Annotated in this window: 108 protein-coding genes and 2 pseudogenes (2 of these 110 cut by a window edge); 73 read left to right on the top strand and 37 right to left on the bottom strand. The window is 69.4% G+C overall.

All coding sequences use genetic code 11. The features are described 5' to 3' along the window. Nucleotides 1–764, bottom strand: the 5' portion of a protein-coding gene (locus V8J36_RS01285; protein WP_336465442.1) for an SDR family NAD(P)-dependent oxidoreductase. 94 nt of this gene lie to the left of the window's left edge; the window shows 764 of its 858 coding nt (coding positions 1–764); its start codon is at nt 762–764; its stop codon lies beyond the left edge, outside the window. 116 nt (nt 765–880) lie between these two features. On the opposite strand from V8J36_RS01285, the gene V8J36_RS01280 reads away from it, so the two are divergent. The 5 genes from V8J36_RS01280 (at nt 881) to V8J36_RS01260 (ending at nt 4,706) form a co-directional block, all read left to right on the top strand. Next, nucleotides 881–1,585, top strand: coding sequence for an FCD domain-containing protein (locus tag V8J36_RS01280; RefSeq protein ID WP_336465441.1), 705 nt, complete (start codon nt 881–883; stop codon nt 1,583–1,585). Nucleotides 1,586–1,734: 149 nt separating this feature from the next. Further along, nucleotides 1,735–2,232, top strand: a complete 498-nt coding sequence (locus V8J36_RS01275) for a hypothetical protein (protein WP_336465440.1) — start codon at nt 1,735–1,737, stop codon at nt 2,230–2,232. 73 nt (nt 2,233–2,305) lie between these two features. After that, nucleotides 2,306–3,073, top strand: a complete 768-nt coding sequence (locus V8J36_RS01270; protein ID WP_336465439.1) for a LamB/YcsF family protein — start codon at nt 2,306–2,308, stop codon at nt 3,071–3,073. Beyond that, nucleotides 3,070–3,768, top strand: a complete 699-nt coding sequence (locus V8J36_RS01265) for a 5-oxoprolinase subunit B family protein (protein ID WP_336465438.1) — start codon at nt 3,070–3,072, stop codon at nt 3,766–3,768. Before V8J36_RS01270 ends, V8J36_RS01265 begins: the two co-directional genes overlap by 4 nt. Next, nucleotides 3,765–4,706, top strand: coding sequence for a biotin-dependent carboxyltransferase family protein (locus V8J36_RS01260; protein WP_336465437.1), 942 nt, complete (start codon nt 3,765–3,767; stop codon nt 4,704–4,706). The genes V8J36_RS01265 and V8J36_RS01260 overlap by 4 nt, the downstream gene beginning before the upstream one ends. 30 nt (nt 4,707–4,736) lie before the next feature. Here V8J36_RS01260 and V8J36_RS01255 read toward each other — a convergent pair whose 3' ends face one another. Continuing rightward, entirely contained in the window at nt 4,737–6,056 is a 1,320-nt protein-coding gene (locus V8J36_RS01255; RefSeq protein WP_336465436.1) for an MFS transporter, read from the bottom strand. A 304-nt stretch (nt 6,057–6,360) separates the two neighbouring features. Between V8J36_RS01255 and cyoA the strand changes: the two genes are divergently transcribed. From cyoA to V8J36_RS01230, 5 genes are read left to right on the top strand one after another with little or no spacing between them, the layout of a single operon-like run. Then, complete coding sequence (gene cyoA / locus V8J36_RS01250) at nt 6,361–7,527, top strand: ubiquinol oxidase subunit II (RefSeq protein ID WP_336465435.1); 1,167 nt, start codon at nt 6,361–6,363, stop codon at nt 7,525–7,527. A gap of 13 nt (nt 7,528–7,540) precedes the next feature. Next, nucleotides 7,541–9,547 carry a cytochrome o ubiquinol oxidase subunit I gene (gene cyoB / locus V8J36_RS01245; RefSeq protein ID WP_336465434.1) on the top strand — a complete coding sequence of 669 codons (2,007 nt, stop codon included), beginning with the start codon at nt 7,541–7,543 and terminating at the stop codon, nt 9,545–9,547. 3 nt (nt 9,548–9,550) lie between these two features. Beyond that, nucleotides 9,551–10,174 (top strand): cytochrome o ubiquinol oxidase subunit III, encoded by a 624-nt coding sequence (gene cyoC / locus V8J36_RS01240; RefSeq protein WP_336465433.1) that lies wholly within the window; start codon nt 9,551–9,553, stop codon nt 10,172–10,174. Further along, a complete protein-coding gene (gene cyoD / locus V8J36_RS01235; protein ID WP_336465432.1) occupies nt 10,174–10,578 on the top strand; it encodes a cytochrome o ubiquinol oxidase subunit IV in 405 nt (134 codons plus the stop codon). The genes cyoC and cyoD overlap by 1 nt, the downstream gene beginning before the upstream one ends. An 8-nt stretch (nt 10,579–10,586) precedes the next feature. After that, nucleotides 10,587–11,348: an SURF1 family protein gene (locus V8J36_RS01230; RefSeq protein ID WP_336465431.1), complete on the top strand. Its 762-nt coding sequence runs from the start codon at nt 10,587–10,589 to the stop codon at nt 11,346–11,348. Here V8J36_RS01230 and V8J36_RS01225 read toward each other — a convergent pair. After that, on the bottom strand, nt 11,345–12,634 hold the full coding sequence (locus tag V8J36_RS01225) for a glycerate kinase type-2 family protein (RefSeq protein WP_336465430.1): 1,290 nt from the start codon (nt 12,632–12,634) through the stop codon (nt 11,345–11,347). The two genes, V8J36_RS01230 and V8J36_RS01225, sit on opposite strands and share 4 nt — an antisense overlap. 136 nt (nt 12,635–12,770) lie before the next feature. Between V8J36_RS01225 and V8J36_RS01220 the strand changes: the two genes are divergently transcribed. The 5 genes from V8J36_RS01220 (at nt 12,771) to V8J36_RS01200 (ending at nt 18,764) form a co-directional block, all read left to right on the top strand. Then, entirely contained in the window at nt 12,771–14,144 is a 1,374-nt protein-coding gene (locus V8J36_RS01220) for an aspartate aminotransferase family protein (protein WP_336465429.1), read from the top strand. 247 nt (nt 14,145–14,391) lie between these two features. Continuing rightward, entirely contained in the window at nt 14,392–15,621 is a 1,230-nt protein-coding gene (locus tag V8J36_RS01215) for a glycosyl transferase (RefSeq protein WP_336465428.1), read from the top strand. Nucleotides 15,622–15,778: 157 nt separating this feature from the next. After that, on the top strand, nt 15,779–16,909 hold the full coding sequence (locus V8J36_RS01210) for an aromatic ring-hydroxylating oxygenase subunit alpha (protein WP_336465427.1): 1,131 nt from the start codon (nt 15,779–15,781) through the stop codon (nt 16,907–16,909). A 339-nt stretch (nt 16,910–17,248) separates the two neighbouring features. Then, entirely contained in the window at nt 17,249–18,580 is a 1,332-nt protein-coding gene (locus V8J36_RS01205) for an ammonium transporter (RefSeq protein WP_336465426.1), read from the top strand. A gap of 22 nt (nt 18,581–18,602) precedes the next feature. Then, complete coding sequence (locus V8J36_RS01200; RefSeq protein ID WP_336465425.1) at nt 18,603–18,764, top strand: hypothetical protein; 162 nt, start codon at nt 18,603–18,605, stop codon at nt 18,762–18,764. Nucleotides 18,765–18,804: 40 nt separating this feature from the next. Here V8J36_RS01200 and V8J36_RS01195 read toward each other — a convergent pair whose 3' ends face one another. Then, nucleotides 18,805–20,286, bottom strand: coding sequence for an MORN repeat-containing protein (locus V8J36_RS01195; protein WP_336465424.1), 1,482 nt, complete (start codon nt 20,284–20,286; stop codon nt 18,805–18,807). A 221-nt stretch (nt 20,287–20,507) separates the two neighbouring features. On the opposite strand from V8J36_RS01195, the gene V8J36_RS01190 reads away from it, so the two are divergent. From V8J36_RS01190 to V8J36_RS01175, 4 genes are all read left to right on the top strand, one after another. Beyond that, entirely contained in the window at nt 20,508–20,843 is a 336-nt protein-coding gene (locus V8J36_RS01190) for a YnfA family protein (protein WP_336465423.1), read from the top strand. A gap of 120 nt (nt 20,844–20,963) precedes the next feature. Next, the gene (wrbA, locus tag V8J36_RS01185; RefSeq protein WP_336465422.1) at nt 20,964–21,554 is read left to right on the top strand and encodes an NAD(P)H:quinone oxidoreductase type IV; all 591 of its coding nucleotides are present in this window, start codon (nt 20,964–20,966) and stop codon (nt 21,552–21,554) included. Between the two features lie 62 nt (nt 21,555–21,616). Further along, complete coding sequence (locus V8J36_RS01180) at nt 21,617–21,826, top strand: hypothetical protein (protein WP_336465421.1); 210 nt, start codon at nt 21,617–21,619, stop codon at nt 21,824–21,826. Nucleotides 21,827–21,837: 11 nt separating this feature from the next. Further along, a complete protein-coding gene (locus tag V8J36_RS01175; RefSeq protein WP_336465420.1) occupies nt 21,838–22,842 on the top strand; it encodes a DUF6976 family protein in 1,005 nt (334 codons plus the stop codon). A gap of 222 nt (nt 22,843–23,064) precedes the next feature. Here the strand turns inward: V8J36_RS01175 and V8J36_RS01170 are convergent, their stop codons facing one another. Together V8J36_RS01170 and V8J36_RS01165 are read right to left on the bottom strand one after the other, a co-directional pair. Next, a complete protein-coding gene (locus V8J36_RS01170) occupies nt 23,065–24,057 on the bottom strand; it encodes an MBL fold metallo-hydrolase (protein WP_336465419.1) in 993 nt (330 codons plus the stop codon). A 1,154-nt stretch (nt 24,058–25,211) separates the two neighbouring features. Further along, nucleotides 25,212–25,568, bottom strand: coding sequence for a metallopeptidase family protein (locus tag V8J36_RS01165; RefSeq protein ID WP_336466164.1), 357 nt, complete (start codon nt 25,566–25,568; stop codon nt 25,212–25,214). Between the two features lie 207 nt (nt 25,569–25,775). Here V8J36_RS01165 and gltX point away from each other — a divergent pair, with 207 nt between their 5' ends. Then, nucleotides 25,776–27,110: a glutamate--tRNA ligase gene (gltX, locus tag V8J36_RS01160; RefSeq protein WP_336465418.1), complete on the top strand. Its 1,335-nt coding sequence runs from the start codon at nt 25,776–25,778 to the stop codon at nt 27,108–27,110. A gap of 54 nt (nt 27,111–27,164) precedes the next feature. On the opposite strand, the gene V8J36_RS01155 is transcribed toward gltX, so the two are convergent. Then, nucleotides 27,165–28,589 (bottom strand): amidase, encoded by a 1,425-nt coding sequence (locus V8J36_RS01155; RefSeq protein WP_336465417.1) that lies wholly within the window; start codon nt 28,587–28,589, stop codon nt 27,165–27,167. Nucleotides 28,590–28,701: 112 nt separating this feature from the next. Here V8J36_RS01155 and V8J36_RS01150 point away from each other — a divergent pair, with 112 nt between their 5' ends. The 20 genes from V8J36_RS01150 to hypE all read left to right on the top strand — a co-directional run bounded on the left by V8J36_RS01150 (nt 28,702) and on the right by hypE (nt 48,606). After that, entirely contained in the window at nt 28,702–30,018 is a 1,317-nt protein-coding gene (locus V8J36_RS01150; protein ID WP_336465416.1) for an ATP-binding protein, read from the top strand. After that, nucleotides 30,015–31,004 carry a HupU protein gene (locus tag V8J36_RS01145; protein ID WP_336465415.1) on the top strand — a complete coding sequence of 330 codons (990 nt, stop codon included), beginning with the start codon at nt 30,015–30,017 and terminating at the stop codon, nt 31,002–31,004. The genes V8J36_RS01150 and V8J36_RS01145 overlap by 4 nt, the downstream gene beginning before the upstream one ends. Continuing rightward, nucleotides 31,001–32,431, top strand: coding sequence for a nickel-dependent hydrogenase large subunit (locus tag V8J36_RS01140; RefSeq protein WP_336465414.1), 1,431 nt, complete (start codon nt 31,001–31,003; stop codon nt 32,429–32,431). The genes V8J36_RS01145 and V8J36_RS01140 overlap by 4 nt, the downstream gene beginning before the upstream one ends. Before the next feature lie 12 nt (nt 32,432–32,443). Next, on the top strand, nt 32,444–34,675 hold the full coding sequence (gene hypF, locus V8J36_RS01135) for a carbamoyltransferase HypF (protein WP_336465413.1): 2,232 nt from the start codon (nt 32,444–32,446) through the stop codon (nt 34,673–34,675). Between the two features lie 213 nt (nt 34,676–34,888). After that, on the top strand, nt 34,889–35,971 hold the full coding sequence (locus tag V8J36_RS01130) for a hydrogenase small subunit (protein WP_336465412.1): 1,083 nt from the start codon (nt 34,889–34,891) through the stop codon (nt 35,969–35,971). A 3-nt stretch (nt 35,972–35,974) separates the two neighbouring features. After that, nucleotides 35,975–37,768, top strand: coding sequence for a nickel-dependent hydrogenase large subunit (locus tag V8J36_RS01125; RefSeq protein ID WP_336465411.1), 1,794 nt, complete (start codon nt 35,975–35,977; stop codon nt 37,766–37,768). A 14-nt stretch (nt 37,769–37,782) separates the two neighbouring features. Beyond that, the gene (locus V8J36_RS01120) at nt 37,783–38,322 is read left to right on the top strand and encodes a HupE/UreJ family protein (RefSeq protein WP_336465410.1); all 540 of its coding nucleotides are present in this window, start codon (nt 37,783–37,785) and stop codon (nt 38,320–38,322) included. A gap of 12 nt (nt 38,323–38,334) precedes the next feature. Continuing rightward, nucleotides 38,335–39,111, top strand: coding sequence for a Ni/Fe-hydrogenase, b-type cytochrome subunit (gene cybH, locus V8J36_RS01115; RefSeq protein ID WP_336465409.1), 777 nt, complete (start codon nt 38,335–38,337; stop codon nt 39,109–39,111). Between the two features lie 364 nt (nt 39,112–39,475). Continuing rightward, nucleotides 39,476–40,090, top strand: a complete 615-nt coding sequence (locus V8J36_RS01110) for a HyaD/HybD family hydrogenase maturation endopeptidase (RefSeq protein WP_336466163.1) — start codon at nt 39,476–39,478, stop codon at nt 40,088–40,090. Nucleotides 40,091–40,093: 3 nt separating this feature from the next. After that, nucleotides 40,094–40,417 carry a HypC/HybG/HupF family hydrogenase formation chaperone gene (locus V8J36_RS01105; RefSeq protein WP_336465408.1) on the top strand — a complete coding sequence of 108 codons (324 nt, stop codon included), beginning with the start codon at nt 40,094–40,096 and terminating at the stop codon, nt 40,415–40,417. 31 nt (nt 40,418–40,448) lie between these two features. Next, nucleotides 40,449–40,826 carry a hydrogenase accessory protein gene (locus tag V8J36_RS01100; RefSeq protein WP_336465407.1) on the top strand — a complete coding sequence of 126 codons (378 nt, stop codon included), beginning with the start codon at nt 40,449–40,451 and terminating at the stop codon, nt 40,824–40,826. An 11-nt stretch (nt 40,827–40,837) separates the two neighbouring features. Beyond that, complete coding sequence (locus V8J36_RS01095) at nt 40,838–41,671, top strand: hydrogenase expression/formation protein (protein WP_336465406.1); 834 nt, start codon at nt 40,838–40,840, stop codon at nt 41,669–41,671. Continuing rightward, complete coding sequence (hybE, locus tag V8J36_RS01090; protein ID WP_336465405.1) at nt 41,668–42,525, top strand: [NiFe]-hydrogenase assembly chaperone HybE; 858 nt, start codon at nt 41,668–41,670, stop codon at nt 42,523–42,525. The genes V8J36_RS01095 and hybE overlap by 4 nt, the downstream gene beginning before the upstream one ends. A 1-nt stretch (nt 42,526) precedes the next feature. Next, a complete protein-coding gene (locus V8J36_RS01085) occupies nt 42,527–43,375 on the top strand; it encodes a hydrogenase expression/formation protein HupK (protein ID WP_336465404.1) in 849 nt (282 codons plus the stop codon). Then, the gene (gene hypA, locus V8J36_RS01080; RefSeq protein WP_336465403.1) at nt 43,368–43,709 is read left to right on the top strand and encodes a hydrogenase maturation nickel metallochaperone HypA; all 342 of its coding nucleotides are present in this window, start codon (nt 43,368–43,370) and stop codon (nt 43,707–43,709) included. Before V8J36_RS01085 ends, hypA begins: the two co-directional genes overlap by 8 nt. After that, nucleotides 43,709–44,599 (top strand): hydrogenase nickel incorporation protein HypB, encoded by an 891-nt coding sequence (gene hypB / locus V8J36_RS01075; protein WP_336465402.1) that lies wholly within the window; start codon nt 43,709–43,711, stop codon nt 44,597–44,599. Before hypA ends, hypB begins: the two co-directional genes overlap by 1 nt. Further along, complete coding sequence (locus tag V8J36_RS01070) at nt 44,599–46,101, top strand: sigma-54-dependent transcriptional regulator (protein ID WP_336465401.1); 1,503 nt, start codon at nt 44,599–44,601, stop codon at nt 46,099–46,101. Before hypB ends, V8J36_RS01070 begins: the two co-directional genes overlap by 1 nt. Nucleotide 46,102: 1 nt before the next feature. Next, entirely contained in the window at nt 46,103–46,393 is a 291-nt protein-coding gene (hypC, locus tag V8J36_RS01065) for a HypC/HybG/HupF family hydrogenase formation chaperone (protein ID WP_336465400.1), read from the top strand. After that, nucleotides 46,390–47,529, top strand: coding sequence for a hydrogenase formation protein HypD (gene hypD, locus V8J36_RS01060; RefSeq protein WP_336465399.1), 1,140 nt, complete (start codon nt 46,390–46,392; stop codon nt 47,527–47,529). The genes hypC and hypD overlap by 4 nt, the downstream gene beginning before the upstream one ends. Nucleotides 47,530–47,586: 57 nt before the next feature. After that, nucleotides 47,587–48,606, top strand: a complete 1,020-nt coding sequence (gene hypE, locus V8J36_RS01055; RefSeq protein WP_336465398.1) for a hydrogenase expression/formation protein HypE — start codon at nt 47,587–47,589, stop codon at nt 48,604–48,606. A gap of 25 nt (nt 48,607–48,631) precedes the next feature. On the opposite strand, the gene V8J36_RS01050 is transcribed toward hypE, so the two are convergent. From V8J36_RS01050 to V8J36_RS01040, 3 genes are read right to left on the bottom strand one after another with little or no spacing between them, the layout of a single operon-like run. Continuing rightward, a complete protein-coding gene (locus V8J36_RS01050) occupies nt 48,632–49,462 on the bottom strand; it encodes an NAD-dependent epimerase/dehydratase family protein (protein WP_336465397.1) in 831 nt (276 codons plus the stop codon). Next, on the bottom strand, nt 49,459–50,319 hold the full coding sequence (locus tag V8J36_RS01045) for a glycosyltransferase family 8 protein (RefSeq protein ID WP_336465396.1): 861 nt from the start codon (nt 50,317–50,319) through the stop codon (nt 49,459–49,461). Before V8J36_RS01045 ends, V8J36_RS01050 begins: the two co-directional genes overlap by 4 nt. Further along, entirely contained in the window at nt 50,316–51,530 is a 1,215-nt protein-coding gene (locus tag V8J36_RS01040; protein WP_336465395.1) for an NAD-dependent epimerase/dehydratase family protein, read from the bottom strand. The genes V8J36_RS01045 and V8J36_RS01040 overlap by 4 nt, the downstream gene beginning before the upstream one ends. A 181-nt stretch (nt 51,531–51,711) precedes the next feature. Here V8J36_RS01040 and V8J36_RS01035 point away from each other — a divergent pair, with 181 nt between their 5' ends. The 9 genes from V8J36_RS01035 (at nt 51,712) to V8J36_RS00995 (ending at nt 62,747) form a co-directional block, all read left to right on the top strand. Then, entirely contained in the window at nt 51,712–52,410 is a 699-nt protein-coding gene (locus tag V8J36_RS01035; protein WP_336465394.1) for an HAD family hydrolase, read from the top strand. Further along, nucleotides 52,407–53,354 carry a sugar-binding transcriptional regulator gene (locus V8J36_RS01030; RefSeq protein ID WP_336465393.1) on the top strand — a complete coding sequence of 316 codons (948 nt, stop codon included), beginning with the start codon at nt 52,407–52,409 and terminating at the stop codon, nt 53,352–53,354. The genes V8J36_RS01035 and V8J36_RS01030 overlap by 4 nt, the downstream gene beginning before the upstream one ends. Before the next feature lie 127 nt (nt 53,355–53,481). After that, nucleotides 53,482–54,798, top strand: a complete 1,317-nt coding sequence (locus tag V8J36_RS01025) for an ABC transporter substrate-binding protein (protein WP_336465392.1) — start codon at nt 53,482–53,484, stop codon at nt 54,796–54,798. 138 nt (nt 54,799–54,936) lie between these two features. After that, nucleotides 54,937–55,809 (top strand): carbohydrate ABC transporter permease, encoded by an 873-nt coding sequence (locus tag V8J36_RS01020; protein ID WP_336465391.1) that lies wholly within the window; start codon nt 54,937–54,939, stop codon nt 55,807–55,809. A 3-nt stretch (nt 55,810–55,812) separates the two neighbouring features. After that, a complete protein-coding gene (locus V8J36_RS01015) occupies nt 55,813–56,643 on the top strand; it encodes a carbohydrate ABC transporter permease (protein ID WP_336465390.1) in 831 nt (276 codons plus the stop codon). Between the two features lie 12 nt (nt 56,644–56,655). Next, nucleotides 56,656–57,651, top strand: a complete 996-nt coding sequence (locus V8J36_RS01010) for an ABC transporter ATP-binding protein (protein ID WP_336465389.1) — start codon at nt 56,656–56,658, stop codon at nt 57,649–57,651. After that, nucleotides 57,648–58,409, top strand: a complete 762-nt coding sequence (locus V8J36_RS01005; protein ID WP_336465388.1) for an L-iditol 2-dehydrogenase — start codon at nt 57,648–57,650, stop codon at nt 58,407–58,409. The genes V8J36_RS01010 and V8J36_RS01005 overlap by 4 nt, the downstream gene beginning before the upstream one ends. A 10-nt stretch (nt 58,410–58,419) precedes the next feature. Further along, a complete protein-coding gene (locus tag V8J36_RS01000) occupies nt 58,420–59,892 on the top strand; it encodes a mannitol dehydrogenase family protein (RefSeq protein WP_336465387.1) in 1,473 nt (490 codons plus the stop codon). Nucleotides 59,893–60,011: 119 nt separating this feature from the next. Continuing rightward, complete coding sequence (locus tag V8J36_RS00995) at nt 60,012–62,747, top strand: hypothetical protein (protein ID WP_336465386.1); 2,736 nt, start codon at nt 60,012–60,014, stop codon at nt 62,745–62,747. Here the strand turns inward: V8J36_RS00995 and V8J36_RS00990 are convergent. After that, nucleotides 62,744–63,538, bottom strand: a complete 795-nt coding sequence (locus tag V8J36_RS00990; protein WP_336465385.1) for an ABC transporter permease — start codon at nt 63,536–63,538, stop codon at nt 62,744–62,746. The two genes, V8J36_RS00995 and V8J36_RS00990, sit on opposite strands and share 4 nt — an antisense overlap. Before the next feature lie 50 nt (nt 63,539–63,588). Between V8J36_RS00990 and V8J36_RS00985 the strand changes: the two genes are divergently transcribed. From V8J36_RS00985 to V8J36_RS00960, 6 genes are all read left to right on the top strand, one after another. Further along, entirely contained in the window at nt 63,589–64,941 is a 1,353-nt protein-coding gene (locus V8J36_RS00985) for a sugar transporter (protein ID WP_336465384.1), read from the top strand. Beyond that, nucleotides 64,938–65,618: an ABC transporter ATP-binding protein gene (locus V8J36_RS00980; RefSeq protein ID WP_336465383.1), complete on the top strand. Its 681-nt coding sequence runs from the start codon at nt 64,938–64,940 to the stop codon at nt 65,616–65,618. Before V8J36_RS00985 ends, V8J36_RS00980 begins: the two co-directional genes overlap by 4 nt. Before the next feature lie 85 nt (nt 65,619–65,703). Next, nucleotides 65,704–66,846 (top strand): UDP-galactopyranose/dTDP-fucopyranose mutase family protein, encoded by a 1,143-nt coding sequence (locus tag V8J36_RS00975; RefSeq protein WP_336465382.1) that lies wholly within the window; start codon nt 65,704–65,706, stop codon nt 66,844–66,846. Next, on the top strand, nt 66,846–67,844 hold the full coding sequence (locus tag V8J36_RS00970; protein ID WP_336465381.1) for a glycosyltransferase: 999 nt from the start codon (nt 66,846–66,848) through the stop codon (nt 67,842–67,844). The genes V8J36_RS00975 and V8J36_RS00970 overlap by 1 nt, the downstream gene beginning before the upstream one ends. After that, entirely contained in the window at nt 67,841–68,932 is a 1,092-nt protein-coding gene (locus tag V8J36_RS00965) for a hypothetical protein (RefSeq protein WP_336465380.1), read from the top strand. Before V8J36_RS00970 ends, V8J36_RS00965 begins: the two co-directional genes overlap by 4 nt. Further along, entirely contained in the window at nt 68,932–70,791 is a 1,860-nt protein-coding gene (locus tag V8J36_RS00960) for a glycosyl transferase (protein WP_336465379.1), read from the top strand. The genes V8J36_RS00965 and V8J36_RS00960 overlap by 1 nt, the downstream gene beginning before the upstream one ends. Before the next feature lie 108 nt (nt 70,792–70,899). On the opposite strand, the gene V8J36_RS00955 is transcribed toward V8J36_RS00960, so the two are convergent. From V8J36_RS00955 to V8J36_RS00935, 5 genes are all read right to left on the bottom strand, one after another. Further along, a complete protein-coding gene (locus V8J36_RS00955) occupies nt 70,900–71,058 on the bottom strand; it encodes a DUF3309 family protein (RefSeq protein ID WP_336465378.1) in 159 nt (52 codons plus the stop codon). A gap of 126 nt (nt 71,059–71,184) precedes the next feature. Then, on the bottom strand, nt 71,185–71,949 hold the full coding sequence (locus V8J36_RS00950; RefSeq protein ID WP_336465377.1) for an ABC transporter permease: 765 nt from the start codon (nt 71,947–71,949) through the stop codon (nt 71,185–71,187). Next, nucleotides 71,949–72,737: an ABC transporter ATP-binding protein gene (locus tag V8J36_RS00945; protein ID WP_336465376.1), complete on the bottom strand. Its 789-nt coding sequence runs from the start codon at nt 72,735–72,737 to the stop codon at nt 71,949–71,951. Before V8J36_RS00945 ends, V8J36_RS00950 begins: the two co-directional genes overlap by 1 nt. 52 nt (nt 72,738–72,789) lie before the next feature. Then, nucleotides 72,790–73,803, bottom strand: a complete 1,014-nt coding sequence (locus tag V8J36_RS00940) for an ABC transporter substrate-binding protein (protein ID WP_336465375.1) — start codon at nt 73,801–73,803, stop codon at nt 72,790–72,792. Between the two features lie 143 nt (nt 73,804–73,946). After that, nucleotides 73,947–75,743, bottom strand: coding sequence for a 5'-nucleotidase C-terminal domain-containing protein (locus tag V8J36_RS00935; protein WP_336465374.1), 1,797 nt, complete (start codon nt 75,741–75,743; stop codon nt 73,947–73,949). Between the two features lie 213 nt (nt 75,744–75,956). Here V8J36_RS00935 and nudC point away from each other — a divergent pair, with 213 nt between their 5' ends. Together nudC and V8J36_RS00925 are read left to right on the top strand one after the other, a co-directional pair. Beyond that, nucleotides 75,957–76,940, top strand: coding sequence for an NAD(+) diphosphatase (gene nudC, locus V8J36_RS00930; protein WP_336466162.1), 984 nt, complete (start codon nt 75,957–75,959; stop codon nt 76,938–76,940). A 39-nt stretch (nt 76,941–76,979) separates the two neighbouring features. Then, entirely contained in the window at nt 76,980–77,450 is a 471-nt protein-coding gene (locus V8J36_RS00925; RefSeq protein ID WP_336465373.1) for an SRPBCC family protein, read from the top strand. Between the two features lie 18 nt (nt 77,451–77,468). Here the strand turns inward: V8J36_RS00925 and V8J36_RS00920 are convergent, their stop codons facing one another. After that, nucleotides 77,469–78,311 (bottom strand): prephenate dehydratase, encoded by an 843-nt coding sequence (locus V8J36_RS00920; RefSeq protein ID WP_336465372.1) that lies wholly within the window; start codon nt 78,309–78,311, stop codon nt 77,469–77,471. A gap of 134 nt (nt 78,312–78,445) precedes the next feature. Between V8J36_RS00920 and V8J36_RS00915 the strand changes: the two genes are divergently transcribed. From V8J36_RS00915 to V8J36_RS00890, 6 genes and pseudogenes are all read left to right on the top strand, one after another. After that, nucleotides 78,446–78,973 carry a c-type cytochrome gene (locus tag V8J36_RS00915; protein ID WP_336465371.1) on the top strand — a complete coding sequence of 176 codons (528 nt, stop codon included), beginning with the start codon at nt 78,446–78,448 and terminating at the stop codon, nt 78,971–78,973. A 173-nt stretch (nt 78,974–79,146) separates the two neighbouring features. After that, a complete protein-coding gene (locus tag V8J36_RS00910; RefSeq protein WP_336465370.1) occupies nt 79,147–81,126 on the top strand; it encodes an extracellular solute-binding protein in 1,980 nt (659 codons plus the stop codon). Nucleotide 81,127: 1 nt separating this feature from the next. Further along, nucleotides 81,128–82,225 carry a microcin C ABC transporter permease YejB gene (locus V8J36_RS00905; RefSeq protein ID WP_336465369.1) on the top strand — a complete coding sequence of 366 codons (1,098 nt, stop codon included), beginning with the start codon at nt 81,128–81,130 and terminating at the stop codon, nt 82,223–82,225. Continuing rightward, nucleotides 82,225–83,340, top strand: a complete 1,116-nt coding sequence (locus tag V8J36_RS00900; RefSeq protein WP_336465368.1) for an ABC transporter permease — start codon at nt 82,225–82,227, stop codon at nt 83,338–83,340. The genes V8J36_RS00905 and V8J36_RS00900 overlap by 1 nt, the downstream gene beginning before the upstream one ends. Then, the gene (locus V8J36_RS00895; RefSeq protein WP_336465367.1) at nt 83,337–85,043 is read left to right on the top strand and encodes an ABC transporter ATP-binding protein; all 1,707 of its coding nucleotides are present in this window, start codon (nt 83,337–83,339) and stop codon (nt 85,041–85,043) included. The genes V8J36_RS00900 and V8J36_RS00895 overlap by 4 nt, the downstream gene beginning before the upstream one ends. Then, a pseudogene (locus tag V8J36_RS00890) lies at nt 85,040–86,245 on the top strand (glycosyltransferase); the annotation flags it as partial. The gene V8J36_RS00895 and the pseudogene V8J36_RS00890, both read left to right, overlap by 4 nt. Nucleotides 86,246–86,312: 67 nt before the next feature. On the opposite strand, the pseudogene V8J36_RS00885 reads toward V8J36_RS00890, so the two are convergent. The 4 genes and pseudogenes from V8J36_RS00885 to V8J36_RS00870 all read right to left on the bottom strand — a co-directional run. Next, nucleotides 86,313–86,402: pseudogene (locus V8J36_RS00885) on the bottom strand (23S rRNA (pseudouridine(1915)-N(3))-methyltransferase RlmH); the annotation flags it as partial. A 31-nt stretch (nt 86,403–86,433) separates the two neighbouring features. Beyond that, nucleotides 86,434–86,904, bottom strand: a complete 471-nt coding sequence (rlmH, locus tag V8J36_RS00880) for a 23S rRNA (pseudouridine(1915)-N(3))-methyltransferase RlmH (protein WP_336465366.1) — start codon at nt 86,902–86,904, stop codon at nt 86,434–86,436. A gap of 7 nt (nt 86,905–86,911) precedes the next feature. Further along, nucleotides 86,912–87,283: a ribosome silencing factor gene (gene rsfS / locus V8J36_RS00875; RefSeq protein ID WP_336465365.1), complete on the bottom strand. Its 372-nt coding sequence runs from the start codon at nt 87,281–87,283 to the stop codon at nt 86,912–86,914. Between the two features lie 158 nt (nt 87,284–87,441). Beyond that, nucleotides 87,442–88,023 carry a DNA-3-methyladenine glycosylase I gene (locus V8J36_RS00870; RefSeq protein WP_336465364.1) on the bottom strand — a complete coding sequence of 194 codons (582 nt, stop codon included), beginning with the start codon at nt 88,021–88,023 and terminating at the stop codon, nt 87,442–87,444. Between the two features lie 74 nt (nt 88,024–88,097). Here V8J36_RS00870 and V8J36_RS00865 point away from each other — a divergent pair, with 74 nt between their 5' ends. From V8J36_RS00865 to yddG, 4 genes are all read left to right on the top strand, one after another. Next, nucleotides 88,098–88,928, top strand: coding sequence for an EAL domain-containing protein (locus V8J36_RS00865; RefSeq protein ID WP_336465363.1), 831 nt, complete (start codon nt 88,098–88,100; stop codon nt 88,926–88,928). 209 nt (nt 88,929–89,137) lie between these two features. Next, nucleotides 89,138–90,313 carry an acetyl-CoA C-acetyltransferase gene (locus V8J36_RS00860; protein ID WP_336465362.1) on the top strand — a complete coding sequence of 392 codons (1,176 nt, stop codon included), beginning with the start codon at nt 89,138–89,140 and terminating at the stop codon, nt 90,311–90,313. Nucleotides 90,314–90,412: 99 nt separating this feature from the next. Then, the gene (locus tag V8J36_RS00855) at nt 90,413–91,135 is read left to right on the top strand and encodes a beta-ketoacyl-ACP reductase (RefSeq protein WP_336465361.1); all 723 of its coding nucleotides are present in this window, start codon (nt 90,413–90,415) and stop codon (nt 91,133–91,135) included. A gap of 120 nt (nt 91,136–91,255) precedes the next feature. After that, nucleotides 91,256–92,176, top strand: a complete 921-nt coding sequence (gene yddG / locus V8J36_RS00850) for an aromatic amino acid exporter YddG (protein ID WP_336465360.1) — start codon at nt 91,256–91,258, stop codon at nt 92,174–92,176. On the opposite strand, the gene V8J36_RS00845 is transcribed toward yddG, so the two are convergent. The 3 genes from V8J36_RS00845 to V8J36_RS00835 all read right to left on the bottom strand — a co-directional run bounded on the left by V8J36_RS00845 (nt 92,142) and on the right by V8J36_RS00835 (nt 93,455). Then, entirely contained in the window at nt 92,142–92,309 is a 168-nt protein-coding gene (locus V8J36_RS00845) for a YdcH family protein (RefSeq protein ID WP_336465359.1), read from the bottom strand. The two genes, yddG and V8J36_RS00845, sit on opposite strands and share 35 nt — an antisense overlap. Before the next feature lie 154 nt (nt 92,310–92,463). Then, nucleotides 92,464–93,225 (bottom strand): tRNA1(Val) (adenine(37)-N6)-methyltransferase, encoded by a 762-nt coding sequence (locus V8J36_RS00840; protein ID WP_336465358.1) that lies wholly within the window; start codon nt 93,223–93,225, stop codon nt 92,464–92,466. Then, nucleotides 93,222–93,455, bottom strand: a complete 234-nt coding sequence (locus tag V8J36_RS00835; RefSeq protein ID WP_336465357.1) for a putative signal transducing protein — start codon at nt 93,453–93,455, stop codon at nt 93,222–93,224. Before V8J36_RS00835 ends, V8J36_RS00840 begins: the two co-directional genes overlap by 4 nt. Before the next feature lie 73 nt (nt 93,456–93,528). Between V8J36_RS00835 and V8J36_RS00830 the strand changes: the two genes are divergently transcribed. Then, nucleotides 93,529–94,530: a polyprenyl synthetase family protein gene (locus V8J36_RS00830; protein ID WP_336465356.1), complete on the top strand. Its 1,002-nt coding sequence runs from the start codon at nt 93,529–93,531 to the stop codon at nt 94,528–94,530. On the opposite strand, the gene V8J36_RS00825 is transcribed toward V8J36_RS00830, so the two are convergent. The 3 genes from V8J36_RS00825 to V8J36_RS00815 form a co-directional block, all read right to left on the bottom strand. Next, entirely contained in the window at nt 94,506–95,393 is an 888-nt protein-coding gene (locus V8J36_RS00825; protein ID WP_336465355.1) for a 4-(cytidine 5'-diphospho)-2-C-methyl-D-erythritol kinase, read from the bottom strand. The two genes, V8J36_RS00830 and V8J36_RS00825, sit on opposite strands and share 25 nt — an antisense overlap. After that, nucleotides 95,393–97,150 (bottom strand): tetratricopeptide repeat protein, encoded by a 1,758-nt coding sequence (locus V8J36_RS00820; RefSeq protein ID WP_336465354.1) that lies wholly within the window; start codon nt 97,148–97,150, stop codon nt 95,393–95,395. Before V8J36_RS00820 ends, V8J36_RS00825 begins: the two co-directional genes overlap by 1 nt. Before the next feature lie 113 nt (nt 97,151–97,263). Beyond that, complete coding sequence (locus tag V8J36_RS00815) at nt 97,264–98,916, bottom strand: electron transfer flavoprotein-ubiquinone oxidoreductase (protein WP_336465353.1); 1,653 nt, start codon at nt 98,914–98,916, stop codon at nt 97,264–97,266. Between the two features lie 251 nt (nt 98,917–99,167). Between V8J36_RS00815 and greA the strand changes: the two genes are divergently transcribed. Continuing rightward, on the top strand, nt 99,168–99,638 hold the full coding sequence (greA, locus tag V8J36_RS00810; RefSeq protein ID WP_336465352.1) for a transcription elongation factor GreA: 471 nt from the start codon (nt 99,168–99,170) through the stop codon (nt 99,636–99,638). A 13-nt stretch (nt 99,639–99,651) separates the two neighbouring features. Then, nucleotides 99,652–100,668, top strand: a complete 1,017-nt coding sequence (locus V8J36_RS00805; protein ID WP_336465351.1) for a hypothetical protein — start codon at nt 99,652–99,654, stop codon at nt 100,666–100,668. 8 nt (nt 100,669–100,676) lie between these two features. Here V8J36_RS00805 and V8J36_RS00800 read toward each other — a convergent pair whose 3' ends face one another. Continuing rightward, nucleotides 100,677–101,261: a GNAT family N-acetyltransferase gene (locus V8J36_RS00800; protein ID WP_336465350.1), complete on the bottom strand. Its 585-nt coding sequence runs from the start codon at nt 101,259–101,261 to the stop codon at nt 100,677–100,679. Continuing rightward, the gene (mobA, locus tag V8J36_RS00795; protein WP_336465349.1) at nt 101,258–101,902 is read right to left on the bottom strand and encodes a molybdenum cofactor guanylyltransferase MobA; all 645 of its coding nucleotides are present in this window, start codon (nt 101,900–101,902) and stop codon (nt 101,258–101,260) included. Before mobA ends, V8J36_RS00800 begins: the two co-directional genes overlap by 4 nt. A 71-nt stretch (nt 101,903–101,973) precedes the next feature. On the opposite strand from mobA, the gene V8J36_RS00790 reads away from it, so the two are divergent. Together V8J36_RS00790 and V8J36_RS00785 are read left to right on the top strand one after the other, a co-directional pair. Then, entirely contained in the window at nt 101,974–102,699 is a 726-nt protein-coding gene (locus tag V8J36_RS00790; RefSeq protein WP_336465348.1) for an AzlC family ABC transporter permease, read from the top strand. Continuing rightward, nucleotides 102,696–103,022 (top strand): AzlD domain-containing protein, encoded by a 327-nt coding sequence (locus V8J36_RS00785; RefSeq protein ID WP_336465347.1) that lies wholly within the window; start codon nt 102,696–102,698, stop codon nt 103,020–103,022. Before V8J36_RS00790 ends, V8J36_RS00785 begins: the two co-directional genes overlap by 4 nt. Nucleotides 103,023–103,076: 54 nt before the next feature. Here the strand turns inward: V8J36_RS00785 and V8J36_RS00780 are convergent, their stop codons facing one another. The 4 genes from V8J36_RS00780 to V8J36_RS00765 form a co-directional block, all read right to left on the bottom strand. Then, nucleotides 103,077–103,751 carry a hypothetical protein gene (locus V8J36_RS00780; RefSeq protein ID WP_336465346.1) on the bottom strand — a complete coding sequence of 225 codons (675 nt, stop codon included), beginning with the start codon at nt 103,749–103,751 and terminating at the stop codon, nt 103,077–103,079. 61 nt (nt 103,752–103,812) lie between these two features. Next, nucleotides 103,813–103,947 (bottom strand): aa3-type cytochrome c oxidase subunit IV, encoded by a 135-nt coding sequence (locus V8J36_RS00775; protein WP_336465345.1) that lies wholly within the window; start codon nt 103,945–103,947, stop codon nt 103,813–103,815. Nucleotides 103,948–103,990: 43 nt separating this feature from the next. After that, nucleotides 103,991–105,067, bottom strand: a complete 1,077-nt coding sequence (locus V8J36_RS00770) for an MBL fold metallo-hydrolase (protein ID WP_336465344.1) — start codon at nt 105,065–105,067, stop codon at nt 103,991–103,993. Beyond that, a complete protein-coding gene (locus V8J36_RS00765) occupies nt 105,064–106,743 on the bottom strand; it encodes an acyl-CoA dehydrogenase family protein (protein WP_336465343.1) in 1,680 nt (559 codons plus the stop codon). Before V8J36_RS00765 ends, V8J36_RS00770 begins: the two co-directional genes overlap by 4 nt. Nucleotides 106,744–106,870: 127 nt before the next feature. Between V8J36_RS00765 and V8J36_RS00760 the strand changes: the two genes are divergently transcribed. Beyond that, on the top strand, nt 106,871–107,833 hold the full coding sequence (locus V8J36_RS00760) for an L-threonylcarbamoyladenylate synthase (protein WP_336465342.1): 963 nt from the start codon (nt 106,871–106,873) through the stop codon (nt 107,831–107,833). A gap of 3 nt (nt 107,834–107,836) precedes the next feature. Here V8J36_RS00760 and V8J36_RS00755 read toward each other — a convergent pair whose 3' ends face one another. The 4 genes from V8J36_RS00755 to leuC all read right to left on the bottom strand — a co-directional run. Continuing rightward, on the bottom strand, nt 107,837–108,709 hold the full coding sequence (locus V8J36_RS00755; RefSeq protein ID WP_336465341.1) for a hypothetical protein: 873 nt from the start codon (nt 108,707–108,709) through the stop codon (nt 107,837–107,839). 300 nt (nt 108,710–109,009) lie between these two features. Further along, nucleotides 109,010–109,615, bottom strand: coding sequence for a 3-isopropylmalate dehydratase small subunit (gene leuD, locus V8J36_RS00750; RefSeq protein WP_336465340.1), 606 nt, complete (start codon nt 109,613–109,615; stop codon nt 109,010–109,012). A gap of 19 nt (nt 109,616–109,634) precedes the next feature. Further along, nucleotides 109,635–110,324, bottom strand: coding sequence for a DUF429 domain-containing protein (locus V8J36_RS00745; protein WP_336465339.1), 690 nt, complete (start codon nt 110,322–110,324; stop codon nt 109,635–109,637). Nucleotides 110,325–110,328: 4 nt separating this feature from the next. Further along, a protein-coding gene (leuC, locus tag V8J36_RS00740) for a 3-isopropylmalate dehydratase large subunit (RefSeq protein ID WP_336465338.1) crosses the window boundary here: on the bottom strand, nt 110,329–111,544 show its 3' portion. 206 nt of this gene lie beyond the right edge of the window; 1,216 of the gene's 1,422 nt are visible here — the last part of the coding sequence; the start codon falls outside the window, past its right edge; its stop codon occupies nt 110,329–110,331.

The raw sequence follows: 111,544 nt of genomic DNA, 5'->3' as shown, positions 1-111,544 counted from the left end.
GAGGCCCAGGCGATGTCCCAGCCGTCGCCCTGCACCTTCATCGGCGTCATTGCGGCGCGGCGGTCGCGCATCGCCTGCAGGTCTGCGGCATGGTAGCCGGCGATCTGCTGGACGACATGGGGCGTGTCCATCAGCCCGGGCAGCACCACGTTGCAGCGGATGCCGCGCGCCGCGTATTCGACGGCGATCGAGCGGGTCATCTGGTTCAGCCCGGCCTTCGCCGCCGCGTAGGAGATGTAGGGGTAGCCGGTCCAGCGGATGCCGGCCAGCGACGAGACGTTGACGATCGCGCCCTTGCCCTGCGCGACCATCGCCGGCAGCACCGCCCGGCAGGTCAGGAAGGCCGAGGTCAGGTTGACGTCCATCACCCGCCGCCAGCTTTCCTCGGTCGCCTCGACCGCGCCGCCGGCGATGTTCATGCCGACGTTGTTGTGCAGCACGTCGATGCGCCCGAACCGTTCCAGTGCCGCGGCGACCGCCGCGCGGATCGAGCCGTCCTGCGTGACGTCGGCGGTCAGGGCCAGCGCCTCGCCGCCCTCGGCCGCGATCGCGGCGGCGGTGGTTTCCGCGGCAGCGGCATTCAGGTCGACGCAGACCACGCGCCCGCCCTCGCGGGCATAGGCGACCGAGGCCGCCTTGCCGTTGCCCCAACCCTCGCCGACCGAGCCCGCGCCGAAGACGAGCACGACCTTGTCCTCGACCCGGCCCTTGCGCGGCCGTGCCGATCCGACCGACGCCTGCGGCGCCGGATCCACGTGATCCATGATGATCCTCCCTTGCCCGGGCGGCCCGTTCTCCTCCGAACGTCGGCTTGCCCCGGGGCTGGGGATAAGGGTAGGGATGGGGCTGACCGACTGTCAAGCTGTCTTACAGGTGCCGCATGGAACCCACGACCCTCGACCGCCGCCGCCTGTCGGATCAGGTCGCCGACCGCATCCAGGGGCTGATCGCGGATGGCACGCTGGCCGCCGGGGGCGCGCTGCCGCCCGAGACGGCGCTGGCCGAGCGATTCGGCGTCAGCCGGCCGACGGTGCGCGAGGCGCTGCAGCGGCTGCAGCGGATGGGGCTGGTCGAGATCCGCAACGGTGCGCCCGCCCGCGTCACCCTGCCGTCGAGCGAGCGGCTGATCGAGGCGCTGACCGGCGCGGCCGAGGTGTTCCTGGCCCAGCCGCACGGGCCGCGCGATTTCCAGGGCCTGCGCCGGGTGATCGAGGTCGGCATCGCCCGCGAGGCGGCGCTGAAGCGGGGGTCCGAGGATGTCGCGCGGCTGGAAGCCTGCCTTGCGGCGAATCGCGCGGCGCTCGACGACCCAGAGGCCTTCGGGCAGACCGACGTCGCCTTTCACGAAACGCTGGTGGCGATCGCGGGGAACGCGCTGCTCGATGGGCTAAGCCGGGCGCTGAACGGCTGGCTGCTGGAGATCCGGCGCACGACGCTGGCCCATGCCGGCGTCGCGGCGCGCGCGGCGGCGGGCCATGCGCAGATCCTTGACGCCGTCGCCGCGGGCGACCCGGATGCCGCCGCGGCAGCCATGGATCGCCACCTGCACGAGATCGAGGGCTTCTTCGCCACCGGTCAGGGTTGAGCTGCCGAAAATTTTCCCAGATCTTTTCGCGGTTTCGGCCGGGTTTGCGCGTCTCGTGAGCCTGCCGGCACCCGCCATCCGCTGCCATGGATCCCGTGCCGGCCCCGACGCGCGACAAGCGCGACGGGGTATTCATTGGAGGATTTTGTATGTCCGGCGATGTGTTGCCGCTGCTGCTGGCCTGTCCGATTCTGGCCGGGATGATCGGGTTCGAGCTTGCGACCCGCACCGTGCCCCTGTTCCTGACCGGTGCGCTGGGGGTGCTGATCCTTGGCCTGTTCCTTGCCGGCCTGCCCGAGGCGCCGATGCTGCCGCGCATCGTCACCGCGATGGTCGTGTTCTGGTTCGCCTTCGCGCTCTACACCGCGCGCAGCATCGACGCGGACGCAGTGGGCGTGGTGACGGTGATGTTCCTCTACATCCCCGCGCCGCAGATCGCCCCGTTCGTGCTTGTGCTCGGCGGCTGTTTCGCCGCCTTCTTCGCCGGGTTCGAAGCCCTGCGCCGGACCGAGCCGCCGATGACCGCCGGCGTCCAGACGCTCGAGGCCACGGCGCTGCACCGCGAGCGGCGCGAGCTGCCGCTGACGCTGGCCATCGCGGCGGCGGGCCTGCTGTTTCCCTGGCTGATGCTGTTCTTCGACCTGTGATCCCGGCTGCTGGGGGGCTACACCCCGCGGACGCGATGTGCTGAACTCCGCCCCGAACGGCAGGAGACGGCAGATGGCGGAGATCGACCTCAATTCGGACCTGGGCGAAAGCTACGGGCCCTGGGTGATGGGGGATGACGCGGCGCTCCTGTCGGTCGTGACCTCGGCCAATGTCGCCTGCGGCGGCCATGCCAGCGATCCCCAGACCATGTTCGCGACCCTGACCGAGGCTGCGGCGCGCGGCGTCGTGGTCGGCGCGCATCCGGGCTATGCCGACCGCGAGGGCTTCGGGCGGCGGGTGATCCCGATGGCCCCGGCCGAGATCGGGCGGATGGTCGCGGCGCAGATCGGCGCGCTGCAGGGCGTGGCGGCGCTGGCGGGCGCCCGGGTGCGCTACGTCAAGCCGCATGGCGCGCTGGGCAACCTCGCCGCGGCAGAGCCCGAGGTCGCGGCGGCGATCGCGGCGGCGGTGCGGGCGATCTCGCCCGATCTGGCGGTGCTGGCGATCTCTGGCACCGCGCTGGAGCCCGCGGCAGAGCGCGCCGGGCTGCAGGTGTTTTCCGAGATCTTCGCCGACCGCGCCTATTTGCCCTCGGGCCAGCTGGTGCCGCGGGCGCGTCCCGACGCGATGCTGCACGATCCGGCCGAAGGGGCGGCGCGGATCCTGCGCTTCCTGGAAACCGGGCGCATGCCGGTGGTCGACGGGGCCGACCCGATCGCGCTGAAGGCGCAGTCGATCTGCCTGCATGGTGACAGCGCCGGCGCCGTCGCCCGCGCCCGCGAACTGCGCCGCGTGCTGGGCGAGGCCGGCGTCACCTTCCGCCCGTTCCTGCCGGCATGACCGGGTTTCCGCGCCTGAGCCCCGTGGCCGAACGGGCGGTGCTGGTCGAGTTCGGCGACAGCATCGACGCGGCCGTGAATGCCCGCGTCATCGCGCTGGACCGGGCGCTGGCCGGCCGGCCCTTTCCGGGCTTCGTCGAGGCGACGCCCGCCTATGTGAACCTGCTGGTGGAATTCGACCCGCTCGAAACCACCCATGCCGAGGCGGTCGCGGCGCTGGAGGCGCTGATCGCCGCGCTGCCCGAGACGACGGCAGGGCAGGGGGCGCTGCGCGAGGTCGCGGTCTGCTACGAGGGCGATCTGGCCCCGGATCTGGACAGCGTGGCGGGGCAGCTGGGCCTGTCGCGCGAGGCGGTGATCGCCGCGCATCTGGCCGGCGACTACCGCGTGCACATGTACGGCTTCGCCCCCGGCTATGCCTATCTGGCCGGCGTGCCCGAGGCGCTGCGCCTGCCGCGCAAGACCCAGCCGGTGCGCGACATCCGCGCGGGCGCGGTGATGATCGCGGGGCCGCAGTGCCTTGTCTCGACGCTGACAATGCCGACGGGCTGGTGGCTGATCGGGCGCTCGCCCACGCGGATCCTCGATCCCGAGGGCGCGCGGCCCTTCCTGTTCGACGTGGGCGACCGCGTCGCCTTCCGGCGGATCGACCGCGCGGCCTATGACCGGGCGATGGCGGACGGGGTGCCGGCATGAGCGCGCGTCTGAAGGTCTTCCGCGCCGGGCCGCATGTCACCTTTCAGGATGCGGGCCGGCCCGGGATGAAGCGCTTCGGCGTCACCCGGTCCGGGCCGATGGATCGCGATGCCTTCGCGGCCGCGCATGCCGTGCTGGGCAATGCCCCCGGCGGCACCGCGATCGAGATCTCGCTGGGCGGGCTGGTGGTCGACTGTCTGGAGGGCGCGGCGAGCTTCGCGCTGACCGGCGGCGGCTTCCGCGCGCGGCTGGACGGCGAGGTGCTGGGCGACTGGCTGGTGGCGGGGATCTGCGCGGGCCAGCGGCTGGAAATCCTGCCGGGGTTCTGGGGATCCTGGGCGGTGCTGGCGTTCCGCGGCGGGATCGCGGCGCGCTCCTGGCTGGGGTCGAGCGCGACGCACGGGCCGACGGGGCTGGGCGGCGGGCGGCTGGTCGCCGGGCAGGAGATCACGCTTGAGGGCGAGGGCGCGTGCCCTGCGCTGCACGGTGCGGTGGCCCGGCCGGTGACGGCGCGGCCGCGGCGCGAGATCCGGGTGGTGATGGGGCCGCAGCAGCGGTTCTTCGAGCCCGAGGTGCTGGCGGCGCTGACCGCGGCCCCGTTCACGCTGAGCGCGGCCTATGACCGGATGGGGGTGCGGCTCGACGGTCCGCCGCTGCGGCCCTCGGTGGCGATGGACATGCCGTCGGAGCCGATCTGCCGCGGGTCGATCCAGGTGAATGGCGAGGGGGCGGCGACCGTGCTTCTGGCCGATCACCAGACCACCGGCGGCTATCCCAAGATCGCGACGGTGATCGGTCCGGATGTCGACCGGCTGGCCCAGATGCGCAGCCGGGATCATCTGGTGTTCCGCGCCGTGACGCCCGAGGCGGCGGTGGCGGCGGCGCGGACCCGCGCCGTGACGCGGGCCCGGTGGCTGGCCGCGCTGACCCGGGGGTGAGCGCGGCGGCCGGTTTTCAGGGGGCCGGGTTCAGGCGGCGCGGAATTCCAGCGTCTTGACGAAGCGCAGCGCCAGAACGGTGCAGATCGCGCCCGACAGCAGGTAGATCCCGCCCCAGACCAGGCCGAACTGCGACGACAGGAGCAGCGCGGCCAGCGGCGCGAAGCCCGCGCCCAGCAGCCAGGCGAGGTCGGACACGATGGCCGAGCCGACGTAGCGGTAGCCCGGCGCGAAGACCGAGGCCGCGGCGCCCGAGCACTGGCCGAAGGACAGGCCCAGCAGGACGAAGCCGACGATCATGTAGATCAGCTCGCCCGTGGTGTCGCCCGACAGCAGGAGGGGGGCGACCAGCGCGAAGATGCCGATGGCGATCGCGCCGAGGTTCAGCAGCCGGCGGCGGCCGATGGCATCCGAGATCGGGCCCGAGAGATAGACCGCGATGAGCCCGAAGACCGCGCCGATCGCCTCGATCACCAGGAAGCGCGAGGGCACTTCGTCGGTGTAGAGGTAGACCCAGCTCAGCGGGAACACGGTGACCATGTGGAACAGCGCGAAGCTGGCCAGCGGCACGAAGGCGCCGGCGACGATGGTGCCGCCCTCGTTGGCGACGGTCTTGCGGAACGAGGTCGGCTGCAGCTCGCGCGAGCGGAAGGCCTCTTCGTATTCGACGGTGACCACGATCCGCAGGCGCGCGAACAGCGCCACGACGTTGATCGCGAAGGCCACGAAGAACGGATAGCGCCAGCCCCAGTCGAGGAAGTCCTGCGCCGAGAGCGAGGTGGTCAGGAACACGAAGAGCAGCGAGGCGACCAGCAAGCCCAGCGGCGCGCCGAGCTGCGGCACCATCGCGAAGACGCCCTGCTTGCCCTTCGGCGCGTTCAGCGCCAGCAGCGAGGCGAGGCCGTCCCAAGCACCGCCGAGCGCGAGGCCCTGGCCGATGCGCAGCACGGCGAGCATCAGCACCGCCCACCAGCCGACGGTTTCGAAGCGCGGCAGCAGGCCCATCGCCACGGTCGAGGTGCCCAGCAGCAGCAGCGCCAGCGTCAGCTTGGTGCCCTTGCCGTAGTTGCGGTCGACCATGGTGAAGAACATCGTGCCGAACGGGCGGGCGACGAAGGCCAGCGCGAAGATCGCGAAGGACCACAGCGTCGCGACCAGCGGGTCGGCGAAGGAGAAGATCGTCTGCGGGAACACGATCACCGAGGCGATCGCATAGACGAAGAAGTCGAAGAATTCCGACGTGCGGCCGATGATGACGCCGATGGCGATGTCGGAGGGGGTGACATGCTCGTCCGCGTGGATCTGGCGGGCGTCCTGTTCGGCGGTCACCGATGCGGGTTGGCTGGACATGCCGGAAACGGCTCCTGTTCTTACGTTCCGAGCGCACAGGCGTGCGCCGGGGTTTTGACGGGTCCGCGGGGAGGGTGCGGGCCAAGAATGACTCTGCCGCGGCCGCGGGCCGACGAGGTATCATATCCCCCTCGCGCCCGAGTCGCACTGCGCCGCGCGCCTTGTGCACCCGTATGCTGCGGAGCGGCAGTGGTCAAATTGTCCTATGTCATATCTGCAGCATTAGTAATAGCAGGGGCGCGGACTCACAGCCTCTCCCATGGCGCCGCAGGGGTGCCATTGGCCTGACCGACAGGATACTGCCTTGAAACTCAAGAGATTCGCCGCCCTGCTGCCGATTCTTCTGATCGCCGCCTGCAAGCCGGTGGTCTTGGCTCCCTCGGGCGATGTCGCCGCGCAGCAGCGCGACCTTCTCGTCATCTCGACCCTGCTGATGCTCGTGATCATCATCCCCGTGATCGCGCTGACGCTGTTCTTCGCGTGGAAATACCGCGAATCGAACAAGGACGCCGAATACGCGCCCGACTGGCACCACTCGACCAAGCTCGAGCTGGTGATCTGGGCGGCGCCGCTGCTGATCATCATCTGCCTCGGCGCGCTGACCTGGGTCGGCACGCATCTTCTGGACCCCTACCGTCCGCTGAACCGGATCTCGGCGGACCAGCAGGTCACCGCCGGCGAAGAGCCGCTGCGGGTCGAGGTGGTCGCGCTCGACTGGAAGTGGCTGTTCATCTACCCGGACTACGGCATCGCCTCGGTCAACGACATGGCCGTGCCGGTGGACCGCGCCGTCGAGTTCAAGATGACCTCGGCCACGGTCATGAACGCCTTCTACATCCCGACGATGGCCGGGATGCTCTACACGATGCCGGGGATGGAGACGACGCTGCACGGCGTCATCAACACGCCCGGCACCTATGACGGCTTCTCGTCGCATTACTCGGGCGCCGGCTTCTCGCACATGCGCTTCAAGGCCCATGCGCTGGACACCGACGGCTTCAACGCCTGGATCGCCAAGGCGCGCGAAAGCGCCGACGCGCTGGACCGCCCGTCCTACATCGCGCTGGCGCAGCCGACCGAGAACGCACCGGTCCAGTACTGGGGCCAGGTCGATCCCGAACTCTTCGGCCGCGTCGTGCAGATGTGCGTCGAGGAGGGCCGGATGTGCTCGAGCGAGATGATGGCGCTCGACCGTCAGGGCGGCACCGGGCTGGCCGGGGCGATCAACGTCGCCCAGCTGCCGCGGGCCCGCAACGTCACCGGCGAGATCCGCCCGGTGTTCGGCGCCCCCAGCTTCATGGTCACCAGCTTCTGCACCCCCGAGGACAGCGCGCGCATGTTCGCCGCCTCGGGCGCGGAAGTGGTCGCCCCCTTCGATGCTTCGCCGATGCGCGGCCACGCGCTGACCCGTCCCGGCGCGCCGAGAGCGAGCGGTCTGACCGCGCTCGAGACCGCCGACCGGAACCTCTGAACGGACCTCCCCGATGACACCCGCAGCAACTGCACCTCACACAACCTTCCTGTTCGGCAAGCTCGGCTTCGACGCGATCCCGCAGGAACCGATCGTCTGGGCGACCTTCGCCGGCGTGGCGCTGGGAGGCATCGCGCTTCTCATCGCGCTGACCTACTTCAAGCTCTGGGGCTATCTCTGGAAGGAGTGGTTCACCAGCGTCGACCACAAGAAGATCGGGATCATGTACATGATCCTGGGCATCATCATGCTGCTGCGCGGCTTCGCCGACGCGCTGATGATGCGGCTTCAGCAGGTCTGGGCCTTCAACGGCTCGGAAGGCTATCTGAACGCGCACCACTACGACCAGGTCTTCACGGCCCACGGCGTGATCATGATCTTCTTCGCGGCGATGCCCTTCGTCACCGGGTTCATGAACTACGTGGTCCCGCTGCAGATCGGCGCGCGCGACGTGTCCTTCCCGTTCCTGAACAACTTCTCGTTCTGGATGACGGCGGGCGGCGCGATCATCATCATGATGTCGCTGTTCGTGGGTGAGTTCGCGCAGACCGGCTGGCTGGCCTTCCCGCCGCTGTCGGGCATCGACGCGAGCCCGGGCGTGGGCGTCGACTACTACATCTGGGCGCTGCAGGTCGCGGGCGTCGGCACGACGCTGTCGGGGATCAACCTGCTGGTCACCATCGTGAAGATGCGCGCCCCGGGCATGACCATGATGAAGATGCCGGTCTTCACCTGGACCGCGCTCTGCACCAACGTGCTGATCGTCGCCTCCTTCCCGGTGCTGACGATGACGCTGATCCTGCTGACCCTGGACCGCTACGTGGGGACGAACTTCTTCACGAACGACCTCGGCGGCAACTCGATGATGTACATCAACCTGATCTGGATCTGGGGCCACCCGGAGGTCTACATCCTGATCCTGCCCGCCTTCGGCATCTTCTCCGAGATCACCTCGACCTTCGCGGGCAAGCGGCTGTTCGGCTACACCTCGATGGTCTACGCGACCATTTGCATCACGGTGCTGTCCTACGTCGTCTGGCTGCACCACTTCTTCACGATGGGCTCGGGCGCCTCGGTGAACTCGTTCTTCGGGATCACCACGATGATCATCTCGATCCCGACCGGGGCGAAGATCTTCAACTGGCTCTTCACCATGTACAAGGGCCGGGTCCGGTTCGAACTGCCGATGATGTGGACGGTCGCCTTCATGGTCACCTTCACCGTGGGCGGGATGACCGGCGTGCTGCTGGCGGTGCCGCCGGCCGACTTCGTGCTGCACAACTCGCTGTTCCTGATCGCCCACTTCCACAACGTGATCATCGGCGGCGTGGTGTTCGGGGTCTTCGCGGGCATCAACTTCTGGTGGCCCAAGGCCTTCGGCTTCAAGCTCGACCCGTTCTTCGGCAAGATCTCGTTCTGGTGCTGGCTGATCGGCTACTGGATCGCCTTCACCCCGCTCTACGTGCTGGGCCTGATGGGCGTGACCCGCCGGATGCGCGTCTTCGACGACCCGGATCTGCGGATCTGGTTCGCCATCGCCGCCGTCGGCGCCGCGATCATCGCCGTGGGCATCGCCGCCTTCATCGTGCAGATCGCCTGGTCGATCTGGAAGCGCAAGGAACTGGCCGACGTCTCGGGCGACCCCTGGGGTGGCCGGACGCTGGAATGGGCGACCTCGTCGCCGCCGCCGGCCTACAACTTCGCCTTCACCCCGGTCATCCATGACATGGACGCCTGGTGGGACATGAAGGACAAGAAGGCGCAGCGTCCGCTCTATGGCTTCCTGCCGATCCACATGCCGAAGAACACCGGCGCGGGCGTCGTGCTGGCCGGTTTCGCCACGGTCTTCGGTGTCGCGATGATCTGGTACATCTGGTGGCTGGCGATCGCGAGCTTCGCGGCCCTGGTCATCGGCGCCATCGTCCATACCTTCAACTACAACCGCGACTACCACATCCCCGCGAACGAGGTGGAAGCGGTCGAGGACGAGCGCACCCGTCGCCTCGCCCTGGGAGCCTGAGCCATGAGCGCGACGACGACCCACTCCAGCGACAAGCCCTCGTTCTGGGAGCTTGAGCCGCATCACCACCCGGAAGGCGCGAGCACCAGCCTCGGCTTCTGGATCTACCTGATGTCCGACTGCCTGATGTTCGCGGTTCTGTTCGCGGTCTTCGGGGTGCTGGGCCACAACTACGCCGGCGGGCCGGGGCCGAAGGATCTCTTCGACCTCGAGCTGGTGGCGCTGAACACCGCCTTCCTGCTGATCTCGTCGATCACCTTCGGCTTCGGCATGCTGGCGGCGCACGAGGGCAACAAGTCCGGCGCGCTGCGCTGGCTGTTCGTCACGCTGCTCTTCGGTCTGGGCTTCCTCTGCGTCGAACTCTACGAGTTCAACCACCTGATCCACGAGGGCGCGGGCCCGCAGCGCTCGGCCTTCCTGTCGGCCTTCTTCGCGCTGGTCGGCACCCACGGGCTGCACGTCACCTTCGGCTCGATCTGGCTGGTGACGCTGATGGTCCAGATCTCGCAGAAGGGCCTGATCCCGGCGAACATGCGCCGGCTGGGCTGCCTGTCGATGTTCTGGCACTTCCTCGACGTCGTCTGGATCGGCGTCTTCACCTTCGTCTACCTGATGGGGATGATCTGATGTCCGCCGCCACTCCCGAGACGCATCACGAGAAGCTTGCGCACGAGCACGGCCATCACCATCACGACGATGGCCATGACCACGGCACCCACAAGTCCTACGTCACCGGCTTCGTGCTGTCGGTGGTGCTGACCGCGATCCCGTTCATCATCGTCATGTGGGGCGGCTTCGCCAGCCCGGTCTGGACGGCGCTGACGATCATGGCCTTCGCCATCGTGCAGATCGTCGTGCACATGATCTACTTCCTGCACATGAACACCAAGTCCGACGAGGGCTGGACCATGCTGGCGACGATCTTCACGATCATCGTCGTGGTCATCACCCTCTCGGGCTCGCTCTGGGTCATGTATCACCTGAACACGAACATGATGCCGGGCATGAACCACGAGCTGCTCGAGCAGTGAGCCCTGTGGTGACAACCGATGCCGACGGGCCCGTGCGCCAGCCGCGCGGGCCCGTCACGCTTGCGGCCCTTGCCGCGCTGGCGGCGGTGCTGTTCGCGGGCTTCTGCGCGCTGGGCCTCTGGCAGGTGCAGCGTCTGGCCTGGAAGCAGGACCTGATCGCCCGGGTCGAGGCCCGTCTGACCGCCGCGCCGGTCGCGGCACCGGGGCCGGACGGCTGGAAGGGCGTGACCGCGGAGGATGCGGAATACCGTCGCGTCACCGTCACCGGCACGCTTCTGAACAACAACGACACGCTGGTGCAGGCGGTCACGGCGCTGGGCGCGGGGTTCTGGGTGATGACGCCCATGGCCACCGAGGACGGTTGGACCGTGCTGATCAACCGCGGCTTCGTGCCCGCGGACAAGCGCGAGCCGGGGTACCGCAGCTATCTTGAGGGCCAGCAGACCGTCACCGGCCTGCTGCGGATGACAGAGCCGGGCGGGGGCTTCCTGCGCTCGAACGATCCCGGGGCAGGGCGCTGGTATTCGCGCGACGTGCAGGCGATCGCCGGGGCCCAGAGCCTGGGGCAGGTCGCGCCCTATTTCATCGACGCCGCCGCCGGGGCCGATCCGAAGGCGCTGCCGGTGGGCGGGCTGACCATCGTCGCCTTCCCGAACCACCACCTGCAATATGCGCTGACATGGTTCGGGATGGCGCTGGGCACGCTGGCCTGCGCCGCGATCGTCTGGCGGCACGAGCGGCGACTGCGGGCCGGCCTGCGCCGGTCCTAGAGGATCAGGATCGCCCGGAAATCGTTGACATTGGTCAGCGTCGGTCCGGTGACGATCTGGTCGCCCAGCGCCGCGAACAGGCTGTGGGCATCGTTGTCGTCCAGATCGCCGCGCGGGTCGCGGCCCTGCGCGCGGGCGCGGGACAGCGTGTCGGGCCCGATGAAGGCGCCGGCCACCTCTTCGGCCCCATCGACCCCGTCGGTATCGGCCGACAGCGCATGGATCCCCTCGGCACCCTCCAGCGTCAGGGCGAGCGCCAGCAGGAACTCGACATTGCGCCCGCCGCGGCCGTTGCCACGCACCGTCACCGTGCTTTCGCCGCCAGAGATCAGCACGCAGGGCTTCTGGAACGGCAGGCCCTTGTCCGAGACCGAGCGCGCGATCCCGCCCAGCACCTTGGCCATGTCGCGCGACTCGCCTTCCAGCGCGTCGCCGAGGATGTGGCAGTCCATGCCGCGAGTCTGCGCGGCCTCGCAGGCGGCATGCAGCGCGATCGAGGGCGAGGCGACCAGCCGCGCCTCGGCCCGCGCCAGCCGCGGGTCGTCGGGCTTGACGCTTTCGGCATCCGGTCGGGCCAGCGCCGCCGCGATCGAGGCGGGCGGGGTGATGCCGTAGCGATCGAGCAGGCGGCGCGCATCGGCGACGGTGGTCGGGTCGCCGACGGTCGGGCCCGAGGCAATCACCATCGGATCGTCGCCCGGCACGTCCGAGATCATCAGCGTCAGCACGCGCGCGGGGTGGCAGGCCGCGGCAAGGCGGCCGCCTTTCACCCGGCTGAGGTGACGGCGGATGACGTTCATCTCGCCGATGGTGGCGCCCGAGGCGAGCAGCGCGCGGCTCAGCTCCTGCTTCTCGGCCAGGGTCACGCCCTGGGGCGGGGCGGTCAGCAGCGACGAGCCGCCGCCCGAGATCAGCACCAGCGCGAGATCCTTGGGGCCCAGCATCGCCGCGATTTCAAGCATGCGCTCGGTCGCGGTCAGCCCGGCGGAGTCGGGCACCGGATGCGCGGCCTCGACCACGTCGATGCGCTTCGGCGCATGGCGCGGCATGTGGCCGTAGCGGGTGATGACAAGGCCCGACAGCGGTTCCGACTGCGGCCAGGCGCGCTCGACGGCGACGGCCATCGCGGCGGCGGCCTTGCCGGCGCCCAGCACCACCAGCCGGCCGCCGGGGGGCAGGTCCTGGGGCTTGGGAACATGTGGCCAAACCGCGCCCAGCGGCTGGGCGCTGGCCACCGCGGCACTGAACATGCTGCGCAAGAGGTGGCGGATTGCGTCGCGGTCCATGGATCCTCCCGGCCGCCTGCCTGACAGATGACCGGCCCCCGCGCAAGTGCCGTGATTTGCATGGAAACGAAATCTCGATGGCGTTCCGCGGGCCGCGGGCGTAGCACTAGGACATTCAGCACGAACCGAGGTTTCCATGACCACGCTCTCGAATTCGCTCGCGCAGGCCGATATCGCGCACAACCTGCATCCCTATACCGACGCCCGCGCCTTCGAGCAGAACGGGCCGCTCATCATCGAGCGCGGCAAGGGGATCCATGTCTGGGATTCGACCGGCAAGCAGTACATCGAGGGCCTGTCGGGCCTGTGGTCGGTGGCGGTGGGCTTCGGCGAGGACCGGCTGGTCAAGGTCGCGGCCGAGCAGATGGCCAAGCTGCCCTATTACCACGTCTTCTCGTCGAAATCGCACGAGCCGGGGATCCGGCTGTCCGAGAAGCTGGTCGAGATGGCGCCCGAGGGGCTTAACCACGTCTTCTACACCAACTCGGGCTCCGAGGCGAACGACACCGTCGTCAAGATGGTGTGGTACATGAACAACGCGCTGGGCCGGCCGCAGAAGAAGAAGTTCCTCGCGCGGAACAAGGCCTATCACGGCGTCACCATGGTCGCGGCCTCGCTGACCGGGCTGCCGGGCAACCACCGCGATTTCGACGTGCCGCTGATCCCGGTGGTGCGGCTGACCTGCCCGCATTTCTACCGCTTCGGGCAGGAGGGCGAGACCGAGGCGCAGTTCTGCGCGCGGCTGCTGAAAGAGCTTGAGGACACGATCGCGTCCGAGGGCGCCGACACCATCGCCGCCCTGATCGGCGAGCCGCTGATGGGCGCGGGCGGGGTGCTGCCGCCGCCGGAAGGCTATTGGGAAGGCGTCGAAAAGATCTGTCGCGCCAATGACATCCTGCTGGTCTCGGACGAGGTGATCAACGGTTTCGGCCGGCTGGGCACGCCCTTCGGTTGCCAGAAATACGGCTTCACCCCCGACATCATGTCGGTCTCGAAGCAGATGTCGTCGAGCTACATGCCGATCGCGGCGGTGCTGTTCTCGGACCCGGTGTTCAACGCCATCGCCGACAACAGCCACAAGATCGGCACCTTCGGGCATGGCTACACCGCCTCGAGCCACCCGGTGGCGACGGCGGTCGCGCTAGAGAACCTGAAGATCATCGAGGAGCGCGACCTGATGGGCAACGCCCGGCGCCTCGCGCCGCGGCTGCAGGACGGGATGCGCCGCTTCGCCGACAACCCGCTGGTCGGAGAGGTGCGCGGCACCGGGCTGATCGCCGCGGTCGAGTTGGTGGCCGACAAGGCGACCAAGGCGATGTTCGATCCGGTCGGCAAGGTGGGCGCCCGCGCCTCGGTCATCGGGCATGAGGAGGGGCTGATCTTCCGCGCCATCGGCGACACGCTGGCGCTCTGCCCGCCGCTGATCTGCACCGAGGCCGACATCGACGAGATCCTGGTCCGCATGGGCCGCACGCTCGACCGGCTGGCGGCCGAGATCAAGCCGGCCTGAGCGGCCGCGCAGGGCATGTCAGGGCCGCTCCCGATCCGGGGGCGGCCTTTCGCTTTTTGCACGGTCCTCGGGGGGTGACATCCGTGCAGCGGGCGTACACCCCCCGTACACCGGAAGCGCACGGCGCGGAGAGCTTTCGTCAGGATCCGAGCCGGCGGGCGATCGCCGGCGCGCGGCCCCCGGCTGGTCCTGCGGCCGGACCGGGCTAGGCTTCTTCTTGCCGCATCGCAGCAAGGACGAAGGACGCATGGCCGATTTCCATCAGGGCGGCTCGATCGCCACGTTGCACATGCTGGACCGGGGCAACGCCCGGCATCTGGCGCGCGAGCTCGAGGTCTTCGCGGCGCGCCGGCCGGTCTGCCTGATCCTGCCCTCGCTCTATTCCGAGCTGGAAGGCGAGGCGCTGCCGCGGATCCTTGACGAGCTGTCGCAGGTCGGCTGGCTGAAGCGGATCGTCATCGGGCTGGATCAGGCCGATGCCGGGCAGTACCGCGCGGCCCGGGCCTTCTTTGCCCGGCTGCCGCAGGACCATGTGGTGCTGTGGAACGACAGCCCGCGGATGCAGGCCATCGCCGCGCGGCTGGAGGGGCTGGGTCTGGGGCCGGTCGAGGCGGGGAAGGGGCGCAACGTCTGGACGGCGATCGGCTACACGCTGGCGCGGGCCGATTGCGCGGTGGTGGCCTTCCACGACTGCGACATCACCACCTATGACCGCGACCTGCTGGCGCGGCTGGTCTATCCGGTGGCCAATCCGAACTTTCCCTATCAGCTGTCGAAGGGCTTCTATCCGCGCATCGGCGGCGGCAGGCTGAACGGGCGCGTGGCGCGGCTGCTGGTCAGCCCGCTGCTGATCGCGCTGAAGCGGGTGATCGGCGAGCGCGACTATCTCGAATACCTGCGGGCCTTCCGCTATCCGCTGTCGGGCGAATTCGCCATCGCCGCCCATGCGCTGGCCGACCTGCGGATCCCGTCGGACTGGGGGCTGGAGATCGGGGTGCTGTCCGAGGCCTGGCGCAATCTCGCGCCGCGGGCGGTGGCGCAGGTCGAGCTGACCGATGCCTATGACCACAAGCATCAGGATCTGGGCCCGGGCGACGGCAGCGGCGGGCTGTCGCGGATGTCGGTCGACATCTGCAAGGCGCTGTACCGCAAGCTGGCGGCGGACGGGACGGTGTTCTCGGAAGAGATCTTCCGCACGCTGCGCGCCACCTATTACCGCACCGCGCTGGACCTGCTGGACGGCTATTATTCCGACGCGATGATGAACGGGCTGACGCTGGATCGCCATGCCGAGGAGCGCGCGATCGAGATGTTCGCGCAGACCGTGGTCGAGGCCGGGCGGATCTTCCTTGAGTTTCCCGCCGCGACGCCGTTCATTCCGACATGGAACCGCGTCCATGCCGCAGATCCGCATCTGATGCGCGACATGCTGGCGGCGGCGGCCGCGGATGCCACGGAGGCCGGTCCGCCTGCCTGAGCTGCCGCGAAAAGCGGCAGGGCGGGGCGGGGGCGCGGCGCTCCGTCGAATTGATTAGCGTTTGTGTGCAAACGACCGTGATACTCTGCGTGACGAAGCCCCGAGTTCCGGCCCAAGTCCCAGCCCGAGTCCCAGCCCTGTCGCCGTGAGGTGCGCCATGACCCGTCCGATCACCGCTGCCGAAGAACTGCTGGCCAATACCTCGGCCCCCTTCGCCGAGGCGCGTGCCATGCCGAAGTCGGTCTATACCAGCCCCGAGTTCCTCGCGCAGGAGCTGGAGCACATCTTCTCGAAGGACTGGCTGTGCGCGGGGCGGGCGGATGCGCTGCCGAACCCCGGCGACTACCTGACGATGGAGATCGCGGGCGAGCCGCTGATCGTGCTGCGCGACCGCGACGGCGTGCTGCGCGCGATGTCGAATGTCTGCCGGCACCGGATGTCGGTGCTGCTGCAGGGGCGGGGCAATGTCCGCGCGATCGTCTGCCCCTACCATGCCTGGACCTACTCGCTGGACGGCTCGTTGCGCGGGGCGCCGGCGATGGCCGCGAACGAGGGCTTCTGCAAGACCGATGTCGCCCTGCCGCAGGTGCGCTGCGAGGAATGGCTGGGCTGGATCCTGGTGACGCTGAACCCCGAGGCGGCGGACCCGGCGGTGACGCTGGCGGGGGTCGAGCGGCTGGTGGGCAAGTTCGGGATGCAGAACTACGTCGAGGCCTTCCGCGAGGAGTTCCGCTGGAACACCAACTGGAAGGTGCTGGCCGAGAATTTCATGGAAAGCTACCACCTGCCGGTCTGCCATGCCGAGACGATCGGGCATACGGTCGATCTGATGAAGATGACCTGCCCCGAGGGCGAGGCCGCGTTCAACTATCACTACATCATCAAGAACGACGCGCTGGACCTGACGCTGGCGCATCCGACGAACACGGTGCTCGAGGGCGACGACCGGCGCACGACCTGGCTTCTGTCGATCTATCCCTCGCTGCTGATCACGCTGTCGCCGGGGTATTTCTGGTATCTCTGCCTGACGCCGGACGGGCCGGACCATGTGAACGTGCTGTATGGCGGGGGGCTGGCGCCGGAATTCGTGGCCGATCCGAAGGCGCCCGAGCATTTCGCGCGGCTGAAGGCGCTGCTGGACGAGGTGAATGCCGAGGACAAGGACTGCGTCGAGCAGGTCTATCGCGGCATCACCTCGAAGCTGGGGGCGCCGGGGCACCTGTCGCATCTGGAGCGGCCGAATTTCGACTTCGCGACCTGGGTGTCGAAGCGGGTGAACGGGGGCTGAGGGGAGGGGGCGCTGCCCCCTCGCGGGCCTTGCCCGCTCACCCCCGGGATATTTGGGCCAATGCGAAAGCGGGACGTCGGGGGCTCTGCCCCCGCCCCTGCGGGGCGCCCCCGGAGTATTTCGGCCAAGCCGAACGGGATCACGGCGGCGTGAGCGGTCTGCGCAAGGCGCGGGATCGCCGGGGCCGGAGTGCCTGAATTTCGGGCGTTGCGCCGCGGGCGGGTGCACGGCGGGGGGCGCGGGGACGAAAGCGCTTGGGCCGGCGCGGGCGGCGGCGGGACAGTCGGGCGAGCGGTCCGCAAGAGGCCGGTGTTGTCCCCCAGATGATAGGTCCCGACGATGGAAGAGACGACGGAACTCTCTGCCCGGATCGAGGCGCTGGAAAAGGCGCTCGAGACGGTCAACACGCTGAACACCGAAATCTTCTACTGGTGGTGCACGGCGCTGATGCTGGCGATCCATGCCGGCTTCCTCGCCTACGAGATGGGCGCCTCGCGCGCGAAGAACGCGCTGGCCTCGGGCATCAAGAACCTGCTGGCCTTCGCCTTCCTGATCCCGGCCTTCTATTACGTGGGCTGGTGGATCTACAACGCCTTCCCGGCAGGCTTCCTGCCCGGCGACGCGGGCGCGGCGCTGCCCTGGTCGGCCAACATGGGGCCGAACCTGACCGACAATGCCTCTGGCATCTTCTATGCTGCCTTCACGCTGTTTGCCGCCACCACCGCCTCGATCATGTCGGGCTCGGTGATCGAGCGGATCCGGATGTCGGCCTTCACCATCCTCGCGGTGGTGCTGGGGTCGGTGGTCTGGGTGCTGGGCGCGGCCTGGGGCTGGCATCCGGCGGGCTGGCTGACGGCCAGGTGGGGCCTGCATGACATCGGGGCCGCGGGCTGCGTGCACACGGTGGCCGGGCTCTTCACGCTGGGGGTGCTGATCAACCTCGGGCCGCGGATGGGGCGCTACAATGCCGACGGCACGGTGAACGAGATCCCGGGCCACAACATGCCGATGTCGCTGATCGGGCTGATGCTGATCGTGATGGGCTTCTTCGGCTTCCTCGGCGGCTGCATCATCTATACCGCCGACGGCTGGCTGACGATCTACAACACGCCGGTGACCCTGTCGGCCTTCGCCTTCAACACGCTGATGGGCGTCGCGGGCGGGATGATCGGCTGCTACGTGATGACCCGCGATCCGTTCTGGATGATGTCGGGGGCGCTGGTGGGCGTGATCTCGTCGGCGCCGGGGCTGGATGTCTATTATCCGCCGCTGGCCTTCCTGATCTCGTTCCTGGGCGGGATCATCGCGCCGAAGGTCAATGCGCTGATCGTCGCGCGGTTCCGGATCGACGACGCGGTGGGCGCGGTGGCGGTGCATGGCGTCAGCGGCATCTACGGGCTGATCGCCTGCGGGATCTTCGCCGCGGGCTATCCCAACATCGAGGGGCCGGCGATCAGCTTCACCGGGCAGCTCGCCTCGGCCGTGGTCTTCGCGGTGCTGGGCTTCGTGCCGGGCTACGCGCTGTCCTACGTGATGAAGGTCTTCGGCATCCTGAGGGTGCCCGAGCATGTGGAGCTGGCCGGGCTCGACCGGGTCGAGATCCCCGCCAAGGCCTATCCCGAGGCCGCGGTGCCGGCCTTCGACCTCTCTCCGCTCACCCCGGCCGAATGAGCTGCAGCGAAAGGACGACAAGATGTCACCGATCACCACCTGGGACGGCGCCGAGGCCTATTTCGTCTTCGCCGACAACCCGGCCCTGATCTGGGCCACGCTCGCCGGCTCGGTCGCGGCCTGCGTCTGGACCATCGTGAAGATGGCCACCCACGAGGCGCATTGCGCCAAGACCCACAAGTGAGACGCGCCGCGCCGCCCCGCACGGGGGCGGCGCGGGCGGATCAGTTCCCCGAGGGGGCGGTGCCGGCCGGCGCGGTTCCGGGGGCGGATGCCGGGGCGCCTTCGGGCGTGACCGGCTTTTCGCTGGTCAGCGCGCCGTTCTCCCAGGTGCCGTTCGCGGTCTGGCCGGTGGCGTAGCGCATCAGACCCTCGCCCTGGCGCTTGCCGGCGACGAAATCGCCCTCGTAGACATCGCCGTTGGGATAGGTCGCGGTGCCGTGGCCGGCGATCTCGCCGCCCTTCCAGGCGCCCTCGTAGCGGAAGCCGTCGGCCATGCGGATCGCCCCGGTGCCCTCGCGCTCGCCCTTCACGAAATCGCCCTGGTAGACGGTGCCGTCGGCATAGGTCGCGGTGCCCTTGCCCTCGCGCTGCCCCGCCTTCCAGGCGCCGTCGTAGACATAGCCGTCGGGGTAGCTCATCCGGCCCTGGCCCTCGGGCTGGCCGTTCACGAACTGGCCGGCATAGGTCATGCCGTCGGCGTAGCGCGCGGTGCCCTGGCCGTCGATCACGCCGGCCTTCCAGCTGCCCTCGTAGCTGGCGCCGCCCTTGTAGGTGATCCGGCCCTGGCCGTCCTGCTTGTCGTCCTTGAACGTGCCGGCATAGACCGAGCCGTCGGGATAGGTCGCGGTACCCTGGCCCGCGATGCGCCCCCCCGCCCAGTCGCCGTCGTAGACATAGCCGTCGGCGCCGCGGAACACGCCGCGGCCCTCGCGCCTGTCGGCGCGGAAGCTGCCCTCGTAGACGTCGCCGTTGGGGTAGGTGACCTTGCCCTGGCCCTCGCGCTTGCCGGCGACCAGTTGGCCTTCGTAGACTTCGCCGCCCGCCTGCTTCAGCTCGCCCTGGCCCGAGATCTGGCCCTCGCGCCAGGTGCCCTCGTAGACCAGCCCGTCGGGCATGGTCAGGGTGCCGCGCCCGGCGCGCTGGCCGTTCAGCATCGCGCCCTCGTAGACCGAGCCGTCGGGATAGGTGATCTTCGCCTGGCCCTGCTTGACCCCCTCGCGCCAGTCGCCCTCGTAGCGGTAGCCGTCGGGGCTTTCGAGCACGCCCTTGCCGTCGTGCATCGCCTTGGTGAAATGGCCGCGATAGGTCGAGCCGTTGGCGTAATGGGCGACGCCCTCGCCCGCGATCTGGCCGGCGGTCCAGGTGCCCTCGTAAGTGCCGCCGTCGGCGAAGGTGATCTTGCCGCGGCCCTCGGGGCGGCCCTTGACGAACTGGCCTTCATAGACCGAGCCGTTGGGGAAGCGGGCGCGGCCCGTGCCCAGGATCTCGCCGTCGACCCAGTCGCCGCTGTATTCGTAGCCGTTCGGCAGCCGGTAGGTGCCGCGGCCGTGCTGCTTGCCGTCCTTGAAGGTGCCTTCGTAGACGCCGCCGTCTTCATATTCCTTGGTCACGACCGTCTGGGCGTGGGCCGCCCAGCCGAAGGCCGCTGCCTGGGTCAGTGCAAGGGCCGCCACGGCGGTCCGGAATGCATGTCTGTTGGTCATATGCCCTGCCCGTAAGTCGCGGGCCGTCCCCGGGCCCGCCGTCCTGTCGCCGCCGTCCCGTCCCCTCTCGCCGCTGTCGGCGCGGCGGGTCGGCGGTCCCGTGAACCCTAAGGGCCGCCCCCGCGCGAGGCAAGCGAGGATGCCCGCGGCCGGCGCCTTCGTGCAGGCGCGCAGGGGCTGTGCTATGGCTTGGCATCCCGCAGGCACCGGAGGCCATCCCCTTGACCGCGCTTCTCTATCCCGCGCTTCTCTATCCGCTGGCCGCCTTGGCCGAGATCGCCGGCTGCTTCGCGGTCTGGGCCTGGTGGCGCGGCGGCGCCTCGGCGCTGTGGCTGGTGCCCGGGATCGCGGCGCTGGCGGTTTTCGCCTGGGCGCTGGCGCTGACGCCGCCGGCGGTCGCGGGGCGGTCCTTTGCGGCCTATGGCGGGGTCTACATCGCGGCCTCGCTTGGCTGGATGGCGCTGGTCGAGGGGGTGCGGCCCGACCGGTTCGACCTGCTGGGCGGGGCGCTGGCGCTGGCGGGGACGGCGGTGATCCTGCTGGCGCCGCGCGGCTGAACGCAGCGTCATTTCCGCGCGCGGGCAGAGCTTGCGTGCGCGATTGCACAATCGGATGGGGACCCGACGGTGGTAGGATGGCGTTGCGAAGACGTGTCCCAACCGGAAACCGAGGGTCTCATGGCACCGAAAATCGCCGTCATCTTCTATTCGACCTATGGCACCAACCATGCCGTCGCGAGCTGCGCGGCCGAGGCGGCGAAGGCCGCGGGCGCCGAGGTGAGGCTCTTGAAGGTCAAGGAGACCGCGCCGCAGTCCGTCGTCGACGGCCAGGAGGCCTGGAAGGCGCAGGTGGCGAAGATGGCCGCGATCCCCGAGGTGACGCCCGCCGACATGGAATGGGCGGACGGCTATTTCTTTTCCGCCCCCACGCGCTTCGGCACGGTGCCGAGCCAGCTGCGCGCCTTCATCGACACGCTGGGCGGGCTCTGGGCCGCAGGCAAGCTTGCGAACAAGGCGGTGACGGCGACGACCTCGGCGCAGAACCCGCATGGCGGGCAGGAATCGACGCTGCTGGGGCTGTACACCACCTTCATGCACTGGAGCTGCATCCTGGTGCCGCCGGGCTATTCCGATCCCAAGCTGTTCGAGGCGGGCGGCAACCCCTACGGCTATTCGGCGATCGCCGGCAAGTTCGACGATGCCGGCCGCGCCGCGGTCGAGATCCAGGCCCGGCGCCTGGTCGATTTCGCGGGCCGCATCGCCGGCTGACGCTCAGCTTCCGTTAAGACGGTTCCGCTACCTCCGGGGGAAAGAACCGCCCGGAGGAGCGAATGATTCCCGACCTGTCCGACCCGCGCTGGAAGCGGGTCCTGACCAGCGAGAGCGACCTCGGGTCCGCCTCTCTCGCCACGCGCATCCTCGTCACCCGCCTTCGACGCGAGGTGAAGGTCGCCCCCGGATCCATCGGCGCCAAGATCGGTGAGCTTCGGGACTTCGTCACCAAAAACGGCTTTGCCGTGGCCGATGTCGCCGCGTTCTGAAGGGGAAAGACATGCGCAATGAAATGCTGAGCCCGGCCGAGGCCGCGGCGAAGATCGAGGCCGGCGCGGTGATGGTCATCGCCGGGGACGAGGCGCTGCTGCGCGCCCTGCCGCGTGGCAAGTGGATCGGCGGGACCTCGGTCTATTTCGTGACCGAGGCCGGCGGCTGCGTCGACCGCGAGCGGCTGTTCTGCACCACCTTCGATTCCGCCACCGACGCGAAGGTCCGGCATCTGGATGTCGAGACGCTGCCGGCCATCGCCGAGGGCTACCTGTCGAACGGCGTCACCTTCATCATGCTGCCGGCCTTCTCGCTGGCGCATTCGGAATTCGCGGTGGCGGGCTCTGGCTTCCCCGGGCTGTTCGACCAGCCGCTGGTCGGCTGGGTGACCGGGGTGCATCTCGACGAGATCGGCAAGCGCAGCCCGCTGGTGATCGACGGCGCGACCGGGGCGGCGCAGGACGAGGGCGCGGTGCTGCTGCATGTCGCGCTGCCCGACAGCAAGACGATCAACCTCGACATCCTGAACATCTTCTCGCAGGGCGACGCCGCCGAGGACAGCTTCCTGTTCGACACCGACGGCTTCTCGGCGACCACGGTGAAGGTCAACGGGGTCGAGCGACGCTTCGCGGAGTACATCACCGAAACCGGTCTGGATCCGCAGCTGCCGCTGGTGGCGAATTACGCGGGGGCGCTGATCAACGTGTCGATCCAGTCGGTGGACCAGGCCACGGGCGAGGTGAAGTTCTATGCCCCGGTGGTGCATGGCGTCGAATACCGCCAGGCGCGGCCGGTGGGCAATTATGTCGAGGCCTTCGCGGCCGGTGCCGGCAGCGCGGGCGAAGGCGAGTTCTCGTGCAACTGCATCCTGAACTATCTCTACGGCGGGCTCGAGGGGCACAAGACCGGGGGCTACACCGGCCCGGTCACCTTCGGCGAGATCGCCTATATCCTGCTGAACCAGACCATGGTGCATCTGGACGTGGCCGAGGCGGAGGCGCGGGCGGTGGCCTGACGGGCGCCGTCCCGCCTGTTCCGTCCGGCAGGTGTCGACTGCGCCGATAGGGTTGGGCGCGCAGGCCGGAAGCAGGTTGCTTCGGGACAGGATCATCCCTCTGTCGCGCTGAGCGCTTCGTAGCCCGATTCCGGCCGAGCGTTTCGGCCGGCTGGCGATCGAGGCGTCTTCGGGCGGCCCGCGCCAGGCTGGCGCGGGCCCCGGAGCAGGGGGCGGCGGTGGTCAGACGAGGCCGAGCAGCGCCTGGTAGCTGATCGGCACGAAGCGGAAGCCGTCCTCGGTGCGGGCGACATGGCCGGTCGCGGGGAAGGGCATGTGATAGCCGATGAAGGCCAGCCGCTCGTCGGCGATGCGGCCGAAGACGCGCTTGCGGGTCTCGGCGGCGGTGGCCTTGTCGGCGTCGAAGCGCACCTCCCAGTCGGGATGGCCCAGCGACCAGACATAGTGGTTCGCGGTGTCCGCGGTCAGCACCAGCCGCGCGCCCTCGCTTTCCAGGTTGAAGATCATGTGGCCGGGGGTGTGGCCGGGGGCCAACTCGGCGGTGACGCCTTCGACCACGCTGTCGCCATCCGCGAGGAAGGTCATCCGCGGCTCGAGCGGGCGGACCTTGGCGTCGAAGCCCTCGTTGCCGGCCTGCGCCCAGTGGTCGAACTCGATCCGGCCCGCGACCGGGGTCGCCTGCGGGAAGGTCTCGCCCGACGGTCCCGAAAGCCCGCCGATGTGGTCGCCGTGCATATGCGTCAGGACGACATGGGTGATCTCGGACGGCTCGATGCCGGCCGCCGCCATCGCGCCGGTCACGCCCTCGGGCGCGAGACCGGTGTCGAAGAGCAGCACCGCGCCGGGCGTGCGGACCACGACCGGGTGGAAGAAGTTGATCGAGGCCTCGACCGGCAGGAAATGCGCCTGCGACACCGCGGCGAAGTCCTCGGCCGTGGCATTGGTGCCGAAGGTCCCGTGCGGATCCTCCATCTTGCGGGTGCCGGCGAGCAGCACCGTCACCTCGAAGGCGCCCAGCGGGAAGCGGTAGTAGGGCGCGGTGCCGGGCTGCGGCGGCGGGGCGTCCTGAGCCTGCGCGCGTCCTGCGAGCAGCGCCGAGGCACCGGTCGCGAGCGCGCCGGGCAGGCTGACAGCCCCGGCTGCGGCCGCGATCAGGCTGGCGCGGCGGGTCAGGCCCGGGGCGCCCGAGGTGTCGCGTGAGGTGTCGGGGGTCATCGGATCCTCGCTTTCGCTGGCGGGCGGACCGTCGCGGCCGGCCTTTCGCCGCAAAGGGTAGCGCGCGAGGGCGCCGAGTCCGAACGCCAAGGCGCCGGCTCGCGGAAAAGTCATGCGGCGGATGCGTCAATTCGCGGCTGCTCGCGCGGGGACAGGGGGGCTGGGCGGCGCGTGCAGTGTCGCGGTCGTGGCCCGCCGCCGCGGCCCCGGCTGTCACGGCTTGTGCCCGACATCCGCCGTCAGGGTGTCGTTCGGAGGGGGTGAGCGGGAGGGGAAGCCACATCAGGCGATCGTCCTGCGGCTGCCGCTGTTCACTGGGCCCGAGGGGGGCACGGGGATCGACGGGCGCGGTACGGGGCGGGGTGGCCTGCGGGGAAACCGCGCTGCGTGAGAGCGCGAGGGCGGGCCATGGCACGACGCGGTCAGGGCGCGCGGCGAGGCTGTCGCGACGTGAGACCGGGCAGACGAGGTGTGGCCGCAGCGGGGCATGCCCCGTGGCGGGCCTGGGCGGTGAGGACGGGACGCGGCCCAGGCTGGGCGCGATGGGGCAGAGTGCGATCGTGGAGGGCTAGGCGGGGCCGTGTCGCAACGCGGTGAGGACGCGAGGCCGATGTGATGCTGAGCAGAGAGGTGCGGCCGCAGCTGGGCGGGACGTGTGGAGGGCTTGGGCGGCAAGTCCTAACAGGGCTGGAGCGGGGCTCGATTGGGCAGCGCGGGGCCGGAGCATGTCGCGATGCGATGAAGACCTGTCGGGCGGCAGGGCCGAGGTGGAGTGGGGGGTGACGCCGTCGGGGCGCGGCGGGGACGGGATTGGCGGGGGCAGCGCATCTTGGCGGCAGAGCCCGGCGGGGGCGAGTTCGACAGGGCGGGAAGGGGCGACCGGGGTCGGGCATCGCGTGGCAGACCGGGGCGGATAGGGCTGGTGCGCGAGTGCTTTTCTGCCGGGGACGTCCGCCGGGGCGAATGGATCGGCCCGGGGCGGGCGGGGGCGGCAACCCCGGGCGGGGTGTCGCGCGTTGCGTCCGGCCTGCTGCACGCAGTCGTCGCCGCGTGGCCGCGGCACGTGGGCGGCCCGAGGGACCGGCCCGCCCGTTTCACGGCGTGACGGGGCGGCCCGGGCGCGTCAGGGGCGCGTCAGGGGCGCGCCGGCGCGGTCACTCCCACCAGCGGTCGATCGCGGCGATCTCTGCGTCGGACCAGCCGAAGTGATGCGCGAATTCGTGGACGGTGACATGCGCCACGAGGTCGCCAAGGCTGACATTGCCGCGCTCGACCCATTCGTCGAGGATCGGGCGGCGGAAGAGCCAGACCGTGTCGGGGCGCGTCGGCTGGTCCATCACCGATTTCTCGGGCAGCGGCACGCCCTCGTAGAGGCCCGAAAGCTCGAAGGGATCGTCGAGGTCGAGCTCTGCCATGAACTCTTCCGGCGGGAAATCCTCGACCCGGATCACGACGGCGCCGGCGGGGCCTGCGAATTGCGCGGGCAGCGCCGCGACCGTGGCGCGGGCCATCGCCTCGATCACCTCGGCGCCCGGTGCCGCCAGCCCGCCCCAGCCCTCGGTCGCGTCCGAACCGTTTCCGCCGAAGCCGTTTCCGTTATGCATCCCGTTCCCCGCATGGCTGTCATGGCAGGTCCGCCGCGGCCCGCATCCGTCGCCGATATGGACAAAACCGGGGCGATATGAAAGAGCCACGGGCGTAAACGGAGTACCCAAGACATGGCAGACCGTCCCGTCACCACCCGCTTCGCCCCCTCGCCGACCGGCTACATCCATGTCGGCAACCTGAGGACCGCGCTGTTCAACTACCTGATCGCGCGGAAGTCGGGCGGCAGCTTCATCCTGCGCCTCGACGACACCGACCGCGAGCGGTCGAAGCAGGAATATGCGGACGGGATCAAGCAGGACCTCGAGTGGCTGGGTCTGGAATGGGACCGGGTCGAGCGGCAGTCGGACCGGCTGGAGCGCTATGCCGAGGCCGCCGACCAGCTGCGCGCGGCGGGGCGCTTCTACGAATGCTTCGAAAGCCCGACCGAGCTGGACCTGAAGCGCAAGAAGCAGCTGAACATGGGCCGCCCGCCGGTCTATGACCGCGCCTCGCTGGGCCTGTCGGAGGACGAGAAGGCGAAGATGCGCGCCGAGGGGCGCGAGGGCTACTGGCGCTTCCAGCTGGATCAGAGCCGGATCGAATGGACCGACGGGATTCTGGGCGACATCTCGATCGATGCGGCCTCGGTCTCGGACCCGGTGCTGATCCGGGCGGACGGGCAGGTGCTGTATACCTTCGCCTCGTCGGTCGACGACACCGACATGGGCGTGACCCATATCGTGCGCGGCGCCGACCACGTGACCAACACCGCGACGCAGATCCAGATCATCGAGAGCCTGGGCGGCACGGTGCCGGCCTTCGCGCACCATTCGCTGCTGACCGGCGCGGGCGGGGAAGAGCTGTCGAAGCGGCTGGGCACGCTGTCGTTGCGCGACCTGCGGGCGCGCGGCGTGGCGCCCGAGGCGCTGTTGTCGCTGATGGCGCGGCTGGGATCGAGCCAGCCGGTCGAGCTGCGGATGACGCTCGACGAGCTGGCCGAGGGGTTCGACCTGTCGCAGTTCGGTGCGGCGCCGACCAAGTTCGATGCCGAGGACCTGTTCCCGCTGACTCGCGCCCGCAACCAGCAGCTGCCCTTCGCGGCGGTGGCGTCGCAGATCGCGGCGCTGGGCGTGCCGGACGCGCTGGCCGAGGGCTTCTGGAAGGTGGCGAGCCACAACATCACCACGCTCGACGAGCTGGGGCCCTGGGCGGAGCTGGTGCTGAACGGCGCCGAGCCGCTGGTGGCGCCCGAGGACGAGGGCTTCATCGCCGAGGCGATGGCGCTGCTGCCGGCGCGGCCGTTCACCGCGGCGACCTGGGGCGAGTGGACCGGGGCGGTGAAGGCCGCGACGGGGCGCAAGGGCAAGGGGCTGTTCATGCCGCTGCGCAAGGCGCTGACCGGGATGGAGCATGGGCCGGAAATGGCCGACCTGCTGCCGCTGCTGCAGGTCATCCGCGCGAAGTGACGAAGGCCGGGGGCGCTGCCCCCGGACCACCGGGATATTTCCACCAGCAAGAAATCAGAGCGCGGGTGGGCGCTGGCCGGGCCAGTCGGTGGCCTGGTGCCAGGCCTGGCCGATCTGCAGGACGCCGAGGTCGCCGCCATGCGGGCCCGCGATCTGCAGGCCCATCGGCAGGCCCTGCGCGCCGAACCCTACAGGGATCGACAGTGCCGGCAGGCCCGCGAGGCTGACTGGCACCACCACCTCCATCCAGCGGTGATAGGTGTCGAGGGGGCGGCCCGCGATCTCGGTCGGGTGGCGCATTCCGACCGGGAAGGGCCAGACCTGGGCCGAGGGCAGCGCCACGGCATCCACCGTCTCGAAGAGCTTCGCCATCCGCGCGTAGTGTTTCGAGCGGATCACCGAGGCCTCGTAGACCGCCTGCGCGGGCAGGGTTAGGCCCTGCTCGATCTCCCAGATCGCTTCGGGCTTCAGCTGCGCGCGTTTCGCCGGGTCGTCGTAGAGCGCGCGGCGGCTGCCGGCGTTCAGCATCGCGCGCAGCGTGGTCCAGCTTTGCCAGAGCTTTTCGGCCGGGAGGGGCGGGGGCAGGGCCACGATCTCTGCCCCGAGATCGGCGAGCCGGTCGAGCGCCGCCTCGCAGAGGGCGAGGATGCCGGGTTCCATCGCATAGGCGCCGCCCCAGTCGGCAAGCCAGCCGATGCGGCGGCCGGCGATGCTGCGGTCGAGGGTCGCCGCGTAGTCGCCGGCGGGGGCGAGGCCGAAGGGCACCGCCGCGGTGGGGCCGGCCATGGTGGTCAAAAGCCGCGCCACGTCTTCGACGCTGCGGCCCATCGGGCCCTCGGTCGCGAGGGTGGCGAGGAAGCTGTCGCCCTCGGCATCCTTGGGCACGAGGCCCCAGCTGGGGCGGAAGCCGTAGACGTTGCAGAAGGCGGCCGGGTTGCGCAGCGAGCCCATCATGTCGGAGCCGTCGGCGAGCGGGACGAGCCGCGCCGCCAGTGCCGCCGCCGCACCGCCCGAGGAGCCGCCAGCGGTGCGGGCGAGGTCGTAGGGGTTGCGGGTCGCGCCGAAGACCTCGTTGAAGGTGTGGCTGCCAAGGCCGAATTCCGGGCTGTTGGTCTTGCCGATCACGATCGCGCCCGCGGCCTTCAGCCGGCGCACCATCAGCGCGTCCTCGGTGGGGACATGGTCGCGCCAGAGCGGCGAGCCCCAGGTCGTCACCACCCCGGCGGTGGCCGCGAGGTCCTTGATCGCGATCGGGATCCCGGTCAGCCAGCCGCAGCTTTCGCCGGCGGCGAGGCGGGCGGCGGCCGCCGCGGCCTCGGCCATCAGGTCTGCGCGCGGGCGCAGCGAGACCACGGCGTTGACCTGCGGATTGACCGCCGCGATCCGGTCGAGCACCGCCTCCATCAGCGCCTCGGGCGCGATCTCGCGCGCCGCGATCCCGGCCGAAAGCGCGCTTGCGCCCAGATCCGTCAGTGCCATGCCATCCTCGCCTGCTCTTGCGCGGCGATGCTGCGCGGGGCGGGCGCGACATGCAAGCGCTTGACCTTGCGGGCCCGAGCCCCGAAGTCTGAAGGCGATGGGGAGGCAGCGCATGGCGCCGGCATTCGGACAGGACACGCCAGAGGGCGGGGCGGAGCCCTTCGCCGATGCCGCCTGGGCCGATGTGCTGCAGGGGGTCGAGCGGACCTATGCCGATCTGGTCGACTACCAGGAGCGGCTCGAGCGGCAGAACACCGAGCTGGAGGCGCTGCGGGGGTTTCTCGCCTCGGTGCTGGGGGCGGTGTCGGATGTGCTGCTGGTGACCGGGCGCGAGGACCGGGTGAGCGAGGCCAATGCCTCGTTCCGGGCGCTGACCGGGCGCGAGGCGGTCACCGGGCTTGAGGTGGCGGGGCTGTTCGACGAGCCCGCGCGGCTGGCGGCAGCGCTGGCCGAGGCGCGGGCGCTGCGCCGGGCGAGCCGGATCGAGATCGCGATCCTGACGCCCGCGGGCCCGGCGCCGCTGGACCTGTCGATCAGCCCGCTTCTGGACGAACGCGGGCGGGCGACGGGGGCGGTGCTGTCGGGGCGGCCCCTAGGAGAGCTGCGGCAGGCCTATGCGGCGCTGGCCGAAAGCCACCGGGCGCTGAAGGAGGCGCAGGGGCAGCTGGTGCGCAACGAGAAGCTTGCGTCCTTGGGCAGGCTTCTGGCGGGGGTGGCGCATGAGCTGAACAACCCGATCAGCTTCGTCTATGCCAATGCCCATGCGCTGGAACGCTATGCCGGCAAGTTCGAGACCTATTTCACCCGGGTGCAGGAGGGCGCCGCGCGCGAGGAACTGGTGCGTCTGCGCGAAGAGCTGCGGCTGGACCGCGAGATGCGCAACCTGCGCGAGGCGATCCGCGGCGCGCGCGACGGGGCCGAGCGGGTGCGCGACATCGTCGAGGATCTGCGCAGGCTCTCGGCCGACGGCTCGGGCGAGATGGTGGCCTTCGATCTGGCGGAAACGGCGCGGGTGGCGACCAGCTGGGTGAGCCGGGGCGCGAAGCATCCGGTGGCGATCGAGGTGGGCGGGCTGGCGCGGGTGATGGCGCGGGGCCGGCCCGGGCATGTGCAGCAGGTGGTGATGAACCTCGTGCAGAACGCGGTCGATGCGCTGGCGGGGCGCGCGGCACCGCGGATCGAGGTCACGCTGTCGCGCGCGGGCGGCTTTGCCGAGGTCACGGTCAGCGACAACGGGCCGGGGGTGCCCGAGGGCTCGGAGGCGGCGGTGTTCGATCCGTTCTACACGACGAAGCCGGTGGGGGCGGGGACGGGGCTCGGCCTGTCGATCTCTGCCAAGATCGCCGAGGAACATGGCGGCGCGCTGCGGCTCATGCCCTCGGATCAGGGCGCGGCCTTCCGGCTGTCGCTGCCGGAGGCGGGGGAATGAGGCTGATCTGGCTTCAGGCCGCGGGCTGCGGCGGCTGCACGATGTCCTTGCTCTGCGCCGAGGACCCGAACGCGCCCGAACTGCTGGCCGGCGCCGGGATCGAGATCGGCTGGCATCCGGCGCTGTCGCTGGAGACCGGGGCCGAGGCGCGGCGGCTCTTGGAGCGGGCCGAGGCCGGGGAAGACGCGCTGGACATCCTGTGCGTCGAGGGCGCGGTGGCGCGGGGGCCGCGCGGCACCGGGCGGTTCCAGATGCTGGCGGGGACCGGGCGGTCGATGCTCGATTGGACGCGGGCGCTGGCGGGCCGGGCGCGCCATGTCGTGGCGGTGGGCACTTGCGCGGCCTACGGCGGGGTGACGACGGCGGGGGGCAATCCCTCGGACGCGGTCGGGCTGCAATACGACGGCGCGCATCCGGGCGGGGCGCTGGCCGCGGGCTGGCGCGACGGCAGCGGGCTGCCGGTGGTCAATGTCGCGGGCTGCCCGACGCATCCCGACTGGGTGACAGAGACGCTGCTGATGCTGAAGGCGGGGGCGCTGGGGCCGGGGGATCTCGATGCGCTCGGCCGACCGAAATTCTATGCTGAGCATCTGGTCCATCACGGCTGCCCGAAGAACGAGTTCTACGAATACAAGGCCTCGGCCACGCATCTGTCCGAGATCGGCTGCATGATGGAGCATCTGGGTTGCGTCGGCACGCAGGCGGTGGGCGATTGCAACATCCGTCCCTGGAATGGCGAGGGTTCCTGCACCCGCGGCGGATACCCCTGCATCGCCTGCACCGCGCCCGAGTTCGAAGAGCCGCGCCACGCCTTCACAGAGACGCCGAAGATCGCGGGCATCCCGGTCGGTCTGCCTTCGGACATGCCCAAGGCCTGGTTCATGGCGCTGGCCTCGCTGTCGAAGGCCGCGACGCCGGAGCGGATCGCGAGGAATGCCGTGTCGGACCGGGTGAAGGTGCCGCCGACGATCCGGAGGCCGAAGTGACCGAACTGCTGGTGGGCCCGTTCAACCGGGTCGAGGGCGATCTCGAGGTGCGGCTGACGCTGGGCGGCGGTCGGGTCGAGGCGGCGCGGGTGAACTCTCCCCTTTTCCGCGGTTTCGAGCAGATGCTGCTGGGCAAGGACCCGCGCGACGCGCTGACGATCACGCCGCGGATCTGCGGGATCTGCTCGATCTCGCAATCGGCGGCCGCCGCGCGGGCGCTGGCGGCGGCGGCGGGTGTGGTGCCCGCGCCGCAGGGCGAGCGGGTGGCGGCGCTGATCCATGCGGTCGAGAACGTCTCGGACCACCTGACCCATTTCAACCTGTTCTTCATGCCGGACTTCACCCGGCTGGCCTATGCCGGGCACGACTGGCATGGCCGGGCGGTCGACCGCTTCACGGCGCTGGAAGGATCGGGCCTGCGCGCGGCGATCGAGGCGCGGGCGCGGCTGATGCATATTCTGGGGATGCTGGCGGGGAAGTGGCCGCATACGCTGGCGATCCAGCCGGGGGGCGTGACCAAGGCGCCCTCGATGCGCGACCGGCTGCGGATTCTGGCGACGCTGCGCAGCTTCCGGGCCTATCTGGAGGGCACGCTGTTCGGCGCGCCGGTCGAGGAGTTCGCGGCGCTTGGGGATGTCGCTGCTTTGGCGGACTGGGAGCGCGGCGATGCCGCGCTGTTCCTGCGCATTGCCGCGGACTTGGGGTTGGCGGCGCTGGGGCCGGGGCAGGGGCGCTACCTGTCGTTCGGGGCCTATCCGCTGGAGGGCGGGCACGGTTTCGCATCCGGTGTCTGGGACGGGGCGCTGCAGCCGTTGGAGCCCGCGCGGATCACCGAGGATCTGAGCCACGCCTGGATGCTGGGGCCCGAGGCGCATCCGGCACGCGGGCAGACGCTGCCCGACGAGGAGATGCGCGAGGGCGCCTACAGCTGGTGCAAGGCGCCGCGCTATGGCGGCGCGGTGATGGAGACCGGGGCGCTGGCGCGGCAGGTGATCGACGGGCATCCGCTCGCGCGGGCGCTGGCGGCGGAACCGGGGGCCTCGGGCGTGCTGGGGCGCGTCGCCGGGCGGCTTCTGGAAATCGCGCGCACGCAGATCCTGATGGAGCGGCTGGCCGAGGACATCGACCCCGCCGCGCGTTTCATGGACCGGGTGGTGATCCCGGCGCAGGGCGAGGGCGCGGGGCTGGTCGAGGCGGCGCGCGGGGCGCTGGGCCATTGGGTGCGGATCGAGCGGGGCCGGATCGCGGGCTATCAGATCGTGGCGCCGACGACCTGGAACTTCTCGCCCCGCGATGCGCGTGGGGTGCCGGGCGCGCTGGAGGCGGCGCTGGAGGGCACGCCGGTCGCCGAGGGGGACGAGACGCCGCTTGCGGTGCAGCATGTGGTGCGCAGTTTCGATCCCTGCATGGTCTGCACCGTTCATTAGGAGGGGCCACTGATGGCGGTCCGCATCCGGGTGCGCGGGCAGGTGCAGGGCGTGGGCTTCCGGCCCTTCGTCTGGCAGTTGGCGCAGGCGCATGGCCTGTCGGGGCGGGTGCTGAACGACCCAGAGGGCGTGCTGATCTGGGCCGATGCTGCACCCGCGGCATTTCTGGCTTCGCTGCGCAGCGAAGCACCGCCGCTGGCGCGGGTCGATGCGGTGGAAGTGACTGACGTCGATGATGAAATCATGGTCGGGGCCTTTGTCATCGCGGGCTCGGAAGGGCAGGGGGCAGAGACGCGGGTGACGCCCGATGCCGCGACCTGCCCGGCCTGCGCCCACGAGATCCGCGCGCCGGGTCGGCGGCAGGGCTATGCCTTCACCAACTGCACCCATTGCGGGCCGCGCTTCACCATCCTGCAGGGCCTGCCCTATGACCGGGCGCGCACGGTGATGGCCGGCTTCGCGATGTGCCCGGACTGCCGCGCCGAATACGACAGCCCCGCCGACCGCCGCTTCCATGCCCAGCCGATCGCCTGCCCGGCCTGCGGGCCGCGGCTCTGGCTCGAGCGCGACGGGGCCGAGGTCGCGGGCGATCCGATCGCCGCGGCGGCGGCGATGCTGCGGGCGGGCGCGGTGCTGGCGGTGAAGGGGCTGGGCGGGTTTCACCTCGCCTGCGACGCGACGGATGGCGCGGCGGTGGCCCTGCTGCGCGCCCGCAAGCGCCGGCCCGCGAAGCCGCTGGCGGTGATGGCGCCGTTGCCGGTCTTGCGCGGGATCGCGCGGCTGACGCCCGGCGACGAGGCGGCGCTGGCCGATCCCGCCGCGCCGGTCGTGCTGGTGGCGACGGGCGCGGCGCCGCTGCCGGACGCGGTCGCGCCGGGGATGACGCGGCTGGGGGTGATGCTGCCCTACACGCCGCTGCATCACCTGCTTTGCGACGCGGTGGGGCGGCCTTTGGTGATGACTTCGGGCAATCTTTCGGGCGAGCCGCAGGTGATCGGCAATGACGAGGCGCGCGCGAAGCTGGCCGGGTTCGTCGACGCCTTCCTGATGCATGACCGCGAGATCGCGCGGCGGCTGGACGACTCGGTCGAGCGGGCCGATCCGCCGATGGTGCTGCGCCGGGCGCGGGGGCGGGTGCCGGGCACGCTGGCGCTGCCGCCGGGCTTCGAGGCGGCGCCGCCGGTGCTGGCCTATGGCGCCGAGATGAAGGCCGCGATCTGCCTGACCAAGGGCGGGCAGGCGCTGCTGTCGCACCATCTGGGCGAGCTGGACGAGCCGCTGACCTGGGCCGAGTTCCTGAAGGCCGAGGCGGATTACACGCAGCTTTTCGAGCATCGCGCGGCCGTGCTGGCCTGCGACCTGCACCCCGGCTATCGCGCCAGCGCCCATGCCGAGGCCGAGGCGGCACGGCGCGGCCTGCCGCTGCAGCGCGTGCAGCACCACCATGCGCATCTGGCGGCCTGTCTGGGCGAGAGCCTCTGGCCGCTGGAGGGCGGGCCGGTGGCGGGGGTGATCCTCGACGGCACCGGCTATGGCGCGGATGGCACGGTCTGGGGCGGCGAATTGCTGCTGGGCGATTATCGCGCCGTCACGCGCGAGGGCTTCCTTGCGCCGGCACCGCTGCCCGGCGGCGCGGCGGCGGCGCGCGAGCCCTGGCGGAATGCGGTGATGCGGCTCGACGCGGCAGGGCGCGGCGATCTGGCGGACCGGTTGTTCGGGGACAAGCCGCTGGCGGCGCTGCGGCAGGCGGCGCGGGCCGGGGTGAATGCGCCAATGGCCTCGTCGGCGGGGCGGCTTTTCGATGCGGTGGCGGCGCTGCTGGGCCTGTGCCCGGACCGGCAGAGCTACGAGGGCGAGGCGGCGATGCGGCTCGAGGCGCTGGCCGAGGGCGTGGTCGCCGCGCCCTATGGCTTCGGGCCGGGGCTGGATCCCGCGCCGATGATCCGGGCGCTTGCCGCGGATCTGGAGGCGGGGCGCCCGGCGCCCGAGATCGCGGCGGCGTTCCAGGCGGGGCTGGCGCAGGCCTTCGCCGCGCCGGCGCGGGCGCTGGTTGCCGCCGGTCGGGCACGGGCGGTGGTGCTGTCGGGGGGATGCTTCCAGAACGCGGGGCTGCTGACGGCGATGCGGACGGCGCTCGAGGGCGTGCCGGTGCTGGTGCAGGCCCGCGTGCCGGCGAACGACGGCGGACTCGCGCTGGGTCAGGCGCTGGTCGCCGCCGCGGCCAGCCTGCCGGAAAGCCACTGACCGGCAGCGGGGCGGTTTCGGACAGTCGGCTTGCGCCGCAGGCGCGATGCTGCAGTGCGACATTTCGCGTAATAATCTGATATTTATCGGAAATGATGATCGTCTCGCGCCGGGCGGCTTTCCTTTGCCGCGTGGGGACCGGCGGCGGCATACCCGAGGATACCACGCGAAGGCGGCCCGAAGCGGCGGGCCGAAGCAAGGGGAGGGGCGGGCTTGACCCAGATCGAGACATTCTACGACGTGATGCGCCGGCAGGGCATCACCCGGCGCAGCTTCATGAAGTTCTGCTCGCTCACCGCCGCGGCGCTGGGCCTTGGCCCCAGCTTCGTGCCGAAGATCGCCGAGGCGATGGAGACGAAGCCCCGCACGCCCGTCATCTGGGTGCACGGGCTGGAATGCACCTGCTGCTCGGAAAGCTTCATCCGCTCGGCTCATCCGCTGGCCAAGGATGTCGTGCTGTCGATGATCAGCCTCGATTACGACGACACGCTGATGGCGGCAGCGGGCGTGCAGGCCGAGGCCGCGCTGCAGGAGACGATCGAGAAGTACAAGGGCAACTACATCCTTGCCGTCGAGGGCAACCCGCCGCTGGACGAGGACGGGATGTATTGCATCATCGGCGGCAAGCCCTTCGTCGAGCAGCTGCGCCACGCCGCCCAGCACGCCAAGGCGATCATCAGCTGGGGCGCCTGCGCGTCCTACGGCTGCGTGCAGGCCGCGGCGCCGAACCCGACGCGGGCGACGCCGGTGCACAAGGTCATCCTCGACAAGCCGATCATCAAGGTGCCCGGCTGCCCGCCGATCGCCGAGGTGATGACCGGCGTCATCACCTACATGCTGACCTTCGACCGCCTGCCGGAACTGGACCGTCAGGGCAGACCGGCGATGTTCTATTCGCAGCGCATCCACGACAAATGCTACCGCCGGCCGCATTTCGACGCCGGCCAGTTCGTCGAGGCCTGGGACGACGAATACGCCAAGAAGGGCTACTGCCTGTACAAGATGGGCTGCAAGGGCCCGACCACCTACAACGCCTGCTCGACCGTGCGCTGGAACGAGGGGGTGAGCTTCCCGATCCAGTCCGGCCACGGCTGCATCGGCTGTTCCGAGGACGGGTTCTGGGATCAGGGCTCGTTCTACGACCGGCTGACCACGATCAAGCAGTTCGGGATCGAGGCCACGGCCGATCAGGTCGGCATGGCGGCGGCGGGCGTCGTCGGCGCCTCGGTCGCGGCGCATGCCGCGGTCTCGGCCCTGAAGCGCGCGCAGAAGAAATCCCAGAAAGAGGAGGTCTGAGCCATGGTCGTCCAGACGCCGAACGGCTTCAATCTCGACAACTCCGGCCGCCGCATCGTCGTCGACCCCGTCACCCGGATCGAGGGGCACATGCGCTGCGAGGTCAACGTCGACGAGAACGGCGTGATCCGCAACGCGGTCTCGACCGGGACGATGTGGCGGGGGCTCGAAGTGATCCTGAAGGGCCGCGATCCGCGCGACGCCTGGGCCTTCACCGAGCGCATCTGCGGGGTCTGCACCGGCACGCATGCGCTGACGAGCGTGCGCGCGGTCGAGGACGCGCTGGGGATCGCGATCCCCGACAACGCGAACTCGATCCGCAACATGATGCAGCTGAACCTGCAGATCCACGATCACATCGTGCATTTCTACCACCTGCACGCGCTGGACTGGGTGAACCCGATCAACGCGCTGCGCGCCGATCCCAAGGCCACGTCCGAGCTGCAGCAGGCGGTGTCGCCCTCGCACCCCCTTTCCTCGCCGGGCTATTTCCGCGACGTGCAGAACCGGCTGAAGAAATTCGTGGAATCGGGGCAGCTCGGGCTCTTCAAGAACGGCTACTGGGACAATCCGGCCTATTTGCTGCCGCCCGAGGCCGACCTGATGGCCACGACCCACTATCTGGAAGCGCTCGACCTGCAGAAGGAGGTGGTGAAGGTCCACACGATCTTCGGCGGCAAGAACCCGCATCCGAACTGGCTGGTCGGCGGGGTTCCGTGCCCGATCAACATCGACGGCGTCGGCTCGGTCGGTGCGATCAACATGGAGCGGCTGAACATGGTCAGCTCCATCATCGACAAGTGCATCGAGTTCAACCGCAACGTCTATCTGCCCGACGTGGTGGCGATCGGCGGGTTCTACCGCAACTGGCTCTATGGCGGCGGCCTGTCGTCGAAGGCCTGTCTGGCCTATGGCGACATCCCCGAGCATCCGAACAACTTCGATGCCGCGACCCTGCACCTGCCGCGCGGCGCGATCATCAACGGCAACCTCGCCGAGGTGCATGACGTCGATCCGCGCGACCCGGAACAGGTGCAGGAGTTCGTCGACCACAGCTGGTACACCTATGGCGAGCCGGGCAAGGGCCTGCACCCATGGGACGGCGTGACCGAAGCGAAATACGAGCTTGGCCCCAACGCCAAGGGCACGCGGACCAACATCGAGGAACTGGACGAGGCGGCGAAATACTCGTGGATCAAGGCGCCGCGCTGGCGCGGCCATGCGATGGAGGTCGGGCCGCTCGCCCGCTACGTGGTGGGCTATGCCAAGGGGCACGAGGACATCAGGAACCAGGTCGACGGGTTGCTGCGCACCATGGACCTGCCGTTCGACGCGCTCTTCTCGACGCTGGGCCGCACCGCGTCGCGGGCGCTGGAAAGCGAGTATTGCGGCCGGCTGCAGAAGTACTTCTTCGACAAGCTGATCACCAACATCAGAAACGGCGATCAGACCACGGCCAACATCGAGAAATGGGACCCGAAGACCTGGCCGAAGGAGGCCAAGGGCGTCGGCAACACCGAGGCGCCGCGCGGCGCGCTGGGCCACTGGATCAAGATCAAGGACGGGCGCATCGAGAACTACCAATGCGTCGTGCCCACCACCTGGAACGGCTCGCCCCGCGATACCGCCGGCAACATCGGCGCCTTCGAGGCGAGCCTGATGGACACCAAGATGGAGCGACCCGAAGAGCCGGTCGAGATCCTGCGCACCCTGCACAGCTTCGATCCCTGCCTTGCCTGTTCCACCCATGTCATGTCGCCGGACGGTCAGGAACTGACCACCGTCAAGGTCCGCTGAGGAGGGCTGACCCGATGAAACGCATCGCTTTCATTCTCGCTTCGGTGATGGCCGCCGGTCCCGCGCTGGCGCATCCCGGTCACGGCGGCCTCGCATCGGGGCTGACGCATCCGCTGCTGGGCGCCGACCACCTGCTGGCGATGGTGGCGGTCGGGCTCTGGGCCGGAATCACCGGCCGGCGCGCCGCCGTCGCGACTTTCCTTGCCGCGATGGCGGCGGGGGCGGGGCTCGGGCTCGCGGGTGTCTCGCTGCCGCTGGTCGAGCCCGCGATCCTCGCCTCGGTCGTGGTCTTCGGGCTGGCCGTCGCGCTGGCGCGGCGCGGCTCGGCGGCGGCACTGGGCGCGGTCGCGGTCTTCGCGCTGGCGCATGGTCAGGCCCATGCGGCCGAGGCCACCGGCGCGACCGGGCTGTTCCTCGCCGGCATGCTCGCGGCCACCGCGGCGCTGCATCTGGCGGGCTATGGGCTGGCCGCGCGGCTTCAGGGCCACCGAAGCCTGCAGGGGCTGATCGGCTCGGCCGTGGCGCTGTCGGGCCTCTGGCTCGCCTTCGGCTGAGGGGGCGGGGTGATGGAAGACACGATCCACGTCCCGAACCCGAAGGTGCCCGAGCCGATGCGCCGCTCGGTGCTGGCGGGCGACGCGACCGAGGCGGATGTCGACAGCATCCGCCGCCGCACCTCGGTCTATGTCTACGAGGCGCCGGTGCGGCTGTGGCACTGGCTGAACGCGGCGGCGATCATGGTGCTGATCGTCACCGGCTTCCTGATCGGGCGCCCGCTGCCGACGATGCAGATCGCCGAGGCCTATGACCAGTTCATCATGGGCTACATCCGCTTCGCGCATTTCGCCGCCGCCATGATCCTGACCGTGGGCTTCTTCGGGCGCATCTACTGGGCCTGCGTCGGCAACCACCATGCCCGCCAGCTTTTCTACGTGCCGGTCTGGCGCGCGGCCTATTGGCGGGAGCTGGTGGTCGAGCTGCGCTGGTATCTGTTCCTCGAGGACGAGCCGAAGAAATACGTTGGCCACAATCCGCTGGCGCAGCTGGCGATGTTCTTCTTCATGACGCTGGGGCTGACCTTCATGCTGGTCACCGGCTGGGCGCTGTATGCCGAGGGGGCGGGGCAGGGATCCCTGCCCGACAGCGCGATGGGCTGGGTGCTGGGGCTGGTGCAGAACTCGCAGCGGCTGCACACGCTGCATCATCTGGGGATGTGGGCGATCGTGATCTTCATGATCGTGCACATCTACGCCGCGATCCGCGAGGACATCATGAGCCGGCAGTCGATGGTCTCGACCATGATCTCGGGTCATCGGACCTTCAAGGACGACCGGGCGGAGTGATCCGGCCACGGCGGTGGGAGGACGAGTGCGGGCGGGGCCTTCTGGTCCCGCCCTTTTCGTTCGCGAGTCGCCGGTGGGGGACGCCGGGGGCTGTCTGCCCCCGGACCCCCGAGGATACTTTGGCCAGTGCAAAGCAGGTTTCCACTTTTTCAATTGTCTGGAAGATCTCATTTCGGATCGGTTTTGGCCGTTTTCGATAATATTTATTTTTATCAGACACATGGCGCGCATCTTCTTGCTGCATCAGGGATGAAGGAAATCGGCTGCGGTCGCCCGGATGCCAGCGGTAATGTCAGCCCCAACGCGGAGCGGAAGCGCCGCGACCAGTGCATGCGGCGAAGGGGAGGCGCGCGTGACCGGCCAGATGGAAACTCCGCGATCGGTTCTGATCCTCGGGATCGGCAACGTTCTTTGGGCGGACGAGGGCTTCGGCGTGCGCTGCGTCGAGACGCTCGCCGGACGCCACGCCTTCCCCGAGGGGGTGCGGCTGCTGGATGGCGGCACGCAGGGCCTCTACCTGCTGCCCTTCCTCGAGGAGGCCGAGGCGCTGATCGTCTTCGATGCTGTCGACTACGGGCTGGAGCCGGGCACGCTGAAGATCGTCGAGGATGACGAGGTGCCGGCCTTCCTGGGCGCCAAGAAGATGAGCCTGCACCAGACCGGTTTCCAGGACGTGATCGCCACCGCCGAGCTGATGGGCTGCCGCCCGGCGCGGATGATGCTGATCGGCTGCCAGCCGGTCGAGCTGGAGGATTACGGCGGCGGGCTGCGCCCGGCGGTCGCGGCCCGGATCGATGCCGCGATCGGGATCGCGCTGGAGCGGCTGGCGGGCTGGGGGATCCGGCCGCTGGCAGGGGTCTCGGACGACCGCTTCCTGGCCGATGCCGCGATCCGGCGCGAGGTCTATGAGGCGGGCCGGCCCTCGGCCGATGCGGCCTGCCGCACCGGCGACGCGCGCTTCTTCCCGGCAGAGGGCTGAGCCATGTGCCTGGGCATCCCGATGCGGCTGATCGCCGTGCATGGCATCGCCGGGCGCTCGGTGGATGCGGCGGGGGTCGAGACGCTGATCGACCTGTCGCTGACCCCGGCGGTGCGCGCCGGCGACTGGGTGCTGACCTTTCTGGGCGCCGCGCGCGAGGTGCTGGCGGCAGAGGAGGCGCATCGCATCGCCGCAGCACTGGCCGGGCTGACGCGGCTGATGGCGGGCGGCAGCCTGGGCGACGCCTTCGCCGATCTCGAGGCCGGCGGGCCGCGCCTGCCGCCGCATCTTCAGGCCGCGCTCGACGCGGGGCAGGACCGGGCCTGAGCGCCCGCAGCAAGGACCGAGGAGCCGGGACATGACCCATCCGCTGATCGACCGACTGACCACCGATTACGCCATGCCGCGCCTTGACGACGACGCGGCGCTGGCCGCCTGGCTGGACCGGCCGGGGGTGCATTGCCTCTTCGTGCCGGGGGACCCCGCGCGCAATCTGGAGACCACCGATGCCGCGGTGATCCTGCCCGAGCTGCGGATCGCCTTCCAGCGCGCCTTCGACTGCGCGGTGGTCGGCGACGCGATCGAGGCGGGTCTGCGCGAACGCTCGGGCGTGCTGAAGACGCCGAGCCTGATCTTCTGGCGCGACGGGCGCTGTCTTGGCGGCATTCCCAAGGTGCGCGACTGGTCGGACTACCTCGCGCGCATTCCGCAGATCATCGGCACCGAGACCGTCTGAGGGCCCCCATCATGGTATCGAACTTCCATCTTCCGCCGACCGGCTTCGGCCCCGGATCGCAGCCCGACGAGGGCGAGGCGCTGGAATACATGGCGCTGCCCTCGGGGATGCGGACCTATTCCGCGCATCTGCCGGATGTGGCCGACAGCGGCGCGCTGGCCCCGGCGCTGGCGGTGCTGGCCGAGGCCGGACGCGCCGCGGCGCGGGTCGCTGCAGGGGGCGGGGCCGAGAGCCTCGATCTGGCCGGGCTCGACGCCGCGAACCTCGGGCTGGTGGCCGAGACACTGCAGCAGGGCGAGGTCAGTTTGAAGATGCGTGGCCGCCCGGCGCTGGCGGCGCAGGAATCGGTCTTTGCCGGGGTCTGGGTCGTTTCCGGCGCGGGGGTGAACCGGCTGGAGATCGCGGCGATCCCGCAGGCGGCGCTGCAGCGCGCGCATGCGGCCGAGGTGCCGGCGCTGCTGACGCTGGCCAAGCGCGGCCCGGGCGTCGTCAATGCGCCGGCGCTGCTGGCCGAGCTGATCGAGCAGTCGGGCCGCCACCAGCCCGGCGGGGTGCCGCATGTCGTCAACCTGACGCTTCTGCCGCATACGCCCGAGGATCTGGACTGGCTCGAGGCGGCGCTGGGCCGCGGCGCGGTCACCATCCTGTCGCGCGGCTACGGCAACTGCCGGGTCACCGCCACCGCGCTGGCCCATGTCTGGCGGGTGCAGTTCTTCAACTCGATGGATGTGCTGATCCTCGACACCTACGAGGTCACCGACATGCCCGAGGTGGCGCTGGCCGCGACCGAGGATCTGGCCGACAGCGCCGAGCGCATCGCCGAGGTGCTGGAGGCGATCCGATGACCCTGCACGAGACGGGACCGCGCTTCGAAGGCTCGTACATGGGGGCCGGGGCGAAGATCAGCCCGGCGGCGGTGATGGAGTGCAAGATCTGCTGGACGGTCTATGACCCGGCCCGCGGCGACGACACCCGGCAGGTGCTGCCCGGTACGCCCTTCCTCGCGCTGCCCGAGGACTGGACCTGCCCGGAATGCGGGGCCGATCACCAGCAGTTCATGGTGCTCGACGATCCCGGCTCGGACGCGGCGTGGGTGGCCGAGCGGATCGCCGCGCAGACCGCGGCGCTGGTCGCGGATTTCACCGAGGTCTGGCATGCGAAGATGCGCGACGTGCCGATCGTCAACAAGGCGCTGCATGTCGAGGCGGTGGGCTTTTGCGAACACGAGGGGCGGCTTCTGGGCGTGCTGCTGTCGCCCTGGTTCATGAACCTCGTGCTGCTGCCGGCCGAGGGCGAGGACTGGTCCGAGCTGCGCCCCGGCGCCAAGGAGCACATCGCCTTCCCCTCGGGCGCCTACGAGTTCATCCACAACCGGCGCGAGCTGGTGGGGGGGTACAAGGCCTGCTCGCTGTTCTCGCCGATGGAGGAGTTTTCCAGCCAGATGCAGGCGCTCGAGGTCGCGCGGGCGGTGATGGGGGCGCTGTTCGACCCCGAGAACCGGGCCGAGACCGATCGCGCGGACGAGATCCGCGCCGCGCGCGAGGCGGAGCTGGCGGCCGTTGCGGCGGCGGAAGAGGGGCCGGACGAGGCTTCGCTCCAGCCGGCGTTGGCCGCGGCGCCGACGCGGCGGGCGCTGCTGTCGGGCGGGTTGGCGGCGCCGGTGGCCGATGAGGGCGCGGCGGGCGAGGGGACCGCCTGAGATGGACGGCGGGCTTTGCATCGACGCGGGCGGACGGGTGCGCGCGGGGCCGGCGGTGCCGGTCGCGGCGCTGGTCTTCGGCCGGCCGGTGGCCGAGGCCGTCGAGATCCTGCCGCGGATCTTCGCGCTGTGCCGCCAGACGCAGGCGGTGGCGGTGCTGCTGGCGCTGGGCCTGACCCTGCCAGAGGGCGCGGGCGCGGCGCTGAACCGCGAGATCCTGCGCGATCACCTCGCGCGGCTTCTTGTGCTGTGGCCGCGGGCGATGGGCCTGCCCGGCGCGGCGCTGCCCGAGGGCTGGGATGATCCACGCGTGGCGCGGGCGGCGATCTTCGGGGCGGGGCGCGGTTGCCCGGCCTCGCGCCGCGATCTGGACCGATGGCTGCTGGCGGGCGAGGGCGCGGCGCCGCTGGTCGCAGCGCTTCAGGCGCGCTTCGGGCGGGGCACCGCCTGTTCCGAGGGGCATGACAATTCCGCGGCCGGGCGCCATGCCGGGGTGACGGTGATGCGCGAGATCGCCGCGGCCGAGGGGCAGGGGCCGCTCTGGCGCGCGATGGGCCGGCTGCTGGACATCGAGGCGGTGCTGGCGGGCCGCATGGTTCCTGCGCGCCGGCTGGCGCCGGGCGAAGCCTTTGCGCCTTCCGCCCGCGGTGCCTATCGTCTGCGGGCCGAGGTGACGGAGGGACGGGTGACGGGGCTGGAACGGCGCACGCCGACCGATGACATGGCAGCGCCCGGCGGGCCGCTGGAGCAGGCCCTGGCCACGACGCCGCCGCGCGACAGGGCGCTGGTGGTGACGCTGTTCGATCCCTGCGTGCCGGTGCGCTTCGCGGCGGAGGCGGGCCATGCATGAGATGTCGCTGGCCGAGGGCATCCGCGGCGTGATCGAGGACCAGCATCGCCGCCACGGTTTCGCGGCGGTCACCCGGCTGCGGCTGGAGATCGGGCGCTTCGCCGGGGTCGAGAAGCCGGCGCTGGATTTCGCGCTGGAGGTGGTGCTGCGCGGCTCGGTCGCGGAAGGGGCGGCGGTCGAGATGATCGACCTGCCGGGGCGCGCGCTGTGCTTCGACTGCATGGGGCGCGTCGAGATCGACGACAGGCTGGCGCCCTGCCCGGAGTGCGGCGGCAGGCGGCTGATGCCCGAAGGGGGCGACGAGATGCGGATCAAGGACATGGAGGTGGCGTGATGTGCACGGTGTGCGGATGCGGGACGGCGAGCGTCGAGGGGCACGGGCATGAGCACGGCCACGGGCACCATCATCACCATGACCACGGGCATGACCATGACCATGACCATACGCATGGTCATGGCTGCGGCTGCGGTCACCATCACCACCATCCGCACCACGGCGACACCCATTACGGCACCGGCGCCGCGGGCACCTCGGTCCCCGGCATGAGCCAGTCGCGGCTGATCGAGGTCGAGACCGCGATCCTGTCGAAGAACGACGGCTATGCCGCGGAGAACCGCCGGCTGCTGGCGGCGCTGGGGGCCTTTGCGGTCAATCTCGTCTCCTCGCCCGGCTCTGGCAAGACCACGCTTCTGTGCCGCACGATCCGCGAGCTGCACGACGCGCCGCTGGCGGTGATCGAGGGCGACCAGCAGACCGCGCTCGATGCCGACCGGATCCGGGCGACCGGGGCGCGGGCGCTGCAGGTGAACACCGGCAAGGGCTGCCATCTGGATGCGCATATGGTCGGCCATGCGATCGACACGCTGCGCCCGCGGCCCGAGAGCCTGCTGTTCATCGAGAATGTTGGCAACCTTGTCTGTCCCGCGGCCTTCGATCTGGGCGAGGATGCGAAGGTCGCGATCCTGTCGGTGACGGAAGGCGAGGACAAGCCGCTGAAATACCCCGACATGTTCACCGCGGCGCGGCTCGCGCTGATCAACAAGGTCGATCTGGCCGCAGCCTGCGAGGCGGATCTGGCGGCGTACGAGGCCAACCTGCGCCGCGTGAACCCGGCCATCGCGATCCTGCGCGTCTCTGCGAAGACCGGCGAGGGGATGGCGGACTGGCTGGGTTGGCTGCGCGGCGGTCTGGCCGCGAAGGCCCATCCGCGGGCGGCCGAGTGATGGCCGCCGCGCCCTCGCGCCCCTCGATCCTGCTCGTCGATGACGAGCCGCATTCGCTAACGGCGATGCGGCTCGCGCTCGAGGACGAGTTCGAGATCCTGACCGCAGGCTCGGCCGAGGCGGCGCTGACGGTGCTGGAAGAGGACTGGGTGCAGGTGATCTTCTGCGACCAGCGGATGCCGGGACGCACGGGCGTCGACCTGCTGACCGAGGTGCGCGAGCGCTGGCCCGAGACGGTGCGCATCGTCATCACCGGCTATACCGACACCGCCGACATGGTCGCCGCGATCAACGAGGGCGGCATCTACCAGTTCATCACCAAGCCCTGGCATCCCGACCAGCTGATGATCGCGGCGCGCAATGCGGTGAAGCTGTTCCAGCTGGCGCGCGAGAACGAGCGGATGGCGCTCGAGATGCGGATGCTGACGGCCACGGCCGAGAGCAAGCTGGAAAAGCGCCGCCGCGCCCTGCGCGAGGGGATGGGGTTCGAGCAGATCCTGCGCGCGCCGAATTCGCCGGTGAACGCCGTGCTCGATGCCGCGCGGCAGTTCGCGAGCTTCGACGTGCCGGCGCTGATCCAGGGCGAGACCGGCACCGGGAAAGAGGCGCTGGCGCGGGCGATGCATTACATCTCGCTGCGCTCGGACCGGCCGTTCTATGCGCTGAACTGCACCGGGCTCACCGACGAGCTGATCGAGATCGAGCTGTTCGGCGCCAAGCGCGGGGCGCTGGCCGGGGTGCAGACCACGAAGATCGGCCTTGCGCAGAAGGCCGACCGCGGCACGCTTTACCTGAACGGGGTCGACGGGTTCTCGCCCCGGATGCAGATGGCGCTGATGCGGCTGGTCGAGGACGGGGCCTTCCAGCCGCTCGGCGGGTCCGAGACGCTGACCACGAACCTGCGGCTGATCGTGGGCGCGGTGCAGGACCTGCGGGCGCTGGTGGCCGAGGGGCGGTTCCGGGCCGATCTTTACTATGCGCTGGCGCTGGCCGAGCTGCGGCTGCCGCCGCTGCGCGCGCGACCCGGCGACGTGGCGCTGCTGGCCAGCCACCACCTGTTCGAGGCCGCGCGCCAGCACGGCAAGAAGGTGCATGGCTTCGACGAGGCGGCGCTGGAATTCCTTGAAAACTACGACTGGCCGGGGAACCTGCGCGAGCTGCGCAACGAGGTGACGCGGATGCTGATCTTCGCGCAAGGAACGGCGCTGGGGGCCGAGCTGATCTCGCGCCCGATCCTGCAGGCGCCGCCGGGCGAGGCCGGGGCCGACCGCTCGGCCGAGGCGGTGCTGACTGCCGAGGGCACGCTGAAGGACCGGGTCGAGCTGGTCGAGATGCGGATCCTGCGCGAGACGCTGGCGCGGCATCGCTGGAACAAGAGCCGGGCCGCGGCCGAGCTGGGGCTGAGCCGGGTGGGGCTGCGCGCCAAGCTGGAGCGCTACGGGATCGTGCCGGCGGGCCGGGCGGCCGCTGTGGCGGAGAGTGACGAGGGGGAGGACGACTGAGATGTGTCTGGGAATTCCGGGACGGATCGTGGCCATCACAGACGAGGCCCGCCTGATGGCGATCGCCGAGGTTTCGGGCGTGCGGCGCGAGGTCAACGTGGCCTGCATCGCCGAGGGGCCGCTTGCCGGGCTGCTGGGCGAATGGGCGCTGATCCACGTCGGCTTCGCCATGGCGCGGATCGATGCGGAAGAGGCCGCGAAGACCCTGCAGGCGCTGCAGGATCTGGGCGAGGCGCAGGAGGCTTTGGAGGCGATGGCGGCGGGCGACGCGGCGCTGGAGGAGCGGGCATGAAATACGCGAGCGAATTCCGCGACCCGAGGCTGGCCCGCGCGCTTCTGGCCGAGATCGCGGCTGTCGCCGACCGGATCGGCGCGACCCGCGAGAAGCCGGTGCACATCATGGAGATCTGCGGCGGGCACACCCATGCGATCTTCCGCTACGGGCTCGACCGGCTGGTGCATGAGGGGATCGAGTTCATCCACGGCCCCGGCTGCCCGGTCTGCGTGCTGCCGCGCGCGCGCGTCGACGAATGCATCGAGATCGCCGAGCGGCCGGAGGTGATCTTCACCACCTTCGGCGACGCGATGCGGGTGCCGGGGACGCGGAAATCGCTGCTGCAGGCCAAGGCCGAGGGCGCGGACATCCGCATGGTCTATTCGCCGTTGGATGCGTTGGAACTGGCGCGGCGCAACCCGGGGCGCGAGGTGGTGTTCTTCGGGCTGGGGTTCGAGACGACGACGCCCTCGACGGCGCTGGCGATCCAGCAGGCCGCGCGCGAGGGGCTGGAGAATTTCTCGGTCTTCTGCAACCACATCACCGTGCCGGAACCCATCCGAGCGCTGCTCGACGATCCGCACATGGTGCTGGACGGCTTCGTCGGGCCCGGGCATGTGTCGATGGTGATCGGGGTGCATCCCTACGACTTCATTGCCGCCGACTACGGCAAGCCGATTGTCGTCGCGGGGTTCGAGCCGACGGACCTGCTGCAATCGGTGCTGATGGTGCTGCGCCAGATCGCTGAGGGCCGGGCCGAGGTCGAGAACCAGTATGCCCGCGTCGTGCCCGAGCATGGCAACGCGGTCTCGCTGGCCGCGATCGCCGATGTCTACGAGCGGCGTCCGAGCTTCGAATGGCGGGGCTTGGGCGAGATCGACGCCTCGGGGCTGCGGATCCGGGCGGGCTATCGTGCCTTCGATGCCGAGGAGAAATTCGGCATCGGCTACGGCGCCGCGCGGCGCGTCGTCGAGGAGCCCGAGGACTGTGCCTGTGGGGCGGTGATGACCGGCCGGATCAAGCCCACCGCCTGTCCGCAGTTCGGCCGCGGCTGCACGCCCGAGATGCCGCTGGGGGCGCTGATGGTGTCCTCGGAAGGGGCCTGCGCGGCCTACTGGCAATATGGCGGCGCACGCGGGGTAGCGGCGGAGTAGGCCGGGGGCGCTGCCCCCGGACCCCCGGGATATTTGGGCCAGTAAGAAAGCAGGACAATGCTCAGGGATGACAGGGTGACGCTCGCGCATGGCGGCGGCGGCAAGGCGATGCGCGATCTGATCTCCGAAGTGTTCGCGGCCGTCTTCCGGCCCGAGGGGATGGAGGATCAGGCACGGCTTGCAGATGCGGCGCTGGCGGAGCCGGGGGCGCGGCTGGCGTTCACCACCGACAGCTTCGTGGTGACGCCGCTCGAGTTCCCGGGCGGGGACATCGGCAAGATCGCGGTCTGCGGCACGGTGAACGACCTCGTCGTCGGCGGCGCGCGGCCGCTCTGGCTGTCCGCCGCCTTCATCATCGAGGAGGGGACCGAGATCGCGCTTCTGCGCCGGATCGCGGCCTCGATGCAGCGGGAGGCCGAGGCGGCGGGAGTGCGGATCGTCACCGGCGACACCAAGGTCGTCGGGCGCGGCAAGGGCGACGGGGTGTTCGTCACGACCTCGGGCGTGGGCGTGATCCCGCCGGGACGTGAGATGCGGGCCGAGTTGGTGCGGCCGGGGGATGTCGCGATCGTCAATGGCGTGCTTGGCGACCACGGCGCGTCGATCCTGGCCGCGCGGGGCGACATGGCTTTGTCGACCGACATCGAGAGCGATTGCGCGGCGCTGGGCCATCTGATGGCGGCGGTGCTGGAGGCGGCGCCGGGGGCGCGGGCGGCGCGGGATGCGACGCGCGGCGGGCTCGCCGCGGCGCTGAACGAGATCGCGGGCGCGGCGGGCGTGGGGATCGAGATCGACGAGGATGCGCTGCCGCTGCGCGACGAGGTGAAGGGGGTCTGCGAGATCCTCGGCCTCGATCCGCTGTATCTCGCGAACGAGGGGCGGCTGGTGGTCTTCGTGCCGCCGGATCAGGCCGAGGCGGCGGTGGCGGCGATGCGGACCCGGCCCGAGGGGCAGGGCGCCTGCATCGTCGGGCGGGCCGTCGCGGCGCATCCGGGCATGGTCACGATGCGCACTCTGTTCGGGGGCAGCCGGATCGTCGACATGCTGGTGGGCGAGCAGCTGCCCCGCATCTGCTGACGCATCATCGGCTGACGGGGTGCCGCTAGAGCATCGCCGGCAGGTCGGCGCGCAGGCGGTCCCAGCCGCCGGGGTGCCAGCCGAGGTCTTTCAGCCGTGTGCAGTCCATCGCATTCACCTTCGAGGCGTCTGCCCGGGGCGGCGGGTCGTGCGGGCAGCCGGTCAGGCGCTGCACCTCGGCCAAGAGGTCGTGCTGGTCGAGCGTGAGGTCCGAGCAGTTGAAGGCGCCGGTGGCCTGCGCACTGATCAGCGCGAGGCAGGCGGTGGCGACATCGGCGCCATGCACCTCGGTCGCGACGCGCGGCGGTATCGGCCGCCCCGCGCGATAGTCGGCGAACAGTCCCTGCCACTTGTGGCCGGGGCCGGGGCCGTAGACGCCGGTCGCGCGCAGGCTTGAGGGCGCGAAGCCGGGGGCGGCGAGGGCGTGCAGACCCGCCTCGACCTCTGCCTTGACCTGCCCGTAGAGCGTGTCGGGTCTGAGGGTAAGGTCTTCGGTCAGCAGGGTTCCGGGCGCGTAGTCGCCGTAGACGGCACGGGTCGACAGGAAGATTGCGGCGCCGATCCCCGCGGCTCGGCCAACCTCGAAGAGCCGCAGCGAGCCGTCGCGGTTGCGCCGGGCGAAGCCTTCGGGATCCTCGCCCTCGCCGCCGCGGTAGCGGCCCGGGATATGGTCGAAGGCGCAGTGGATCAGCGCGTCATGGTCCCCGAGGGCTGGGGGCGGCGAGGACAGATCGAAGGTCAAATCGCCCGGGCCGGGGCGGCGTGTCAGGCGTGTGACCTCGTGCCCGGCGGCGCGGGCGCCGGCCTCGATGAACCGGCCCACGAGGCCTGTGGCGCCGGTGAGCGCGATCCTCATTCGACGAAATCGAGGCCCGGCGGCGGCAGGCTGTCGATCGGCCAGTGCGGGCGGCCGTGATCGTGGAAGGACTTCCACAGCTCGATCAGCGGCGCGAGCTTTTCGACCTTGCGGTGGGCCTGCCAGGGCTTCTCGTACTGGAAGTGCAGGACGTGGATCGCGCCCCAGTTCCAGAGCTCGGGCATCGCGAACCAGACGTATTGCAACATGTTGTAGAAGACCGGCAGCCCGTGCCAGTCAGGGAAGAAATGCTCGAGGAAGGTCTGGTCGGTGCGCCGCCAGAAGGCGCCGGGATAGTCGAGCGCCTCCAGCATCGCCTCGAACGTGTCGAGCGAGGGGCGGGCGGTGAACACGCCCGAGTTCATGCGGTGGAAGTCGGCCACGCTTTCGTAGACATTCGGCGCGGCGCAGAATTCGGGATACTGGAACAGCACGTCGGTGTTGCGCAGCATCAGCGTGTCGGCGTCGAGGAACACCACCCGCTCGTAGTCGAGCTGCCACAGCCGCAGCTTGGCGAAATTGTCCAAGGGCGTGTGGAAGGGCGGCTTGTCGCCCTTGGTGAAGGCCGCGCGGGCATGCAGCGCCTCGCGGGCATGCGCCTCGTTGAACTCTTCGGTCGTCGGCAGCAGCTCGACCTGCACGAGACGGGCGCCGATCTCTGCGAGCGGCGCAAGATGCTCGGCCGCCACGTCTGTGTGCAGGACGACGAGATCGGCCTTGGTCCCGGTCCAGACGATCGAGCGCAGGAGCGCCTTGGCGCCCGTGGCATAGTCCGGATTGGTGACGAGCGTCACATAGGCGAAGGCGGACCGCGCCGGGCGGTCCGCCGTCAGGCCGTGCGGCAGCGTCGGGGTCACGAGACGGACTTCAGCCGCTTGCCCTCGGGGTCGTGATCGACGCGCTGCGCGATGTCCTTGGTCCAGGCGGACACGGCGGGGACGCGGCTGCGGTCGATGCGGTGGGCGTATTTCTTCGCGACGTCCACCACCTCGGCCAGCAGGCCATCGGCCAGCGTCGTCGGGTTCAGGCCCAGCGACAGGAACTGGTCGTTGTTCACGATCAGGTCGTTCTCGGCCGCTTCCTTGCGCGGGTTCGGCAGCATCTTCACCTCGGCCCCGGTCAGCTTGGCGACCAGCTGGGCGAGATCGCGGACGCGGTGCGTTTCCGTCATCTGGTTGAAGATCTTCACCCGGTCGCCGGCCTTCGGCGCATCCGACAGCGCCAGTTCGATGCAGCGCACGCAGTCCTGGATGTGGATGAAGGCGCGGGTCTGCCCGCCGGTGCCGTGCACGGTCAGCGGATAGCCGATCGCGGCCTGGATCAGGAAGCGGTTCAGCACGGTGCCGTAGTCGCCGTCATAGTCGAAGCGGTTGATCAGTTGCTCGTGCCGGCGGGTCTGGTCGGTATGGGTGCCCCAGACGATGCCCTGATGCAGGTCGGTGATCCGCAGCCCGTCGTTCTGGGCGTAGAACTGGAAGAGGATCTGATCGAGCGACTTGGTCATGTGATAGACCGAGCCCGGCTTCGTCGGATAGAGGATCTGCTGACCCTTCTTGCCGGTGGGGGTGTCGATCTCTACGTCCAGATAGCCTTCCGGGATCGGCGCGCCGACCGAGGAATAGCCGTAGACGCCCATCGTGCCCAGGTGCACCAGATGCGCATCGCAGCCGGTTTCGACCAGCGCCGCCAGCAGGTTGTGCGTGGCGTTGACGTTGTTGTTGACCGTGTAGACCTTGTGGCGGTCCGATTTCATCGAATAGGGCGCGGCGCGCTGCTCGGCGAAGTGGATGATCGCGTCGGGCTTGTGCTCCAGCAGGAAGCCCTTGATCCGGTCGTATTCGCGCAGGTCGATCAGGTGGAAATGCAGCTTGTGGCCGGTTTCCTTCTGCCAGATCCGGCAGCGTTCCTGGATCGAGTCCATCGGCGTCAGCGACTGGACGCCCAGCTCGGTATCGATCCAGCGGCGCGAGAGGTTGTCGACGATATGAACCTCGTGACCGAGGTTCGACAGGTGCAGGGTGGTGGGCCAACCGACGAACCCGTCGCCGCCGAGAACTGCGATGCGCATGCCATCTCCTAAATTTCGCCTTCTGGACGGAAGGCCGTTCCTGCCGGTGTATTGTCTCGGCACCGTCGCATCAAGTGTGACACCCGGGTGAAGCTTTTGCGACCGCCTCGGTTCCATCGGCGCGCGGGCGGACTTCCGCCGGTTGCGGGAATGGGGCATGAGGGGGCACGGAGGATGCGAAATGCGACGTGACTGCCCCGATCTGGTGATCTTCGACTGCGACGGGGTGCTGATCGACAGCGAGATCATCAGTGCCCGCATGCTGGTCGAGACGCTGGCGCCGCGCGGCGTGGCGATCGACCTGGCCTATGTGGCGCGGCATTTCCTGGGGCGCAGCTATCCGACGGTGCTGAAGGTGATCCGCGCCGATTTCGGCATCGACCTGCCCGAAACCTTCGAGGCCGAGTATCGCGCCCGGCTGCTGGCCGCCTTCGAGACCGGGCTCGCGCCGATGCGCGACGCGGGCCGGGTGCTGGCGGCGATGGGGCGTCCCTGGTGCGTGGCGACCTCGTCGAGCCTGCCGCGGGCCGAACGCTCGCTGGCGATCGCGGGGCTCGATGCGTTGGTGGGCGGCGCCGCGGGGGGGCGGCTCTTCACCTCGGGCATGGTCGCGCAGGGCAAGCCCGCGCCCGACCTGTTCCTGCTGGCGGCCGAGCGGATGGGGGTCGCTCCGGACCGGGCGCTGGTGATCGAGGACAGCTTGATGGGGCTGATGGCGGCGCGTGCGGCGGGGATGCGGGCCTGGCGCTTCACCGGCGGCAGCCATCTGGCCGGGCCGCTCGAGGACGAGCCCGAGGCGGCGCGCCCCGAGCTGAGGTTTGCAAGCCTTGGCGAGATCTTCCAGATTGAACCGCGACTTGAGGGGAGGGTGGGGGCATGAGCCGGACCGACACCGAGGTGACGACGCTCGACGAGGCCGCGCGGGCGGGCTGGCTCTCCTATGTCGCCGGTATGACGCAGGACCAGATCGCGACCGAACTGGGCGTCTCGCGCCAGCGGGTGCAGCGGCTGATCAGCCGCGCCATGTCCGAGGGGCTGATCCGCGTGCGGCTCGACCATCGGATCGGCGCCTGCCTGCGGCTCGAGGCCGAGATCGCCCGCCGTTTCGGCCTGCTGGAATGCCGCGTCGCCCCGGCGGTGGGCACGGGCGACGCCGCCCGCGCGGTGGGCGGCATCGCCGCGGCGGTCTTCGAGCGCTACCTGTCGCGGCCCGAGCCGCAGGTGATCGCGGTCGGCACCGGGCGGGCGCTGCGCTGGATGGCGGACGAGCTGCAGCCGCAGCCCTGCGACCGGCACCGCATCGTCTCGCTGATCGGCAACATCGCCCCCGACGGCTCTGCCAGCTTCTTCGACGTGCTGATGCGCATCGCCGACAAGCTGGGCGCGCCGCACTACCCGATGCCGGTGCCGGTGATTTCCGAAACCAAGGCCGAGCGTGACGCCTTCCACGCGTTGCGCCCGGTGCGCGCGGTGCTGGATCTGGCGGCGCAGGCCGATGTCTGCTTCGTGGGGATCGGCCAGATGGGCACCGATGCACCGCTTTATCGCGACGGGTTCATCACCCGGGCCGAACTGGCCGAGGTGCAGGCGCAGGGCGCCGCCGGCGAGGTCACCGGCAACATCTTCGACGGCGAGGGACGCTATCTCGATGCCGCGATCAGCGCGCGGATGGGGGGCGTCCGCATCGCCCCGAACCGGCCCGGCCCGGTGGTCGGGATCGCGGCCGGGGCCAACAAGGTTGCGGCGATCCGTGCCGCCCTGACCGGGCGCATCGTCAACGGGCTCGTCACCGACGAGCCCACCGCGGAAGCATTGCTTTACTGAAACCGCCCGCTAACTGAGCGGCATAGAATCCCGTTGACAGCTTTGCGCCTTTAATCGAATATTTACTCACCAGTCGGGCAATTGCTCACGCGAGCACGAGCTCCAGCTGACCTTGGGAGGGTTACTGATGAAGATGACGATTCGCGCCCTGATGGGCGCCTGTGCCATTGGCGCGATCGCTGCCGCCGCCAATGCCGAGACGATCACCGTCGCGACCGTGAACAACGGCGACATGATCCGCATGCAGGGGCTGATGGGCGAGTTCAACAAGGCGCATCCCGACATCAAGGTCGAGTGGGTGACGCTGGAAGAGAACGTCCTGCGCCAGCGCGTGACCACCGACATCGCCACCGGCGGCGGCCAGTACGACGTGCTGACCATCGGCAACTACGAAGTGCCGATCTGGGCCAAGCAGAACTGGCTGGTGCCGCTGAAGGACATGCCCGAGGGCTATGACGCGGACGACATCCTGCCGGCCCTGCAGAAGGCGCTGTCGGTCGATGGCACGCTCTACGCCGCGCCCTTCTACGGCGAGTCGGCGATGATCATGTATCGCAAGGACCTGATGGAGAAGGCCGGGCTGACCATGCCCGAGACGCCGACCTGGGCCTTCATCAAGGAAGCCGCCGAGAAGATGACCGACAAGGCCGGCGAGGTCTACGGGATCTGCCTGCGCGGCAAGGCCGGCTGGGGCGAGAACATGGCCTTCATCACCGCGATGGCCAACTCGGAAGGCGCGCGCTGGTTCGACATGGACTGGAAGCCGCAGTTCGACAGCCCGGAGTGGAAGACGACGCTCGACACCTATCTCGAGCTGATGACCAAGTACGGCCCGCCCGGCGCCTCGTCGAACGGCTTCAACGAAAACCTCGCGCTGTTCCAGACCGGCAAGTGCGGCATGTGGATGGACGCGACGGTCGCGGCTTCGTTCGTCACCAACCCGAAGGACAGCCAGGTCGCCGACAAGGTCGGCTTCGCACCCTTCCCAGTGCGCGAGGGCGGCCAGAACCACGGCAACTGGCTGTGGTCCTGGAACCTCGCGATCCCGTCGGGGTCGAAGAAGCAGGACGCGGCCAAGGCCTTCGTCGCCTGGGCGACCTCGAAGGAATACACCACGCTCGTGGCCTCTGAAGAGGGCATCGCCAACGTGCCGCCGGGCACCCGCACCTCGCTTTACGAGAACGCGGACTACGCGAAGGCCGCGCCCTTCGCCGACCTGACCATCAAGTCGATCAACGCGGTCAACACCGACAAGCCCTCGGATCAGGAGATCCCCTACACCGGCGCCCAGTTCGTCTCGATCCCCGAGTTCCAGGCGATCGGCACGGCGGTCGGCCAGCAGTTCTCGGCCGCGCTTGCCGGCACGGTGAAGGCCGACCAGGCGCTGGCCTCGGCCCAGCAGCTGACCACGCGGGAAATGACCCGCGCGGGCTACATCAAGTAACGACCCTCCCAAGCGAAGGGGCGGGGCCTGCGGGCCCCGTCCCGACCGCGACCCCGGGGACCCGGGTGAAACCCGCCCCAACTCTCTTCAAGGATCGTCTGCCTCCCCGGACGGCCCATCGCAAAAGGGATGTGCCGCATGGCCACGCAAGCTTCGCGCGCCGCCGGGCGCCTGATGATCTCCCCCGCCGTCATCCTGCTGTTTCTGTGGATGATCGTGCCGCTGGGCATGACAATCTGGTTCTCGACACTGCGCTACAACCTGCTGATGCCGGGTGACAACCCGTTCGTCGGCTTCGAGAATTATCACTACTTCTTTACCGACCCCGCCTTCTGGCCGGCGCTGATCAACACGCTGGTGCTGGTGCTGGGCGTGCTCTTGATCACCACGGTCGGCGGCATCCTTCTGGCGCTGCTGCTGGATCAGCCGATGTGGGGGCAGGGGGTGGCCCGTGTCCTGGTCATCGCGCCGTTCTTCGTGATGCCCACCGTCTCGGCGCTGGTCTGGAAGAACATGATGATGAACCCGGTCAACGGGCTCTTCGCCTGGATCGCCAAGAGCCTCGGCCTGCAGCCCTTCGACTGGCTCGCCCAGGCACCGCTGTTCTCGATCATCCTGATCGTCGCCTGGCAATGGCTGCCCTTCGCGACGCTGATCCTGCTGACCGCGCTGCAGTCCTTGGACTCGGAACAGCTGGAAGCGGCCGAGATGGACGGCGCGGGCCCGGTGCGGCGCTTCTTCCACATCATGCTGCCGCACCTCGCACGCGCGGCGACCGTGGTGATCCTGATCCAGACCATCTTCCTGCTGTCGGTCTTCGCGGAAATCCTCGTGACCACCAACGGCGGTCCGGGCACGGCCTCGACCAACCTGACCTACCTCGTCTACGCCCAGTCGCTTCTGCAGTTCGACGTGGGTCTGGGCAGCGCCGGCGGCATCGTCGCCGTCATCCTCGCCAATATCGTCGCGATCTTCCTGATGCGGATGATCGGCAAGAATCTGGAGGCCTGAGCCATGGCGCGCCAAGTCACCACCAGCCGCAAGGCGATCGTCACGGTCATCGCCTGGACCATCGCCTTCCTGATCTTCTTCCCGATCCTCTGGACGATCCTGACCTCGTTCAAGACCGAGGGCGACGCCATCGCCAGCCCGCCGAAGTTCCTGTTCTTCGACTGGACCTTCGAGAACTACACCACCGTGCAGGCGCGGTCGGACTACTTCAGCCACTTCATGAACTCGGTCATCATCTCGGTCGGCTCGACGCTTCTGGCGCTGGTCATCGCGATCCCGGCCGCCTGGTCGATGGCCTTCGTGCCGGGCAAGCGGACCAAGGACGTGCTGATGTGGATGCTGTCCACCAAGATGATGCCGGCCGTGGGCGTGCTGGTGCCGATCTACCTGATCGCCCGCGACACCGGCACGCTGGACAGCCGCACGCTGCTGGTCGTGGTGCTGACGCTGATGAACCTGCCGATCGTGGTCTGGATGCTTTACACCTACTTCAAGGAGATCCCGTCCGAGATCCTGGAAGCGGCGCGGATGGACGGGGCGACGCTCAGCTCCGAGATCATCCACGTGCTGACGCCGATGGCCGTGCCGGGCATCGCCTCGACGCTGCTTCTGAACATCATCCTCGCCTGGAACGAGGCGTTCTGGACGCTGAACCTGACCGCCGCGAATTCCGCGCCGCTCACCGCCTTCATCGCCAGCTACTCGTCGCCCGAGGGGCTCTTCTACGCCAAGCTCTCCGCCGCCTCGACCATGGCGATCGCGCCGATCCTGATCCTGGGCTGGTTCAGCCAGAAGCAGCTCGTGCGTGGTCTCACCTTCGGCGCCGTGAAATAAGGATTGCACCCAATGGGACAGATTGAACTCAAGGGCGTCACCAAGCGCTTCGGCGAGGCCGAGGTCATCCCGCCGCTGGACCTGACGATCAACGACGGCGAGTTCGTGGTCTTCGTCGGCCCCTCGGGCTGCGGCAAGTCCACGCTTCTGCGGCTGATCGCGGGGCTCGAGGATGTCTCGGGCGGCCGGATCGAGATCGACGGGCGCGACGCGACGATGCTGCGCCCCGCTGACCGGAAGCTGGCGATGGTGTTCCAGAGCTACGCGCTCTACCCGCACATGTCGGTCAGGAAGAACATCGCCTTCCCGCTGAAGATGGCGAAGATGAGCCAGTCCGAGATCGACAAGCGGGTCGAGGGCGCGGCGAAGGTGCTGAACCTGTCGAACTACCTCGACCGCCGTCCCGGGCAGCTGTCGGGCGGCCAGCGCCAGCGCGTCGCCATCGGCCGCGCCATCGTGCGCGAGCCGCAGGCCTTCCTCTTCGACGAGCCGCTGTCGAACCTTGATGCGGCGCTGCGGGTGAACATGCGGCTGGAAATCTCCGAGCTGCACAACACGCTGAAGACCACGATGATCTACGTCACCCACGACCAGGTCGAGGCGATGACCATGGCCGACAAGATCGTGGTGCTGCAGGCCGGCCGGATCGAGCAGGTGGGCTCGCCCCTCGATCTCTACCGTAACCCGCGCAACATCTTCGTGGCGGGCTTCATCGGCAGTCCGAAGATGAACTTCATCACCGGCGAAGAGGCCGCCACGCACGGCGCGAAGACCGTCGGCATCCGGCCCGAGCATATCGCGGTGGGCAGCACGGGACCGTGGCAGGGCCGCGTGACGGTGTCCGAACATCTTGGGTCGGACACGTTCCTGCACGTGGAAACCGCGCTGGGCACGATCAACGTCCGCGCGGGCGGCGAGGTCGACGCGCATCACGGCGATACCGTGTTCCTGACCCCTGACCTGTCGCAGTTGCACAAGTTCGATGCGCAGGGGCTCGCGTTCAAATGAGGCTGACGGGCAAGCGCGCGCTGATCACCGGGGCCGCCCGTGGTATCGGCCGCGCCTTCGCCGAGGCCTATGTCCGCGAGGGCGCCGAGGTGGTGATCGGCGACATCGACCTGGCGCGGGCCGAGGCGACGGCGGCCGAGATCGGTGCCCGCGCGCTCCGGCTCGACGTGACCGACCAGGCCTCGATCGACGCCTGCATGGCCGAGATGGCGGCGGGGGGCGGGATCGACATCCTGATCAACAACGCCGCGATCTTCACCGCGGCGCCCATCGCCGAGATCACCCGCGGCGACTATGACCGTGTCTTCGCGATCAACGTCGCGGGCACGCTCTTCACCCTGCAGGCGGCGGCGAAGCTGATGATCGCCCAAGGTCGCGGCGGGCGAATCATCAACATGGCCAGCCAGGCCGGTCGGCGCGGCGAGGCGCTGGTCGCGGTCTACTGCGCGACCAAGGCCGCGGTGATCAGCCTGACCCAGTCCGCCGGGCTGAATCTGATCGCCCACGGCATCAACGTGAACGCCATCGCGCCCGGCGTCGTGGATGGCGAGCATTGGGACGGTGTCGATGCCTTCTTCGCGAAATACGAGGGCAAGGCCCCCGGCGAGAAGAAACGCGAAGTGGGCGCGGCCGTGCCCTTCGGCCGGATGGGGACCGCAGAGGACCTGACCGGCATGGCGGTTTTCCTGGCCTCGGACGAGGCCCAATACATCGTCGCCCAGACCTACAACGTCGACGGCGGCAACTGGATGAGCTGAGGAGCGATCCATGACCCTTTCCAATGCCACGCTCGACGCGCTTCCCGACGGCGTCGCCCGCCCCGCCTATGACCGCGCGGGCCTGACCCCCGGCATCATCCATGTCGGCTGCGGCAACTTCCACCGCGCCCATATGGCCGTCTATCTCGACGATCTCTTCGCCACCGGCGCGGGCCATGACTGGGCGATCCTCGGCGCCGGCGTGCGTGAAGGCGATGCCCGGATGCGTGCGGTGCTGCAGGGGCAGGACTACCTGTCCTCGGTGATCGAGCTTGCGCCCGAGGCGAAGACCGCCCGCGTGATCGGCGCGATGACCGGCTTCGTCCCGGTCGAGCCCGGCAATGCGGGCCTGATCGCCGCCATGTCGGACCCGGCGATCCGCATCGTGTCGCTGACCGTGACCGAGGGCGGCTATTACATCGATCCGAAGACCGGCACCTTCAGCCCGGTCCATCCCGACATCCGGAAGGACGCCGCGAACCCGGCCGCGCCCGACACGGTCTTCGGTGCGATCACCGCCGCGCTGAAGGCCCGCCGTGCCGAGGGCGTGCCGGCCTTCACCGTGATGTGCTGCGACAACGTCCCCCACAACGGTCATGTCACCCGCGATGCCGTCGTCGGGCTGGCGCAGCTGTCGGACCCCGAGCTTGCCGCCTGGATCGCGGCCGAGGTCGCCTTCCCGAATTCGATGGTCGACCGCATCACCCCCGCGACCGGGCCGAAAGAGCGTGATCTTGCCGCCTCGTTCGGGCTTCAGGACGCGGCCCCGGTCACCTGCGAGCCGTTCCGGCAATGGGTGATGGAGGACAACTTCCCCACCGGTCGCCCGGCCTTGGAGGATGTGGGCGTCACCTTCACCCCCCATGTCGACAAATTCGAGACGATGAAGATCCGCATCCTGAACGGCGGACACGCGATCATCGCCTATCCGGCAGGGCTGCGCGACATCCACTTCGTCCACGAGGCGATGGCAGATCCGCAGGTCCGCGCCTTCCTCGACAAGATCGAGACCGACGAGATCCTGCCGATCGTGCCGCCGGTGCCGGGCACCGATCTGAACGACTACAAGGCGCTGATCATCGACCGCTTCTCGAACCCGGAAGTGGCCGACACGGTGCGTCGGCTCTGCCTCGACGGGTCGAACCGCCAGCCAAAGTTCATCATCCCCTCGATCCGCGACTGTCTGGCGGCGGGGCGCGATGCGACCGGGCTGATCCTGCTGTCGGCGCTGTGGTGCCGCTATTGCTACGGCACCTCCGAAAGCGGTGCGGTGATCGAGCCGAACGATCCCAGCTGGGATGCGCTCGTCGCGCGGTCGACGGCGGCGAAAGACGATCCGGCGCAGTGGCTGGCGATGCGCGAGGTCTACGGCGACCTCGGCGAGAACCCGGCCGTCGCCGCGCGCTTCGCCGAGCTCCTGCGGGCGATCTGGGCCGAGGGCAGCGTCGCGGTCATCGACCGTTATCTTTCCGGTAAGCTCTGAGACCAAGGCCGGGCGGTTCGGCGCGATCCTCGCCAGCCGCCCGAAGCCCGCCCCCCTTGTGCCGCGCCGCCGCGCGGGTCCGGCGCGACTGTTCCCCGGTGCAACGCCGGGGGGCAGCCATGGCACAGATCAGCTATCGCGGCCGCGTCACCGGCGGCCTTTACACGACCGGGATCACCCAGATCGAGCTTTTCGCGACGGCGAAGGCCACGGTGATCCTGACCGGCAACGGCGAGAACGGCGGCATCGAAAGCTATCGCGCCGGCGCGGGTGCGTTGGCGAGCTGGGCCGATGCGCAGAAGCTTCCCTCGAGCGGCGACGTGCAGGTCGCCTCGGTCTTCGGGATCGCGCGCGCGGGCGACGAGGCGCGGCTGGTCAGCCCCGGCGGTGACAGCCTCGACCAGCAGACGCTGGGCGCGACCGGCTGGCTGGGCAAGGGCACCAGCACCGCGGGGCCGGGTCGGGCGCTGGCCTTCGCCTCGGATCAGGCGCCGGGCGGGAAGATGCTGTACGCGGCCGCGGCGACGGGCGGCATCCACGGGTTCCGCATCGGCGACGATCTCGGGCTGACGGCGGTCGGCGTCACGCCGGGCGGCGGCGCCTATGGCGGGCAGCTGACGGCGATGACGGTGGCGGCAGTGGCGGGGCAGTCGTTCCTGATCACCGCCTCGGGCTTTGGCGACGGCTTCACCAGTTGGCAGATCGACGCCGCGACCGGCGCCCTGACCCAGCGCGGGCTGATGGGCGCGCGCGAGGGTCTGGGGATCGACGCCCCCGTCGCGGTGAAGGCGGTGACACTGGGCGGGCATTGCTTCGTCGTGACGGCGGCGACGGGCAGCAGCTCGCTCAGCGTGCTCGAGCTGGCGGCTGACGGCACTTTGACTGCGGTCGATCACGTCATCGACACGCTCGCCACCCGCTTCGGCGCGGTCTGCGCGCTGGACGTCGTGAGCGTTGGCGAGCGTGCCTTCGTGCTGGCGGGCGGGGGCGACGACGGGATCACGCTGTTCGAGCTTTTGCCCGACGGCCAGCTGGTCTGGCACGAGACGCTGGCCGACAGTTACGAGCTGGGGCTGGACAACGTTTCGGCGATCCGGGCGGCGGCCGTGGGCAGCGAGCTGCAGATATTCGTCGCCTCGTCGACAGAGCCGGGGCTGTCGCAGTTCACCCTGCCGCTCGCGGCGCTGGGGGCGCGGCTCGTCGCGCAGCCGGGCGGGGGCAGCCTGAACGGAACCGCGCTCGACGACCTGATCCTCGGCGGCGCGGGCGATGATGTGCTCTCGGGCGCGGGCGGGGACGACGTGATCCTGGACGGGGCCGGCATCGACCGGCTGCGCGGCGGCGACGGGGCAGATACCTTCGTGCTCGTCGCCGATGGCGCCGAGGACAAGATCGTCGAGTTTGAGCCCGGCATCGACCGTCTCGACCTGTCGCACTGGTCGATGCTGCACGATGCCGCGCAGCTGGGTTTCCAGTCGATCGCGGGCGGCGCGCGGATCACCTGGAAGACCGAGACGCTGGTGATCGAAAGCGCGACCGGGGCCAGCCTGACCCGCTCGCAGGTGTTTCCGGCCGGCTTCGGCCAGCCGGACCGGCCGCTGCTGGTGCTGAACGAGCCCGATGTCCCGACCGCAAGCGAGCTTGCCGACCTGCTGGTGATCGCCGAGCCCGGGCTGGTGACCAATGCCCTTGGCGGCGACGATACGGTCACCGGCAGCCTCGGGTCCGACACGATTTTCGGATCGGCGGGGAACGACTCGCTCGACGGCGGCGACGGCAACGACCTGCTGCGTGGCGGGGCCGGCGACGACACGCTGCGGGGCGGGCTCGGCAATGACGTGGTCTGGGGCGAGGGCGGCAACGACCGCGCCTATCTGGGCGCGGGCAACGATCGCTTCGAGGACCGCGACGGCACCGATCCCGCCTGCACCGACCGGGTCTGGGGCGGGCTGGGCAACGACACCGTCCTCTGCGCCGGCGGCAATGACGCGCTGTGGGGGGAAGATGGCGAGGACAGCCTCGAGGGCGGCGCGGGCAACGACCTGATCCGCGGCGGCAACGGCTATGACACCCTGCGCGGCGGCGCGGGCGACGACACGCTGGGCGGCGGCAACGGGCGCGACCTGATCTACATGGGCGACGGCAACGACATCGCCTACGACTCGCCGCAGAACGACGACAAGGGCGCGGACCGCTTCTGGGCCGGGGCCGGCAACGATACCGTGCTGGGCCGCGGCGGCAACGACCAGATCTGGGGCGAGGCGGGGCATGACAGCCTCGAGGGCGGTCTTGGCAACGACACGATCTGGGGCTGGACCGGCAATGACACCATCCGCTCGGGCGACGGCGACGATGTCGTGCGCGGCGACGCGGGGCGCGATGTGGTGATGCTGGGGGCAGGCAACGACCTGTTCGAAGACACGGCCGAGGGCGGCGCGGCGGGTTCGGACATCGTCTGGGGCTACGACGGCGACGACCGCATCCTTGCCGCCGGCGGCAACGACACCCTGTTCGGCGAGGCCGGCAATGACACGCTCGACGGCGGCGCCGAGAACGACATGCTCTATGGCGGGGCGGGGAGTGACGCGCTGTTCGGCGGCAAGGGCGACGACCTGCTGGTCGGGGGCGAGGGAGGCGACACGTTCCACTTCCGCTTCGGCGATGGGGCCGACCGGATCAGCGACTTCGATCCGGCCCTCGATCACCTCAGCTTCGACGGCTTCGCGAGCCCGCCGGCAATAGTCTTCACGGCGGTCGAGGACGGCGGCCTGCTGCTGGACTATGGCAGCGGCACCGTCCTTCTCGACCACACCAGTTCGGGCGAGATGACCGCGGACCTGTTCCAGTTTGCCTAGCCGATGGTCATCCTGTCCCGGGCCCGGCCAAGCAGCATCAGCCCGATCAGCAGCGGGACCCCGCCCGCCGCCAGCACGTAGGCGGGCGAAACCTGCTGCGCGTGGTAGAACGGATAAAGACCCGCCCGCAGCTCTGCGACCGGATGGACGATCGGGTTCAGGCGCAGCCAGAAATCCCAAGGCTCCGGCACGTTCTCCGGCAGGAAAAGGATCGTCGAGACAAGGAACAGCGGCCGGGTGACGATGCCCCAGAGCCGTTCCCACAGCGGCAGCAGCAGGAAGACCGCGCAGTTCAGGGTGCCGATCCCGAGCGCGAGGAAGGCGATCAGGCCGAAGGCCGCGGCCAGCCGGCCGAGCGCCGGATCGGCGGCGGCGCGTGCGGTCAGGCCAAGTCCGCCGAGCACGAGCGTCGCGACGGCCAGCTGGGTCAGCGCGGCCAGCAGGAAGCGGGCGAGCAGCGCATCGAGCGGACGGATCACCGGAAAGGCGAACAGCGGCCGCGAGAAGCGCAGCGCCTGCGCGCAGCGCCCCGAGATGTCGAGGAAGATCGCGAAGGGCAGGTAGCCCGAGGCATAGAACAGCGCGAAGCTCGACCCCAGCGGCGGGGCGTGCAGTGCCAATGAGAAGCAGGCCGCCAGCAGCAGCACCGCGCCCAGAGGCTCTGCCACCGCCCAGAGGTAACCCCCGGGCGAGCGCCCGAAGCCGGAGGCCATTTCGCGCAGCACCAGGGCCAGGATGACCCGCAGGCGGCGGCCGAGCGGCCCGGGCAGATTTATCGGTTCGTTCACCATTCTGGCGCTTTCTGGACCCCAGCGCAGTCTTGCCCGCCGAGGTTTCCGAAGTGCTAAGATCCGACGACAGCCGCGAGATCGACACCCGGCAGGCCGCTGCAGACCCTGCCGGTCACGACGCGCGCCCGGCGCTTGCCAAGGTCGCCAAGGTCGATGCCCCGCGCCCCGCCGGACCCGGTCCCGGCCGCCCGCCGCCCGGCAAGCGGCCCGGTGCGGGGGCAGGGCCCGGACGTCCCGCGCCGCGCGCCGGGCCTGTGCCGTCGATCGCGCCGCCCCTCTCCCCCGATGCGCCCGGGCGCGGCACGCGTGCCGCCGCGCGGCATTTTGTCTTGCTCGTGCTGCTGCCGCTTGCCGTGCTCTCGCTCTATCTCTGGGGCGTCGCGCGCGACCAGTTCGCCTCGGTCGCGGCCTTTTCGGTGCGCCGCGAGGAACCGGCGGCCGCACTCGGCGCCTTCGCCGGGCTGGTGGGGCTTGGTCAGGGCAGCTCGACCGATACCGATGTGCTCTACGATTTTCTTCTGAGCCAGGACCTGGCCGAGCGGATGGACCGACGGTTCGACCTGCGGGCAAGCTACGCGCGGGCGGGTGCGGACGGCTGGCCCGACCCTGTGTTCACGCTCGCGCCCGACGCCGCGATCGAGATGCGCCACGCACTCTGGCTGCGGATGCTGACCGTCGATTACGACCAGGGGGAGGGGGTGATCGCGATCTCGGTGCGGGCCTATGATCCCGCGCGCGCGCAGCAGATGGCGCGGGCCGTCGTCGGCGAGGCGACCGCGATGATCAATGCCCTGTCCGAAGCCGCGCGCCGCGACGCGCTCTCCGTGGCGGAGGCGGAGCTTGCCAGGGCCGAGGACCGGCTGAAGCAGGCGCGTCAGGCGCTGACCGCCTTCCGGGCCAGCCATCAGATGGTCGATCCCGAGGTCGACCTTGCCAGCCAGATGGGCGTGATCGGGGCGTTGAACGAAGAGCTTGCCGGCTTGCAGGTCGAGTTGGACATGCTCCGGCGCACCACCCGCCCCGGCGATCCCCGGATCTCGGCCCGCGAGAGCAAGCGCGGGGTGATCGAAAGCCGGATCGCTGCCGAGCGGGCGAAGCTGGGGATCGACGCCGGGACAGGTTCGGCCGGGTACCCGGCGCTGGTCGCCGATTACGAGGGGCTGCGCGTCGATCAGGAGTTCGCAGAGCAAAGCTGGCTTTCGGCCCGGACCGCCCTTGATGCGGCCCGCCTGCAGGCCGGGCGCCAGAGCCGCTACCTTGCGACCCATGTCCCGCCGAGCCGGGCGGATACCGCGCAATATCCGCGACGCTGGCGCACGTTCGGACTGGCGGCCTTCCTTCTGGCGCTCGGCTGGGGCGTCGTGTCGCTCGCGCGCTGGTCGCTTGGCGAGGCCGGCGCGTGATCCGCCTCGAAGGGCTCTGCCGCAGCATCGAACGCGGGGGGCACCGGGTCGCGGTGGCGGACGGGATCTGGGCCGAGTTCCCCGCCGGGCGATCGGTCGCGCTGCTCGGGCGCAATGGCGCCGGGAAGTCGACGCTGCTGCGGATGATCGCGGGCCTCACCCGGCCCGATGCCGGGCGCATCCGGCGGAGCGGATCGGTTTCTTGGCCGGTGGGGTTCGCCGGCGGCTTCCATCCCGATCTCACCGGCGAGGCAAATCTGCGGGTGCTCGCCTGTCTCTACGGCATCCCGTCATCGGGTCTTCTCGGCTTCGTGCGCGATCACTCGGGCCTGGGCGCGGCGCTGGCCGAGCCGTTTCGGGCCTATTCCTCGGGGATGCGCGCGCGGCTCGCCTTCACCGCATCGATGGCGATCCGCTTCGACACCTACCTGGTCGATGAGATCACCGCCGTCGGCGACCAGCAATTCCGCGCCTGGAGCGAGGCGATGCTGGCCGAGCGGCTGCAGCGCGCCGGCGCGATCGTCATCTCGCATTCGCTGCCGCTGCTGCGCCGGGTCTGCGATTGCGGCGCCGTGCTCGAGAACGGGCGGCTGGCGTTTTTCGACCGGCTCGAGCCGGCGATCGAGAGACATCTCGCGGATCTCGCCATGACCGTCCCCGAATCGCGGCGGCGGTAGGGCGGCGTTAACCGCGCTGCGGCGAAATTCGTTCCACCGGGCGCGGCCAGGACGACGGGTCCTGTCCCCCGAAGTGGAGGTCTGCATGCTCCCCGAACCCATTCTCGTCGTCGGCGCGGGCCTGTCCGGCGCGGTGATCGCCCGCGAACTGGCCGAGGCGGGGCATCCCGTCACCGTGTTCGAGACCCGCGGTCACGTGGCCGGCAACTGCCACACCGCCCGGGACCCCGAAACCGGAGTGATGGTGCACCTGCACGGGCCGCACATCTTTCACACCGACGATGCCGTCGTCTGGGATTATGTGAACCGCTTCGCACGCTTCCGTCCCTACCGGAACCAGGTCAAGACCATGGTGCGCGGGCAGGTCTACTCGATGCCCATCAACCTGCACACCATCAACCAGTTCTTCGGCACCGCCCTGCGCCCCGACGAGGCGCGCCAGTTCGTTGCCGAGATGACCGAAAGCGGCGGCGCCCCTCCGGCGAGCTTCCGGGACCAGGCGCTGGCGATGGTCGGTCCGGCGCTCTACGAGGCCTTTCTCGAAGGCTACACCCGCAAGCAATGGGGCCGCTCCCCGGCCGAGTTGCCGGCCGCGGTTCTGAAGCGGCTTCCGCTGCGCTTCAGCTACGACGACAATTATTTCGCGCACCGCTTCCAGGGCATGCCCGAAGATGGCTACACCGCCATGGTCGAACGCATGCTGGATCACCCCATGATCGTGGTCCACCTCGGCCAGCCCTACAGTCGCGGCGACGAGGACATCTTCGCCCACTGCTTCTATTCGGGTCCGCTCGACCAGTTCTTCGACAACGGCCTCGGTCGGCTGCCCTACCGGACCCTCGACTTCGAGCGTTTCGTCGCCGAGGGAGACTGGCAGGGCTGTGCGGTAATGAACTACGCCGATGCCGACACGCCCTGGACCCGGATCACCGAGCACAAGCATTTCGCGCCCTGGGAACATCACACGCTCAGCACGCTTACCCGCGAGTTCAGCCGCGCGGCAGGGCCCGGGGATACGCTCTACTACCCGGTGCGGCTGGTCACCGAGCTGACGCTGCTGGCGGCCTACCAGCGTCTCGCGGCCGAGGTCGAACGGGTGACCTTCGTCGGGCGTCTGGGAACTTACCGCTACCTTGACATGGATGTGACCATCCACGAGGCGCTGATCGCAGCGCGCGCCTTCCTCGCACGCGGCCGCGCGCTGCCCCATCTGCGGGCGACGGGCTGATGCGTCTGCATGCCGTGGTCGTGACGCACGACCGGTGCGAGCAGCTGCACCGCACGGTGACGCGGCTCCTGCGCGAGCCTCTCGACGCGATCCATGTCGTCGACAACGCCTCCAGCGACGGGACGCCCGAGATGCTGTCGACCTTCTCCGACCCGCGTCTGCACGTGCTGCGGCAAGCGGACAATCTCGGTGGCGCCGGCGGATTCGCGAAGGGGCTCGCGGCGGCACTCGGCGAGGGTGCCGACTGGGTGGTGGTGATGGATGACGACGGCCGGCCCGAGCCCGGGACGCTGTCGCGGTTTCGCCGGCAACCGCCGACCGAGCACGAGGCCGTCGCTTCGGCCGTGCTGCTGCCCGGCGGGCGCATTTGCGAAATGAACCGCCCCGGCCGCAATCCCTTTGCGCGGCCGGGCCTGTTCCTGGGGATGCTGTTCGGCGGTCTCGGACGGTTCCGGCTGCACGATGCGGCCTATCGCGCGACCGCACCGATCGCGATCGACGCTGCCTCGTTCGTCGGTCTGTTCCTCAGCGCCACCTGCCTGCACCGTGGGGGCCTGCCCGATCCCAGGCTCTTCATCTATGGCGATGACGTGCTCTACTGCCTGCGGCTGCGTGCCGAGGGCCTGCGGCTGGCCTTCGACCCGCGCCTGCGGTTCGAGCATGATTGCCGCACGCTCCATGGGTCCCGCGGCATCTTCCGCCCGCTCTGGAAGACCTATTTTCACCATCGCAACCTGATCTTCGTCCTGCGCGCCGCGGCCGGTGCCAGGCTGCTGCCGCTGGTAGTGCCCTTCGCTCTGGCAGTCTGGACTGCGCGGGTCCGCTTCTACCGCCGCGAAGAACGCGGGCGATACCTCTCCCTGCTCGCGCGCGCCGTCCGTGACGGGCTCAACGGCTGCACGGATGCCTCGCTCGCCGAGATCCGCGGACTCGCGGGTGAGGTCCATGTTCCGCCGCAGGCGCCGCCGGCGAGCGTTTCCGATCGGAGGGCCGCATGAGACTCTGCCTGTTCATCGGCCATCACAAGGTCGGCTCGACCGCGCTTCAGGATCACCTGGCGCGCAACGCCGGACGTCTGGCCCGCGCCGGTATCCTCTATCCCGCGGTCGAAAGCGAAGGGCTCGCGCTGCTGCTGCGGCAGGTTCTCGATCCGGATGACGACGGGCCGGACCGGTTCAATGCGCGCGAGCCCCACAACGCGCTGGTGTTCCGGATCTGGCACGAGATATCGGGCACCGACGTCCCGCGCTGGCATCCGGGACTGCCATCGGTCCACCAGATGCTTCTGACCATCGCGAACCAGGTCAGGTTCCTGCAGCCCAAGGCGGTGATCCTGTGCGCCGAGACATTTTCGGGCCTCGCCGCGCGGCCCGCCCAGCTTGCCCGCATTGCGAAACTCTTCGCGGGGGCAGAAGTAAGCCTGCACTGCACCCTGCGCCGGCCCGACGACCATCTTGCCTCCTGGCACGCCCAGCGACTGCGCTTCGGCGACCGGCTCGGCCAGCTGTCGGCAGAGGGGTTCGATGGTTACCCGGACAGTTTCCACGTCGACTATACGCGGATCCTGAAACCATGGCGCGCGGCCTTTCCGGAAGCGAGGCTCAGCCTGCGCCGATACGAAGATGTCTTGGACGTAGGCGGGTCGATCGAGGATTTCCATCGCGAATCCCGGCTGACATTCCCGAAGGATCTGCTTGCCGCGAGGCGCCTCAACCCTTCATTGCACCGCGGGCTCATCGAACTCGGTCGCCGCGCGACCCTTGCCGGCCCGCCGCGCCAGGCACTTGATCTCGTCGAGGCACTGATCCGCCTGTCCGGCGATCTGCGCATCCCGCCGACGCGCGACGTCGAACTGTTCGGTCCCGCAAACAGGCTGCGCCTGCGTGACCGCTTCGCCCCCGTCGCAGCGGATCTGGCCGAGATCGCGCAGCGTGACCTGTTCCCCGACGTCGCGCAGATTGCTGACTGCCGGCCGATTCCCGAGGTGGAGGCCTTCGAGCGTCTCGTGCCGGAGGTTCTTCCACGCCTTCCCCCGGCCTTGGCGGAGTGGAGCAGGCACCTTGCCGGGCGAAAGGAGGCGGCGTGATGGGAACGGTTCCGCAACATTCCGATGACGTGCTGCAATCGGTGCTGCTGCCGCAACCGGGCCTCTGTACCGAGCCGGAGCTCTACTACCATGTGGAAGGCACTGTTTCGCTGGACATGACGAACCGCCTGTTGCGTCTCGACAGACATGCCATCGTTCGCTTCGACAGCTATTTCAACATGTTCTCGCTCTCGAAATGGCGCGCCAACGGGCGTTTGGACTCCCTCGCGCTCCACGTGGTGGCAAGTGGACGCTTCGAGCTGCGGGTTCTCAGGGCCTCGCCAGGGGCTTCGTGGGAAATCGTCGCCTCGGGCGTCCATGTGGTCAGGCCGGGGGCGCTGCTGCAGGTGCCGCTCGACGACCTGACCGCACCGACCGGCAGTGTGCTCTGGTTCGAGATAAAGGCACTCGACGCGGTGGTCTTCAGCGATGCCGCCTTCGTCGCCGCCCCTGTCGAGGCGGCACGCCAGCCGCGGATTGCGCTCTGCATCACCACCTTCCGCCGCGAGGAGGAAGCCCGCGCGACAGCGCTGCGGCTCGACCGCTTCCTGGCCGAGCAGGATCTCGGCGGCAGGATGCATGTCTTCATCGTCGACAATGGCGACACGCTCGACCTGCCGCCTCTCGTGCATGTCGAGCGGTTGGGCAACCCGAATCTCGGTGGGGCCGGCGGCTTTGCCCGCGGCCTGGCGGCGGCCCGTGCCGGGGGCTACACGCATTGCCTGTTCATGGACGACGATGCGGCGGTTCCTCTTGAAGCGATCCGTCGGGCCGACGCGCTGCTGTCGCGCGCGGCGGATCCGCGCCGTGCCGTGGCCGGGGCGATGATTTCCACGCGCCATCGCTGGGCGCTGTGGGAGGCCGGCGCGCGGTTCGATCTGCGCTGTCATCCCGAACAGGGCGGTCGCGACCTGCGCCGACGCGACGAGGTCATCGCGCTGGAGTCGGCAACGGCGGCGACGCCACCCGGATTCTATGCGGGGTTCTGGTTCTTCGTCTTCCCGCTGGCCGGTCTCACGGCCGACCCCTTCCCGTTCTTCGTCCGCGGCGATGACGTCAGCTTTTCCCTGGCCAACGATTTTGCACCGGTCCGGCTCAACGGCATCGTCGCGTTCCAGGACGATTTCATCGAGAAGGAAAGCCCGACGACCCACTACCTCGACCTTCGGAGCCATCTCGCCCACCATTTCTCGCTGGCGGAACTGGCGCGGGGCCGCCTTGCGCTGATCGCGATGGTGCTGGGTTTCCTCTGCCGCAGCCTCGCGCGATTTCATTACGACACGGCCGAGGCCGAACTTCTTGCATGGCAGGATGCGCTGTCCGGGCCTGAAGGGTTCGCGAAGGCTCCGGGGCTCGAGGCGCGGCGGCAGACCCTGCAGGGGATCACACGATCGGAACGACGCCGTAGCATGCCTATGCAGGTTCCGCGTCGGTTGCGGCTGCGGGCGGCAGCGTTCCGCTGGCTGCTCTGGCTGACATTGAACGGGCACGGCTTGCCGCTGTCGCGCCTCTGGGCCGGGCGGGCGGCGATCCATGCCGAAGAGCGCGGCACCGTGGCGCGTGTTCTGGGTACAGACCGGTACTCGGTCTCGTTCCGGGCGGACGGAACCGGGTATGTCCTGCACAAGGACACCCGCAGGGCTTTGAACATCATCGGGCGCGCAATGCGGCTGGCCCTGCGGCATTGGCGCCGACAGCCAAGCCTTCGTGCCGCATACGGTGCAGCCTATCCCGTACTCACCTCTCCGGAGTATTGGAAGCAGTGGTTCCACCCGGATGAGCAGCTTTCAGGCAAGACCCCTGATGAGGACTACCAAGGCGATCAGCGATGTCCGGTGGTGCAGGCGGATGCGGCGTGATCGCTGAAGCGCCAACTCGCCCGTTCTGCAGCGCGTTGGGGCGGGGCGGGTTACTTTTGGCAAGTCGGCCCCGCCACAATGGGGCAGGGCCGGCGTCGCGGGGCGCCGTCAGATGGCGCCCATCAGGACAAGGATCAGCAGGATGACCACGATCAGGCCGACACCGCCCGAAGGACCGTATCCCCAGCTGCGCGAGTGGCCCCAGGTCGGAAGCACACCGATGAGGATCAGGATGAGGATAATCAGAAGAATCGTGCCGAGCGTCATGCGTAGCCTCCCTTGAATGCTCGCCGCGCCGGAGGCGCAGCCTTCCCGGGTGCAAGTCACTTGGGGCGCCCGGAGTTCCCGGGCGTCGCAATTCGGCTGCGGGCGGAAGACGCCACGGGCGGCGCGTCAACTCTGCGGACGTTCGGCCCAGCCGGCAAAGATCCTCTCGAGCGCGACCACCGCGTAGTAGAGGACGATCCCGAGGAAGGCCAAGGCGATGAGCACGGCGAACATCAGGGGATAGTCGCCATTCGTTTCGCCCGACTTGAACAGGGCGCCAAGACCGCGGCCATGGGGCGAGACGATCTCGACCAGGTTGGTGCCGATGAAGGCCAGCGTCACCGAAACCTTCAGCGCGCCGAAGAACTCGGGCAGCGTCTTCGGCAGCGCGATCTTGCGGAAGATCGTGAAGCGCGAGGCGCCGAGCGATCGCAGGATGTCGCGGTATTCCGGCTCGAGCGTCGAAAGGCCGATGCCGACCGAGACGGCGATCGGGAAGAACGAGATCAGGAAGGCCATCAGCACGGTATTGAAGTCGTGCTGACCGATGAAGAGCAGCGCCAGAACGGGCACCAGCGTCGCCTTTGGCACCGCGTTGAACCCGACCAGAAGAGGGTAGAGCGCGTCGCGCATCAGCTTCGAGAAGCCCATGATCATGCCGAGGAACAGTCCGAAGACGACCGCGAGCGCCAGCCCGGCGACCGTGCGCCACAGCGTCTGCCAGCCCATCACCAGGAACAGCTTCCAGAACCGGGCATAGGCCTCTGGCAGGTCCGAGGGCGAGGCCATGACATAATTCGGCCAGCCGTTCGCCCAGACCAGGAGCTCCCACAGCGCCAGGAAGATCACGATCGCGGCGAGGGGGACACCGACCTTCTGCAGACGCTCCATCAGTGCACCGCCCCGTCGCGACCCTGCGCGATGCGGATCTGGTCGCGCAGGACGTGCAGCATCTCGCCGACCTCGGGGGTGTAGAGGATGTCAAGCGTGCGGTCTGCCGGCAGGTCGACCCGCATCACGTATTGCGTCGTGGCCGGGCGCCCCGACAGCACGATGACCTGGTCGCCCAGAAAGACGCTTTCGCGCAGGTCATGGGTGATCAGGACGCAGGTGAAGGGTTCCTTGGCGCGCAGGTCACGCATGGTCTGCCACAGGTCCTCGCGCGTGAAATTGTCGAGGGCGCCGAAGGGCTCGTCCATGATCAGCACGTCGGGCTTGTGCACGATCGCCCGGCAGAGCGAGGCGCGCTGGCGCATCCCGCCCGACAGTTCCGAAGGGCGCTTGCCCTCGAACCCGGCGAGGCCGACCATCGCCAGCAACTCGCGGGCGCGGGCCTCTTTCTGAGCACGTGGCATCGCGGGGGCCACGATCTCGAGTGGCAGGATCACGTTTTCGAGGATCGTGCGCCATTCCAGCATGACCGGGTTCTGGAAGGCCATGCCCACGGTCTTGCGCGGGCTTTTGACCAGCTCGCCATGCAGCCAGACTTCGCCGCGGTCGGGCTTCATCAGCCCCGCCACCAGTTTGGTCAGCGTCGACTTCCCGCATCCCGAAGGGCCGACGACGGCGCAGAATTCGCCCTCGGGCACGGCCACGTTCAGGTCGTTCAGCACCGGCAGCGGGCCGGCCTTGGTCTTGTAGGCGTGGGTCACGCCCTTGATGTCGATGAGATTTGTCACGCCGTCCCCCGCTTGGATCGGCCCGGGCAGCGGTGCCCGGGCCGCCGGATCGTCACTCGATCTTCAGCCCGTCGGCGGGCAGGTAGCCGGCATCGAAATAGAGCTTGGCGTCGGGCGCGGTCTTGAAGCTGTAAACCGTCGCGGTCTGCTCGATCGCCTTGGCCATGCGCGCATCGTCGATCGCGCCAAGGCCATTGGTCTTCACCCAGTCGGTCAGGACGTTGTCGTCGATCGCCATCTGCAGGCGCGCGGTCTCCAGCGCCGGATCGGCGGCGGGGTTGCGCTTCAGAAGCGCCTCGACCGCGGTTGCCGGTGCGGCGACGGCGTCCTTCCAGCCCATCGCCACCGCCTTGAGGAAGGCGGTGATCTCGGCCGGATGCGCCTTGGCGTAGTCGGTGTTGGCGATGATCGCGTTGCCATAAAGGGCGACGCCGTGGTCGGCCATCAGGATGGTCGAGATGTCGTCGGCGGGCACCTGCAGGCGCTTGAGGTTCAGCGTCGAGGTGAAGGAGAAGCCGGTGATCGCGTCGACATTGCCCTGTGCCAGCATCGGTTCGCGCACCGGGAAGCCGACCGGATCGACGGTGATCGAGGCCATGTCGAGCCCGTTCTCGGCGGCAAAGATCGGGAACTGCGCCCAGGCCCCGTCCGGCGGCGGCGCGCCCAGTTTCTTCCCGGCCAGGTCGGCGGGGGTCGAGACGCCCTGCGACTTGCGGCCGATCACCGCGAAGGGCGGCTTGTCGTAGATCATCATCACCGCGGTGACCGGCGCACCCGGGTTCTGGTCAAGGAAGCGCATCAGGCTGTTGATGTCGGCGAAGCCCACCGGGAAGGCGCCGGTGGCGACCTTGGGGATCGCGTCGAGCGAGCCCGCGCCCTCGGTGATCTCGACTGAAAGACCCGCGTCCTTGAAGTATCCCTTGTCGAGCGCGACGAAGTACGGCGCGGCCGGGCCCTCGAACTTCCAGTCGAGCGCGAAGGGGAAGGCGGTCTGCGCAAGCGCGGCGCCGCTCAGGGTGACAGCGGTGGCGGCGGCGAAGGCGGCGGCCGTCAGGCGATGGAACACAGGTCTCACTCCCTAAGTCTTCGATACGCCTGCAATTTGCGCCGTGGCACTGCGCAGGGCGAGCGGCACGCCTGAGCCGCGTGCGTCCGAGCTGGCTGAGGCCGTCGACGCGCCGAAAGATTGGGCGAAGTCGCGCCTGTCGCTCAACCTTTGCGCAAGTGGCGGGCGTGTGAGATGGGCCCGTGCAACGGAACGCGCAGGGTCAGGAATCCCTCGCGGCTCGTGCCCGCGATCTCGGCGCCGAGGCGTTCAAGCGTGGCCGGGTCGCCGGCCGCGGCGGGCGCGGTGTCGTAAAGCACGAAGGTGTCGGCAAGCGGTGCGAGCCGCCAGCTCGGCGGTTGGCGCGGATCGAGCCGGCCGGCCCGGTCCAGCTCGACCGCCAGAAGGTCGCGGGCCGGCGCGTCCGAGACATGGACGATCCGTCCCGGCGAGGGGGCCGTGGGGCCGCCCGTCGCCCGGTAACTGTTGGTGGCGACGATGAAGGCGTCGTCCTCGGCGACCGGGCGGCCTTCGAAACTCAGCGCGGTGATGCGGTCGTCCACTGGGCGCGACGGGTCGATGACGTAGCTGAGCCCGAGGATGCTGTCGAAGGTCCAAGGCGGGATTTCCGGGTCGATCAGGCGCTGGTCGTGTCCGCCCGGCTGGATGCGGCGATAGACCGTGGCCGCGCGTTCCAGCCAGCCGCGCAGCTCGCGCCCGGTCACATGCAGCGCCGCCAGCCGGTTGCGGAACGGGTAGAGGTCGGCAAGCTGGCCATAGCGCAGCGGACCTGCCGGGATCTGGGTGAAATGGTCATGCCCGCCACGGCCGCCGGTGCGGAACGGCGCCGCTGCCGACAGCAGCGGCAGTTGCGCATGGGGCCCGCCGGCCAGTGCACGGGCGACATGGCTCCGCGCCGCCTGCGCGATCAGACGGACGGCGTCGCTGTCCTCGAGCAGCGCGAAATGGGTGCTGATGGGGCAGGCGAGCTGGGCCACGACCCTGCGCGACAGCGCCGCCGCGGCCTCGTGATCGGGGCCGGCGGGTGGCGGCATCGCAAGGCCGCCCTCGCGCAATTCGGCGATGCTGCCGGTCACCTGCCACCCCTCGTGTCCCTTGCGCAGCCCAAGGCGCAGCACGCCAAGCTGCAGCCCGGCGGGACCGGGCAGGACGGCGGGATGCAGCCCCGGCAGTCCGGCATGCGCGTGCGGCAGGTGGCTGTGGCCCAACACCAGCGCGTCGATCCCCTCGAGCCGGGCCAGCGGATGGCCGGCGTTTTCCATCCCCGGCACGGCTTCGGTCTCGGCCAGGCCGGTGTGGGCCAGCGCGATGACGATGTCGGCCCGGGCCCGCAGCGCCGGCAGCCGGGCGCGCGCGGCCTCGATCATGTCCGAAAACACCAGCCGGTCCGCGAGGTGATGGTGGTTCCAATGCGCGGTCTGCGGCGGCACCAGCCCGATCAGGCCGATCCGCAGCCGGCGCCGGCGACCGTCGGCGCAGAGCAGGCGGCGTTCCAGCACCAGATCCACCGGCAGCAGCGGACGCCCGTCCGGCAGATGCGCATTGGTGCAGATCACCGGGTGGCGGCGGCCGGCGTTGGCGCGGGCCAGCACTTCGAGTCCGTAGTCGAAATCATGGTTTCCCAGCCCGGCGGCATCGACGCCCAGCCGGTCCAGCGCCGCAACCGCAGGGTGGGGGGCATCGGGCGCGGTCAGCAACCGCTCGGCGCTGCGGTCGGCCAGAAGCGTGCCCTGCAGCAGGTCGCCATTGTCGAGAAGCAGGGTGTTCGGCTCGGCCGCGCGCAGGGCGGCAATGACCGGGGCCAGGCGGTGCAATCCGCCGCGCGACAGGGGGCGATCGGCCAGATAGTTCCAGCCGCTGACCTCGCAATGCAGGTCCGACGTCGCCATGATCGTCAGGACGGCGTCCCGTCCCGCGCCCTCGGGCACGCTGCGCGCCACTCTCGTCCCTTCCTGCCGTCCCGGTCTTCTGCCGGACGGGCGTCTTGCGACGATGAGGCGCAAGTCTCACGGGAATGTCAACTGGAAGGCGAAAGGGTGATACGGCGGCGCACGAGGGTTCCGTCGGCCCGTCCGTCGTGGCAGGACTTGGACAGTGGATCAGGCGAGGCGGCGATGGACGGCAAGGTGACGCGGGACCGGCGGCGGATGGCGATGGCGGATGGCGGGCGCGGGACGCCGGCGCAGCAGGATCTGGCCTTTGCGGGCGGCGGGTTGGAGCGCGCGGCCTGGCTGCGTGGCGACGCGCCGGCGCTGGCCGGGCATCTGGCCGCGGGGCAGGTGCTGCCGCTCTGGCGGGGCAAGCTGTTGATCCGGGGCGAGGGCGAGCTGCGCAGCCTCGGGCTGGTCGCGGCGGACCATCCGATGCTGGCCGGGCACGAGGCGCTGCTGATCGGCCTCGATCCTGCGGGACGGGCGGTCTTCGCTGCCGACATCTCGGACTGGGAGCCGGGGGCGGAGCAGCCGGCGATGCCCGGCAGCTTCTTCGACCCGACCGAGCAATGGCACCCCGAGGCACCTGAGGGATGCCGCTTCGCCGAACTGCGCGGGGTGATGAGCCTTCTGACCGCCTTCGAGGCAGAGGTCGCCGCCACCGCCCGGGCCCTGCTGACCTGGCATGGCGGGCATGGGTTCTGCTCGGCCTGCGGAACGGCCTCGGTGATCGCGCAGGCGGGCTGGAGCCGGCACTGCCCATCGTGCGAACGCCAGCATTTCCCGCGCACCGATCCGGTGGTGATCATGCTGGTGACCCGCGGCAACAGCCTGCTTCTGGGCCGCAGTCCCGGCTGGCCCGAGGGGATGTATTCCTGCCTTGCCGGCTTCATGGAGCCGGGCGAGACGCTCGAGGCCGCGGTGCGGCGCGAGGTCTTCGAAGAGACCGGCGTCAGGGTGGGCAGGGTCGGCTATGTCGCGAGCCAGCCCTGGCCGTTCCCGGCCTCGCTGATGCTGGGCTGCCACGGCCATGCCGAGAGCACGGAGATCACCGTCGATCCGGCCGAGATCGAGGCCGCGTGCTGGGTGACGCGAGAGGAGCTGGCCGAGATCTTCGCCGGGTTGCATCCCGTGATCCGCGCGCCACGCAGGGGCGCCATCGCCGGGCATTTGATGCGGCTTTGGCTTGCGGACCGCATCGATTGACCGCAGATGGGGGCGGGGCCCCCAAAGATGCAGGCCGGCATGAAGTTTTCGACCAAGGAAGATATCGGGGCACCGGCCGAGGTCGTGTTCCGCGAACTGTCCGACTTCGCGGCCTTCGAGCGGCTGGCGCGGGCGCGCGGTGCGCAGGTGCGCCGGCTTGACCGGCTGGAGCATCCGGGGCCGGGCATGTCCTGGGAATTGGCCTTCCGCTGGCGCGGCCGCGAGCGCAGCCTCGTGGCCGACCTCACCCGCTTCGATGCCCCGCAAGAGATCCGCTTCGACGCCGTCTCGACAGGCTTCGCGGTGACGTTGACGCTGGGGGTGATCGCGCTGTCGCCACGGCGCACGCGCATCGCCGTCGGGCTGGAAGTCACGCCGAAGACGCTGGCCTCGCGCATCCTCATGCAGTCGATGAAGCTGGGCAAGGCGCGGCTCGACCGCAAGTTCGCGACGCGGGTGCGGATGATGGCGGAAGAGATCGAATTCCGCCACGCGGGCGGCGCGGCCTGAGACCGCGCCGGACCGGGCTTACCGCCGGCGCGGATCGGCCGGGTAGGTGCCCAGCAGCGTCAGCTGGCTGGTGAAGTAGCGCAGTTCTTCCAGCGCCAGCTGCACGTTGCGGTCGTCGGGGTGGCCCTCGATGTCGGCATAGAACTGGGTCGCGGTGAACTGGCCGTCGACCATGTAGCTTTCCAGCTTGGTCATGTTGACGCCGTTCGTCGCGAAGCCGCCCATCGCCTTGTAGAGCGCGGCCGGGATGTTGCGCACGCGGAACATGAACGAGGTCATCATCGGCCCCTGTCCGCGCCGCTTCAGATCGGGCTCGCGCGACATCACCAGGAAGCGGGTGGTGTTGTTCGACTTGTCCTCGATATGCCGGGCCAGCACGTCGAGCCCGTAGATCTCGCCCGCCAGCTCGGATGCCAGCGCCGCGATCTTAGGATTGCCCCAGTCCGCCACCTGCCGGGCAGAGCCCGCCGTGTCGGCGCCGGTGCGCGGCTGCAGCCGGTGCTGGCGCAGGAAGGTGCGGCACTGGCCCAGCAGGACCGTGTGGCTCATCGCCTGCTCGATATCCTCGATCTTCGTGCCGGGCAGGGCCAGCAGGTTGATGTGCACCCGAACGAAGGTTTCGTCGATGATGTGCAGCCCGCTTTCCGGCAGCAGGTGGTGCATGTCGGCGACCCGGCCGTAGGTCGAATTCTCGATGGGCAGCATCGCCAGTTCGGCGTCGCCCTTGCGCACCATCTCGATCGCGTCCTCGAAGGTGGCGCAGGGGATCGCCTCCATGCCGGGGCGGGCCTGGCGGCAGGCCTGGTGCGAGTAGGCCCCGGGTTCCCCCTGGAACGAGATGCGTCCTGCGGTCTGCGACATGTGCGACTCCCTGTCACGGGTGGTGCGGGAGGCGCCCCCGCGACGTTCGGGCGCGACAAGTAAACCTTGAATTGGCCCAAGGGAAGCGGGTACATAGCCGGCCAGAGGAGTGTGTGCCAGCGGGAGGGCCAGGCATGTTCGACACGATGACCGTCACGAAGGTGGGTGGCGCGGTCTGCGGATCGCTGCTGGTCCTGCTGCTCGGCAACTTCGCGGCGGAGGGCCTCTATCATACCGGTGCTCCCTCGCATGGCGGGGAAGAGGCCGCGCAGGCCTACGTGATCGACACCGGCGCGGCCGAGGGCGGTGACGCAGCGGCAGCGGATGCGGGGCCCGATTTCGGGACCGTCTTCGCCGCGGCGGATGCCGCCGCCGGCGAGAAGGTCTTCGGCAAGTGCAAGGCCTGCCACAAGACGGACGGCAACAACGCGACCGGCCCGCATCTTGATGGCGTCGTGGGCCGTCCGGTCGCTTCGGCCGCAGGCTTTGGCTACTCGGACGGCATGAAGGCGCATGGCGGCGACTGGACGCCCGAGGCGCTGCAGGAGTTCCTGGCCAACCCCAAGGGCGTGGTCTCGGGCACCAAGATGGCCTTCGCGGGTCTGCCCAAGGTCGAGGATCGCGCCAACCTCATCAAATATCTGGAATCGCTGGGCGGTTGAGCCGCGGGCCTTCCTGCACGGGGTTTCGGAGCCGCCTTCGGGCGGCCTCTTCGTCTTTGTCGGGGCCGCCCGCATGCGTTTCACGCATTCGCAACTTGAAGCCCGGCTTTTCCACGCTTTAGCTTAGGCCAACGCATGACAGCCGCCCTGAGGCGGCCCCAGGGGGTTTGCCCATGACCGATCGTCCGATGCCCGCGCGCCTGTCCCGGCCCCGACTCTGCCCGCGCCCGGGGCTGACGGCCTGCGCGGTGCCGGCGGCGGTTCTGGCGCTGCTGGGGGCGATGCCGGCGCTTGCGCAGCAGCATACCAGCCCCGATCCGGCGGCCGTCGCTGCCGAGCCGCCCGCTGTTCCTGCCGACAGCGAGCGTCCGGCGGGCGAGGTGATCCATTCCCACGGCATCTCGACCTTCGGCGACCTGAAGTATCCCGCCGACTTCAAGCATTTCGACTTCGTGAACCCAGAGGCCCCGCAGGGCGGCACGATGACCTTCCGCGGCACCGGCGCCTCGTCGACCTTCGACAGCCTCAACCCGTTCATCCTGAAGGGCGAACCGGCGCAGGGGCTGGGTTTGACCTATGACAGCCTGCTGACCGGCTCGCCCGACGAGCCCGACGCGGCCTACGGGCTGATCGCCGAAAGCGTCGACTATCCGCAGGACCGGTCCTGGGTGATCTTCCACATGCGACCCGAGGCGAAATTCGCCGACGGCACGCCGATCACCGCCGCGGACGTGGTGTTCAGCTGGAAGGTTCTGCTCGAGAAGGGCTCGCCCACCTACAAGATCAGCCTCAAGGACATCCAGAATGTCGAGGCGCTGGATGAGCACAGCGTGAAGTTCACCTTCACGCCGACCTCCGTGAAGCGCGACCTGCCGCTGCTGGCGGGCGGGCTGTCGATCATCCCCGAGCATTACTGGGCCGACAAGGATTTCTCTGAATCGACGATGACCGCGCCGGTGGGCTCGGGCCAGTTCGTGGTCAAGGATGCCCAGCCCGGACGGCAGATCACCTACTGCAAGAACCCCGACTACTGGGCCAAGGATCTGCCGGTGAACGTGGGTGGCGCGAATTTCGACTGCTACACCTATCAGTATTTCGCCGACAACAACGCGGCCTTCGAGGCGTTCAAGGTGGGCGAATACCTGTTCCACCAGGAATTCTTCTCGCTGATCTGGGCCACGGGCTACAACTTCCCCGCGCTCGACAAGGGCTTCGTCAAGCGCGAGGAACTGGCCGACAACACGCCCTCGGGCACGCAGGGCTTCTGGTTCAATCTGCGCCGCGACAAGTTCAAGGATCCGCGGGTGCGGCAGGCGATCGGGCTCGCCTTCAACTTCGAATGGACCAACAAGACGCTGTTCTACGGGCTCTACCAGCGCACCGACAGCTTCTTCGAGAACTCGCCCATGCAGGCCGAAGGGCTGCCGCAGGGCGAGGAACTGGCCGTGCTCGAGAAGTACAAGGACCAGCTTCCGCCCGAGATCTTCACCGAGCCGACCTTCGAGCCGCCCAAGAGCGGCGAGCAGCAGCTGGACCGCAAGAACCTGCGCGAGGCCTCGAAGCTTCTCGACGAGGCCGGCTGGACGGTCGGCAACGACGGTCTGCGCCGGGATGCGGCCGGGCAGGTGCTGGCGATCGAGTTCATCGACGATGGCGGCAGCTTCGCCCGGATCGTGAACCCCTATGTGCAGAACCTGCGCCAGATCGGCATCGACGCGAAGTTCACCCAGATCGACTCTGCCCAGATGCAGGAGCGGCAGAAGAATTTCGACTACGACATCCTGTCGGGTCGGTTCGTGATGTCCTTCTCGCCCTCGCTGGAACTGCGCCAGCTGTTCTCGTCCGAGGCGGCGGCGACGCCGGACAGCGCCAACCTCTCGGGGGTCGCGGATCCGGTCGTGGATGCGCTGATCGAAGAGGTGATCGGCTCGACCTCGCGCGAGGAACTCGACGCCCGTGCCAAGGCGCTGGACCGGGTGCTGCGCTACAAGCAGGTCTGGGTGCCGAACTGGTATTCGGGCAAATACCTGATCGCCTACTGGGACGTCTTCGGCCGCCCGCCCGAGCAGCCGCCCTATTCGCGCGGCGACGGGCTGTGGTGGTCGGATGCCGAGAAGCTGGGCAAGCTGAAGGCCGAGGGGGCCCTGCGTTAACATGGCCGCCTACATCCTGCGGCGCATCCTGCTGATGATCCCGACGCTTGTCGGGATCATGCTGATCAACTTCGCCCTCACGCAATTCGTGCCCGGCGGGCCGATCGAGCAGATCATCGCGCAGGTCAACGGCGCCGGCGGCATCGACGTGCTGTCGGGCGGCTCGGGCGATGCCGGGGCAGGGGGCGGCGCCAACCTCGGCGCCGGCAACGACAGCGGCTATGCCGGGGCGCGCGGCCTGCCGCCCGACTTCATCGCGGATCTGGAAAAGCAGTTCGGCTTCGACAAGCCGCCGGCCGAGCGGTTCCTGATCATGATGGGCGAATACCTGCGCTTCGACTTCGGCGAGAGCTATTTCCGCTCGATCTCGGTCGTGGATCTGGTGGTCGAAAAGATGCCGGTCTCGATCACGCTCGGGCTCTGGTCGACGCTGCTGGCCTATCTGATCTCGATCCCGCTGGGCATCCGCAAGGCGGTGCGGGACGGATCTTCCTTCGACACCTGGACGAGCGGCATCATCATCATCGGCTATGCGATCCCGGCGTTCCTGTTCGCGGTGCTGCTGATCGTGCTCTTCGCCGGCGGCAGCTACTGGCGGGTCTTCCCGCTGCGCGGCCTGACCTCTGACGATTTCGAGACGCTGAGCCTCTGGGGCAAGGCGATGGACTACCTTTGGCACATCACCCTGCCGGTGGTGGCCACGACGATCTCCAGCTTCGCCACGCTGACGCTGCTGACCAAGAACAGCTTCCTCGACGAGATCAACAAGCAATACGTGATGACCGCCCGCGCCAAGGGCCTGACCGAGACCCGCGTGCTGTACGGCCACGTCTTCCGCAACGCGATGCTGATCGTGATCGCAGGCTTCCCGGGCCTGTTCCTTGGCGTCTTCTTCGGCTCGTCGCTGCTGATCGAGACGATCTTCTCGCTCGATGGGCTCGGGCGGCTGGGCTACGAGGCGGCAGTGCAGCGCGACTATCCGGTGGTCTTCGGCACGCTCTACGTCTTCGGGCTGGTGGGGCTTCTGGTCGGGATCCTGTCGGACCTGATGTATGTCTTCGTCGATCCCCGCATCGACTTCGAGAAGAGGGCGGGCTGATGGCGGTCTTCACCATGGGGCCGCTCGCGAAGCGGCGCTGGCGCAACTTCCGCGCCAACGGCCGCGCCTTCTGGTCTCTCTGGATCTTCCTTGCGCTTTTCGGGGCGTCGCTGTTCGCCGAGTTCATCGCGAACGACAAGCCGTTCATGATCTCGTACAAGGGCCAGTGGTATTTCCCGATCTACCGCTTCTACCCCGAAACCGCCTTCGGCGGCGATTTCCAGACCGAGGCGGTCTATTCCGACCCGGCCGTGCAATGCCTGATCAAGACCGGCGGGCGCGAGGAATGCTGGGATGACCCGGTCGCCACCCAGAACCAGGCCTTTGCCAATGGCCAGGTGAACGGCGAGGCGGTCGAGACCGGCTGGATGCTCTGGCCGATCATCCCCTACAGCTTCGACACGGTGAACAACGTCGGCAGCGCCCCCTCTGCCCCCGATGCGCAGCACTGGCTGGGCACCGACGACACCGCGCGCGACGTGCTGGCGCGGATCATCTACGGCTTCCGGCTGGCGGTGGTGTTCACGCTGATCGTCTCGGGCGTCTCGACCGTGATCGGGATCGCTGCGGGCGCGGTGCAGGGCTATTTCGGCGGCTGGGTCGACCTGATCTTCCAGCGTGTGCTGGAAATCTGGGCCTCGACCCCCTCGCTCTACATCATCATCATCCTCTCGGCGATCCTCGGGCGCAGCTTCTGGCTGCTGGTCGCGATCTCGATCATGTTCGGCTGGACGGCGCTGGTCGGCGTGGTGCGGGCCGAGTTCCTGCGGGCGCGCAACTTCGAGTACGTCCGCGCCGCGCGCGCGCTGGGCGTGTCGGATGCCAAGATCATGTTCCGCCACATCCTGCCCAACGCGATGGTGGCGACGCTGACGATGCTGCCCTTCCTGATCACCGGCACCATCGGCAGCCTCGCGGCACTCGACTATCTGGGCTACGGCCTTCCCTCGGCCGCGCCGTCGCTGGGCGAGCTCAGCCTGCAGGCCAAGAACAACCTGACGGCCACCTGGCTCGGTTTCTCGGCCTTCTTCACCTATGCGATCATGCTGTCGCTGCTGGTATTCATCTTCGAAGGGGTGCGTGACGCCTTCGACCCGCGCAAGACCTTCGCATGACCGCCATTCTTTCCGTCAAAGACCTGAAGATCGCCTTTCGCCAGGACGGCCGCCTGATCGAGGCGGTGAAGGGCGTCAGCTTCGACGTCGCCAAGGGCGAAACCGTGGCGCTGGTCGGCGAAAGCGGCTCGGGCAAATCCGTCACCGCGCTGTCGACCGTGCAGCTTCTGGGCCGCAACGCGCAGGCCTCGGGTTCGGTCAGCTATGCCGGGCAGGAGATGATCGGCGCGTCCGAGGCCCGGCTGCGCAAGGTGCGCGGCAATGACATCAGCTTCATCTTCCAGGAGCCGATGACCTCGCTGAACCCGCTGCACACGCTCGAGCGGCAGCTGGCCGAAAGCCTTGCGCTGCATCAGGGTCTGCAGGGCGCCGCGGCGCGCGCGCGGATCGTCGAACTCTTGACCAAGGTCGGCATCAACGATCCGGAAAGCCGGCTGGCCGACTATCCGCACCAGCTGTCGGGCGGGCAGCGGCAGCGGGTGATGATCGCGATGGCGCTGGCGAACGGTCCGGACCTGCTGATCGCGGACGAACCCACGACCGCGCTCGACGTCACGATCCAGGCGCAGATCCTTGATCTGCTGGCAGAGCTGAAGGCCTCGGAAGGGATGAGCCTGCTGTTCATCAGCCATGACCTCGGCATCGTGCGGCGCATCGCCGACCGGGTCTGCGTGATGAAGGACGGGCTGATCGTCGAGCAGGGGCGGACCGAGGACATCTTCGCCAATCCCCAGCACGACTACACCAAGAAGCTGCTGGGCGCAGAGCCGCGCGGCCTGCCGGACCCGCTACCCGCCGATGCGCCGGAAATCCTGCGGACCGAGCATCTGAAGGTCTGGTTCCCGATCCAGCGCGGCCTGATGCGCAAGACCGTGGGCCATGTGAAGGCGGTGAACGACGCCTCGCTTTCGGTCCGGCAGGGCGAAACGCTGGGCATCGTCGGCGAAAGCGGGTCCGGCAAGACGACGCTGGCGCTGGCGGTGATGCGGCTGATCGCGTCCGAGGGGCCGATCCTCTATGCCGGGCAGAACATCGCGGGCTGGCAGAAAGGCCAGCTGCGCCGCCTGCGCCGCGACATGCAGATCGTGTTCCAGGACCCGTTCGGCAGCCTCAGCCCCCGGATGACGGTCGAGCAGATCATCGCCGAGGGGCTGGGCGTGCACGGGCTGGAAAAGGGCCAGAACCCGCGCGATATGGTGGCTGCGATCATGCGCGAGGTCGGGCTCGACCCCGCGGCGATGGAACGCTACCCGCATGAATTCTCGGGCGGGCAACGCCAGCGGATCGCGGTGGCGCGGGCGATGATCCTGCGCCCGAAGGTGGTGGTCCTGGACGAGCCGACCTCGGCGCTGGACATGACCGTGCAGGTGCAGATCGTCGAGCTTCTGCGCTCGCTGCAGAAGCGCCACGGGCTGACCTATCTCTTCATCAGCCACGACCTGCGGGTGGTGCGGGCGCTGTCGCATCGGGTGATGGTGATGAAGCGCGGCGACGTGGTCGAGGCCGGCGAGGCCGCGCAGGTCTTCGCCGCCCCGACGCATCCCTACACGCGCGAGCTGTTCGCCGCCGCCTTCGGCCATGCCGCCCCCGGGCCGGCGTCCGAACCCGCGGCGGACCCGCTGCCGCCTGCGGACGAGGTGCTGACCGCCGACCGCATGGCTTCGCCCACCGCGCCGCCGCCACCGCCCGCCGAGCGGGAATGAAGGTCCTTCTCGTCCACCAGAACTTTCCGGGACAGTTCCTTCATCTCGCCCCGGCGCTGGTGGCACGCGGTCACGAGGTGATGGGGCTAACCGCGGAAAGCAACCAGCGCAAGGCCGCGGTGCCGGTGGCCCGCTACCGCTGGACCGAGGACGAGGACAAGGCGATCGGCGGCCCCGGCTCGGCCTATGCCCGCGCGGTCCACCGCGGGGCGCGCGCGGCCCGGGCCGCGGCGCAGCTGCGCGACCGCCACGGCTTCGTGCCGGATGTGATCTTCGGCCATTCCGGATGGGGCGAGACGCTGTTCCTGAAAGAGGTCTGGCCGCAGGCGCGGATGCTGGCCTATGCCGAGCTGATGTATCGCACGACCGGGCTCGACACCGATTTCGACCCCGAACTGCAGAACGTCACGCTCGAGGGGCGCATCGGCACCTCGGCGCGGCGCGGGCACATGCTGCAGGCGATGATCGACGCCGATGCCGCGCTGGCGCCGACCGCCTTTCAGGCCGCGACCTTCCCGCCCGAGCTGCAGGCCAAGATCCGGGTCATCCATGACGGGGTCGATACCGCGAAGGTGAAGCCCGACCCTGCCGCAAGGCTGACGCTGCCGAACGGCCGGGTGCTGGCCCCGGGCGACGAGGTGCTGAGCTTCGTCAACCGCCGGCTGGAACCCTATCGCGGCTTCCATGTGCTGATGCGGGCGCTGCCGGCGGTGATGGCCGCGCGGCCTGACGCGCAGGTGGTGATGGTGGGCGATGATGGGCAGGGCTACGGCAGCCTGCCGAAAGGGGGCGGCAGCTGGCGGCAGGCGATGCTCGACGAACTCGGCGACCGCATCGACCTCAATCGCCTGCATTTCCTCGGCCGCGTGCCCTATGACCGCTATCTGTCGCTTTTGCAGGTCAGCCGGGTCCATGCCTACCTGACCTATCCCTTCGTGCTGGGCTGGTCGATGATCGAAGCGATGGCCGCGGGCTGCGCCATCGTCGCCTCGCGCACCGCCCCGGTGACAGAGGCCGTCACCGACGGCGTCGAGGCGCGGCTCGTCGATTTCTTCGACATTCCCGGCTGGGAACGCGCGCTGACCGAGGCACTCGCGAACCCGGAGTCGATGGTCGCGCACCGGGTCGCGGCCCGGGCCCGGGTGCTGCGCGACTACGACCTGACGTCGGTCTGCCTGCCCCGCATCGTCGACTTTGTCGAGGCCCGGGCAGGGGGGCCTAGCGCGGGGGGGCGCGGGGGGCCTCGCAGGCCCCCGCCCCTGTTTGAAATCACACCCGGTGGTAAGGCGATCCCGCCAGGATCGACGCCGCGCGGTAGAGCTGTTCCGCAACCATCACCCGCACCAGCATGTGCGGCCANCCCCCCCCCCCCCCCCGCCCCTGTTTGAAATCACACCCGGTGGTAAGGCGATCCCGCCAGGATCGACGCCGCGCGGTAGAGCTGTTCCGCAACCATCACCCGCACCAGCATGTGCGGCCAGACCATCGCCCCGAAGCTCAGCGCGAAATCCGCGCGTGCCCGCAGCGCCGGCGACAGCCCGTCGGCGCCGCCGATCACCATCGCCACGTCCTGCCGCCCGGCATCCCGCCAGCGCCCGAGCTGCTCGGCGAAGTCGGGCGAGGACATCACCCGCCCGCGTTCGTCCAGGATGCAGACCAACGCCCCGGTCGGGATCGCGCGCGACAGCAGGTCGGCCTCGGCCTCCATGCCGCCGCCCTTGCGGTCTTCGACCTCGTGCTCGACCGCCGGCCCCAGCGCCAAGGCGCGGCCAGTGCGGTCGAAACGCTGAAGGTAATCGTCGACAAGCGCGCGCTCGGGGCCGGCACGCAACCGGCCCACCGCGCAGAGATGCAGCCTCATGTCCGGGTCAGGACTGCAGCGGTGCCAGACCGGCCGCCGAGGGCATCCACATCTTCTCGAGCTGGTAGAACTCGCGGACCTCGGGGCGGAACACATGCACCAGCACGTCGCCCGCGTCGATCAGAACCCAGTCGCCCGCGTCCTTGCCCTCGATCTTCGCCGAGCGGCCAAGCTCGGTCTTCAGGCGCTCGACCAGCTTTTCGGCGATGGCGCCGACCTGGCGCGACGAGCGGCCCGAGCAGATGACCATGTGATCGGCCACGGACGAGCGACCGCGCAGGTCGATCGTCACGATCTCCTCGGCCTTGTCATCGTCAAGCGAGGACAGGATCCGTTCGAGCAGGTGATCGCTCTCGGCATCGGGGGAAATCGCGCTCATCGGCGCGGCTCCTGCAGCCGAGATTTCAGCTGCTTGGACAGGGATAGACAGGACATCGTCCTCCAGGGTTCGGCACCGCTTCCTCCCGCGGCACTTGGGAATACCCTCAATTTAACATCGGCCCGCAGGATTCTCAAGAAACCCGGGCCAGATCGCTGTCACAGGCGGAAGCGCGCCCCTTCCTCGGCCACCGCCGCCTGGCAGCGGCAGGTCGCGATGTGGTCGTTCACCAGCCCCGTCGCCTGCATGAAGGCATAGGTGATCGTCGGCCCGCAGAAGCGGAAACCGGCCTTCTTCAAGGCCTTCGACATCGCCTCGGCCGCGGGGGTGGTCACCGGGACCTCGGCCATCGTCGCGGGCCGGGTCTGCACCGGGCTGCCGTCGACGAAGTCCCACAGGAAGGGGGCGAAGCCCTGCCGCGCCTCGATGTCCAAGTAGGCGCGGGCATTGCCGATCGCGGCCTCGATCTTGCCGCGGTGGCGCACGATGCCCGGATCGGCCAGCAGGCGCTGCACCTCGGGCTCGCCCCAGCCGGCGATCACCGCGGGTTCGAAACCCGCGAAGGCGCTGCGGAAGCCGTCGCGCTTGCGCAGGATGGTGATCCAGGCGAGCCCCGCCTGGAAGCCGTCGAGGATCAGCTTCTCCCACAGCGCGCGGCCGTCGGGCTCGGGCCGGCCCCATTCGGTGTCGTGATAGGCCATGTAGAGCGGGTCGGTCCCGCACCAGCTGCACCTGTCCATCCGCGCCTCCCCGCCCTGCTTCACCGCTCCTTAAACCTTCCTCCGCGATACAGGAACCCGAGAGGGAGGGTCCCATGCCCCGCACCACCGATCCGCATCTGGAAATCCTCGACAGCCCGCTGGATCAGGCCGTTACCCAGCGTGACGGCGACGTGCTGGCGATGGTGGCAGAGGCGTTGCGGGCCGGGCGGGTCGCCATGGCCTACCAGCCGGTCGTGCAGGCGCAGCGGCCCGACCGAATCGCCTTTCACGAGGGGCTCGTGCGGGTGCTCGACCCGACGGGCCGCGTGATTCCGGCGCGCGACTTCATCGGCGCGGTCGAAGCCACGGACATCGGCCGGCGCATCGACTGCGTGGCGCTGTCGAAGGGGCTCGACGCGCTGGAGGAAACCCCGGGCCTGCGGCTGGCGGTGAACATGTCGGCGCGCTCGATCGGCTATGCGCCCTGGCTGCGCGTGCTGGACCGCGGCCTGGCCCGCGATCCGTCCATCGGCGAGCGGCTGATCCTGGAGATCACCGAAAGCTCGGCGATGCTGGTGCCGGAGCTGGTGACCGATTTCATGCGCCGGCAGCAGGAAAAGGGGCTGTGCTTCGCGCTGGACGATTTCGGGGCGGGGGCGACCTCGTTCCGCTACCTGCGCGATTTCTTCTTCGACCTGGTGAAGATCGACGCGGGTTTCGTGCGCGGCGTCGCGCGCAGCGCCGACAACCAGGTGCTTTGCCAGGTCCTGCAGTCGATCGCCCGGCATTTCGACATGTTCACGGTGGCCGAGGCCGTCGAGTCGCCCGAGGATGCCGATTGGCTGGCCGCCGCCGGGATCGACTGTTTGCAGGGCTATCTCTTCGGCGCGCCCTCGATCGCGCCGCCCTGGCAGGGCGAGGCCGCACGGCGGCGCCCGAACTGACGCGATGGCCTGACAAAGCGGGCCGCCCGCGGCGCGCCCAGAACTGCGCCATCCGCCCAAGTTGTCATCAGAGATACATATTTTTCCAAGCCGGCTTGGACTTTCCGGGCATTGCGTTCCCGTTCCGCTCCCCTTACCTCAGTCCTTGGAGTTGCCGGAACGGGCAGGATCTGCCCTGATGGCACAACCTATGCAGGGGAGTGAGCAGCATGACCAATGTCGTGATCGTTTCCGCGGCGCGTACCGCCGTCGGCAGTTTTGGCGGAAGCTTCGCGAACACGCCCGCGCATGAGCTGGGCGCGACCGTCCTCTCGGCGCTGGTCGAGCGTGCGGGCATCGACAAGGGCGAGGTCTCCGAGACGATCCTCGGTCAGGTGCTGACCGCCGGCCAGGGCCAGAACCCGGCCCGCCAGGCGCATATCAATGCCGGGCTCGCGAAAGAGGCCGCGGCCTGGAGCCTCAACCAGGTCTGCGGTTCGGGCCTGCGCGCCGTGGCGCTGGGCACCCAGCACATCCTTCTGGGCGACGCGGCGATCGTGGCCGCCGGCGGCCAGGAAAACATGTCGATGTCGCCCCACTGCCAGAACCTGCGCAACGGCCACAAGATGGGCGACCTGTCCTTCATCGACACGATGATCAAGGACGGGCTCTGGGATGCCTTCAACGGCTATCACATGGGCCAGACCGCCGAGAACGTCGCCAACCAGTGGCAGATCGGGCGCGAGCAGCAGGACGAATTCGCCCTCGCCAGCCAGAACAAGGCCGAGGCCGCCCAGAAGGCCGGCAAGTTCAAGGACGAGATCGTCCCGGTGATCCTGAAGACCCGCAAGGGCGATGTCACCGTCGATGCCGACGAATACATCCGCCACGGCGCGACCATCGAGGCGATGCAGAAGCTGCGCCCGGCCTTCGTGAAGGACGGCTCGGTCACCGCCGGCAACGCCTCGGGCATCAACGACGGCGCCGCGGGCGTGCTGCTGATGTCGGAAGAGGAAGCCGCGAAGCGCGGCCTGACCCCGATCGCGCGCGTCGCCTCCTATGCCACCGCTGGGCTCGACCCCGCGATCATGGGCGTGGGTCCGATCTTCGCCAGCCGCAAGGCGCTGGACAAGGCCGGCTGGAAGGCCGCCGACCTCGATCTCGTCGAGGCGAACGAGGCCTTCGCGGCGCAGGCCTGCGCGGTGAACAAGGACATGGGCTGGGATCCGGCCAAGGTGAACGTGAACGGCGGCGCCATCGCCATCGGTCACCCGATCGGCGCCTCGGGCGCGCGAATCCTCAACACGCTGCTGTTCGAGATGCAGCGTTCGGGCGCCAAGAAGGGCCTCGCGACGCTGTGCATCGGTGGCGGCATGGGCGTCGCCATGTGCCTCGAAGGTCTCTGAGACCAAGGTCGAAAATGCTGCGGGCGCAAGAATGTTGCGCCTGTTGCGGCAAGTGTTTAATCAAATAACTCTAAGATCTCGAAGGCCGAGGGGGGACATATGTCGAGAGTTGCATTGGTGACCGGTGGCTCGCGGGGCATCGGCGCGGCGATTTCGCTGGCGTTGAAGGCTGCCGGGTACAAGGTGGCGGCGAACTACGCCGGGAATGACGAGGCTGCGGCCAAGTTCACCGCCGAGACCGGGATTCCGACCTTCAAATGGTCGGTTGCCGATTACGATGCCTGCGCCGAGGGCATCGCCAAGGTCGAGGCCGAACTGGGCCCGGTCGACGTGCTGGTCAACAACGCCGGCATCACCCGCGACGCGATGTTCCACAAGATGACCCGCCAGCAGTGGCAAGAGGTCATGGACACCAACCTGTCGGGCCTGTTCAACATGACCCACCCGCTGTGGTCGGGCATGCGCGACCGCAAGTTCGGACGGGTGATCAGCATCTCGTCGATCAACGGTCAGAAGGGTCAGGCCGGCCAGGCGAACTATTCGGCGGCCAAGGCGGGCGACCTCGGCTTCACCAAGGCGCTGGCCCAGGAAGGCGCGCGCGCCGGGATCACCGTCAACGCGATCTGCCCGGGCTATATCGCGACCGAGATGGTGATGGCGGTCCCGGAGAAGGTCCGCGAATCGATCATCGCCCAGATCCCGGTCGGCCGCCTTGGCAACCCGGAAGAGATCGCGCGCTGCGTGGTCTTCCTGGCCGGCGACGACGCGGGCTTCATCACCGGGGCCACGATCACCGCAAACGGCGGCCAGTATTTCGCCTGACCGCCTGTAAAAGCGACAGACAGGGGCCGCGCCACGCTGCGCGGCCCTTTTTCTTGGCCGGGCCTTGCATCCGCCGAGGCGCGCGGCAGGAATGGCCGCAAGACGGCACAGGGGGCGGTGATGGCGAAGGGCAGGGCGACGGCGATCGGCTTCGGGGCGATCCTGCTCTGGGCGCTTCTGGCGCTGTTCACCGTCGGCTCGGCGCCGGTGCCGCCGTTGCAGCTGAACGCGGTGACCTTCGCGATCGGCGGGGCGATCGGCGTGATCTGGATCCTTGCGACCGACGGTTTCGCCGCGCTGCGCGGCATCCCGCTGCGGGTCTATGCCTTCGGGACCGCAGGGCTTTTCGGATACCACCTGCTGTATTTCTCGGCGCTGCGGCTGGCGCCTGCGGCCGAGGCGGGGCTGATCGCCTATCTCTGGCCGCTGCTGATCGTGCTGTTCTCGGGCCTGCTGCCGGGCGAGCGGCTGAATCGCCTGCATGTGGTGGGCGCGGCGCTGGCCTTCGCCGGGGCGGCGCTGATCGTCGGCGGGCGTCTGGTCTCGACAGGGGTCACCATGACCGCCGCGGCGCTTCTCGGCTATGGTCTGGCCTTCCTCTGCGCGCTGACCTGGTCGGGCTATTCGATCCTGTCGCGGCGGCTGGGCGACGTGCCCACCGCCTCGGTCGCGGTGTTCTGCCTTGCCACGTCGGTCCTGTCGGCGCTCGCGCATCTGGCGGTCGAGGACACGGTCTGGCCGGCGACCGGCACCGGCTGGGGCGCTTTGATCGCGCTAGGCCTCGGCCCGGTGGGGCTGGCCTTCTACGTCTGGGACGTGGGGGTGAAGAAGGGCGACATCCAGCTGCTGGGGACCGCGTCCTATGCGGCGCCGCTGCTGTCGACGCTGGCGCTGGTGCTGTCCGGTCTTGCCACGCCGGACTGGCGGCTGGGGGCGGCAGCGGTGCTGATCACCGGGGGGGCCGCGCTGGCCGCAAGGGCCAGCGCGACCGGAAAACACACTGGACTCAGGTCATCGAGAGGCGCGAGATCTCTTCCTTGATCCGAAGCTTCTGCTTCTTCATCTGGGCGATCTGCATCGCATCGGCGCCCGGCGCGCGCTGGGCGCGTTCTACGGCTTCTGATAGTGACTGATGCTTGCGGCGGAGTTCCGTCAGGTGCGAATTGAGCGACATCCAAGTCTCCTCTTCCTGGTGGACCGTACCCTGATTGCAGCACGAGTCCCGAGTCGTGTCACCCTCTGTGTGAAGCCCGGGTGACAGGTTTGAGACTAACGCGCGACAATTCGCCGGGACAGAAAATTCCGCCCACCCGCGCATTACAGATAGTTTAGAAAACTATTGGCGCTGCGTTACGCAATACTTCATCAATCTCTGCGCGGAAGTTGTTGCGGTCGCCGTCATGGCGCGCGCCGTCGTGCAGGGCCAGCGGTGACAGAAGCGTGAATGCGCCGCGCCCACCCTTGCGCGCGCGCAGGATCACCCGGCCCGGCGCTGCGCCTGCCCGGCCCGCCAGTGGCAGGCAGGTGATCGAGCCCGCGCGCTCGGCCGGCAGCGCCGCCAGCAGGTCGGGCAGGCGGCGGGTTTCATGGATCACCGTCAGCCAGCCGCCGGGATGCAGCCGCTTCAGCCCGGCGTCGATCCAGAGCGCGAGCGGCGTGGCCTCGCGCAGCGCGGTCTCGCGCCCGGTGTCGCGGGCGGCCGTGCCGCTGTCGGCGGCATAAAAGGGCGGATTGGCGATGACATGGTCGAAGCTGCGCGCCCTGAGCGCCGCGGGCATCGCGGCCAGATCGCCCTCGACCACCTCGAGCGCGATGCCGTTCGCCGCGGCATTGCGTCGCGCAAGCTCGGCGTAGCCCGGCTGCAGCTCCAGCCCCGCCTGCACCAGCCCCGCCACACGGTGCCCGAGGCAGAGCGAGGCCACGCCGGCGCCGCAGCCAAGCTCAAGCACCGACTGTCCCGCCTTCGCCGCGCAGGCCGCGGCCAGCAGCACCGGGTCCGTCGCCGCGCGATAGCCCTCGCGCGGCTGCAGGACCTTCAGCCGTCCGCCCAGAAAGCCGTCCTCGGTCAGGGCCGCGTCGGGGAAGCTCACGCCTGTCCGGCCTCCCAGCCGTCGTCGGTCAGCCCCAGATCGCTCAGCACCCGGCGCGCGCGGTCGGCCTCGGCATCGGCCACCATGATCCGCCGCGGCAGGATGCCCACCGAGCCTTCGAGGACGCTCATATGGACGTCCATCTGAAACGCCGCTATATCCTCGCCCTGAAGCAGGACCATGGCATAGGCGATCTTGGTCGGGTCGGTGGTGCGCAGGACTTCCTTCATGGTCCCGGACTAAGGCCAGCGCCCGTGCCTTGTCGAGTGCCTGCCGATGGTCGAGCGTCTATGAGGTGGCTGAATGAGCCTGGATGAAACCGCGCACAAACCGCATGACCGGCTGGCGGCCTATCTGGCGGCCGACATGGCGGCGGTCAACGCGCTGATCCGCGAGCGGATGGCCTCGGAACACGCGCCGCGCATTCCCGAAGTCACCGCGCATCTGGTCGAGGCCGGCGGCAAGCGCCTGCGCCCGATGCTGACGCTGGCCGCAGCCCGGCTCTGCGGCTACGAGGGCATCCACCACGTCCATCTGGCCGCCACGGTCGAGTTCATCCACACCGCGACGCTCTTGCATGACGACGTGGTCGACGAAAGCACCCAGCGCCGCGGCCGTCCTTCGGCCAACCTGCTGTGGGACAACAAGTCCTCGGTGCTGGTCGGTGATTATCTCTTTGCGCGCAGCTTCCAGCTGATGACCGAATGCGGCTCGATGCGGGTGATGGAGATCCTGTCGAATGCCTCGGCCACCATCGCCGAGGGCGAGGTGCTGCAGCTGACCGCGGCGCAGGATCTGGCGACCACCGAAGAGATCTATCTGAACGTCGTGCGCGGCAAGACCGCGGCGCTGTTCGCGGCGGCGACCGAGGTCGGCGGCGTGATCGCCGGCGTGCCCGAGGCGCAGGTTCAGGCGCTGCACGCCTATGGCGACGCGCTGGGCATCGCCTTCCAGATGGTCGACGACCTTTTGGATTACGGCGGCACCTCGGCGGTGATCGGCAAGAACACCGGCGACGACTTCCGCGAGCGCAAGCTGACCCTGCCGGTGATCAAGGCCGTGGCCGCCGCCGATGCCGAGGAACGCGCCTTCTGGACCAAGGTCATCGCCCGTGGCCAGCAGGACGAGGGCGATCTCGACCGCGCGCTGGGCCTGATGCGCCGTCACGGCACGCTCGAGGCCACCAAGATCGAGGCGCAGGCCTGGGCCGCCAAGGCGCGCACCTCGCTCGAGATCCTGCCGGAGGGCGAGCTGCGCACGCTTCTGGCCGAGATCGCTGATTACGTGGTCGCCCGGGTCTCCTGATCCAGCGGTTCCTGATCCGCGCTGCCGAGCATCGGCGCGGCGGCCAGCCACCAGCCCGGCCGCCCGCGCCGCAGCGTTGCGGCTGCCGCCTCGGCCGGGGCCGCGGCGGCGAACAGGCCAAAGCAGGTCGCCCCCGATCCCGACATCCGTGACATCAGGCAGCCCGGCTGCGCGTCCAGCGCGGCGCAGGCCTCGGTGACGGCAGGCGCCAGTGCCTCGGCCGGCGGTTGCAGGTCGTTGCGCTGCGCGGTCAGGAACCGCGCCAAGGCCGCTGCGTCGGTGAAGCGCGGCAGCGTCTCGGGCAGGGGGGCGTTGTCGCGCCGCGCGAGGCTGCGGAAGATCGCGGGCGTCGCCACCGGCACGCCGGGATTCAGCAGCACCAGCCACGTCTCGGGCAGGGGGGCGAGCGGGGTCAGGACCTCGCCGATGCCGCGCATCCGCTGCGGTATCGGGTCAAGGCAGACCGGCACGTCGGCGCCCAGCGATGCCGCCGCGGCGGCGGCGGGCAGGGGGCAGGACCAGAGCCGTGCCAGAACCCGCAGCGCGGCCGCCGCATCCGATGAGCCGCCGCCGATCCCCGCCATCGCCGGAAGGTGCTTGTCCAGCATCAGCGCCGCGCCCCGACCGGAGTCCAGCAGCCGTGCCGCACGCAGCACCAGATTGTCGGGCCCGGTCGGCACGCCCGCAGCGCGCGGGCCGGTCACCGCCAGCGACAGGTCCGGGGCATCCGCGGCGCGCACGTGGTCGCCGACGCCCGCGAAGACCACGAGGCTGTCCAGCAGGTGATAGCCATCCGCGCGCTGGCCGCAGACATGCAGCGCGAGGTTGATCTTCGCGGGCGCGAAGCCCGGGTTCTGCGGCATCAGTCGGACTTCTTCACCCCGGGCGCACCGGCCTGCGTGGCCTGGCTGACATGCAGCGGTTTCGCGCCCTCGTCGGCCAGCACCGCGTCGAGGCCCTTGGTCAGCTTCTCGCGGATCCGGTTCGCCTCGGCATCGGTCTCGGGCTTGAAGGACAGGGCGCGGCGCCACTGGAACTCGGCCTCGCGCTTGCGGCCCACCGCCCAGTAGACATCGCCGAGATGGTCGTTGACGACGGGGTCGGCCGACATCAGTTCGACCGCCTGCTCCATCGTCGGCACGGCTTCGTCATAGCGGCCAAGGCGATAGAGCGCCCAGCCGAGGCTGTCGACGATGTAGCCGTCCTGCGGGCGGGCATCGACGGCCTTCTCGATCATGCCGAGCGCCTCGTCGAGGTCGCGGGTCTGTTCCAGCAGCGAATAGCCAAGGTAGTTCAGCACCTGCGGCTGGTCGGGCGACAGTTTCAGCGCGGTGCGCATGTCAGCTTCCGAGCCGGTGAAATCCTTCAGCCGCTCGTGGCAGATGCCGCGGGCGTAATAGACCGGCCACTGGCCTGCCTGCGGGGCGTCGAACAGCGCCACCGACTTGTCGTAGGCGCCGATCGCGGCCTGCCAGCGTTCATCCCGGCGCAGGGTGTCGCCCAGCGTCGCCCAGATCACCGCCTGATCGGAATGGTCCTTGGCCAGCTGTTCGAGCGCCTCGATCGCGGCATCGGTGCGGCCCGCGGCGACCAGCGTGTCGGCCCGGCCGAGCTCGGCGATCGGGAAGGACGGGTCGGTGCGCGGCACCCTGTTGAAGGTCTGCGCGGCAAGGTCGTATTGGCCCTGGCTTTCCAGCAGGCCCGCGACCAGCAGCGTCACATCGGTATCCTCGGGGCGCAGCGCGTCGGCAAGACGCGCGTAGGCCAGCGTGAAGCTGTCCGCGGCCTGGCCGCTCAGCGCGCCCGCGACCGAATAGAACACCTCGGCGAAGCCGTCCTTGGGGGAGGTCACGGCGGTGAAGGGGATCTTGTCTCCCGCGGCCAGTTTCCGGCGCAGGTCCTCCAGCGTCGGGTCGGGCTCGCCGCCGAACTTGGCACTGACCAGCGCCAGCGCGTCCTGCGGCCGGTCGAGCTGGCTGAGGATCTCGGCATGGGTGACAAGGCCGCGCCGGGTCAGGCGCAGCGCATCGGTGCCCTTGCCGGACAGGATCTTGTCGGCGCCCTCGAAATCGCCGGCCGAGGCCAGGGCCAGCGCCTTGTGATAAAGCCCGAAGGGACCCATGCCCTGCAGCTTCGCCACCGCGTCGAAGGACGCCATCGCGGCCGTCGATTCCCCGGCGCCCAGCTGCGCCCAGGCCTTCAGCAGCCCGTCGACCAGCGGGCCCGCGCCCGGTTCGACCTGCAGCTGCTTCGTCACGCCGGCATAGTCGCCCGCCTTCACGAAGTCCGCGACCTGCACGAGGTTCGAGATCTGGTTGGCGCCGCCGGCCTTCTGCAGCTGCTGCGCCAGAGGCACCGCCGCGGCGAGATCGCCCATGCCGACTTCCGAGACCAGCGCGTTCTCGAGCAGCATCTGGTTGCCCGGATCCTGCATCAGCGCGCGCGAGAAATAGGTCGAGGCGGTGCGGTAATCGCTGCCGATGCTGGCCGAGCGGGCCGCAAGATAGGGGCCGGCCACGCCGCGGGCGTCCTGTGCCTGCGCCATCGGCGCGAGAAGCAGGCCAGAAAGGACTGCGGCGATCGCAAGGCGGCTGGGCATGGGGATGCGGGCACTCGACACGGCGGGCGGCTCCTTCCTGCTGGGGTCCGGCCGAGCCTAAGGGGCGGGCCGGACCTTGGCAATCGCGCTGCCGGGAGAGTTCCCTCACCCGCCGCTCAAACTCTCGCGAGGGGTCACATGTTGGGGTAGTTCGGCCCGTCGCCACCCTGGGGCGTGGTCCAGTCGATGTTCTGGCTGGGGTCCTTGATGTCGCAGGTCTTGCAGTGGACGCAGTTCTGGAAGTTGATCTGGAACCGCGGATTGCCGGCCTCGTCCTCGAGCACCTCGTAGACGCCGGCCGGGCAGTAGCGCTGCGCGGGCTCGGCGTATTTCGGCAGGTTGACCGCGATCGGCACGCTCGGGTCCTTCAGCCGCAGGTGGCAGGGCTGGCTTTCCTCGTGGTTGGTGGCCGAGAAGCTGACGTTGGTCAGCCGGTCGAAGGACAGCTTGCCATCGGGCTTGGGGTAGTCGATCGGCTTGAACTTCGCCGCCTCGCCGGTCGCCGCGGCATCGGTCTTGCCATGCTTGACCGAGCCCAGCAGCGGCTTGCCGAAGAGCTGCGCCCACCACATGTCGAGCCCGCCAAGCGCCAGCGAGGCCTTGAGCCCGTATTTCGACCAGAGCGGCTTCACGTTCTGGACCTTGATCAGGTCCTTGGCGATCGGGCCCGAGCGCAGGTCCTTCTCATAGTCGACCAGCTCGTCGCCGGCACGGCCCGCCTGCAGCGCGGCGAAGGCGGCCTCGGCCGCGGCCTTGCCAGACAGCATCGCGTTGTGGTTGCCCTTGATCCGCGGCACGTTCACGAGGCCGGCCGAGCAGCCCATCAGCACGCCGCCCGGGAAGGTCACCTTCGGGATCGACTGCCAGCCGCCCTCGGAAATCGCCCGCGCGCCATAGGCCACGCGCTTGCCGCCCTCCAGCAGCTCGGCGACCATCGGGTGGTGCTTGAAGCGCTGGAATTCCATGTAGGGGTAGAGGTACGGGTTCTCGTAGTTCAGGTGCACCACGAAGCCCACGTAGACCTGGTTGTTGTCGAGGTGGTAGATAAACGACCCGCCGCCGGCATTGCTGCCCAAGGGCCAGCCCATCGTGTGGGTGACGGTGCCTTCGCGGTGCTTGGCGGGATCGACCTCCCAGATCTCCTTCATGCCGATGCCGAACTTCTGGGGCTCCTTGCCCTGCGACAGTCCGAACTTCGCCATGATCTCCTTCGCCAGCGAGCCGCGCACGCCCTCGCCGATGAAGACATACTTGCCCAGCAGCTCCATCCCCGGCTCGTAGCTGTCGCCGATCGAGCCGTCGGGCTCGCGGCCGAACTCGCCCGCGACCACGCCCGCGACGCGGCCGTCCTCGCCCCAGACGATCTGGCTGGCGGCCATGCCGGGGAAGATCTCGACCCCCAGCGCCTCGGCCTGCTCGGCCATCCAGCGGCAGACGTTGCCCATCGAGACGATGTAATTGCCGTGGTTGTTCATCAGCGGCGGCATCGGCCAGTTCGGGATGCGGATCTGGCCGGCTTCGCCCAGCAGGTAGAAGTTGTCGTGCTTGACCTCGACCGTGATCGGGGCGCCTTTCTCGCGCCAGTCGGGGATCAGCGCGTCGAGGCCCGAGGGATCGAGCACCGCGCCCGACAGGATGTGCGCGCCGACTTCCGAGCCCTTTTCCAGCACGACGACCGAAAGATCGGGGTCGAGCTGCTTGAGCCGGATCGCCGCCGACAGACCCGAGGGGCCTGCGCCGACGATCACGACGTCATACTCCATCGACTCGCGTTCGATCTCGGCCATGTCTGCTCCCCGTGCGTGCGTCTGCTGGCAATTTTATGTCGTGGCACAGTTAAACCAGCAGGCCCCACCGTGCAATCGCACGGACGCGGCGTTTGCGTGCAGGGAACGACAGATGTCACCTCGGACCAAGGATTGTGGCCCGGTTGCCTTGCGCCCTCCTGCGCGGCTATAGGTGGACAAACGCCCGTGCCAGCCTGCGGTCCCGATGGTCCGCGGGCCGGTGCGGTTTCCCTGTCCAAGAGACGGTGACGATGGAAAAGATACCGATGACCCGCGCAGGCTACACCCTGCTCGATGACGAACTGCGCAACCTGAAGTCGGTCGAGCGCCCCGAGGTGATCCGCGCGATCGCCGAGGCGCGCGCGCATGGCGACCTTTCGGAGAACGCCGAATACCACGCCGCGCGTGAAAAGCAGAGCTTCATCGAGGGCCGGATCAAGGAACTCGAATCGGTTCTGGGCCGGTCCGAGATCATCGACCCCACGAAGATGTCGGGCTCGGTGAAGTTCGGCGCGACCGTGACGCTGGTCGACGAGGACACCGAGGAAGAGCGCACCTATCAGATCGTCGGCGAGGCCGAGGCCGATCTGGAACGCGGCCTTCTGAACATCCGCTCGCCGCTTGCGCGCGCGCTCATCGGCAAGGACGAGGGCGACAGCGTCGAGGTCCATACCCCGGGCGGCGGCAAGAGCTACGAAGTGCTCAGCATCAAGTTCGTCTGAGAACGGGTCCGCGATGGTGCAGCCTGGACAGGACAGCACGCCGGTCGCCCCCGTGGCGAGCGAACCCTTCGCGGGGATGGCCGAGCCGCGCCCGCGCTTCGCCGGGACCGAGATGCTGGCCGCGGGGCTGAGCGTCCTGTGGCTGGCGGTCGTGGCCGGGGTCTTCCTGACCACCGATGCCGGCGGGACCGGGCTGGGGATCGGGCTGGGGCTGGTCGCGGTGGTGCTGCCGATCGCGATGATCTGGATCGCCGCGCTGACCGCGCGGACGGCGCGCGAGATGCGCGGCGAGGCGCAGCGGCTGCAGGGCTCGATCGAGGCGATGCGCATGGCGTGGATGAGCCAGGTTCAGGCCTCGGCCGCGCGCCCGGCGGTCGAGACCCGGATCACCGAGATTGAGGCCGCGCAGAAGCGGACCGAAGGCCAGATCGCCACCTTCCAGACAAGGCGAGAGCCGGCGGCCCCGGCCGCGCCGCCGCCGCCCGCGCCGCCCCGCGCCCGCCCGGCCGAGGAACAGCCGCGGCTCGCGCTCGGCACCCCGGCCGAGGATCTGCAGCCGCCGGTCTCGACCGCGGATTTCATCACCGCGCTGAACTTCCCCGATTCGCCCGATGACGTCGAAGGCTTCAAGGCGCTGCGCCGCGCGCTGGGCGACCGGACGATGGCCAAGCTGATCCGCGCCGCGCAGGACGTGCTGACGCTTCTGTCGCAGGACGGCATCTTCATGGACGACCTCAGCCCCGACCGGGCCCGCCCCGAGGTCTGGCGCCGCTTCGCGCAGGGCGAACGCGGCCGCGGGATCGCCGCGCTGGGCGGCGTGCGCGACCGTTCGAGCCTCGCGCTGACCGCGGGCCGGATGCGCACCGACACGATCTTCCGCGATGCCTCGCACCATTTCCTGCGCCAGTTCGACCGTTCGGTGCAGGATTTCGAGAAGACCGCGTCGGATCAGGAGATGTCGGATCTGGCCGAAACCCGCACCGCCCGCGCCTTCATGCTGCTGGGCCGCGTCGCCGGGACCTTCGACTGACCCCGCGCTCAGACCGGCCGCGTCATCGTCATTACCTGATCGAAGCCGAAAAGCAGGCCCGACAGCCGGCTGCGGCTGACGCCCGCGGTGCGGAAGCCCTCGCGCTCATACAGCGCGCGGGCGCGGATGTTCTCGCCGATCACGTCGAGCCTCACCTCGGCATAACCGCGCTTGCGCGCCTCGGCGCAAAGGGCGGCGATCAGTTCGTGACCGATGCCGCTGCCGCGCCGGTCGCCGCGCACGCAGAAGCCGTCCACGAGGAAGCGGCGGTTGTCGGTGTCGCGCGTCATCAGCGCCAGCGCACCCGCGCGCAGGCTGCCGCCGATGCGCCCGTAGACCGCGCGCAGATCCGCAGGCCCGCCCTCGACGAAGCTGCCCGCGGGGCTGCGGAAGCCGACGAGGCCGAGGATCTCGCCCCGCTCGCCCCGTGCCGCGATCGCGTGGTCGGGGCGCATCACCCGCGCGATATAGGCCAGCGCGCGCGCCTCGGGTGCCATCACCCGGCCGAGCTTGCCCCCGAAGGCCTGCCAATAGAGCGCGGCGGCCTCGGCGCGGCGGTGCTCTTCGAAGCCAAGAGTCACCTGCCGGATCATCGCGCCCCCTCGGCCAGACTACGTTCCGCCGCGGCCAGATCCTCGGGCGTGTTCAGGTTGGCGAAGGCGGCGGCCTCGGGGAAATCCACCACCTGCGCGTCCGCCGACAGCGCCCAGCCCGCCACCCGCCGCTCGCCCGCGGCCAGCGCCGCCGCCAGCGGCGCGCCCAGCCCGCAGGGCCAAAGCCCGACCGCGGGGTGAAGCCGGTCGCCGGCCCGCGCGATGGCCGGTGTCGGGCCGGCGCGCTCTGCCAGCCGCTGGAAAAGATCGGCCGGAAGGAAGGGCGTGTCGACCGGCAGGCTCAGCAGCCAGTCGCGACCGATCCCATCGGCCCAGTCCAGCCCGGCCTGCAGCCCGGCCAGTGGCCCCGCCTGCCCGGGCACGCGATCGGCCAACACGGTTGCCCCGAGCTCCGCCGGCAGCGCGCCGCCGTTCCACGACACCGCGACCGGCGCGCCCGGCAGCAGCGCCGCAGCCTGCGCATGCAGACGTGCAAGCAGGGGTTCGCCGCCCAGCGGGACCAGCGCCTTGTCGCGCCCCATGCGGCGCGACTGGCCCCCGGCAAGGATCAGCACCGCGGTGGTCGCGGGGCAGGGCGCGGCCCGCTTGCCACCGTCTGACGCCACGAATCCGTCGCTCATCGCCGCTTCGCCCCTTGCCGCCGTCCTCTGCAGATGACTAAGTCGCCCCCGCATCCCCGTCCAGAGTCCCCATGTCCACCGCCGTTCCCCGATCCGCCTTCTGGCAGGGCTTCCGCGAAAGCCTGCCCTATGTGCTCACCATCGTGCCCTTCGCACTGCTCTTCGGCGTGGTGTCGATGGAGGCGGGGCTCGACCTGCCGCAGACGATGGGCATGTCGATCCTGGTGATCGCCGGGGCCTCGCAATTCGCCGCCGTGCAGATGATGGCCGAACACGCCCCTGCGCTGATCATCATCATCACCGCGCTGGCGGTGAACCTGCGGATGGCGATGTATTCCGCGGCCCTGACCCCCGATCTGGGCAAGGCGAAGATCTGGCAGCGGGCGGTGATCTCCTACGTCATGGTCGACCAGTGCTACGCGCTGGCCGCGCAGGAATACCAGCGCCGCCCCGCCCGCCCGGTGCCCGAAAAGGTCGGCTACTTCTTCGGCTCGGCCACCGCGATCTGCCCGATCTGGATCGTGATGACGCTGGTGGGCGCGCTGTTCGGGCAGGCGATCCCGGCGGGCTTCGCCATCGACTTCGCAGTGCCGGTCACCTTCCTTGCGATGATCGCGCCGATGCTGCGCTCGCTGCCGCATCTGGTCGCGGCCTTCGTCGCGATCACCGTGGCGCTGCTCTGCGCCTGGATGCCGCACAACGCGGGCCTGTTCCCGGCCGCCATCGCCGGCATGATCGCCGGCGCCGAGACCGAGCGTCGCATGGCGCGCCTGCAAGCCCCGGAGATCCGCAGATGAGCGACCTGACCGTCTGGGGCATCACCATCGCGCTGGGGATCGGCACCTTCCTGCTGCGCTACTCGTTCCTGGGGCTGGTGGGCGGGCGGCAGCTGCCGGCCTGGGCGCTGCGCCATCTGCGCTACACCGCCGTGGCCGTGCTGCCGGCACTGGTCGTGCCGATGGTGGTCTGGCCGGCCGCGACCGGCGGCCAGCCCGATCCCGCCCGGCTGATCGCCGCGGCCGCGACGGTGGCGGTGGGGATGCTGAACCGCGGCAATGCGCTCTGGACCATCCTCGGGGGGATGGGGGCGCTCTACCTCGGGCTCTGGCTCATCGGCTGAGCGGAACGGAAACGGGCGGGGAAATCCCCGCCCGCGCCCGGATTGTTGTCGCCGTCACTTCAGCGGATCGGGATAGCCCGCCGGCGCCGGAGGCATCGAGCCGTCGAGCGTCACATTGGTCGCCACCACGTTGGTGCCGTCCTGCGCGGTCAGCTTGTTCGAATTGTCGTCGCTGTCATTGTCGAAATAGCGCCGGGTCTGCACGCCGGGCAGCTTGGCATAGGCGCGCATCAGCCGTGCCGGGAACCAGGTGTGGCCCACCGACTGGAAGCCCGGCAGCGTTTCCAGGATCGAGCTGGTCGAGCTGGCGCACATCGCCTTGTTGACCGCGCCGTTTGCCTTGACCTTGGCCAGCGCAAGCTCGGCCACCTGCGGCGAGACGAAGATCTTCTGCTCGACCACGTGATAGGTCTCGCGGGCGTGGTAGTCGATGTAATAGCTCAGCAGCGTCGGCGTGACGCCGTGGATCACGTCGTGCCGTTCCGGCGCCGAGCGGTTCCACCAGGTCCCGGCCGGGTCCCAGATCAGGGTTTCCGAGCCGTTGATCAGCAGGGCGGAATGCCCGCCCTCGCCCGAACGGTTGTTGATCGCGGTGTAAAGCGTGATCGAGGGCGGCTCTGGGCTGCGGTAGGCGAAGCGCGCGACATCGGCATCGCTGGCCCATTTGTTGTCGGCGCCACAGGCCGCAAGCAGCAGCGGCAGCGCCGCTGCCAGCAGGAACTTTCGCATGTCGAGAGGATCCGTTCGCAGGCTCCGCCAGGCGGGGGGAGTAAGCCTTGGGGGAGGGGTGTCAGCCGTTCACGAGGGCGAGGAACACCAGGAACAGAACGATCAGGACGCAGCTCCAGGTGACGAACCGGATGAAGCCGGCGAAGGTCTTTTCCTGGGTGGTGATATCCATGCTGCCGGGGTGATGCTCGGCCATTGGGTGCTCCTCGTGTCTCTTCCCTGCCTGATCGATAACCGATTCAGGCAACGCTGTCATCCGCGCCCAAAGCCGCATCTGCGACCGGCTGGCCGATACGCCACAGCCAGCGCCCGTCCGCGCCGGTTTCGCGCAGGATCTCGCCCCGGTGCAGCAGGTAGTTCAGATGCGCGACCGCCTCGACCAGCGCCATCCGGTATTCGGCCCCGCCGATCTCGCGCTTGAAGATCGGCACCATGCACGCGCCCGCGGTGCGCGGCTCGGCCAGGTGCGGGCGCAGGCGATCCAGCGCGCCCTCGTGGTTCTCGACCATCTGGCGCAGGCGCAGCGGCAGGCCGGTGAAGGGCAGCTTGTGGCCGGGCAGCACCAGGTGGCGTTCCTCGGCCACGGTCGCGAAACGCGCGCAGGAGGTCAGCCAGTCGTCCAGCGGGTCGGCCAGCGGTTCGGTCGCGTAGACGCCGATATTGGCCGAGATCGACGGCAGCAACTGGTCGCCGCCCAGCAACAGATCGTCGTCGCGGCTCCAGAAGGTGGCATGCTCGGGCGCATGGCCGTCGCCGCAGCGGATGTCCCAGTCGCGGCCGCCTAGGCGGATCCGCCCGCCTTCGCGGATCCGGGTGTAGCCCGGGGGCAGGGCGGTGACGCGGTCGGCGAAATTGAAGGGCCGCTCTGCCGCCACCTTGTCCAGCATCGCGGCCGGCATGCCCGCGGCGTGCCAGAAGGCCAGCGTCTCGGCCACCGGCACCGCCTGCACGTCGAGCGTGAGCATCCGCGCGAAAAGCCAGCTGGTGCGCGTGGTCACCAGCTCGGCCCCGCGGGCGATGAACCAGCCGGCCAGCCCGATGTGGTCGGGATGGTAATGCGTCACCACCAGCCGCCGTACCGGTCGCCCGCCCAGCGGCCCGGCCAGAAGCGTCTCCCAGACCGCGCGGGCCTCGGGCGTGTCGAAGCCGGTGTCGACCAGCGTCCAGCCGTCGCCCTCGTCGAGCGCGTAGCAATTGACGTGATCCAGCCGCATCGGCAGCGGCAGGCGCATCCACAGCACGCCCGGCGCGACCTCGGTCGCGGTGCCGGGGGCGGGCGGCTCGGGCCACGGGTATCGGATGCCCTGCAGGGTCACGCCATCAGGTCCTCGGGCGTGATCGCCTCGAGCGCCGCAGGATCGGTCAGCGCCGCCGCCAGCGCCGACGGAACCTCGGGCAGCAGCCGCGCGACGTAATGGCGCGCAAGCCGGCTGCGCGGGCCCTCGCCGCCCTCGGCGCGCGCGGCCTTCAGGTGATACCAGCCGCCCAAGGTGCGCGCGAAGGCACGCAGATAGGCGTCTGCGCCGCCGAACCGCTCGGGCATCGGGCGCGCAAGCAGCGCCTCGGTCGCCTCGGCCAGCGCCTTCGCCGCGCCGGCGACCGCGGTGGAGAGCGCGTCGTCGCCCCCGGCATCGGCCGCGATCTCGGCGATCAGCGCGCGGGCGGCGGTGCCGCCATCGGCGAACTTGCGGCCGACCAGATCCATCGCCTGAATGCCGTTCGTGCCCTCGTAGATCGCCGTGACGCGCACATCGCGGAAGAACTGCGCGGCGCCGGTCTCTTCGATGAAGCCCATGCCGCCATGCACCTGCACGCCCATGTCTGCGACCGCGATCCCGACCTCGGTCCCCCAGCTTTTCGCGATCGGCGTCAGCAGGGCGCCGCGCGCGGCGGCGGCGTCCGCGCCGCTGGCCCGCCCGAGGTCGAGCGAGGCCGCGCAATCCAGCGCGATGCAGCGTGCGGCGAAGGTCTCGGCCCGCATCGTCGCCAGCATCCGGCGCACATCGGCATGGGCGATGATCGGGCCCATCTGCCGGCGCTCGGCGGCGTATTCAGTGGCCTTCTGGCAGGCGGCCTCGGCCACGCCGATCCCCTGCACGCCGACCGCGAGCCGGGCGTTGTTCATCATCGTGAACATCGCGGCCATGCCCTTGTGCTCGGCGCCGACCAGCCAGCCGGTCGCTCCCTCGAAGCTCATCACGCAGGTGGGCGAGCCGTGCAGGCCCATCTTGTGCTCGAGGCTGACGACCTTCAGGCTGTTCGGCGCGCCCGGGTTGCCCTCGGCATCGGGCAGGTATTTCGGCACCATGAAGAGGCTGATCCCCTTGGTTCCCGCCGCGCCGTCGGGCAGCCGCGCCAGAACCAGATGGCAGACGTTCGACACGAGGTCGCTGTCCCCCCAGCTGATGAAGATCTTCTGCCCGGTGACCGCATAGGTGCCGTTGCCCCGCGGCTCGGCCTTCGCGCGCAGCGCGCCCACGTCCGATCCCGCCTGCGGCTCGGTCAGGTTCATCGTCCCCGACCACTCGCCCGAGATCAGCTTCGGCAGGTAGAGCGCGCGGATCTCGTCGCTGGCGTGATGCTCCAGCGCCTCGATCTGGCCCTGGCTCAGCAGGGGTTTCAGCTGCAGCGCAAGACAGGCGCCCGACATCATGTCGTTGACGGCCATGTTCACCAGCTGCGGCAGGCCCATGCCGCCATGCTCGGGGTCGGCGGTCAGCCCGATCCAGCCGCCCTCGGCGATCGCGGCATAGCCCCGGTCATAGCCCGGAGAGCTGCGCAGCACGCCGTTCTCCAGCCGCGCCGGGGTCTGGTCGCCATTGCGCTGCAGGGGCGCCAGCACCGCGTCGCACATCTTGCCGGCCTCGGCGAGGATCCCCGCCACCGTCTCGGGCTCGGCCTCGGCGAAGCGCTCGGTCGCGGCCAGCGGCGCCAGCGGCACGACATGCTCGAAGATGAAACCGAACTCGGCGACCGGCGATCTGTAGGGCATGGGGCCTCCGTCAGGCGTTGCAGGACCTTGGCAAGCCGGGGCGGGGGGGCTATCCCGCTGCGAACTGCCGTCGGGCGGACCCTAAGCGCCGTCCGGCCCCGCTCAACCCTAACGCCGCGTCAGAGCCATGTCCCTCGAAACCCGAAGCCTTGCGCCCACGACCGAAGGCCTGGACGAGGCCGCCCGCCTGCTGGCCGCGGGGGCGCTGGTCGCCTTCCCGTCGGAAACCGTCTACGGACTTGGCGGCGACGCGCGGCAGGATGCGGCCTGCGCGGCCATCTATGCCGCCAAGGGCCGCCCGCAGTTCAACCCGCTGATCGTGCATCTGGCCGATGTGGCGGCGGTCGCGCGCTATGCGGTCATGGACGACCGCGCCCGGGCGCTGGCCGCGGCCTTCTGGCCCGGGCCGCTGACCCTTGTGCTGCCACGGCGCGAAGAGGCGGGGCTGTCGCCGCTGGTGTCGGCCGGGATGGCGACGGTGGCGGTGCGGGTGCCGGCGCATCCGCTGACCCGCCGGCTGCTGCAGACTTTCGGCGGGCCGCTGGCCGGCCCCTCGGCCAACCCCTCGGGCCGGGTCAGCCCGACGCGGGCCGAGCATGTGCTGGAAGGCCTCGCGGGCCGGATCGCGGCGGTGCTCGACGGCGGGCCCTGCGCGGTCGGTGTCGAAAGCACCATCGTCGGGCTGGCCGAGGGCGCGCCGCAGCTTCTGCGCCCCGGCGGCGTCCCGGTCGAGGCGATCGAGGCGGTCCTTGGCCAGCCGCTGGTCGCGGGCGGCAGCGCCGAGGCGCCGACCGCGCCCGGGCAGCTGTCCTCGCATTACGCCCCCGGCGCCGCGGTGCGACTGGGCGTCACCCGGCCGGACGCCGGCGAGATCTGGGTGGGTTTCGGCCCAGACTGCGCCGGTGCCGACCTCAGCCTGTCCGAAACCGGCGACCTGACCGAGGCCGCGGCGCGGCTGTTCCACATGCTGCGCGAGGCCGATCGTCTGGCGGGGCAGGGCGGGCGCATCGCCTTCGCGCCGGTGCCCGACACCGGGCTCGGGCGCGCGATCAACGACCGGCTGGGGCGGGCGGCGGCGCCGCGGCCCTGAGCGTCAGCCGCGGAACACCTCCGGCGTCGCCATCGGCATCTCGCGCTCGTCGCTGCCGCCCACGGCGGCCTGCGCATTGTGGCGCCGCCGCTCGGCGATCATCGAGGCGATGCGGTTCATCGCGATCCCGCGCATGATCAGCGTCACCGGCAGCGAGGCCCAGAGCGTCATCGTCCAGATCAGCGTGTGCGGCGAGGCCAGCGTCACCGGCTCGAACACGATCGAGGTCGAGCGGACCAGAGCCGGGATGATGAAGGGCAGCACGAAGCCCAGCACCACGTTGCCGATCGCGTCGCGGTTCAGCCGCTCGACCACGTCGCCGCCCGAGGTCGGGTCGAAGGTCGGCAGGTTGATCCAGACGTTGAACGAGCCCTTGCGGTGCGGCCAGCCATACCAGCGCAGCACGACGATGAAGCAGAACAACGTCGCCAGCGCGATGAAATAGGCCAGCCCCGCGGTGGTGCGGATCAGGTCGAGATGCCGGGCATCGGTATCCTCCGGCAGCATCAGCAGCACAAGGCGCACCGGGCTGAACGGGAAGTCGAGCGCGCCCGCCACCTCGCGGCCGAGGAAGGTCACCAGCCGCGCGAAGATCGCCGGGTCGGTGCGGTTCATGCAGACCACCGACAGCAGGAAGACCATCACGAACAGCGACAGGAAGCGGATGCGGTTGAAGGGCCGGGCATCGCGGAATTCGATCAGGCTTGGATAGGTCGAGGCATATTCGAGGAACACCATCGCGGCGGCGAACAGGCCGACCAGCGCCACGACCTCGGCCGTGTCGGGCAGCACGGATTGCGTCACCACCGAGGGTGTGGCGATCAGAATCAGCACGAGCACGGCGCGGACGGCCGCGCCTGTCAGACGGGATATCACTGCCCATTTCCCTCCGCCCGAGCGCGGCCAGTATGGTCTTGGCTCTCTCTTCCCGAGCAGTTTCCCCACGATTGTGGCGGCTTGCCTCATTTATGCCCAAATCCTGTCAAAGTTCGCCGAGGCTGGCAATCGGCCTTAACCATGCGTCAGGGCCTTGGACCATTTGAGGGTTCGGGTGGTGCCAGAATGCATCATTTTCTGGGCAAGAATGAGGCCACCCAGGCGGGTGGCCTGCAAGGCATTGATAAACCTCAGGTTGCTTGGCGGCCGCCGACGCGGTGACCGCGCGTCAGCCCGGGCTCAGACCCAGGGGCGCGCCTGCGAGGCCTGGGCCTCAAACGCATCGATGGCCGAGGCCTTTTCCAGCGTCAGCCCGATGTCGTCGAGGCCGTTCAGCAGGCAGTGCTTGCGGAAGGCATCGACCTCGAAGCCGAAGGACTGGCCGTCCGAGGTGGTGACGGTCTGGTTTTCCAGATCGACGGTGATCTTGGCGTTCGCGCCCTTGCGGGCGTCGTCCATCAGCACGTCGACGACCTCTTGCGGCATCACGATCGGCAGGATGCCGTTCTTGAAGCAGTTGTTGAAGAAGATGTCGGCGAAGCTGGTCGAGATCACGCAGCGGATCCCGAAGTCGAGCAGCGCCCAGGGCGCGTGCTCGCGCGACGAGCCGCAGCCGAAGTTGTCGCCGGCGACGATGACCTCGGCATTGCGGTAGGCGGGCTGGTTCAGCACGAAATCGGGGATCTCGTTGCCGTTCTGGTCGAAACGCATCTCGTCGAACAGGTTCTTGCCGAGACCCGAACGCTGGATCGTCTTCAGGAACTGCTTGGGGATGATCATGTCGGTGTCGATGTTGACCAGCGGCATGGGGGCCGCGACGCCGGTCAGGGTGGTGAACTTGTCCATATGCTAAGTCCTTGTTCGCTCAAGCGATGACTGACATTTCAAGGCCCCGCGCGTCGCGCATCGGCTGCGCGGGGTAGGTGTTGTGGTGACCGCGCCGGAAGCGCATCGCGCTCCACAGCAGGGCCGTGGCGTCGAGCATGTCGTCGACCGCGCAGCCATTGGCCTTTGCCTGCGCCGCGAGGCCTGCCGCGTCGAAGCCCTGCGCCGTCAGAAGCGCGATGCGCTCCGCCTGGCCGTCGGGCTTGCGCTTGCGGCTGAGCACCGGCGCCCCGTTCATCTCGGCGAACGAGACCTCGGGGTGGCCTTCGCGCAGGCGCGTCTGACCGATCGCGCTGATCGCCTCGTCCAGATCACGCATCTTCGGAAAGATCGCGAAAGTCTGCTTTGTGAGGCCTTTCCCCAAGCGGGAACGGTTCACGACGCTGGCTTCGTGATAGTCCGAGGCGGCAAGCGCCGCCCGCGCCGGCACCGGGAAAACCGAGGAGGCCTTGCCCTTCAGCCGGGCACGGATCGCGGCCTCGGTCTCGCGCGGGGCGGGCCCTTCGACGAAACCGATCGGCATGTCGACAAGCGCGAACGCGGGAGCCGCGGCGGCGAACAGGCCGGCCACCGTCGACGCGAAGTGAGGCGCGGCCGTGTCCGGCCGTCCCTCCTCCGCGACGACGGCGATCCAGCCCGCCTTGCAGCCGTCGATGCCCGCGATCCGCATCCGGTCAGGCCTCGGCGGTCTCGGCCATGACCTCGCGCACGTCCACCAGATGACCGGCGACGGCGGCGGCGGCGGCCATCGCGGGGCTCATCAGATGGGTGCGCCCGCCGCGGCCCTGACGGCCTTCGAAGTTGCGGTTCGAGGTCGCCGCGCAACGCTCGCCGGGGCTCAGCTGGTCGGGGTTCATCGCCAGACACATCGAGCACCCCGCGAGGCGCCATTCCATGCCCGCGTCGAGGAAGATCTGGGCCAGCCCCTCTTCCTCCGCCTGCGCCCGCACGAGGCCCGAGCCGGGAACGACCATGGCGCGCACGCCGGGGGCGATCTTCTTGCCCTTCAGGATCTCGGCCGCGGCGCGCAGATCCTCGATCCGGCCGTTGGTGCAGGAGCCGATGAAGACCGCGTCGATCCTGATGTCGGTGAGCTTGGTGCCCGCCGTCAGGCCCATGTAGTCGAGCGAGCGTTTCGCCGCCTCGACCTTGCCGCCGGTGAAGCTTTCGGGCGCGGGAACCTCGCCGGTGATCGGCAGCACGTCCTCGGGCGAGGTGCCCCAGGTGACGACCGGGGCGATGTCTTCGCCCTTCAGCGTCACGACCTTGTCCCAGGCCGCGTCATCGTCCGAGAAGAGCGTCCTCCACCAGGTCAGCGCGGCTTCCCAGGCGGCGCCCTTCGGCGCGTGGGGGCGGCCCATGACATAGGCGAAGGTCTTCTCGTCCGGCGCGATCAGGCCGGCGCGGGCGCCGCCCTCGATCGCCATGTTGCAGACCGTCATCCGGCCTTCCATGCTGAGGTCACGGATGGCTTCGCCACAGTATTCAATGACATAGCCGGTGCCGCCGGCGGTGCCGGTCGCGCCGATGACCGACAGCGTGATGTCCTTGGCCGTGACACCCGGGCGCAGCTTGCCGGTGATCTCGACCTTCATGTTCTTCGACTTCTTCTGGATCAGCGTCTGGGTGGCCAGGACGTGTTCCACCTCGGACGTGCCGATCCCGTGCGCCAGCGCGCCGAAGGCGCCGTGGGTCGCGGTGTGGCTGTCGCCGCAGACCACCGTCATGCCCGGCAGCGTCCAGCCCTGTTCGGGGCCGACGATGTGCACGATGCCCTGGCGGATGTCGGTGACGGGATAGTAGTTCACCCCGAAGTCGCGGGCGTTCTTGTCGAGCGCCTCGACCTGGATCCGGCTTTCCTCGTTGTCGATCTTCGTCTCGCGCCCCTCG

The organism is Frigidibacter sp. MR17.14, assembly GCF_037095735.1.
GTDB lineage: Bacteria > Pseudomonadota > Alphaproteobacteria > Rhodobacterales > Rhodobacteraceae > Frigidibacter.
Note: the sequence above shows the minus strand (reverse complement) of the source record. Positions and strands in the feature narration are given on the sequence as shown.

Bases quoted from the DNA above. Each gene is read 5' to 3' on its own strand.
- V8J36_RS01280 (WP_336465441.1), top strand. From the start codon at position 881: ATGGAACCCACGACCCTCGACCGCCGCCGCCTGTCGGATCAGGTCGCC.
- V8J36_RS01275 (WP_336465440.1), top strand. From the start codon at position 1,735: ATGTCCGGCGATGTGTTGCCGCTGCTGCTGGCCTGTCCGATTCTGGCC.
- V8J36_RS01270 (WP_336465439.1), top strand. From the start codon at position 2,306: ATGGCGGAGATCGACCTCAATTCGGACCTGGGCGAAAGCTACGGGCCC.
- V8J36_RS01265 (WP_336465438.1), top strand. From the start codon at position 3,070: ATGACCGGGTTTCCGCGCCTGAGCCCCGTGGCCGAACGGGCGGTGCTG.
- V8J36_RS01260 (WP_336465437.1), top strand. From the start codon at position 3,765: ATGAGCGCGCGTCTGAAGGTCTTCCGCGCCGGGCCGCATGTCACCTTT.
- V8J36_RS01255 (WP_336465436.1), bottom strand. From the start codon at position 6,056: ATGTCCAGCCAACCCGCATCGGTGACCGCCGAACAGGACGCCCGCCAG.
- cyoB (WP_336465434.1), top strand. From the start codon at position 7,541: ATGACACCCGCAGCAACTGCACCTCACACAACCTTCCTGTTCGGCAAG.
- cyoC (WP_336465433.1), top strand. From the start codon at position 9,551: ATGAGCGCGACGACGACCCACTCCAGCGACAAGCCCTCGTTCTGGGAG.
- cyoD (WP_336465432.1), top strand. From the start codon at position 10,174: ATGTCCGCCGCCACTCCCGAGACGCATCACGAGAAGCTTGCGCACGAG.
- V8J36_RS01225 (WP_336465430.1), bottom strand. From the start codon at position 12,634: ATGGACCGCGACGCAATCCGCCACCTCTTGCGCAGCATGTTCAGTGCC.
- V8J36_RS01220 (WP_336465429.1), top strand. From the start codon at position 12,771: ATGACCACGCTCTCGAATTCGCTCGCGCAGGCCGATATCGCGCACAAC.
- V8J36_RS01215 (WP_336465428.1), top strand. From the start codon at position 14,392: ATGGCCGATTTCCATCAGGGCGGCTCGATCGCCACGTTGCACATGCTG.
- V8J36_RS01210 (WP_336465427.1), top strand. From the start codon at position 15,779: ATGACCCGTCCGATCACCGCTGCCGAAGAACTGCTGGCCAATACCTCG.
- V8J36_RS01205 (WP_336465426.1), top strand. From the start codon at position 17,249: ATGGAAGAGACGACGGAACTCTCTGCCCGGATCGAGGCGCTGGAAAAG.
- V8J36_RS01200 (WP_336465425.1), top strand. From the start codon at position 18,603: ATGTCACCGATCACCACCTGGGACGGCGCCGAGGCCTATTTCGTCTTC.
- V8J36_RS01195 (WP_336465424.1), bottom strand. From the start codon at position 20,286: ATGACCAACAGACATGCATTCCGGACCGCCGTGGCGGCCCTTGCACTG.
- wrbA (WP_336465422.1), top strand. From the start codon at position 20,964: ATGGCACCGAAAATCGCCGTCATCTTCTATTCGACCTATGGCACCAAC.
- V8J36_RS01180 (WP_336465421.1), top strand. From the start codon at position 21,617: ATGATTCCCGACCTGTCCGACCCGCGCTGGAAGCGGGTCCTGACCAGC.
- V8J36_RS01175 (WP_336465420.1), top strand. From the start codon at position 21,838: ATGCGCAATGAAATGCTGAGCCCGGCCGAGGCCGCGGCGAAGATCGAG.
- V8J36_RS01170 (WP_336465419.1), bottom strand. From the start codon at position 24,057: ATGACCCCCGACACCTCACGCGACACCTCGGGCGCCCCGGGCCTGACC.
- V8J36_RS01165 (WP_336466164.1), bottom strand. From the start codon at position 25,568: ATGGCCCGCGCCACGGTCGCGGCGCTGCCCGCGCAATTCGCAGGCCCC.
- gltX (WP_336465418.1), top strand. From the start codon at position 25,776: ATGGCAGACCGTCCCGTCACCACCCGCTTCGCCCCCTCGCCGACCGGC.
- V8J36_RS01155 (WP_336465417.1), bottom strand. From the start codon at position 28,589: ATGGCACTGACGGATCTGGGCGCAAGCGCGCTTTCGGCCGGGATCGCG.
- V8J36_RS01150 (WP_336465416.1), top strand. From the start codon at position 28,702: ATGGCGCCGGCATTCGGACAGGACACGCCAGAGGGCGGGGCGGAGCCC.
- V8J36_RS01145 (WP_336465415.1), top strand. From the start codon at position 30,015: ATGAGGCTGATCTGGCTTCAGGCCGCGGGCTGCGGCGGCTGCACGATG.
- hypF (WP_336465413.1), top strand. From the start codon at position 32,444: ATGGCGGTCCGCATCCGGGTGCGCGGGCAGGTGCAGGGCGTGGGCTTC.
- V8J36_RS01125 (WP_336465411.1), top strand. From the start codon at position 35,975: ATGGTCGTCCAGACGCCGAACGGCTTCAATCTCGACAACTCCGGCCGC.
- V8J36_RS01120 (WP_336465410.1), top strand. From the start codon at position 37,783: ATGAAACGCATCGCTTTCATTCTCGCTTCGGTGATGGCCGCCGGTCCC.
- cybH (WP_336465409.1), top strand. From the start codon at position 38,335: ATGGAAGACACGATCCACGTCCCGAACCCGAAGGTGCCCGAGCCGATG.
- V8J36_RS01110 (WP_336466163.1), top strand. From the start codon at position 39,476: ATGGAAACTCCGCGATCGGTTCTGATCCTCGGGATCGGCAACGTTCTT.
- V8J36_RS01105 (WP_336465408.1), top strand. From the start codon at position 40,094: ATGTGCCTGGGCATCCCGATGCGGCTGATCGCCGTGCATGGCATCGCC.
- V8J36_RS01100 (WP_336465407.1), top strand. From the start codon at position 40,449: ATGACCCATCCGCTGATCGACCGACTGACCACCGATTACGCCATGCCG.
- V8J36_RS01095 (WP_336465406.1), top strand. From the start codon at position 40,838: ATGGTATCGAACTTCCATCTTCCGCCGACCGGCTTCGGCCCCGGATCG.
- hybE (WP_336465405.1), top strand. From the start codon at position 41,668: ATGACCCTGCACGAGACGGGACCGCGCTTCGAAGGCTCGTACATGGGG.
- V8J36_RS01085 (WP_336465404.1), top strand. From the start codon at position 42,527: ATGGACGGCGGGCTTTGCATCGACGCGGGCGGACGGGTGCGCGCGGGG.
- hypA (WP_336465403.1), top strand. From the start codon at position 43,368: ATGCATGAGATGTCGCTGGCCGAGGGCATCCGCGGCGTGATCGAGGAC.
- hypB (WP_336465402.1), top strand. From the start codon at position 43,709: ATGTGCACGGTGTGCGGATGCGGGACGGCGAGCGTCGAGGGGCACGGG.
- V8J36_RS01070 (WP_336465401.1), top strand. From the start codon at position 44,599: ATGGCCGCCGCGCCCTCGCGCCCCTCGATCCTGCTCGTCGATGACGAG.
- hypC (WP_336465400.1), top strand. From the start codon at position 46,103: ATGTGTCTGGGAATTCCGGGACGGATCGTGGCCATCACAGACGAGGCC.
- hypD (WP_336465399.1), top strand. From the start codon at position 46,390: ATGAAATACGCGAGCGAATTCCGCGACCCGAGGCTGGCCCGCGCGCTT.
- hypE (WP_336465398.1), top strand. From the start codon at position 47,587: ATGCTCAGGGATGACAGGGTGACGCTCGCGCATGGCGGCGGCGGCAAG.
- V8J36_RS01050 (WP_336465397.1), bottom strand. From the start codon at position 49,462: ATGAGGATCGCGCTCACCGGCGCCACAGGCCTCGTGGGCCGGTTCATC.
- V8J36_RS01040 (WP_336465395.1), bottom strand. From the start codon at position 51,530: ATGCGCATCGCAGTTCTCGGCGGCGACGGGTTCGTCGGTTGGCCCACC.
- V8J36_RS01035 (WP_336465394.1), top strand. From the start codon at position 51,712: ATGCGACGTGACTGCCCCGATCTGGTGATCTTCGACTGCGACGGGGTG.
- V8J36_RS01030 (WP_336465393.1), top strand. From the start codon at position 52,407: ATGAGCCGGACCGACACCGAGGTGACGACGCTCGACGAGGCCGCGCGG.
- V8J36_RS01025 (WP_336465392.1), top strand. From the start codon at position 53,482: ATGAAGATGACGATTCGCGCCCTGATGGGCGCCTGTGCCATTGGCGCG.
- V8J36_RS01020 (WP_336465391.1), top strand. From the start codon at position 54,937: ATGGCCACGCAAGCTTCGCGCGCCGCCGGGCGCCTGATGATCTCCCCC.
- V8J36_RS01015 (WP_336465390.1), top strand. From the start codon at position 55,813: ATGGCGCGCCAAGTCACCACCAGCCGCAAGGCGATCGTCACGGTCATC.
- V8J36_RS01010 (WP_336465389.1), top strand. From the start codon at position 56,656: ATGGGACAGATTGAACTCAAGGGCGTCACCAAGCGCTTCGGCGAGGCC.
- V8J36_RS01005 (WP_336465388.1), top strand. From the start codon at position 57,648: ATGAGGCTGACGGGCAAGCGCGCGCTGATCACCGGGGCCGCCCGTGGT.
- V8J36_RS01000 (WP_336465387.1), top strand. From the start codon at position 58,420: ATGACCCTTTCCAATGCCACGCTCGACGCGCTTCCCGACGGCGTCGCC.
- V8J36_RS00995 (WP_336465386.1), top strand. From the start codon at position 60,012: ATGGCACAGATCAGCTATCGCGGCCGCGTCACCGGCGGCCTTTACACG.
- V8J36_RS00990 (WP_336465385.1), bottom strand. From the start codon at position 63,538: ATGGTGAACGAACCGATAAATCTGCCCGGGCCGCTCGGCCGCCGCCTG.
- V8J36_RS00975 (WP_336465382.1), top strand. From the start codon at position 65,704: ATGCTCCCCGAACCCATTCTCGTCGTCGGCGCGGGCCTGTCCGGCGCG.
- V8J36_RS00970 (WP_336465381.1), top strand. From the start codon at position 66,846: ATGCGTCTGCATGCCGTGGTCGTGACGCACGACCGGTGCGAGCAGCTG.
- V8J36_RS00965 (WP_336465380.1), top strand. From the start codon at position 67,841: ATGAGACTCTGCCTGTTCATCGGCCATCACAAGGTCGGCTCGACCGCG.
- V8J36_RS00960 (WP_336465379.1), top strand. From the start codon at position 68,932: ATGGGAACGGTTCCGCAACATTCCGATGACGTGCTGCAATCGGTGCTG.
- V8J36_RS00955 (WP_336465378.1), bottom strand. From the start codon at position 71,058: ATGACGCTCGGCACGATTCTTCTGATTATCCTCATCCTGATCCTCATC.
- V8J36_RS00950 (WP_336465377.1), bottom strand. From the start codon at position 71,949: ATGGAGCGTCTGCAGAAGGTCGGTGTCCCCCTCGCCGCGATCGTGATC.
- nudC (WP_336466162.1), top strand. From the start codon at position 75,957: ATGGCGGATGGCGGGCGCGGGACGCCGGCGCAGCAGGATCTGGCCTTT.
- V8J36_RS00925 (WP_336465373.1), top strand. From the start codon at position 76,980: ATGAAGTTTTCGACCAAGGAAGATATCGGGGCACCGGCCGAGGTCGTG.
- V8J36_RS00920 (WP_336465372.1), bottom strand. From the start codon at position 78,311: ATGTCGCAGACCGCAGGACGCATCTCGTTCCAGGGGGAACCCGGGGCC.
- V8J36_RS00915 (WP_336465371.1), top strand. From the start codon at position 78,446: ATGTTCGACACGATGACCGTCACGAAGGTGGGTGGCGCGGTCTGCGGA.
- V8J36_RS00910 (WP_336465370.1), top strand. From the start codon at position 79,147: ATGACCGATCGTCCGATGCCCGCGCGCCTGTCCCGGCCCCGACTCTGC.
- V8J36_RS00905 (WP_336465369.1), top strand. From the start codon at position 81,128: ATGGCCGCCTACATCCTGCGGCGCATCCTGCTGATGATCCCGACGCTT.
- V8J36_RS00900 (WP_336465368.1), top strand. From the start codon at position 82,225: ATGGCGGTCTTCACCATGGGGCCGCTCGCGAAGCGGCGCTGGCGCAAC.
- V8J36_RS00895 (WP_336465367.1), top strand. From the start codon at position 83,337: ATGACCGCCATTCTTTCCGTCAAAGACCTGAAGATCGCCTTTCGCCAG.
- rlmH (WP_336465366.1), bottom strand. From the start codon at position 86,904: ATGAGGCTGCATCTCTGCGCGGTGGGCCGGTTGCGTGCCGGCCCCGAG.
- rsfS (WP_336465365.1), bottom strand. From the start codon at position 87,283: ATGAGCGCGATTTCCCCCGATGCCGAGAGCGATCACCTGCTCGAACGG.
- V8J36_RS00870 (WP_336465364.1), bottom strand. From the start codon at position 88,023: ATGGACAGGTGCAGCTGGTGCGGGACCGACCCGCTCTACATGGCCTAT.
- V8J36_RS00865 (WP_336465363.1), top strand. From the start codon at position 88,098: ATGCCCCGCACCACCGATCCGCATCTGGAAATCCTCGACAGCCCGCTG.
- V8J36_RS00860 (WP_336465362.1), top strand. From the start codon at position 89,138: ATGACCAATGTCGTGATCGTTTCCGCGGCGCGTACCGCCGTCGGCAGT.
- V8J36_RS00855 (WP_336465361.1), top strand. From the start codon at position 90,413: ATGTCGAGAGTTGCATTGGTGACCGGTGGCTCGCGGGGCATCGGCGCG.
- yddG (WP_336465360.1), top strand. From the start codon at position 91,256: ATGGCGAAGGGCAGGGCGACGGCGATCGGCTTCGGGGCGATCCTGCTC.
- V8J36_RS00845 (WP_336465359.1), bottom strand. From the start codon at position 92,309: ATGTCGCTCAATTCGCACCTGACGGAACTCCGCCGCAAGCATCAGTCA.
- V8J36_RS00835 (WP_336465357.1), bottom strand. From the start codon at position 93,455: ATGAAGGAAGTCCTGCGCACCACCGACCCGACCAAGATCGCCTATGCC.
- V8J36_RS00830 (WP_336465356.1), top strand. From the start codon at position 93,529: ATGAGCCTGGATGAAACCGCGCACAAACCGCATGACCGGCTGGCGGCC.
- V8J36_RS00825 (WP_336465355.1), bottom strand. From the start codon at position 95,393: ATGCCGCAGAACCCGGGCTTCGCGCCCGCGAAGATCAACCTCGCGCTG.
- V8J36_RS00815 (WP_336465353.1), bottom strand. From the start codon at position 98,916: ATGGCCGAGATCGAACGCGAGTCGATGGAGTATGACGTCGTGATCGTC.
- greA (WP_336465352.1), top strand. From the start codon at position 99,168: ATGGAAAAGATACCGATGACCCGCGCAGGCTACACCCTGCTCGATGAC.
- V8J36_RS00805 (WP_336465351.1), top strand. From the start codon at position 99,652: ATGGTGCAGCCTGGACAGGACAGCACGCCGGTCGCCCCCGTGGCGAGC.
- V8J36_RS00800 (WP_336465350.1), bottom strand. From the start codon at position 101,261: ATGATCCGGCAGGTGACTCTTGGCTTCGAAGAGCACCGCCGCGCCGAG.
- mobA (WP_336465349.1), bottom strand. From the start codon at position 101,902: ATGAGCGACGGATTCGTGGCGTCAGACGGTGGCAAGCGGGCCGCGCCC.
- V8J36_RS00790 (WP_336465348.1), top strand. From the start codon at position 101,974: ATGTCCACCGCCGTTCCCCGATCCGCCTTCTGGCAGGGCTTCCGCGAA.
- V8J36_RS00785 (WP_336465347.1), top strand. From the start codon at position 102,696: ATGAGCGACCTGACCGTCTGGGGCATCACCATCGCGCTGGGGATCGGC.
- V8J36_RS00780 (WP_336465346.1), bottom strand. From the start codon at position 103,751: ATGCGAAAGTTCCTGCTGGCAGCGGCGCTGCCGCTGCTGCTTGCGGCC.
- V8J36_RS00775 (WP_336465345.1), bottom strand. From the start codon at position 103,947: ATGGCCGAGCATCACCCCGGCAGCATGGATATCACCACCCAGGAAAAG.
- V8J36_RS00765 (WP_336465343.1), bottom strand. From the start codon at position 106,743: ATGCCCTACAGATCGCCGGTCGCCGAGTTCGGTTTCATCTTCGAGCAT.
- V8J36_RS00760 (WP_336465342.1), top strand. From the start codon at position 106,871: ATGTCCCTCGAAACCCGAAGCCTTGCGCCCACGACCGAAGGCCTGGAC.
- leuD (WP_336465340.1), bottom strand. From the start codon at position 109,615: ATGGACAAGTTCACCACCCTGACCGGCGTCGCGGCCCCCATGCCGCTG.
- V8J36_RS00745 (WP_336465339.1), bottom strand. From the start codon at position 110,324: ATGCGGATCGCGGGCATCGACGGCTGCAAGGCGGGCTGGATCGCCGTC.